At 70.6% G+C, this 115,343-nt stretch carries 103 protein-coding genes and 3 pseudogenes (2 of these 106 cut by a window edge); 38 read left to right on the plus strand and 68 right to left on the minus strand.

What is annotated here, in order from left to right:
• Positions 1-400 carry the 3' portion of a COX15/CtaA family protein gene (locus tag AC4BG9_RS12485; RefSeq protein ID WP_490571430.1) on the plus strand. 539 nt of this gene lie to the left of the window's left edge, so only the last 400 of its 939 coding nucleotides appear in the window; its start codon lies beyond the left edge, outside the window; the stop codon is at positions 398-400.
• Positions 401-523: 123 nt separating this feature from the next.
• Here the strand turns inward: AC4BG9_RS12485 and AC4BG9_RS12490 are convergent, their stop codons facing one another.
• The gene (locus tag AC4BG9_RS12490; protein WP_490571431.1) at positions 524-1,507 is read right to left on the minus strand and encodes a heme o synthase; all 984 of its coding nucleotides are present in this window, start codon (positions 1,505-1,507) and stop codon (positions 524-526) included.
• Between the two features lie 118 nt (positions 1,508-1,625).
• Here AC4BG9_RS12490 and tkt point away from each other — a divergent pair, with 118 nt between their 5' ends.
• The 6 genes from tkt (at position 1,626) to pgl (ending at position 9,722) form a co-directional block, all read left to right on the plus strand.
• Positions 1,626-3,752, plus strand: a complete 2,127-nt coding sequence (gene tkt, locus AC4BG9_RS12495; protein WP_490571432.1) for a transketolase — start codon at positions 1,626-1,628, stop codon at positions 3,750-3,752.
• A 61-nt stretch (positions 3,753-3,813) separates the two neighbouring features.
• A complete protein-coding gene (tal, locus tag AC4BG9_RS12500) occupies positions 3,814-4,920 on the plus strand; it encodes a transaldolase (RefSeq protein ID WP_490571433.1) in 1,107 nt (368 codons plus the stop codon).
• Positions 4,917-6,554, plus strand: coding sequence for a phosphoglucose isomerase-related protein (locus tag AC4BG9_RS12505; RefSeq protein WP_490571434.1), 1,638 nt, complete (start codon positions 4,917-4,919; stop codon positions 6,552-6,554). The genes tal and AC4BG9_RS12505 overlap by 4 nt, the downstream gene beginning before the upstream one ends.
• Complete coding sequence (zwf, locus tag AC4BG9_RS12510) at positions 6,551-8,077, plus strand: glucose-6-phosphate dehydrogenase (protein WP_490571435.1); 1,527 nt, start codon at positions 6,551-6,553, stop codon at positions 8,075-8,077. The genes AC4BG9_RS12505 and zwf overlap by 4 nt, the downstream gene beginning before the upstream one ends.
• On the plus strand, positions 8,074-8,985 hold the full coding sequence (locus AC4BG9_RS12515) for a glucose-6-phosphate dehydrogenase assembly protein OpcA (protein WP_490571436.1): 912 nt from the start codon (positions 8,074-8,076) through the stop codon (positions 8,983-8,985). The genes zwf and AC4BG9_RS12515 overlap by 4 nt, the downstream gene beginning before the upstream one ends.
• Positions 8,982-9,722 carry a 6-phosphogluconolactonase gene (pgl, locus tag AC4BG9_RS12520; RefSeq protein ID WP_490571437.1) on the plus strand — a complete coding sequence of 247 codons (741 nt, stop codon included), beginning with the start codon at positions 8,982-8,984 and terminating at the stop codon, positions 9,720-9,722. The genes AC4BG9_RS12515 and pgl overlap by 4 nt, the downstream gene beginning before the upstream one ends.
• Here the strand turns inward: pgl and AC4BG9_RS12525 are convergent.
• The 10 genes from AC4BG9_RS12525 to AC4BG9_RS12570 form a co-directional block, all read right to left on the minus strand.
• Positions 9,719-10,078, minus strand: coding sequence for an RNA polymerase-binding protein RbpA (locus AC4BG9_RS12525; protein WP_490571438.1), 360 nt, complete (start codon positions 10,076-10,078; stop codon positions 9,719-9,721). The two genes, pgl and AC4BG9_RS12525, sit on opposite strands and share 4 nt — an antisense overlap.
• 40 nt (positions 10,079-10,118) lie before the next feature.
• Entirely contained in the window at positions 10,119-10,355 is a 237-nt protein-coding gene (secG, locus tag AC4BG9_RS12530; protein WP_490571439.1) for a preprotein translocase subunit SecG, read from the minus strand.
• A gap of 28 nt (positions 10,356-10,383) precedes the next feature.
• Positions 10,384-11,178, minus strand: a complete 795-nt coding sequence (tpiA, locus tag AC4BG9_RS12535; RefSeq protein ID WP_490571440.1) for a triose-phosphate isomerase — start codon at positions 11,176-11,178, stop codon at positions 10,384-10,386.
• A gap of 21 nt (positions 11,179-11,199) precedes the next feature.
• The gene (locus AC4BG9_RS12540) at positions 11,200-12,399 is read right to left on the minus strand and encodes a phosphoglycerate kinase (protein WP_490571441.1); all 1,200 of its coding nucleotides are present in this window, start codon (positions 12,397-12,399) and stop codon (positions 11,200-11,202) included.
• A 2-nt stretch (positions 12,400-12,401) separates the two neighbouring features.
• A complete protein-coding gene (gene gap / locus AC4BG9_RS12545; protein ID WP_490571442.1) occupies positions 12,402-13,397 on the minus strand; it encodes a type I glyceraldehyde-3-phosphate dehydrogenase in 996 nt (331 codons plus the stop codon).
• A gap of 129 nt (positions 13,398-13,526) precedes the next feature.
• Positions 13,527-14,513 carry a DNA-binding protein WhiA gene (gene whiA / locus AC4BG9_RS12550; protein ID WP_490571443.1) on the minus strand — a complete coding sequence of 329 codons (987 nt, stop codon included), beginning with the start codon at positions 14,511-14,513 and terminating at the stop codon, positions 13,527-13,529.
• Between the two features lie 22 nt (positions 14,514-14,535).
• The gene (locus AC4BG9_RS12555) at positions 14,536-15,495 is read right to left on the minus strand and encodes a gluconeogenesis factor YvcK family protein (RefSeq protein WP_490571444.1); all 960 of its coding nucleotides are present in this window, start codon (positions 15,493-15,495) and stop codon (positions 14,536-14,538) included.
• A gap of 1 nt (position 15,496) precedes the next feature.
• Positions 15,497-16,360, minus strand: a complete 864-nt coding sequence (gene rapZ / locus AC4BG9_RS12560; RefSeq protein ID WP_490571445.1) for an RNase adapter RapZ — start codon at positions 16,358-16,360, stop codon at positions 15,497-15,499.
• Positions 16,360-18,324, minus strand: a complete 1,965-nt coding sequence (uvrC, locus tag AC4BG9_RS12565; RefSeq protein WP_490571446.1) for an excinuclease ABC subunit UvrC — start codon at positions 18,322-18,324, stop codon at positions 16,360-16,362. The genes rapZ and uvrC overlap by 1 nt, the downstream gene beginning before the upstream one ends.
• A 15-nt stretch (positions 18,325-18,339) precedes the next feature.
• Positions 18,340-18,762, minus strand: a complete 423-nt coding sequence (locus tag AC4BG9_RS12570) for a Rieske (2Fe-2S) protein (RefSeq protein WP_490571447.1) — start codon at positions 18,760-18,762, stop codon at positions 18,340-18,342.
• Between the two features lie 134 nt (positions 18,763-18,896).
• Here AC4BG9_RS12570 and AC4BG9_RS12575 point away from each other — a divergent pair, with 134 nt between their 5' ends.
• Positions 18,897-20,216 carry a tetratricopeptide repeat protein gene (locus AC4BG9_RS12575; RefSeq protein WP_490571448.1) on the plus strand — a complete coding sequence of 440 codons (1,320 nt, stop codon included), beginning with the start codon at positions 18,897-18,899 and terminating at the stop codon, positions 20,214-20,216.
• Positions 20,217-20,229: 13 nt separating this feature from the next.
• Here the strand turns inward: AC4BG9_RS12575 and uvrA are convergent, their stop codons facing one another.
• Entirely contained in the window at positions 20,230-23,085 is a 2,856-nt protein-coding gene (uvrA, locus tag AC4BG9_RS12580; RefSeq protein WP_490571449.1) for an excinuclease ABC subunit UvrA, read from the minus strand.
• A 102-nt stretch (positions 23,086-23,187) separates the two neighbouring features.
• Between uvrA and AC4BG9_RS12585 the strand changes: the two genes are divergently transcribed.
• The 5 genes and pseudogenes from AC4BG9_RS12585 to AC4BG9_RS12605 all read left to right on the plus strand — a co-directional run bounded on the left by AC4BG9_RS12585 (position 23,188) and on the right by AC4BG9_RS12605 (position 26,013).
• Positions 23,188-23,871, plus strand: coding sequence for a maleylpyruvate isomerase family mycothiol-dependent enzyme (locus AC4BG9_RS12585; RefSeq protein WP_490571450.1), 684 nt, complete (start codon positions 23,188-23,190; stop codon positions 23,869-23,871).
• 32 nt (positions 23,872-23,903) lie between these two features.
• Positions 23,904-24,605, plus strand: a complete 702-nt coding sequence (locus AC4BG9_RS12590; RefSeq protein WP_490571451.1) for an MBL fold metallo-hydrolase — start codon at positions 23,904-23,906, stop codon at positions 24,603-24,605.
• Between the two features lie 99 nt (positions 24,606-24,704).
• A pseudogene (gene trxA / locus AC4BG9_RS12595) lies at positions 24,705-25,064 on the plus strand (thioredoxin); the annotation flags it as partial.
• Positions 25,065-25,094: 30 nt separating this feature from the next.
• Positions 25,095-25,364, plus strand: a pseudogene (locus tag AC4BG9_RS12600) (rhodanese-like domain-containing protein); the annotation flags it as partial.
• 19 nt (positions 25,365-25,383) lie between these two features.
• Complete coding sequence (locus AC4BG9_RS12605) at positions 25,384-26,013, plus strand: sulfotransferase family 2 domain-containing protein (protein ID WP_490571452.1); 630 nt, start codon at positions 25,384-25,386, stop codon at positions 26,011-26,013.
• Here the strand turns inward: AC4BG9_RS12605 and hsaB are convergent.
• Entirely contained in the window at positions 25,998-26,546 is a 549-nt protein-coding gene (gene hsaB, locus AC4BG9_RS12610) for a 3-hydroxy-9,10-secoandrosta-1,3,5(10)-triene-9,17-dione monooxygenase reductase subunit (RefSeq protein ID WP_490571453.1), read from the minus strand. The genes AC4BG9_RS12605 and hsaB overlap by 16 nt on opposite strands.
• The gene (locus AC4BG9_RS12615) at positions 26,476-28,080 is read right to left on the minus strand and encodes a potassium/proton antiporter (protein ID WP_490571454.1); all 1,605 of its coding nucleotides are present in this window, start codon (positions 28,078-28,080) and stop codon (positions 26,476-26,478) included. Before AC4BG9_RS12615 ends, hsaB begins: the two co-directional genes overlap by 71 nt.
• 105 nt (positions 28,081-28,185) lie before the next feature.
• Between AC4BG9_RS12615 and AC4BG9_RS12620 the strand changes: the two genes are divergently transcribed.
• From AC4BG9_RS12620 to AC4BG9_RS12630, 3 genes are read left to right on the plus strand one after another with little or no spacing between them, the layout of a single operon-like run.
• Positions 28,186-29,175 (plus strand): sensor histidine kinase, encoded by a 990-nt coding sequence (locus tag AC4BG9_RS12620; RefSeq protein ID WP_490571455.1) that lies wholly within the window; start codon positions 28,186-28,188, stop codon positions 29,173-29,175.
• Complete coding sequence (locus tag AC4BG9_RS12625; protein WP_490571456.1) at positions 29,172-29,831, plus strand: response regulator; 660 nt, start codon at positions 29,172-29,174, stop codon at positions 29,829-29,831. The genes AC4BG9_RS12620 and AC4BG9_RS12625 overlap by 4 nt, the downstream gene beginning before the upstream one ends.
• Before the next feature lie 26 nt (positions 29,832-29,857).
• The gene (locus AC4BG9_RS12630) at positions 29,858-30,523 is read left to right on the plus strand and encodes a class I SAM-dependent methyltransferase (protein ID WP_490571457.1); all 666 of its coding nucleotides are present in this window, start codon (positions 29,858-29,860) and stop codon (positions 30,521-30,523) included.
• Here AC4BG9_RS12630 and AC4BG9_RS12635 read toward each other — a convergent pair.
• The 4 genes from AC4BG9_RS12635 to AC4BG9_RS12650 all read right to left on the minus strand — a co-directional run bounded on the left by AC4BG9_RS12635 (position 30,488) and on the right by AC4BG9_RS12650 (position 34,699).
• Positions 30,488-31,591 carry a prenyltransferase gene (locus AC4BG9_RS12635; protein WP_490571458.1) on the minus strand — a complete coding sequence of 368 codons (1,104 nt, stop codon included), beginning with the start codon at positions 31,589-31,591 and terminating at the stop codon, positions 30,488-30,490. The two genes, AC4BG9_RS12630 and AC4BG9_RS12635, sit on opposite strands and share 36 nt — an antisense overlap.
• Positions 31,581-32,300 carry a class I SAM-dependent methyltransferase gene (locus AC4BG9_RS12640; protein WP_490571459.1) on the minus strand — a complete coding sequence of 240 codons (720 nt, stop codon included), beginning with the start codon at positions 32,298-32,300 and terminating at the stop codon, positions 31,581-31,583. Before AC4BG9_RS12640 ends, AC4BG9_RS12635 begins: the two co-directional genes overlap by 11 nt.
• Entirely contained in the window at positions 32,287-33,555 is a 1,269-nt protein-coding gene (locus tag AC4BG9_RS12645) for a glycosyltransferase family 4 protein (protein ID WP_490571460.1), read from the minus strand. The genes AC4BG9_RS12640 and AC4BG9_RS12645 overlap by 14 nt, the downstream gene beginning before the upstream one ends.
• 172 nt (positions 33,556-33,727) lie before the next feature.
• A complete protein-coding gene (locus tag AC4BG9_RS12650; RefSeq protein WP_490571461.1) occupies positions 33,728-34,699 on the minus strand; it encodes an NAD(P)/FAD-dependent oxidoreductase in 972 nt (323 codons plus the stop codon).
• A gap of 120 nt (positions 34,700-34,819) precedes the next feature.
• Between AC4BG9_RS12650 and AC4BG9_RS12655 the strand changes: the two genes are divergently transcribed.
• Positions 34,820-35,539, plus strand: a complete 720-nt coding sequence (locus AC4BG9_RS12655; protein WP_490571462.1) for an ion channel — start codon at positions 34,820-34,822, stop codon at positions 35,537-35,539.
• A 39-nt stretch (positions 35,540-35,578) separates the two neighbouring features.
• Here AC4BG9_RS12655 and AC4BG9_RS12660 read toward each other — a convergent pair whose 3' ends face one another.
• Positions 35,579-36,028 carry a VOC family protein gene (locus AC4BG9_RS12660; RefSeq protein WP_490571463.1) on the minus strand — a complete coding sequence of 150 codons (450 nt, stop codon included), beginning with the start codon at positions 36,026-36,028 and terminating at the stop codon, positions 35,579-35,581.
• A complete protein-coding gene (gene uvrB, locus AC4BG9_RS12665; protein WP_490571464.1) occupies positions 36,025-38,157 on the minus strand; it encodes an excinuclease ABC subunit UvrB in 2,133 nt (710 codons plus the stop codon). The genes AC4BG9_RS12660 and uvrB overlap by 4 nt, the downstream gene beginning before the upstream one ends.
• A gap of 96 nt (positions 38,158-38,253) precedes the next feature.
• Between uvrB and AC4BG9_RS12670 the strand changes: the two genes are divergently transcribed.
• On the plus strand, positions 38,254-39,510 hold the full coding sequence (locus AC4BG9_RS12670; RefSeq protein WP_490571465.1) for a phospholipase D-like domain-containing protein: 1,257 nt from the start codon (positions 38,254-38,256) through the stop codon (positions 39,508-39,510).
• A 30-nt stretch (positions 39,511-39,540) separates the two neighbouring features.
• On the opposite strand, the gene AC4BG9_RS12675 is transcribed toward AC4BG9_RS12670, so the two are convergent.
• Entirely contained in the window at positions 39,541-40,476 is a 936-nt protein-coding gene (locus tag AC4BG9_RS12675; protein ID WP_490571466.1) for a DNA-3-methyladenine glycosylase family protein, read from the minus strand.
• A 31-nt stretch (positions 40,477-40,507) separates the two neighbouring features.
• Entirely contained in the window at positions 40,508-42,214 is a 1,707-nt protein-coding gene (locus AC4BG9_RS12680; RefSeq protein ID WP_490571467.1) for an FAD-binding dehydrogenase, read from the minus strand.
• A gap of 167 nt (positions 42,215-42,381) precedes the next feature.
• On the opposite strand from AC4BG9_RS12680, the gene AC4BG9_RS12685 reads away from it, so the two are divergent.
• The 5 genes from AC4BG9_RS12685 to AC4BG9_RS12705 all read left to right on the plus strand — a co-directional run bounded on the left by AC4BG9_RS12685 (position 42,382) and on the right by AC4BG9_RS12705 (position 48,344).
• Positions 42,382-43,236 carry a tryptophan 2,3-dioxygenase gene (locus tag AC4BG9_RS12685; RefSeq protein ID WP_490571468.1) on the plus strand — a complete coding sequence of 285 codons (855 nt, stop codon included), beginning with the start codon at positions 42,382-42,384 and terminating at the stop codon, positions 43,234-43,236.
• Positions 43,237-43,240: 4 nt separating this feature from the next.
• Positions 43,241-44,746: an ATP-dependent DNA ligase gene (locus AC4BG9_RS12690; RefSeq protein ID WP_490571469.1), complete on the plus strand. Its 1,506-nt coding sequence runs from the start codon at positions 43,241-43,243 to the stop codon at positions 44,744-44,746.
• Between the two features lie 70 nt (positions 44,747-44,816).
• Positions 44,817-45,521, plus strand: coding sequence for a TetR/AcrR family transcriptional regulator (locus AC4BG9_RS12695; RefSeq protein ID WP_490571470.1), 705 nt, complete (start codon positions 44,817-44,819; stop codon positions 45,519-45,521).
• 134 nt (positions 45,522-45,655) lie between these two features.
• Positions 45,656-46,633, plus strand: coding sequence for a class I SAM-dependent methyltransferase (locus AC4BG9_RS12700; RefSeq protein ID WP_490571471.1), 978 nt, complete (start codon positions 45,656-45,658; stop codon positions 46,631-46,633).
• 7 nt (positions 46,634-46,640) lie between these two features.
• Entirely contained in the window at positions 46,641-48,344 is a 1,704-nt protein-coding gene (locus AC4BG9_RS12705) for a glycosyltransferase family 2 protein (RefSeq protein ID WP_490571472.1), read from the plus strand.
• A gap of 28 nt (positions 48,345-48,372) precedes the next feature.
• Here AC4BG9_RS12705 and nusB read toward each other — a convergent pair whose 3' ends face one another.
• From nusB to AC4BG9_RS12795, 18 genes are all read right to left on the minus strand, one after another.
• A complete protein-coding gene (gene nusB, locus AC4BG9_RS12710) occupies positions 48,373-48,780 on the minus strand; it encodes a transcription antitermination factor NusB (protein WP_490571473.1) in 408 nt (135 codons plus the stop codon).
• A gap of 28 nt (positions 48,781-48,808) precedes the next feature.
• On the minus strand, positions 48,809-49,372 hold the full coding sequence (efp, locus tag AC4BG9_RS12715) for an elongation factor P (RefSeq protein WP_490571474.1): 564 nt from the start codon (positions 49,370-49,372) through the stop codon (positions 48,809-48,811).
• A gap of 76 nt (positions 49,373-49,448) precedes the next feature.
• Positions 49,449-49,904 (minus strand): type II 3-dehydroquinate dehydratase, encoded by a 456-nt coding sequence (locus tag AC4BG9_RS12720; RefSeq protein ID WP_490571475.1) that lies wholly within the window; start codon positions 49,902-49,904, stop codon positions 49,449-49,451.
• Positions 49,901-51,013 carry a 3-dehydroquinate synthase gene (gene aroB / locus AC4BG9_RS12725; RefSeq protein WP_490571476.1) on the minus strand — a complete coding sequence of 371 codons (1,113 nt, stop codon included), beginning with the start codon at positions 51,011-51,013 and terminating at the stop codon, positions 49,901-49,903. The genes AC4BG9_RS12720 and aroB overlap by 4 nt, the downstream gene beginning before the upstream one ends.
• Complete coding sequence (locus tag AC4BG9_RS12730; RefSeq protein WP_490571477.1) at positions 51,010-51,546, minus strand: shikimate kinase; 537 nt, start codon at positions 51,544-51,546, stop codon at positions 51,010-51,012. Before AC4BG9_RS12730 ends, aroB begins: the two co-directional genes overlap by 4 nt.
• Entirely contained in the window at positions 51,543-52,721 is a 1,179-nt protein-coding gene (aroC, locus tag AC4BG9_RS12735) for a chorismate synthase (RefSeq protein ID WP_490571478.1), read from the minus strand. The genes AC4BG9_RS12730 and aroC overlap by 4 nt, the downstream gene beginning before the upstream one ends.
• A gap of 34 nt (positions 52,722-52,755) precedes the next feature.
• Positions 52,756-53,487, minus strand: coding sequence for a prepilin peptidase (locus tag AC4BG9_RS12740; protein WP_490571479.1), 732 nt, complete (start codon positions 53,485-53,487; stop codon positions 52,756-52,758).
• A complete protein-coding gene (locus AC4BG9_RS12745) occupies positions 53,484-54,341 on the minus strand; it encodes a shikimate dehydrogenase (RefSeq protein WP_490571480.1) in 858 nt (285 codons plus the stop codon). The genes AC4BG9_RS12740 and AC4BG9_RS12745 overlap by 4 nt, the downstream gene beginning before the upstream one ends.
• 4 nt (positions 54,342-54,345) lie before the next feature.
• Complete coding sequence (gene mltG / locus AC4BG9_RS12750) at positions 54,346-55,506, minus strand: endolytic transglycosylase MltG (RefSeq protein ID WP_490571481.1); 1,161 nt, start codon at positions 55,504-55,506, stop codon at positions 54,346-54,348.
• Entirely contained in the window at positions 55,499-55,960 is a 462-nt protein-coding gene (ruvX, locus tag AC4BG9_RS12755) for a Holliday junction resolvase RuvX (RefSeq protein WP_490571482.1), read from the minus strand. The genes mltG and ruvX overlap by 8 nt, the downstream gene beginning before the upstream one ends.
• Position 55,961: 1 nt before the next feature.
• Complete coding sequence (gene alaS, locus AC4BG9_RS12760) at positions 55,962-58,679, minus strand: alanine--tRNA ligase (protein WP_490571483.1); 2,718 nt, start codon at positions 58,677-58,679, stop codon at positions 55,962-55,964.
• Positions 58,679-59,020, minus strand: coding sequence for a DUF6167 family protein (locus AC4BG9_RS12765; protein WP_490571484.1), 342 nt, complete (start codon positions 59,018-59,020; stop codon positions 58,679-58,681). The genes alaS and AC4BG9_RS12765 overlap by 1 nt, the downstream gene beginning before the upstream one ends.
• On the minus strand, positions 59,017-59,499 hold the full coding sequence (locus AC4BG9_RS12770) for a hypothetical protein (RefSeq protein WP_490571485.1): 483 nt from the start codon (positions 59,497-59,499) through the stop codon (positions 59,017-59,019). The genes AC4BG9_RS12765 and AC4BG9_RS12770 overlap by 4 nt, the downstream gene beginning before the upstream one ends.
• 11 nt (positions 59,500-59,510) lie before the next feature.
• Positions 59,511-60,890: a replication-associated recombination protein A gene (locus AC4BG9_RS12775; protein WP_490571486.1), complete on the minus strand. Its 1,380-nt coding sequence runs from the start codon at positions 60,888-60,890 to the stop codon at positions 59,511-59,513.
• 38 nt (positions 60,891-60,928) lie between these two features.
• Complete coding sequence (locus AC4BG9_RS12780) at positions 60,929-62,680, minus strand: ABC transporter substrate-binding protein (RefSeq protein WP_490571487.1); 1,752 nt, start codon at positions 62,678-62,680, stop codon at positions 60,929-60,931.
• A gap of 144 nt (positions 62,681-62,824) precedes the next feature.
• Positions 62,825-64,639 carry an aspartate--tRNA ligase gene (gene aspS, locus AC4BG9_RS12785; RefSeq protein ID WP_490571488.1) on the minus strand — a complete coding sequence of 605 codons (1,815 nt, stop codon included), beginning with the start codon at positions 64,637-64,639 and terminating at the stop codon, positions 62,825-62,827.
• Positions 64,636-65,988: a histidine--tRNA ligase gene (gene hisS / locus AC4BG9_RS12790; protein WP_490571489.1), complete on the minus strand. Its 1,353-nt coding sequence runs from the start codon at positions 65,986-65,988 to the stop codon at positions 64,636-64,638. The genes aspS and hisS overlap by 4 nt, the downstream gene beginning before the upstream one ends.
• Position 65,989: 1 nt before the next feature.
• Positions 65,990-66,712: an MBL fold metallo-hydrolase gene (locus AC4BG9_RS12795; RefSeq protein ID WP_490571490.1), complete on the minus strand. Its 723-nt coding sequence runs from the start codon at positions 66,710-66,712 to the stop codon at positions 65,990-65,992.
• 86 nt (positions 66,713-66,798) lie between these two features.
• Between AC4BG9_RS12795 and AC4BG9_RS12800 the strand changes: the two genes are divergently transcribed.
• Positions 66,799-68,037 (plus strand): DUF349 domain-containing protein, encoded by a 1,239-nt coding sequence (locus tag AC4BG9_RS12800; protein WP_490571491.1) that lies wholly within the window; start codon positions 66,799-66,801, stop codon positions 68,035-68,037.
• Between the two features lie 74 nt (positions 68,038-68,111).
• On the opposite strand, the gene AC4BG9_RS12805 is transcribed toward AC4BG9_RS12800, so the two are convergent.
• The 8 genes from AC4BG9_RS12805 to pdxT form a co-directional block, all read right to left on the minus strand.
• On the minus strand, positions 68,112-70,346 hold the full coding sequence (locus AC4BG9_RS12805; protein ID WP_490571632.1) for a RelA/SpoT family protein: 2,235 nt from the start codon (positions 70,344-70,346) through the stop codon (positions 68,112-68,114).
• Between the two features lie 92 nt (positions 70,347-70,438).
• Positions 70,439-70,957: an adenine phosphoribosyltransferase gene (locus tag AC4BG9_RS12810; RefSeq protein WP_490571633.1), complete on the minus strand. Its 519-nt coding sequence runs from the start codon at positions 70,955-70,957 to the stop codon at positions 70,439-70,441.
• Between the two features lie 37 nt (positions 70,958-70,994).
• Entirely contained in the window at positions 70,995-71,300 is a 306-nt protein-coding gene (gene yajC / locus AC4BG9_RS12815) for a preprotein translocase subunit YajC (RefSeq protein WP_490571492.1), read from the minus strand.
• 52 nt (positions 71,301-71,352) lie between these two features.
• Positions 71,353-72,429, minus strand: coding sequence for a Holliday junction branch migration DNA helicase RuvB (ruvB, locus tag AC4BG9_RS12820; RefSeq protein WP_490571493.1), 1,077 nt, complete (start codon positions 72,427-72,429; stop codon positions 71,353-71,355).
• Between the two features lies 1 nt (position 72,430).
• Complete coding sequence (ruvA, locus tag AC4BG9_RS12825; RefSeq protein WP_490571494.1) at positions 72,431-73,030, minus strand: Holliday junction branch migration protein RuvA; 600 nt, start codon at positions 73,028-73,030, stop codon at positions 72,431-72,433.
• The gene (ruvC, locus tag AC4BG9_RS12830; RefSeq protein WP_490571634.1) at positions 73,027-73,566 is read right to left on the minus strand and encodes a crossover junction endodeoxyribonuclease RuvC; all 540 of its coding nucleotides are present in this window, start codon (positions 73,564-73,566) and stop codon (positions 73,027-73,029) included. Before ruvC ends, ruvA begins: the two co-directional genes overlap by 4 nt.
• A 108-nt stretch (positions 73,567-73,674) precedes the next feature.
• Positions 73,675-74,439: a YebC/PmpR family DNA-binding transcriptional regulator gene (locus tag AC4BG9_RS12835; protein ID WP_490571495.1), complete on the minus strand. Its 765-nt coding sequence runs from the start codon at positions 74,437-74,439 to the stop codon at positions 73,675-73,677.
• A gap of 60 nt (positions 74,440-74,499) precedes the next feature.
• A complete protein-coding gene (gene pdxT, locus AC4BG9_RS12840; RefSeq protein WP_490571496.1) occupies positions 74,500-75,096 on the minus strand; it encodes a pyridoxal 5'-phosphate synthase glutaminase subunit PdxT in 597 nt (198 codons plus the stop codon).
• A gap of 66 nt (positions 75,097-75,162) precedes the next feature.
• On the opposite strand from pdxT, the gene AC4BG9_RS12845 reads away from it, so the two are divergent.
• Complete coding sequence (locus tag AC4BG9_RS12845; RefSeq protein ID WP_490571497.1) at positions 75,163-76,041, plus strand: AraC family transcriptional regulator; 879 nt, start codon at positions 75,163-75,165, stop codon at positions 76,039-76,041.
• Positions 76,038-76,436, plus strand: a complete 399-nt coding sequence (locus AC4BG9_RS12850) for a VOC family protein (protein ID WP_490571498.1) — start codon at positions 76,038-76,040, stop codon at positions 76,434-76,436. The genes AC4BG9_RS12845 and AC4BG9_RS12850 overlap by 4 nt, the downstream gene beginning before the upstream one ends.
• A 40-nt stretch (positions 76,437-76,476) precedes the next feature.
• On the opposite strand, the gene pdxS is transcribed toward AC4BG9_RS12850, so the two are convergent.
• From pdxS to thrS, 6 genes are all read right to left on the minus strand, one after another.
• Positions 76,477-77,388: a pyridoxal 5'-phosphate synthase lyase subunit PdxS gene (gene pdxS, locus AC4BG9_RS12855; protein ID WP_490571499.1), complete on the minus strand. Its 912-nt coding sequence runs from the start codon at positions 77,386-77,388 to the stop codon at positions 76,477-76,479.
• Positions 77,389-77,482: 94 nt separating this feature from the next.
• Positions 77,483-78,286, minus strand: coding sequence for a spermidine synthase (locus AC4BG9_RS12860; RefSeq protein ID WP_490571500.1), 804 nt, complete (start codon positions 78,284-78,286; stop codon positions 77,483-77,485).
• Positions 78,287-78,291: 5 nt separating this feature from the next.
• Positions 78,292-78,921: a phosphatidylinositol phosphate synthase gene (pgsA, locus tag AC4BG9_RS12865; protein ID WP_490571501.1), complete on the minus strand. Its 630-nt coding sequence runs from the start codon at positions 78,919-78,921 to the stop codon at positions 78,292-78,294.
• A 12-nt stretch (positions 78,922-78,933) separates the two neighbouring features.
• Positions 78,934-79,725, minus strand: coding sequence for an inositol monophosphatase family protein (locus AC4BG9_RS12870; protein WP_490571502.1), 792 nt, complete (start codon positions 79,723-79,725; stop codon positions 78,934-78,936).
• Positions 79,722-80,282 (minus strand): HIT family protein, encoded by a 561-nt coding sequence (locus tag AC4BG9_RS12875; protein WP_490571503.1) that lies wholly within the window; start codon positions 80,280-80,282, stop codon positions 79,722-79,724. The genes AC4BG9_RS12870 and AC4BG9_RS12875 overlap by 4 nt, the downstream gene beginning before the upstream one ends.
• Positions 80,282-82,273 (minus strand): threonine--tRNA ligase, encoded by a 1,992-nt coding sequence (gene thrS, locus AC4BG9_RS12880; protein ID WP_490571504.1) that lies wholly within the window; start codon positions 82,271-82,273, stop codon positions 80,282-80,284. The genes AC4BG9_RS12875 and thrS overlap by 1 nt, the downstream gene beginning before the upstream one ends.
• Positions 82,274-82,485: 212 nt before the next feature.
• On the opposite strand from thrS, the gene AC4BG9_RS12885 reads away from it, so the two are divergent.
• The 4 genes from AC4BG9_RS12885 (at position 82,486) to AC4BG9_RS12900 (ending at position 86,604) form a co-directional block, all read left to right on the plus strand.
• Positions 82,486-83,661, plus strand: a complete 1,176-nt coding sequence (locus AC4BG9_RS12885; RefSeq protein ID WP_490571505.1) for an AI-2E family transporter — start codon at positions 82,486-82,488, stop codon at positions 83,659-83,661.
• Between the two features lie 5 nt (positions 83,662-83,666).
• Positions 83,667-84,275 carry a DedA family protein gene (locus AC4BG9_RS12890; RefSeq protein ID WP_490571506.1) on the plus strand — a complete coding sequence of 203 codons (609 nt, stop codon included), beginning with the start codon at positions 83,667-83,669 and terminating at the stop codon, positions 84,273-84,275.
• A gap of 98 nt (positions 84,276-84,373) precedes the next feature.
• Positions 84,374-85,423 (plus strand): phosphatase PAP2 family protein, encoded by a 1,050-nt coding sequence (locus AC4BG9_RS12895; protein WP_490571507.1) that lies wholly within the window; start codon positions 84,374-84,376, stop codon positions 85,421-85,423.
• A 398-nt stretch (positions 85,424-85,821) separates the two neighbouring features.
• Positions 85,822-86,604: a sulfite exporter TauE/SafE family protein gene (locus AC4BG9_RS12900; protein WP_490571508.1), complete on the plus strand. Its 783-nt coding sequence runs from the start codon at positions 85,822-85,824 to the stop codon at positions 86,602-86,604.
• A gap of 37 nt (positions 86,605-86,641) precedes the next feature.
• Here AC4BG9_RS12900 and AC4BG9_RS12905 read toward each other — a convergent pair whose 3' ends face one another.
• Complete coding sequence (locus AC4BG9_RS12905; RefSeq protein ID WP_490571509.1) at positions 86,642-88,141, minus strand: hypothetical protein; 1,500 nt, start codon at positions 88,139-88,141, stop codon at positions 86,642-86,644.
• Positions 88,142-88,884: 743 nt separating this feature from the next.
• Complete coding sequence (locus AC4BG9_RS12910) at positions 88,885-89,091, minus strand: hypothetical protein (RefSeq protein ID WP_490571510.1); 207 nt, start codon at positions 89,089-89,091, stop codon at positions 88,885-88,887.
• A gap of 170 nt (positions 89,092-89,261) precedes the next feature.
• On the opposite strand from AC4BG9_RS12910, the gene AC4BG9_RS12915 reads away from it, so the two are divergent.
• Positions 89,262-90,215 carry an IS481 family transposase gene (locus AC4BG9_RS12915; RefSeq protein ID WP_490571511.1) on the plus strand — a complete coding sequence of 318 codons (954 nt, stop codon included), beginning with the start codon at positions 89,262-89,264 and terminating at the stop codon, positions 90,213-90,215.
• Positions 90,216-90,247: 32 nt separating this feature from the next.
• On the opposite strand, the gene AC4BG9_RS12920 is transcribed toward AC4BG9_RS12915, so the two are convergent.
• Together AC4BG9_RS12920 and AC4BG9_RS12925 are read right to left on the minus strand one after the other, a co-directional pair.
• Positions 90,248-90,478 (minus strand): hypothetical protein, encoded by a 231-nt coding sequence (locus AC4BG9_RS12920; protein WP_490571512.1) that lies wholly within the window; start codon positions 90,476-90,478, stop codon positions 90,248-90,250.
• A gap of 445 nt (positions 90,479-90,923) precedes the next feature.
• Positions 90,924-91,493: a DUF6642 family protein gene (locus tag AC4BG9_RS12925; protein ID WP_490571513.1), complete on the minus strand. Its 570-nt coding sequence runs from the start codon at positions 91,491-91,493 to the stop codon at positions 90,924-90,926.
• 168 nt (positions 91,494-91,661) lie between these two features.
• Between AC4BG9_RS12925 and AC4BG9_RS12930 the strand changes: the two genes are divergently transcribed.
• The 4 genes and pseudogenes from AC4BG9_RS12930 to AC4BG9_RS12945 form a co-directional block, all read left to right on the plus strand.
• Positions 91,662-91,901, plus strand: a complete 240-nt coding sequence (locus AC4BG9_RS12930; protein WP_490571514.1) for a helix-turn-helix domain-containing protein — start codon at positions 91,662-91,664, stop codon at positions 91,899-91,901.
• A gap of 218 nt (positions 91,902-92,119) precedes the next feature.
• Complete coding sequence (locus AC4BG9_RS12935) at positions 92,120-92,461, plus strand: hypothetical protein (RefSeq protein ID WP_490571515.1); 342 nt, start codon at positions 92,120-92,122, stop codon at positions 92,459-92,461.
• An 18-nt stretch (positions 92,462-92,479) separates the two neighbouring features.
• The gene (locus AC4BG9_RS12940) at positions 92,480-92,701 is read left to right on the plus strand and encodes a hypothetical protein (protein WP_490571635.1); all 222 of its coding nucleotides are present in this window, start codon (positions 92,480-92,482) and stop codon (positions 92,699-92,701) included.
• A 91-nt stretch (positions 92,702-92,792) separates the two neighbouring features.
• Positions 92,793-93,389 (plus strand): annotated as a pseudogene (locus AC4BG9_RS12945) (tyrosine-type recombinase/integrase); the annotation flags it as partial.
• Positions 93,390-93,700: 311 nt separating this feature from the next.
• Here the strand turns inward: AC4BG9_RS12945 and AC4BG9_RS12950 are convergent.
• The 3 genes from AC4BG9_RS12950 to AC4BG9_RS12960 all read right to left on the minus strand — a co-directional run bounded on the left by AC4BG9_RS12950 (position 93,701) and on the right by AC4BG9_RS12960 (position 97,323).
• A complete protein-coding gene (locus AC4BG9_RS12950; protein WP_490571516.1) occupies positions 93,701-94,219 on the minus strand; it encodes a hypothetical protein in 519 nt (172 codons plus the stop codon).
• An 87-nt stretch (positions 94,220-94,306) separates the two neighbouring features.
• On the minus strand, positions 94,307-96,628 hold the full coding sequence (locus tag AC4BG9_RS12955) for a HelD family protein (RefSeq protein ID WP_490571517.1): 2,322 nt from the start codon (positions 96,626-96,628) through the stop codon (positions 94,307-94,309).
• 59 nt (positions 96,629-96,687) lie between these two features.
• Positions 96,688-97,323 (minus strand): hypothetical protein, encoded by a 636-nt coding sequence (locus AC4BG9_RS12960; protein ID WP_490571518.1) that lies wholly within the window; start codon positions 97,321-97,323, stop codon positions 96,688-96,690.
• A gap of 42 nt (positions 97,324-97,365) precedes the next feature.
• Between AC4BG9_RS12960 and AC4BG9_RS12965 the strand changes: the two genes are divergently transcribed.
• Positions 97,366-97,647, plus strand: a complete 282-nt coding sequence (locus tag AC4BG9_RS12965) for a hypothetical protein (protein WP_490571519.1) — start codon at positions 97,366-97,368, stop codon at positions 97,645-97,647.
• A 915-nt stretch (positions 97,648-98,562) separates the two neighbouring features.
• Here the strand turns inward: AC4BG9_RS12965 and AC4BG9_RS12970 are convergent.
• From AC4BG9_RS12970 to AC4BG9_RS12985, 4 genes are all read right to left on the minus strand, one after another.
• The gene (locus AC4BG9_RS12970) at positions 98,563-101,916 is read right to left on the minus strand and encodes a Swt1 family HEPN domain-containing protein (protein WP_490571520.1); all 3,354 of its coding nucleotides are present in this window, start codon (positions 101,914-101,916) and stop codon (positions 98,563-98,565) included.
• Position 101,917: 1 nt separating this feature from the next.
• Positions 101,918-103,594, minus strand: a complete 1,677-nt coding sequence (locus AC4BG9_RS12975) for a DUF262 domain-containing protein (protein ID WP_490571521.1) — start codon at positions 103,592-103,594, stop codon at positions 101,918-101,920.
• Positions 103,591-106,335: a DUF1156 domain-containing protein gene (locus AC4BG9_RS12980; RefSeq protein WP_490571522.1), complete on the minus strand. Its 2,745-nt coding sequence runs from the start codon at positions 106,333-106,335 to the stop codon at positions 103,591-103,593. The genes AC4BG9_RS12975 and AC4BG9_RS12980 overlap by 4 nt, the downstream gene beginning before the upstream one ends.
• 132 nt (positions 106,336-106,467) lie before the next feature.
• Entirely contained in the window at positions 106,468-109,878 is a 3,411-nt protein-coding gene (locus AC4BG9_RS12985; RefSeq protein ID WP_490571523.1) for a helicase-related protein, read from the minus strand.
• Positions 109,879-110,195: 317 nt separating this feature from the next.
• Between AC4BG9_RS12985 and AC4BG9_RS12990 the strand changes: the two genes are divergently transcribed.
• On the plus strand, positions 110,196-113,468 hold the full coding sequence (locus tag AC4BG9_RS12990) for a DEAD/DEAH box helicase (RefSeq protein WP_490571524.1): 3,273 nt from the start codon (positions 110,196-110,198) through the stop codon (positions 113,466-113,468).
• On the opposite strand, the gene AC4BG9_RS12995 is transcribed toward AC4BG9_RS12990, so the two are convergent.
• From AC4BG9_RS12995 to AC4BG9_RS13005, 3 genes are all read right to left on the minus strand, one after another.
• On the minus strand, positions 113,463-113,780 hold the full coding sequence (locus tag AC4BG9_RS12995) for a hypothetical protein (protein ID WP_490571525.1): 318 nt from the start codon (positions 113,778-113,780) through the stop codon (positions 113,463-113,465). The genes AC4BG9_RS12990 and AC4BG9_RS12995 overlap by 6 nt on opposite strands.
• Before the next feature lie 112 nt (positions 113,781-113,892).
• On the minus strand, positions 113,893-114,129 hold the full coding sequence (locus AC4BG9_RS13000) for a hypothetical protein (RefSeq protein WP_490571526.1): 237 nt from the start codon (positions 114,127-114,129) through the stop codon (positions 113,893-113,895).
• A gap of 330 nt (positions 114,130-114,459) precedes the next feature.
• On the minus strand, positions 114,460-114,795 hold the full coding sequence (locus AC4BG9_RS13005; RefSeq protein WP_490571527.1) for a hypothetical protein: 336 nt from the start codon (positions 114,793-114,795) through the stop codon (positions 114,460-114,462).
• A 544-nt stretch (positions 114,796-115,339) separates the two neighbouring features.
• Between AC4BG9_RS13005 and AC4BG9_RS13010 the strand changes: the two genes are divergently transcribed.
• Positions 115,340-115,343 carry the beginning of a hypothetical protein gene (locus AC4BG9_RS13010; RefSeq protein WP_490571528.1) on the plus strand. The gene runs 155 nt beyond the window's last position, so the window shows 4 of its 159 coding nt (coding positions 1-4); its start codon is at positions 115,340-115,342; its stop codon lies off the right edge, out of view.

A 115,343-nucleotide genomic window follows, 5' to 3' on the forward strand; every position in this document is an offset into this window, starting at 1 on the left:
CGCCGGTCCGCACGCCGGGGACGACCACGCCCCGCGCAACGGCCTGGACCCCGCCGTGCTGTCCCAGGTCCACGCCGTCTCGGTCTACGTGCTGGTCGCGCTGACCGTGGCGCTCCTGGTCGCGGCGCTGCACGCCCGGATGCGCTGGCTCACCCTGGTCACCGGCCTGGTGCTGGCCATCGAGCTGGCCCAGGGCGTGCTGGGCTGGGTGCAGTACTGGCTCGACCTGCCGATCGCGCTGGTCGCACTGCACATGCTGGGCGCCGGCCTGCTCGCGGCGGGCCTGGCGCGGATCACCTTGGCGGTCCTCCCCCACCGCTCCGAGGCGGAGCCGGCCGAGCACCCCGACCCGACCGCCCCGCCGCAGACCGAGGCCGCCACCACGCTCAGCCCGCGCTGACCCCGCGCTCGGCCACGCGCTGACCCCGGGCCGGCTCCGTGGTGGCTCCGTGGTGGCTCCGTGCGTCGGGCCGCGGCGGGCGCGCCGGAGCCGGGGGCTGCACGCGGGCCGACCGGAGCGGGCTCAGAAGAGCAGCGGGTCCAGCGCCACGGCCACGAAGAGCAGCGACAGGTAGAGGTTGGAGTTGTGGAAGAGCCGCATCGGTGAGATGTCGGTGAGCTGGTCGGAGGCCTTGGCCCGGTTCCACATCCGGTGCGCCTCGAGCAGGAAGACCGCCCCGAGCACCGCGGCGACGACGGGGTAGACCGGACCGGTCCCGGCCGCCGGCCACAGCAGCATCGAGGTGGCCACCATCACCCAGCTGTAGAGAACGATCTGGCGGCCCACCTCGGCGGCGGGCTTGACCACCGGCAGCATCGGGACGTCGACGTTGGCGTAGTCCTCGCGGTAGCGCAGCGCCAGCGCCCAGGTGTGGGGCGGCGTCCAGAAGAAGACCACCATGAAGAGGATCAGCGGGGCCCAGTCGAGCTGCCCGGTGACCGCGGTCCAGCCGATGATGGTCGGGAAGCACCCGGCGATCCCGCCCCAGACGATGTTCTGGGTGGTGCGGCGCTTGAGGATCATCGTGTAGACGATCACGTAGAAGGCGTTGGCCAGCAGCGAGAGACCGGCGGAGAGCACGTTGACCCACACGGCCAGGACCACCGTGGAGAGAGCCGCCAGCACGGTGGCGAAGACCAGCGCCGAGGCCGGGGTGACCACGTGCCGGGGCAGCGCCCGGCGACGGGTCCGACGCATCTGCTCGTCGATGTCGCGGTCGTAGACGCAGTTGTAGGCCGACGCCGAGCCCGCGCTCAGCGCCCCGCCGATCACGGTGGCGACCACCAGGCCCAGCGGCGGCACCCCGCGCGCGGCGAAGAACATCACCGGCACCGTGGTGAGCAGCAGCAGCTCGATCACCCGGGGCTTGGTGAGCCCGACGTAGGCCGCGAGCACGTCCTTGATCCCGGCGCGCGGCGCAGCCTCGCCCGGGGTCCGGGATCCGTCGGGAGACCGGTGGGGTCCGGACTGCTCGGCGTCAGGGGCCGAGTGGCCGACGTACGTCACGGAGATGAACCTCGGTTGAGTGGGGTACAGGCGGGGTCGAGTCTAGCCCGACCCCTGAGTAGGCTCGTGCCTGCCTATCGGCTCTGCCGAGTTGTTGAAGACGTTCGAAGGGAAGCACGTGACCGCACGGACCAAGGGATCCCCCGCTCTGGAGTGGACCGACCTCGACGACAGGGCTGTGGACACCGCCCGGGTCCTCGCGATGGATGCCGTCCAGAAGGTCGGCAACGGTCACCCCGGCACCGCCCTGAGCCTCGCGCCGGTGGCCTACCTGCTCTTCCAGAAGGTCATGCGCCACGACCCCGCGGACCCGAACTGGATCGCCCGGGACCGCTTCGTGCTCTCCTGCGGCCACACCAGCCTCACCCTCTACCTCCAGCTCTACCTGGCCGGCTTCGGCCTCGAGCTCGACGACCTCAAGGGGCTGCGCAGCTGGGGCTCCAAGACCCCCGGCCACCCCGAGTTCGGCCACACCGCCGGCGTGGAGACCACCACCGGCCCGCTCGGCCAGGGCGTCGCCAACGCCGTCGGCATGGCGATGGCCGCCCGCCGCCAGCGCGGCCTGCTGGACCCGGAAGCCGCCCCCGGCGAGTCGCTCTTCGACCACCACGTGTACTGCCTCGCCTCCGACGGCGACCTGCAGGAGGGCGTCAGCGCCGAGGCCTCCTCGCTCGCCGGACACCAGCAGCTGGGGAACCTCACGCTGATCTGGGACGACAACCAGATCTCCATCGAGGACGACACCGACGTGGCGTTCACCGAGGACGTCGCGCTGCGCTACGAGGCCTACGGCTGGCACGTGCAGACCGTCGACTGGGCCGGCGACCGCAGCGACCCGGACGTCTACCGCGAGGACGTCCAGGGGCTCTACGACGCCCTGGCGGCCGCCCGCGCGGTCACCGACCGGCCCAGCTTCATCAAGCTGCGCACCACCATCGCCTGGCCCGCGCCGAACGCGCGCGGCACCGGCGCCGCCCACGGCTCCGCCCTGGGCGCCGACGAGGTCGCCGCCACCAAGGAGATCCTCGGCTTCGACCCGGCCCGGACCTTCGAGGTGCCCGACGAGGTGCTCGCCCACACCCGGCAGGCACTCGAGCGGGGCAAGGCCGCCGGCGACGCCTGGGACGAGCAGTACGCCGCGTGGGCCGCGGCCAACCCCGAGCGGGACGCGCTGCTGCACCGGGTCAAGGAGCGCCGCCTGCCCGACGGCTGGGCCGACGCGCTGCCGTCCTGGGAGGCCGGCGCCGGCGTCGCCACCCGCAAGGCCTCCGGCGAGGTGATCAACGCCGTCGCCGGCGTGCTGCCCGAGCTCTGGGGCGGCTCCGCCGACCTGGCCGGGTCCAACAACACCACGATCAAGGGCGCGGCCTCGTTCAACCCGGTCACCCGCACCACCAGCACCTGGAAGGGCGAGCCCTACGGTCGGGTGCTCCACTTCGGCATCCGCGAGCACGCGATGGGCGCCATCATGAACGGGATCACGCTGCACGGCGGCACCCGCGTCTTCGGCGGCACCTTCCTGCAGTTCGCCGACTACATGCGTCCCGCCGTCCGGCTGGCCGCGATGATGCAGGCGCCGGTGATCTACGTCTGGACCCACGACTCCATCGGCCTCGGTGAGGACGGGCCCACCCACCAGCCGATCGAGCACCTCGCGGCGCTCCGCGCGATCCCCGGTCTCGACGTGGTCCGTCCGGCCGACGCCAACGAGACCGCGGCCGCCTGGAAGGCCGTGCTGGAGAACACCGACCGCCCGGCCGGGCTCTGCCTGACCCGCCAGGACGTCCCCGTGCTCCCCCGCGGCGTGGTCGACGGCGAGCACTGGGCCGGCACCGACGACGTCGCCAAGGGCGGCTACGTGCTCCTCGACGCCGAGGGCGGCCAGCCCGACGTGGTGCTGGTCGCGACCGGCTCGGAGGTCCAGCTCGCGGTCGAGGCGCGGGCCACGCTGGCCGAGCAGGGCGTCCGCGCCCGAGTCGTCTCGATGCCGTGCCGTGAGTGGTTCGACGCCCAGAACCAGGCGTACCGAGACGCGGTGATCCCGCCCATCGTCAAGGCGCGGGTCAGCGTCGAGGCCGGGATCTCCCAGGGCTGGCGCGACGTGGTCGGCGACGCGGGACGGATCGTCTCGCTCGAGCACTACGGCGCCAGCGCCGACTACACCCGGCTCTATCAGGAGTTCGGGATGACGGCCGCGGCCGTCGTCACCGCAGCGCTCGACAGCATCGCCGCCGCGGAGGCCTGACCGCAGCGATCCAGGCACCGCACCTGGCACCGACCAGCGACCCACACCGGAGGCACACCACATGTCCGAACGTCTGAAGTCCCTGGCCGAGGCCGGGGTCTCGATCTGGCTCGACGACCTCTCCCGGGAGCGTCTCGAGACCGGCAACCTCGCCGAGCTGGTCGCCGGGTCCTCCGTCACGGGTGTCACCACGAACCCGTCGATCTTCGCGGCCGCGCTGGCCGACGGGGAGCGCTACGACGGGGCCGTCCGCAGGCTCGCCGCGGACGGTGCCGACGTCGACGCGACGGTCTTCGCCCTGACCACCGGCGACGTCCGGGACGCCTGCGACCTGCTGCGGCCGGTCTGGGAGGCCACCGACGGGGTCGACGGTCGCGTCTCCATCGAGGTCGCGCCCACCCTGGCCTTCGACACCGAGGCCACGGTGGCCTCGGCCAAGGAGCTGTGGACGGAGGTGGACCGGGAGAACCTGCTGGTTAAGATCCCCGCGACGACCGAGGGCGGCCCGGCCATCACCGCGGCGCTGGGCGAGGGGATCAGCGTCAACGTCACGCTGATCTTCGGCCTGGCCCGCTACCAGGAGGTGATGGAGGCCTACGCCGCCGGGCTGGAGCTGGCCCGCGACAACGGGCACGACCTCTCCCGGATCCACTCCGTGGCCTCCTTCTTCGTCTCCCGGGTCGACACCGAGGTCGACAAGCGGCTGGAGGCGGCCGGGGCCGACCCCTCGCTCTTCGGCCGCGCCGGGGTCGCCAACGCGCGGCTCGCGCACCAGGCCTTCCAGGAGTTCTTCACCAGCGAGCGCTGGGCCGCCCTGGCCGAGGCCGGAGCGCGGCGGCAGCGACCGTTGTGGGCCTCGACCGGGGTCAAGAACCCCGACTACCGCGACACCATGTACGTCACCGACCTGGTGGTGCCAGGCACCGTCAACACGATGCCGGAGAAGACCCTGGAGGCCTTCGCCGACCACGGCGAGGTGCTCGGCGACCAGGTCACCACCCAGTACGACGACGCCGAGGCCACGATGGGCTCGCTCGCCGAGGCCGGTGTCGTCTACGACGACGTGATCGCGGTCCTGGAGAAGGAGGGCGTCGACAAGTTCCTCGCCTCCTGGCAGGAGCTGCTCGACACCGTCCAGGGCCAGCTCGACCAGGCCGGTCGCTCGTGAGCGGCGCGGGCCTCGAGGCCACCGGGGTGTCCCTGAGCCTGGGACTGGCCAATCCCGAGGCGTTCGACGCGGTCCTCGGCGACCTGGTCGCCGGTCGGGTCGCCAGCCGCCTCGCCGCGCAGGACCCGGCCCTGTGGGGCGAGGCCGCCGAGGAGGAGGCCGCCAAGCGGCTGGCCTGGGTCGACCTGCCGGTCACCTCCGCCCCCGTCGTGGCCGAGGCCGAGGCGCTCCGCGACGAGCTGCGCGGCCGCGGCCTCGACCGGGTCGTGCTGTGCGGCATGGGCGGCTCGTCCCTGGCTCCCGAGGTGATCTGCGCGGCCGCCGGCGTCGAGCTGACGGTCGTCGACTCCTCCGATCCAGACTTCGTCCGCCGCGCCCTGGAGACCGACATCGCGCGCACGGTCGTCGTCGTCAGCTCCAAGTCGGGTGGCACCGTCGAGACCGACAGCCAGAAGCGGGCCTTCGAGAAGGCCTTCGCCGACGCCGGGATCGATCCCGCCGAGCGCCTCGTGGTGGTGACCGACCCGGGCTCTCCCCTCGACGTCGCCGCCACCGAGGCCGGCTACCGGGTCTTCCGCTCCGACCCCGACGTCGGGGGGCGCTTCTCCGCGCTGACCGCCTTCGGCCTGGTCCCGAGCGCGCTGGCCGGGGCCGACGTCGGCGCCCTGCTCTCCGAGGCCGAGGCCCTGCGTCCCGCGCTGGCGGTCGACGAGGTGGCCAACCCGGCCCTGCGCCTGGGCGCCCTGCTGGGGCTGACGGCGACCCGCGACGTCGACAAGCTGGTGCTCGCCGACGGCGGCTCCGCCTACCCCGGGTTCGGCGACTGGGTCGAGCAGCTCGTCGCGGAGTCCACCGGCAAGGACGGCAAGGGCATCCTCCCGGTGGTGGTGGAGCGGATGCAGACCCCCAACTGGACCCCGTCCACCGAGGACTCGCTCCTGGTCAGCTTCGGCCCCGCGCAGGGTGAGTGGCCCGCGACCTCCGGCTGGTCGGCCGCCGTCGACGGGCCGTTGGGCGCCCAGCTGCTGCTGTGGGAGACCGCCACCGCCGTCGCCGGCGGCGTGATCGGCATCAACCCCTTCGACCAGCCCGACGTGGAGAGCGCGAAGTCCGCGGCCCGCGAGATGCTCGAGGGCTCCTCCGACTCCCCGGCGCCGGCCTTCGTCGACGGAGCGGTGACGGTCTTCGCCTCGCCGGGGTGGCTGCCGGAGGGGACCAGCACGGTGGCCGACGCCGTGGCGGCCCTGCTCGCCCAGGTCGACGAGGAGCGCGGCTACCTGGCCGTCCAGGCCTACCTGGACCGCCTCCGCGACGTGGCTCTGCTCCCGGTGCGCCCCGCGCTGGCGACCCGCACCGGCCGGCCGGTGACCTTCGGGTGGGGGCCGCGCTTCCTGCACTCCACCGGCCAGTACCACAAGGGCGGGCCCACCACCGGGGCCTTCCTCCAGGTCACGACCCAGCCCGAGGCCGACCTGGCCGTCCCGGGACGCCCCTTCACCTTCCACGAGTTCCTGCTGGCCCAGGCCGTCGGCGACGCTCAGGTGCTCGCCGCGAAGGGCTCCCCGGTGCTGCGCCTGCACCTGGCCTCCCCCGCCGACCTGGCCGCGCTGGTGACCGTGCTGGCCCCGTCGTGAGCGCAGAGCGGCACAACCCGCTGCGCGACCCGCGGGACCGGAGGCTCCCGCGGATCGCCGGACCCTGCAGCATGGTGCTCTTCGGGGTCACCGGGGACCTGTCGCGCAAGAAGATCATGCCGGCCGTCTACGACCTGGCCAACCGAGGTCTGCTGCCCCCGGGCTTCAGCCTCGTCGGCTTCGCCCGCCGGGAGTGGGAGGACCAGGACTTCGCCGAAATCGTCCGGGACGCCGTCCGTGAGCACGCGCGCACGGAGTTCCGCCAGGAGGTGTGGGACCAGCTCGCCGACGGCTTCCGGTTCGTCCCCGGCGAGTTCGACGACGACGTGGCCTTCGACCTGCTCCGCAACACCCTGCAGCTGCTCGACCAGGAGCGCGGCACGGGGGGCAACCACGCCTTCTACCTCGCGATCCCCCCGGGCCTGTTCGGCGACGTGGTCACCCAGCTCCAGAAGCACGGTCTCGCCGAGAGCACCAGCTCGTGGCGGCGGGTGGTGGTGGAGAAGCCGTTCGGGCACGACCTGGCCTCGGCCCGCGAGCTCAACCAGGTCCTGGACCGGGTCTTCCCGTCCGGCTCGGTCTTCCGCATCGACCACTACCTGGGCAAGGAGACCGTCCAGAACGTCCTGGCGCTGCGGTTCGCCAACTCGATGTTCGAGCCCCTGTGGAACTCCCACTACGTCGACCACGTGCAGATCACCATGGCCGAGGACATCGGGATCGGTGGCCGTGCCGGCTACTACGACGGCATCGGCGCGGCCCGCGACGTGATCCAGAACCACCTCCTCCAGCTCATGGCCCTGGTGGCGATGGAGGAGCCCCGGTCGTTCGAGGCGGAGTCCCTGCGGGTCGAGAAGGAGAAGTTGCTCTCCTCGGTCGTCCTGCCCCGGTCGCTGACCCGCTCCACGGCCCGGGGGCAGTACGCCGAGGGCTGGGCGGGCGGGGAGAAGGTCCCCGGCTTCCTCCAGGAGGAAGGCATCCCGGCCGACTCCACCACCGAGACCTATGCCGCGGTCACCCTCCAGGTGGAGAACCGGCGCTGGGCCGGGGTGCCGTTCTACCTGCGCGCCGGCAAGCGGCTGGGGCGCCGGGTGACCGAGGTGGCGGTGGTCTTCAAGCGGGTGCCGCACGTGCCCTTCGGCAAGCACTCCACCGAGGAGCTGACCCAGAACGCCCTGGTGATCCGGGTGCAGCCCGACGAGGGCCTGACCGTGCGCTTCGGCTCGAAGGTGCCGGGGACCTCGATGGAGATCCGGGACGTGTCCATGGACTTCGTCTACGGCGGCACCTTCACCGAGACCTCCCCGGAGGCCTACGAGCGGCTGATCCTCGACGTGCTGCTCGGCGACCCGCCGCTCTTCCCCCGCCACGAGGAGGTCGAGCTGTCCTGGAAGATCCTCGACCCGATCATCGCGCACTGGGCCCGGAAGGGCGCGCCGGAGGCCTACGAGTCCGGCACCTGGGGCCCGCCCTCGGCCGACGAGATGCTGGCCCGCGACGGACGGACCTGGAGGCGACCGTGATCGAGCTGAAGGACACCACCGCCTCGGCCATCTCTGCGGAGCTCATGCGCCAGCGCGCCCTGTCGGGCAGCCCCGCCATGGGCATGGTGATGACCCTGATCGTGGTGGCTCCCGAGGACCACGCCGAGCAGGCGATGAAGGACGTCCAGCACGCCTCCCACGAGCATCCCGCGCGGGTGCTGGGGGTGATCCTGGGGAGCACCCGGGGCGCCTCCCGGGTCGACGCCAGGCTCGGCATCGGTGCCGGGTGGAGCGGCGAGACGGCGCTGATCCGCCTCAGTGGCGAGGTGGTGGAGCACGACGAGTCGGTGGTGCTGCCGCTCCTCCTGCCCGACTCCCCCGTGGCCGTGTGGTGGCCGGTCGACGCCCCGCCCGACCCGGCGGGCGACCGGCTCGGCGCCCTGGCGCAGCGGCGGATCACCGACACCGCAGCCGTCAGCCGGGGCAAGCAGCGCGCCCTCGCCGAGCAGTGCCTCGCCTACACCCGGGGCAACACCGACCTCGCGTGGACCCGGCTGACGCCCTGGCGGGCGCTGCTGGCCGCCGCCCTCGACCAGTTCCCGGCCAAGGTCACCGGCGCCTCGGTCACCGCGGAGCGGATCAGCCCCTCGGCCGAGCTGATGATCGCCTGGCTCTCCAGCCGGCTCGGCGTCGACGTGGCCCGACACCGGTCCCAGGGTCCGGGGATCACCGAGGTGGTGCTGGAGACACGGCAGGGCCCGGTGCGGATCACCCGCCCCGACGGCAAGCACGGCACCCTCTCCACGCCCGGCTCCCCGGACCGCCCGGTCGCGCTGCCGCTGCGCCCCGTGCCGGAGCTGCTGGCCGAGGAGCTGCGCCGGCTCGACGAGGACGACATCTACGCCGAGACGGTGGCCCACCTGGCCGAGCGCGAGGGGCCGCGATGAGCGCGCGGGGCGATCTCGAGGTGGCCCCGGACGCCGCCTCGCTGGCCGGCGAGGTCGCCAGCAGGCTCCTGGCCAGGCTCGAGGAGCTGCAGGCGGCCGGGCGCGACCCCAGGGTGTGCCTCACCGGTGGGTCGATCGCCGACCTCGTCCACCGTGAGGTGGCCCGTCGCACGGACGCCCCGGTCGACTGGTCCCGGGTCTCGTTCTGGTGGGGCGACGAGCGGTTCGTGGCCGGCGCCTCCGAGGACCGCAACGCCCTCCAGGCACGCCGCGCCATGCTGGACCACCTCGGGGTCGACCCCCGTCGGGTGCACGAGGTGCCGTCGGCCGACGACGTCGCCGACGTCGCGGCCGCCGCGGAGACCTACGCCGGCATGCTCGACGAGCTCGGTCCTGCCGGCTTCGACCTGGTCATGCTCGGCGTGGGCCCGGACGGGCACGTCGCCTCGCTCTTCCCGGGCCACCCCGGGCTCGATGTCCGGTCGCACAGCACCGTCGCCGTCACCGACTCCCCCAAGCCGCCGCCCCGACGCGTCAGCCTCACCTTCGAGGCGCTCAACCGTGCCGATGCGGTCTGGTTCCTCGCCAGCGGCGAGTCGAAGGCCGCGGCGGTGGCGGCGGCCCGCAGCACGGGGCCGCTCGCCGAGTGCCCGGCCCGCGGAGTGCGGGGGCGACAGGAGACGTTGTGGCTCCTCGACGAGGTCGCGGCCTCGCCCGGCCGCGACGGCGTGGCCTAGAAGATGACGTCGCCCGACTTGCGCCGGCTGCGCAGCAGCTGCACGGCCTCGTTGAGGATGTCGGCCGCCTCCGCGTCGGAGCGCCGCTCCTTCACGTAGGCCAGGTGCGTCTTGTAGGGCTCGATCTTGGGCGGCGGCGGCGGGTTGTCCCGGTCCATGCTGGCCGGCAGGCCGCACTTCGGGCAGTCCCACGCCTCCGGTGCGATCGCCTCGACGGCGAAGGTCACCACCGAGCGGTGTGCGTGCGAGCAGAAGTAGGTGACCGCCTGACGCGGCGCCGCCTCCCCCCGTTCGGCCTCTCCCATCGGCCCTGCCCCGACCCGACTACCCCGGATCGCGCTTCCTCCACCAGCCATCTCTGTCCCTCCCAGAAGAGAAATGAAGCTATTTACATTTTCAGGATCCGTACGCCATCAGCAGTCCGAGCGCCACGATGCAGGCGAACCAGACGACTCCCACTCCGACGGTGAACCGGTCCAGGTTGCGCTCGGCCACCGAGGAGCCGCCGAGGGTGCTGGACATGCCACCACCGAACATGTCGGACATGCCGCCCCCACGCCCCTTGTGCAGCAGCACCAGGAGGATGAGGATCAGGCTCGTCAGGATGAGCAGGGACTGAAAGAGCAGAATCACGAGGGCAGCCTACGTCAGTCGGGGGTGATCAGAGGACAGGCATGTCATGGAAACGGCAGATGCCGCCGAACTCGTCGGCCTGGAGGCTCGCTCCGCCGACCAGCGCACCGTCGACGTCGGGCTTCTCCATGATGCCGGCCACGTTGGCCGCCTTCACCGAACCGCCGTACAGGATCCGGCAGCCGTCGGCCGCCTCGTCGCCGTAGCGCTCCCGCAGCCGCTCCCGGATGGCTCCGCAGACCTCCTGCGCGTCCTCGGGCGTGGCCACCTCCCCGGTGCCGATGGCCCAGACGGGCTCGTAGGCCACGACCAGCCCGGCGACCTGCTCGGGCGAGAAGCCCGCGAGCGAGCCCTCGACCTGGCTCAGCGTGTGCTCGACGTGCCGGCCGGCCTGGCGGACCTCGAGCCCCTCCCCGACGCAGACGATCGGCGTCATCCCCGCCTCGAGGGCCCGGTGGGCCTTGGCGTTGACCGTCTCGTCCGACTCGTGGTGGTCCTGGCGACGCTCCGAGTGGCCCACCACCACGTAGGAGCAGCCGAGCTTGGCCAGCATCCCGGCGGAGATGTCGCCGGTGTGGGCGCCGCTCTCGTGCACCGAGACGTCCTGGGCGCCGTACTTCAGCTGGAGCCGGTCGCCGTCCACCAGGGTCTGCACCGAGCGCAGGTCGGTGAACGGCGGGACGACGACGACCTCGACCCGGGAGAAGTCGTGCTTCTTGTCCGACAGCGTCCAGGCGAGCTTCTGGACCAGGACCACCGCCTCCTGGTGGTTGAGGTTCATCTTCCAGTTCCCCGCCATCAGCGGGGTGCGGGTGGGAGCCATCAGCAGGGTTCCTTGTCGTCGTCAGCGTTCGAGCACGGAGATGCCGGGGAGGTCCTTGCCCTCGAGGAACTCCAGGCTGGCCCCTCCACCGGTGGAGATGTGGCCGAAGGCGGCCTCGTCGAAGCCCAGGGCGCGCACCGCGGCGGCGGAGTCCCCGCCACCGACGACCGAGAGCCCCTGGACCCGGGTCAGCGCCTCGGCCACGGTGCGGGTGCCCTCGGCGAAGGCCGGCACCTCGAAGACCCCCATGGGGCCGTTCCAGAAGACGGTCCGGGCGTCGGCCAGGGCCGCGGCGAAGGCCGCCGCGGACTCCGGGCCGATGTCGAGACCCAGCGCGTCGGCCGGGATCTCGGCGGCCGGCACCACCACCGGCTGGGGCTCGCGGTCCCCGGAGGGGAACGCGGTGTCCACCACGATGTCGGTGGGCAGCACCAGCTCGACCCCACGCTCGGCGGCCTCGGCGAGGTAGCGCCGACAGGTGTCGAGCTGGTCCTCCTCCAGCAGGCTCCTGCCCACCTCGTGGCCCTGGGCCTTGAGGAAGGTGAAGACCATGCCGCCGCCGATCAGCAGCCGGTCGGCCTTGTCGAGCAGGTTGTCGATCACGCCCAGCTTGTCCGAGACCTTGGACCCGCCCAGCACCACCACGTAGGGGCGCTCGGGATCCACGGTCAGTCGGCGCAGCACCTCGATCTCGGACTCGACCAGACCGCCCATGGCGCTCGGCAGGCGGGTCGCCACGTCGTAGACGCTCGCCTGCTTGCGGTGGACCACGCCGAAGCCGTCCGAGACGTAGGCGTCGGCGAGGCTCGCCAGCTCGTCGGCGAAGGCACCCCGCACGGCGTCGTCCTTGCTGGTCTCGCCCTCGTTGAAGCGGAGGTTCTCCAGCAGGGCCACGTCGCCGTCCCCGAGCGAGGCCACCACACGCCGGGCGCTCGGCCCGACCGTGTCCTCGGCGAAGGAGACAGGGCGACCGAGCAGCTCAGCGAGCCGCGCCGCCACCGGACCCAGCGAGTAGGCCGGGTCCGGTGCGCCCTTGGGGCGGCCGAGGTGCGCGGTCACCACGACCCGGGCGCCCGCGTCGCTGAGCTTGCGGATCGTCGGCACGCTCGCCCGGATCCGGCCGTCGTCGGTGATCCGGCCTTCGTCCAGGGGGACGTTCAGGTCCGAACGGACCAGGACCCGCCGGCCCCGCAGGTCGCCTAGCGTCTCGAGTCCCGACACGGTCAGAGGGTGCTGCCGACGTGGTCGATCAGGTCCACGAGGCGGTTGGAGTAGCCCCACTCGTTGTCGTACCAGCCGATGACCTTGACCTGGTTGCCGATGACCTTGGTCAGCGGGGCGTCGAAGATGCACGACGCCGGGTCGGTGGTGATGTCGGTGGAGACGATCGGGTCGGTGGAGTACTTCAGGAAGCGTCCGTCGGCGGCCTTCTCGATCGCGGCGTTGACCTCCTCCACGCTGGTCTCGCGGCCGGCCTCGAAGGTGAGGTCGGTGGCGGAGCCGGTGGGGGTGGGCACGCGCAGCGCGAAGCCGTCGAGCTTGCCCTTGAGCTCGGGGAGGACCAGGCCGATCGCCTTGGCCGCACCGGTCGAGGTGGGGACGATGTTGAGCGCGGCGGCCCGGGCCCGGCGCAGGTCCTTGTGGATGTTGTCCTGCAGGTTCTGGTCGGCGGTGTAGGCGTGGATGGTCGTCATCAGGCCCTTGACGATGCCGAACTCGTCGTTGAGCGCCTTCGCCATCGGCGCGAGGCAGTTGGTGGTGCAGGAGGCGTTGGAGATGACGTGGTGCTTCTCCGGGTCGTAGAGCTCGTGGTTGACCCCCATCACCACGGTGATGTCCTCGTTCTTGGCGGGCGCCGAGATGATGACCTTCTTGGCACCGCCGTCGAGGTGCGCCTTGGCCTTCGTGGCGTCGGTGAAGAAGCCGGTGGACTCCACGACGACGTCGACACCGAGGTCGCCCCACTTGAGGTCGGCCGGGTTCCGCTCGGCGAAGGCGGCGATCTCCTGGTCACCCACCCGGATGGCCGACTCGGTGGACGAGACGTCGGCGTCCAGCCTGCCGAGGATGGAGTCGTACTTGAGCAGGTGAGCCAGCGAGGCGTTGTCGGTCAGGTCGTTGACCCCGACGATCTCGATGTCGGCACCCGAGGCGCGCACGGCGCGGAAGAAGTTGCGGCCGATCCGGCCGAAGCCGTTGATTCCCACACGGACAGTCACAATTGACTCCTGGAGTAGCGATGGTCGACGAGCGTCCACGACCCTATCGCGCGCACCTCAACACCTACCCCGGGGCATCCTCGATGGACCTCGGACCGTCCTCGACGGGGGCCGGAGTGGCGCCTGGATTCAGGCTTCCTCGGCGAGCATGTCGGGGGTCAGCGACGCCTCGGTGTCGGGGATGCCGAGCTCCTCCGCGCGCTTGTCGGCCATCGCCAGCAGCCGCCGGATCCGGCCGGCGATCGCGTCCTTGGTCAGCACCGGCTCGTGCAGCTGGCCGAGCTCCTCCAGGGAGGCCTGCTTGTGCTCGAGGCGCAGGTGGCCGGCGAGCTTGAGGTGGTCGGGCACCTCGTCCCCGAGGATCTCCAGGGCGCGCTCGACGCGGGCGCCGGCGGCGACGGCGGCCCGCGCGGAGCGGCGCAGGTTGGCGTCGTCGAAGTTGGCGAGGCGGTTGGCGGTCGCCCGGACCTCGCGGCGCATCCGCCGCTCCTCCCAGGCCATCAGGGTCTCGTGGGCGCCCAGGCGGGTGAGCAGCGCGCCGATCGCGTCGCCGTCGCGGATGACCACGCGGTCGACCCCGCGGACCTCGCGGGCCTTCGCCGAGATGCCGAGCCGACGGGCCACGCCCACCAGGGCGAGGGCGGCCTCCGGGCCCGGGCAGGTGACCTCCAAGGAGGAGGACCGGCCGGGCTCGGTGAGGGAGCCGTGGGCCAGGAAGGCGCCGCGCCACGCGGCGACGGCGTCGCAGCCACCGCCGGAGACCACGGCGGGCGGCAGCCCGCGCACGGGCCGGCCGCGCGGGTCGAGCAGGCCGGTCTGCCGGGCCAGCGCCTCGCCGTCCTTGACCACCCGGACGAGGTAGCGGCTGCCCTTGCGCAGGCCGTTGCCCTGGACCATCACCACGTCGGACTGGTGCCCGTAGACCTCGGAGACGTCGCGGCGCAGCCGTCGGGCCGCCGCGCCCGTGTCGAGCTCGGCCTCGACCACGATCTTGCCGCTGACGATGTGGAGGCCACCGGCGAACCGGAGCATCGAGGCCACCTCGGCCTTGCGGCAGCAGGTCTTGGTGATCGCGGTGCTGGCCAGCTCTGCCTTCACCTGTGCCGTCATCGCCATGGGGCAGATCCTGCCATGTGGGTCAACGACCCGTGGGCGACTCCCCCACACTGGCCAGCACCGTGCGCAGCGCGGCCGCGAGCCGCGCGGGGTCGTGGGCGCTGCCGCCCGGCTCGGCGGCGACGTCGGCGACCGCCAGCTCCCCGTGCAGGGCGCGCACCTGCTCGGCGAGCTCGGGGCCCGAGGCGCCGACCGCGGACGTGTCGGCCAGCACGGTGTGGACCCGGAGCTCGGGCGCGAGCTCCCTGAGCACCGCCAGGTGGTCGGCCGGGCTGAAGCCGCCGGTCTCGCCGTCCTGGGGCTGGAGGTTGAGCACGACGACCAGCCGCGCCCCTCGCGAGACGATCGCCCGGCGCAGCTCCGGGAGGAGCAGGTGCGGGATCACCGAGGTGAACCACGAGCCCGGCCCCAGCACCACCCAGTCGGCGTCCTCGACGGCGCGCAGCGCCTCGAGGCACGTCGGGGGCTCCGGGGGCGACAGCGCCACCGACCTGATCCGGCCCCGCGCGGTCGCCACCTCCACCTGCCCGTGCGCCACCTCCGGGCCGTCCGGGCCCTCCACCTGGGCCGTGATGTCGATGGGCACGGTCGACATCGGCAGCACCCGGCCCCGGGCGCCCAGCAGCCGCCCGACCATGTCGAGCCCGGCCACCGGGTCGCCGAGCAGGTCCCAGAGACCGACGATGAGCATGTTGCCCAGCGCGTGACCCCGCAGCTCGCCGTCGCCGTCGAAGCGGTGCTGGAGGACCTGCATCCAGGTGCGACCCCAGTCGTCGTCGCCGCACAGGGCCGAGAGGGCCATCCGCAGGTCGCCGGGAGGCAGCACGTCGAAGTCGCGGCGCAGGCGCCCCGACGAGCCCCCGTCGTCGGCGACCGTGACGACGGCGGTCACCTCGCGGGCGACCTCACGCAGCGCCGACAGGCTGGCATGGAGCCCGTGCCCCCCACCGAGCGCCACGACGGAGGTGTCGAGGCGCTCCACGTCACTCCCGCCCGAGGTCACGGTGCATGGCCCGTACGTCGTACCCGGACGCGGAGAGGCGGGCGACGACCTCCTCGGTCATCGCGACGCTGCGGTGCTTGCCGCCGGTGCAGCCGACGGCGATGGTCATGAACCTCTTGCCCTCGCGCTGGTAGCCGGTGGCGGCGATCTCGAGCACCGGCAGGTAGCCGGCCAGGAACTCCGCGGCGCCCGGCTGGTTGCGCACGAACTCGGCCACCGGCGCGTCGCGCCCGTTCTGCGGCCGCAGCTCGGGGATCCAGTGCGGGTTGGGCAGGAAGCGCATGTCGGCGACGAAGTCTGCGTCGACCGGGATGCCGTACTTGAAGCCGAAGCTGACGACCTGGACCTTGAGGCTCCGCGCCGCGGGCGAGCCGAAGTGCCCGGCGATCCGGTCGGTCAGCTGGTGCACGTTGAGGGCGGTGGTGTCGATCACGAGGTCCGCTCCGCCGCGGATCTCCTCGAGCACCTTGCGCTCCCTGGTCAGTCCGTCGATCAGGCGACCGCTGCCCTGCAGCGGGTGGGGCCGCCGGACGGCCTCCTGGCGCCGCACCAGCACGTCGTCGCTCGCGTCGAGGTAGACCAGGCTGGTCGGCCGCCCGGTGGCCTGCTGGTGCCGGTTGGCCGCGAGGCTGGTGAAGAAGGACCCCGACCGGACGTCGACCACCACGGCGATCGGCTGGCTGGTCCCCCTGCTGTCGTCGACCAGGCGCACCACGTCCCGGACCAGGGTCGGAGGCAGGTTGTCGACCACGAAGTAGCCCAGGTCCTCCAGCTCCTTGGCCGCGGTGCTGCGCCCGGCGCCCGTCATCCCGGTGATGATCACCAGCTCGGCCGGCTGCTTCATCAGTCCTCCTCGATCTCGCCCGTGGCGGTGTTGATCCGTGGTCCGGCGCTGCGCCCCGGTGTCGCGGCCACCGCCTCCTTGATCGCCGTGGCGGTGGCCGGGCCGATCCCGGGCACCTGGGCGATCTGGGCGACGTCGGCCTGCCGCAGCTTCTTCAACGAGCCGAAGTGTCGCAGCAGCGCCTTGCGGCGCACCTCGCCGAGCCCCGGCACGTCGTCGAGCACGCTCTCCACCATGGTGGCCGACCGGCGGGCCCGGTGGTGGGTGATGGCGAAACGGTGGGCCTCGTCCCGGATGCGCTGGAGCAGGTAGAGCCCTTCGCTGGTGCGCGGCAGGATCAACGGGTCCTCCTCGCCGGGCACCCAGACCTCCTCGAGCCGCTTGGCCAGGCCGCAGACCGGGACGTCGTCGATCCCGAGCTCGGCCAGCGCCTGGCGCGCGGCGCTCACCTGCGGCGGTCCGCCGTCGACCACCACCAGCCCCGGGGCGTAGGCGAACTTGCGCGGCCGCCCGGTGTCCGGGTCGACCAGCATCGGCCCGGAGTCGGTCACCACCTCGGTGGAGCGCGCCTGCTCGTCGAGCAGCCGCCGGAACCGGCGGGTGATCACCTCGTGCATGGAGGCCACGTCGTTCTGGCCCTCGACGCCGCGGATCACGAACCGCCGGTACTCCCCCTTGCGCGGCAGGCCGTCCTCGAAGACCACCATCGAGGCCACCACCTCGGTCCCCTGGAGGTTGGAGACGTCGTAGCACTCGATCCGCAGCGGGGCCTCCTCGAGGCCGAGCGCCTTCTGGATCTCCTCCAGCGCCAGGTTGCGGGTGGTCAGGTCGCTGGCACGCTTGGTCTTGTGCAGCGCCAGGGACTGGGCGGCGTTGCGGGCCACCGTCTCCATCAGCGCCTTCTTGTCGCCGCGCTGCGGCACCCGGACCCTCACCCGGCTGCCGCGCAGCGAGCTGAGCAGCTCCTCCATGGTGCCCACGTCCTCCGGGAGCTCGGGGACCAGGACCTCGCGGGGGATCGACTCCGACTCCCCGCCGTAGAGCTGGAGCAGGAACTCCTCGACCAGGTGGGCGGTGCCGCCCTCGGCCATCCGGTCGGCGACCCACCCGCGCTGGCCGCGGATGCGCCCGCCCCGCACGTGGAAGACCTGGACGGCCACCTCGAGCGGGTCCTCGGCCAGGGCCACCACGTCGGCGTCGGTGCCGTCGCCCAGCACCACGGCCTGCTTCTCCAGGGCCTTGTTGAGGGCCCCCAGGTCGTCGCGGAGGCGGGCCGCCTTCTCGAAGTCCATCGCCTCGGAGGCGGCGTACATCTCCCGCTCGACCCGCTTGACGAACGCCGTGGTGTTGCCGGCCATGAAGTCGCAGAAGTCCTCGACGATGCGCCGGTGCTCCTCGGCGCTGACCGCGCCGACGCACGGTGCGCTGCACTTGTCGATGTAGCCCAGCAGGCAGGGCCGGCCTATCTGTGCCGAGCGCTTGAAGACCCCCGCGCTGCACGAGCGCATCGGGAAGACCCGCAGCAGCAGGTCGACGGTCTCGCGGATCGCCCACGCGTGGCCGTAGGGACCGAAGTAGCGCGTCCCCTTCTTCTTGGCCCCGCGCCCCACCATCACCCGGGGGAACTCCTCGCCCACGGTGACCGCCAGCCAGGGGTAGGACTTGTCGTCGCGGTACTTGACGTTGAAGCGGGGATCGAACTCCTTGATCCACGAGTACTCCAGCTGGAGCGCCTCGACCTCGGTGCGCACCACCGTCCACTCCACGCTGGCCCCGGTGGTCACCATCGAGGCGGTGCGCGGGTGGAGGTTGCCGATGTCCTGGAAGTAGGAGGACAGTCGGGAGCGGAGGTTCTTGGCCTTGCCGACGTAGATCACGCGGCCGCGCTTGTCCCGGAACCGGTAGACCCCCGGCTGCGTCGGGATCGTCCCTGCCGCGGGACGGTACGACGCGGGTTGAGCCATGCGCCCAGCCTACGGTCAGGCCATGGTGATGGTGTCCCCGGTGACGGTGATGTCCACCTCGGGCAGCGCCGTCTTGGCGGGTCCCTCGAGCACGGAGCCGTCCTCGAGCGAGAAGCTGCTGCCGTGGCAGGTGCAGGGGATGTGCCCCTCGCTGCTGGAGGAGACGGTGCACCCCTGGTGCGGGCACACCGCGGAGAAGCACTTGAAGGTCCCCTCGGTGGGCTGGGTGACCACCACCTTGCGGTCGGGGTAGACCGCGCAGGCACCGACGGCCACGTCGCCGGTCGAGCCGAGCACCTCGCCCGCCTTGGTCTCCGGCACCGGGGCCACCCGCTCCGAGCGCGACTCGTCGCCGCAGGCCGCCAGCAGCGGCGCCCCCACCCCGGCCGCCACGGCACCTCCGAGCGCGCGGCGTCTGCTGATGCCCTGGGTGCTCACGGCGGCTCCTTGAGGGTCGAGGGAGGAGGACCGACCGCAGACTAGCGCTCGGCCCAAGCCGGCCCCGGCCGGACGCCGGGACGGGACACGCCGACAGGCTCCCCAATTAAAGTCGAGTCAGTTACTCTCCTTTCATGCCGTGTCACGACCCGTTCGGGCTCCCCCTCACCACGAGCCCCGAGGCAGCGAACGCCTGGTCGGCGGGCCTGCTGCGCCTGCTGAAGCTCGAGCGGGGAGGCGCGGAGCTGGTCTCCCAGGCCCTGGCCCTGGACCCCACCTTCGCCCTGGCCCACTCCACGCTCGCGCTGCTCGCCCACGAGATGTGCCTCCCGGTCGACCTGCCCGCCCGGCTCCGGGACGCCGAGCTGCACGCCCGGCGCGGCACCGACCGTGAGCGCTCCCACGTGCACAGCGTGCTGGCGCACGTCGCCGGCGACTCCGCTCCCCTGCTCCGCCACCTCGCCGAGCACCCCCGCGACGCCCTGCTGCTCTCCTCCGCGGTGCCCACCATCGCCTTCGCGGGCGTCACCCAGGTCCCCGCCGAGGCGTGGGCGATCGTCGAGGGCGCGGCCCCGGCGTACGGCGACCACTGGTGGTGCCAGGGGCTGCTGGCCTTCGTGCGGCAGGAGCAGCGCCGCTTCGACGACGCGATGGAGCTCGCCTGCCGCTCCCTGGCGGTGGAGCCCTCGGCCGGCCACTCGGCGCACGCCCGCGCCCACGCCCACTACGAGACCGGCGACCACCGCGACGGACTCGCCTGGATGGACTCGTGGGTGGCCGGCGACGGCAGCTCCGCGGTCGACCTGAGCCACTTCTCCTGGCACGCGGCCCTGCACGAGCTCAGCCTCGGCGACACCGCGGCGGTGCGCCGGCGCCACGCCACCCAGCTGGGCCCGGACCGGGCCCTGGGCTGCCGTGCCCTGGTCGACACCGGCTCCCTGCTCCTGCGGTGGGCCCTGACCGCGGACGGCGAGGAGGTGCCGGGCCTCGACGACGTGATCGCCTCGGTCGGCCGCGGCACCCTGCTCAGCCCGCCCACCCCGTTCGTGGCCATGCACGCGGCCGTCGTCCTGCTCGCCACCGAGGACGTCGCGGGGCTCCGGGCGCTGGCGCGGCACAGCGAGCGCCACGCCCACCCCGTGCACCGCGAGGTCGTGGCCCCGGTGGCGCACGCGCTCGTCGTCCTGGCGCGGGGCCTGCCCGGGCTCGCCGCCGACTGCCTCGAGGCCGTCGCGGACCGGACCTGGCGACTGGGAGGCTCCGACGCCCAGCGCGAGGTGCTCGAGGAGATCAGGATCGCCGCCCTGCTGCGGGCCGACCGCCTCGACGAGGCCCGTCAGGTGCTCGACGACCGGCTGGACCGGCGCGAGTCACCTCGCGACCGGGCCTGGCGGGGCCGGTGCACGAGGAGCGGGCACCGGCACCACGCCCCGACCGGGACGACCACCGTCTGACGCGGCAGCACCCTCAGCGGCGCAGGACGCCGTCGAGCAGCGGCGCCAGGAACCTGCCGGTGTGACTGGTCGGGTCGGCGGCCACCTGCTCGGGGGTGCCCTCGGCGACCACCATCCCGCCGCGGGACCCGCCCTCGGGACCCATGTCGATGATCCAGTCGGCGGTCTTGATGACGTCGAGGTTGTGCTCGATGACCAGCACGGTGTTGCCCTGGTCGACGAGGCGGCCCAGCACCAGCAGCAGCTTGCGGATGTCCTCGAAGTGGAGACCCGTGGTCGGCTCGTCGAGGACGTAGACGGTCCGTCCGGTGGAGCGCTTCTGCAGCTCGCTGGCCAGCTTCACGCGCTGTGCCTCGCCGCCCGACAGGGTGGTCGCCGGCTGCCCCAGCCGCACGTAGCCCAGCCCCACCTCGGTCAGCGTCTTCATGTGCCGGGCGATCGCGGGCACCGCGGCGAAGAACTCCGCGGCCTCCTCGATCGGCATGTCGAGCACGTCGGCGATCGTCTTGCCCTTGTAGTGGACCTCCAGCGTCTCCCGGTTGTAGCGGGCGCCGTGGCAGACCTCGCAGGGGACGTAGACGTCGGGCAGGAAGTTCATCTCGATCTTGATCGTGCCGTCGCCCTGGCACGCCTCGCAGCGGCCGCCCTTGACGTTGAAGGAGAACCGGCCCTGGAGGTAGCCGCGCATCTTGGCCTCGGGGGTCTGCGCGAACAGCTTGCGGACGTGGTCGAAGACACCGGTGTAGGTGGCCGGGTTGCTGCGCGGGGTGCGGCCGATGGGCGACTGGTCGACGTGGATGACCTTGTCCACCTGGTCGATCCCGGTGATGGTGCGGTGGCGTCCGGGCACCGTCCGGGCGTTGTAGATCTGCTTGGCCAGGGAGGTGTAGAGGATGTCGTTGACCAGGGTCGACTTGCCCGAGCCGGAGACGCCGGTGACGGCGGTGAACATGCCCAGCGGGAAGGCGACGTCCACGTTGCGCAGGTTGTGCTCCTTGGCCCCCTTGACCACGAGCTCGCGGCCCTTGGTGCGGGGCCGCCGCACGTCGGGCACCGGGATCTCCCGCCGGCCGGAGAGGTAGGCGCCGGTCGCGGAGTCGGGGTGGGAGAGCAGGTCGGCGACCGACCCCGAGTGGACCACCTGGCCGCCGTGCTCACCGGCACCGGGACCGATGTCGACGACCCAGTCGGCCGCCCTGATGGTGTCCTCGTCGTGCTCCACCACGATCAGGGTGTTGCCGAGGTCGCGGAGCCGCACCAGGGTCTCGATCAGCCTCATGTTGTCGCGCTGGTGCAGCCCGATCGAGGGCTCGTCGAGGACGTAGAGGACGCCCACCAGTCCGGCGCCGATCTGGGTGGCGAGCCGGATGCGCTGGGCCTCGCCGCCAGAGAGCGACCCGGAAGGCCGGTTGAGGGAGAGGTAGTCGAGCCCGACGTCGAGCAGGAACTGGAGCCGCTCCTGGATCTCCTTGAGCACCCGCTCGGCGATCTGCCGCTCCCGGTCGCTCAGCTCCACCGAACGCAGGAAGTCCGCGGTCTCGTTGATCGGCAGGGCGCAGAGCTCGGCGATCGAGAGCCCGCCCAACGTGACCGCCATCGAGACCGGCTTGAGCCGGCTGCCCTGGCACGCGGGGCACGGCACCTCGCGCATGAAGCCCTCGAAGCGCTCCCGGCTGGTGTCGGTCTCGGCGTCCTCGTGGCGCCGCTCGATGTACTGACCGACCCCCTCGAACTCCGCGTAGTAGGAGCGCTGGCGGCCGTAGCGGTTGCGCGTCACCACGTGCACCTTGGTCGGGTGCCCGCGCAGGATCGCCTTGCGCGCCTTGGCCGGGAGCTCCTCCCAGGGGGTGTTGAGGTCGAAGCCGAGCTCGTCGCCCAGGGCGCCCATCAACCGCAGGAAGTAGTCGGCCACGTGGGCGCCGCTCCACGGCTGGATGGCCCCCTCCCCCAGGGTGGCCTGCGGGTTGGGCACCACCAGGTCGGGGTCGACCTCCATCCGGGTGCCGATGCCGTGGCACTCCGGGCAGGCGCCGAAGGGCGAGTTGAAGGAGAAGGAGCGCGGCTGGAGGTCGTCGGTGTCGATGGCGTGGTCGTTGGGGCAGGCCATCCGCTCCGAGAAGCGGACCTCGCGCCCGGGGTCCGACTCGTCGAGGTCGACGAAGTCGAGCACCACCAGGCCGTCGGCGAGCTGGAGGGCGGTCTCCACCGAGTCGGTCAGCCGCCGCTTGGACGACTCCTTGACCGCCAGGCGGTCGATGACCACCTCGATGTTGTGCTTGCGCTGCTTGTCCAGCGTGGGCGGCGCGTCGAGCTGGTGGGTCTCCCCGTCGACCCGGGCGCGGCTGAACCCCTGGGACTGCAGGGCGCGGAAGAGCTCGACGTACTCGCCCTTGCGTCCGCGGACGACCGGGGCCAGCACCTGGAACCGGCGGCCCTCCTCCATGGCGAGCACCCGGTCGACGATCTGCTGCGGCGTCTGCCGCTCGATCGGCGCCCCGCAGGTGGGGCAGTGCGGACGCCCCGCACGGGCGTAGAGGAGGCGGAGGTAGTCGTAGACCTCGGTGATCGTGCCGACCGTGGAGCGGGGGTTCTTGGAGGTGGACTTCTGGTCGATCGAGACCGCGGGCGAGAGCCCCTCGATGAAGTCGACGTCCGGCTTGTCCATCTGGCCGAGGAACTGCCGGGCGTAGGCGGAGAGCGATTCCACGTAGCGGCGCTGGCCCTCGGCGAAGATCGTGTCGAAGGCCAGGGACGACTTGCCGGAGCCGGAGAGACCGGTGAAGACGATCAGGGAGTCGCGCGGCAGGTCGAGCGAGACGTCCTTGAGATTGTGCTCCCGGGCACCCCGGATGATGAGCTGATCGGTCACAGAAGGATCCCCACACGTCGTTCGAACACGTGTTCGCCATGTTACCAAGCGGGGCCAAGAACGGGGAGCCGCCCCGGAGCCCGGGGGGTGTTGAATGTCACCATGACCGTGTCCGAGCAGCTGCAGGCCGAGACCGCCGCCCTGGTGCGCACCGTCGACTCCCTCGACGCCCCCATGCTGGCCGCGGACTCCGGTCTGCCCGGCTGGAGCCGGGCCCACGTGGTGGCGCACCTCGCACTCAACGCGGAGGGCCTGGCCCGCGCCGTGGAAGGGGCCCGGCGGGGCGAGGCGGTCCCCCAGTACGCCTCCGCGCAGGCGCGCGACACCGACATCGACGAGCTCTCCTCGGCCGGCCTCGCCGAGCTGCGCGCCCGGTTCCTGGCCAGCACCACCGTGCTGGGCGACGCACTGGGGGCGGTCCGCGGGGACGAGTGGGACACCCGACTGGAGTGGGCGCCCGGCGCGACCACGTTCACCGTGGCCCAGGTGCCCGCGAAGCGGCTGGTCGAGGTCGCCCTCCACCACGTCGACCTGGCCGCCGGCCGGCAGGTCGCGGACCTGCCCGCCGAGGTCGCCGGGACGGTCCTCGACGTGCTCGCCCCCCGCCTGCGCAGGCAGGCTCCCCTGACCCTGCGCGCCACCGACCTGGGGCGCACCTGGTCCGCCGGCGAGGGTGGACCCGCCGTCTCCGGCCGGGCCGCGGACCTGGCCTGGTGGCTGAGCGGACGCGGGGCCGGCGAGGGGGTCCACGCCCCCGACGGCCTGCCGCCCCTGCCACCCTGGTGACCCGGCGAGAGACCAGCAGGAATCGAGGAGACATGGACGACCCCACCGGCGCGCACCCCCAGGACGACTACACCGGGGAGGTGACCCCAGGCGGCCCCCCGCAGACCCGCGAGCTCACCCACCTGTCGATCACCAAGCTGGCCGTCGACCCGGAGATGAGCAACAACTGCTACCTCCTGCGCTGCCGCGCAACCGGCACCCAGCTGCTGGTCGACGCGGCTGCCGAGGCCGGGCGGCTGCTCGAGCTGGTCGGCGACGCCGGCCTGGAGTCGGTGGTCACCACGCACCAGCACTGGGACCACCACCGGGCGCTCGCCGAGGTGGTGGCCGCCACCGGCGCCCGGGTCCTGGTGGGAGCGCCCGACGCGGCGGCGGTGACCGAGCAGACCGGGGTGGCCGTCGACCGTCGGCTCGAGGACGGCGACCGGGTCCGGGTCGGCGACGCCGAGCTGGAGGTGGTCGCGGTGGCAGGGCACACCCCCGGCTCGGTCTGCCTGCGCTACGACGACCCCGAGGGCCACTCCCACCTCTTCACCGGCGACTGCCTCTTCCCCGGCGGCGTCGGGTCCACCTTCGGCGACCCGGCCGCCTTCACCCGGCTGCTCGGCGACGTCGAGGAGAAGATCTTCGACCGCCTGGGGGACGACACCTGGTTCTACCCCGGCCACGGGGACGACGGGCGCCTCGGCGAGCAGCGGCCCGACCTGGCGCAGTGGCGGGCCCGCGGCTGGTGAGTCCGCGGGGGCCGGGGACGCCTGACCCCGGCCGCCGACCCCCTGGCCGCCCTCGGCCCCCGCCGGCTCCTCACCCCGCCGGCGGGTAACGTCGAAGCCATGGCAACACGTGAGCTGACCCAACAGGACTTCGAGACCGCCGTGACCGCCCCCGGCATCGTGCTGGTCGACTTCTGGGCCGAGTGGTGCGGCCCGTGCCGCCAGTTCGCCCCCGTCTTCGAGAAGGCCTCGGAGAAGCACGACGACATCGTCTTCGCCAAGGTCGACACCGAGGCCCAGCGGGAGCTGGCCGCGATGGCGCAGATCACCTCGATCCCCACCCTGATGGCCTTCCGCGACGGCATCCTGGTCTTCTCCCAGCCGGGCGCGCTGCCGCCCCCGGCCCTGGAGCAGCTGATCGACGGGGTGCGCAGCCTGGACATGGACGACGTGCGCCGTCAGGTCGCGGAGGCCGAGTCCGCCGCCGAGGTCGACCTCGACCAGTTCGCCGCCGAGCACTCCGACGGGGCCTTCGTGCTCGACGTGCGGGAGCCCGACGAGTACACCGCCGGGCACGTGCCCGGCGCACGCAGCATCCCCATGGGACAGGTGCCCGAGCGGATCTCCGAGCTGCCCGAGGGCCGGGTGCTGGTGATCTGTCAGAGCGGCAACCGCAGCCGCCAGGTCGTGGAGTTCCTCCGCGCCCAGGGCATCGACGCCGTCAACGTCGCCGGCGGCACGGGCGGCTGGGCGGCACGGGGCTGGCCGCTGGAGCACTGAGCACCGATATCCTGCACCGGTGCTCATCTCCGACGCCCACCGGATGCTCTTCATCCACGTGCCCAAGACGGGCGGGGTGACCGTCGAGAGCGTCGTCCGCGAGGGCGCCGACGACCTGCGCGACCTGGGGCCACGCCGTCATCCGCGGCTGCGCTGGGTGCTCCAGCAGGAGCCCGGCCTGGCCGGCTACTGGACCTTCGGCTTCGTCCGCAACCCGTGGAGCCGCATGGTGTCGTGGTGGTCGATGATCGACCGCTGGAACCACCGGCTGGGTCCCGCCTCCGGCAAGCCCCAGGTGGAGAAGGACGGTCCGCGCGGGGGCAACCCGCTGTGGCGCGCCGTCGCCCAGTACTCCACCTTCGAGGAGTTCATCCTGCGCGGCACGGTCGAGCACGAGCGGCTCGCGACCCCGCAGATCGACTTCCTGCAGACCCGGACCCGCCGCGCCGACCACGTCGGGCGCACCGAGCGCCTCGCCGCCGACCTCGCGGTGGTCCAGCAGCGGCTCGGCTTGCCGGTCGTCGAGCCGCCCCGCCGCAACACCTGGAGCGTCGGGCCCTGGCAGGACTTCTACGACGACCGCACCCGGCAGCGCGTCGCGGAGGTCTACGCGCGCGACCTCGCCGAGTTCGGCTACACCTTCGACTGAGCGGTGCTGCCGTAGGCCCCCTTGAAGTAGAGGAGCGCCTCGCCGTCCCGGTCGACCTCCAGGTCGTGGACCCGCCCGATGACGACGTGGTGGTCGCCGCCGTCGTGCACGGACTCGACCGTGCAGTCGAGGTGGGCGAGCACCCCGTCGAGGACCGGGCTGCCCGACCGCGCCGACGGCTCCCAGCCGACCTGGGCGAACTTGTCGATGCCGCGGCTGGCCATCACGTGCGAGACGTCGGCCTGGTCGGCCGCGAGCACGTTGACGCAGAAGGCTCCCGTGCGGGCGATCAACGGCCAGGCCCGGGACGTGCGGGAGGGGCAGAACAGCACCAGGGGCGGGTCCAGGGAGAGGCTGGCGAAGCTCTGGCAGGTGAACCCCACCGGCACTCCGCCGTTGGTCCCGGTGACCACGGTGATCCCGCTGGCGAAACGGCCCAGCACGTCGCGGAAGCGGACGAGGTCACCGGCGTCGGCGGGCTCCGGGTAGAGATCGTCGTCCGGCTGCCACCTGAGCCGCGCGTACGTCGTCATGGCTCCTATTCTTCCGGGTCGACGGTTGGGACCGGGCGCGCGGCTCCCCCTCGCGGGCGACGCGGTCGTGGAGCCAGAGCGCCAGCCGGCCGTCCTGGCTGATCGCCTGCAGCCGCTTCTCGGTCTGCCGGCGCACAGGCTCGGGAACCACCAGCAGCAGCTGGTCACCGGGCCGTAGCGAGGTGTGCCGGTCCGGGGTGCTGACCCGACCGTCCCGGGCGACCAGCGCCAGCACGGCGCCCGAGGGCAGGCGCAGGTCGTCGGCGAAGACGCCCGCCAGGCGGGAGCCGGGCGGCACCTCGAACTGCAGCAGGCTGGCGTCCAGGGAGGCGAGCGGGGCCGACTCGACCTGGATCTCCTGCGCCCGCTCGACCACCACCCCGACCCGCCGGGCCAGCCAGGGCAGGGACGGAGCCTGGATCAGCACGAACGCGGTCACCAGGAGGAAGACGACGTCGAAGATGCGCTCGGCCTCCGGCAGCCCCTCGGTGATGGGGATGGTCGCGAGCACGATGGGCACCGCGCCCCTGAGACCGGCCCAGGAGATGAAGACCTGGTGCCCCCAGGGGACCCGCCACCACGCGGCGCACAGCGCCACCGACAGCGGTCTGGCGACGAAGGTGAGCCCCACGCCCACGATCAGGGCGGGGACGACGGCGTCGGCCAGCCGGGCCGGGCTGGCCAGCAGGCCGAGGAGCACGAAGAGGCCGATCTGCGCCAGCCAGCCCAGCCCGTCGGCGAAGCCGGCCGTCACCTGGCGGTGCGGCAGGCTGGCGTTGCCCAGCCAGAGGCCGGCGACGTAGATCGCCATCAGGCCGCTGCCGCCGAGCAGCCCGGCCGTGGCGAACGCGAGGAACATGATGGCGAAGGTGGCCAGGGGGTAGAGGCCGGCGGCGGGCAGCGCGCTGCGCGAGAGCAGCCACTGGCCGCACCAGGCCACCACCAGCCCGGTGACCAGGCCGGTGACCAGCTGGAAGAGGACCAGTCCGGCGATCTCCAGGCCGTTGGCGTGGTACCACGCGTCGCTGGCGACCACCGTGACCAGGATGATCACCGGGGGGTCGTTGAAGCCGGACTCTGCCTCGAGGGTGGCGCGGATCCGGGGCCGGACCGGCAGGCGCCGCATGATGGAGAAGGTGGCCGCCGCGTCCGTCGAGCCGACGACCGCGCCGAGCAGCAGCGCCGTGCGCACGTCGACGTCCAGGGCGACGTAGGCGATGCTCGCGGTGACGGCCACGCTCACCACCACGCCCAGGGTGGCGAGCAGCCCGGAGAGCCCCACGACCGGGCGGATCACCTCCCACCGGGTGCTGAAACCGCCCTCGGCGAGGATCACCGCCAGCGCCAGGGTGCTGAGCACCATGGTGAGCTCGAGGTCCTCGAACTGCAGCCCGAGCCCGGACTCGCCGATGGCCAGCCCGATGACCAGGTAGAGCAGCAGGCTGGGCAGCCCGGCACGCGCCGAGATGCGCACGGCAGCCACCCCGGTCAGGAGCACGAGGCTGGCGGCGCCGATGGTCAGGTTGAGGTCCATGCTGCCGCTCATGATCTCCGGCGGCCCGCTTCCCCGCCCATGGGATCGAGCCCCCACTTCCGGCCCCCGTGGACACGCCGGCCGGGCGCGGTGGAGGCTTGCGCCATGCCGCCCTCGCGCCCCCCGTCCCTGGCAACCCGGGTGATCGTGCTCAACGGGGTGCTGCTCGCCGTCGCCGTGGGCGTGCTGGCCCTCTCCCCCGCCTCCGTCTCCTCCCGGCCCAGCGCCTCGGAGGTCACGGTCCTGGTCGTCGGCCTGGTGGTGCTGGTGGCCGTCGTCTCGGTCCTGGTCAAGCGGGCGCTCACCCCGCTGGACCGGCTGCTGGAGCAGCTGGACCGGGCGCGCTCCAGCGAGCCCCTGGAGCGGCTGTCGGTCGGCGACGGGGGGTTCGCGGGGCGGCTGGCGCACTCGGTCAACGAGCTCTTCGACCGGATCGAGGAGAGCCGGCGCGAGAGCGCGGTCGCGGGCCTGGCGGCCCAGGAGGCCGAGCGGAGCCGGATCGCGCAGGAGCTTCACGACGGGGTCGGCCAGTCGATGACCGCGGTGCTGCTGGAGCTGACCGCGGTCTCCGCCGACGCCCCGTCACCCACCCGCGAGCGACTGGAACGGCTGCGCGAGGGAGTCCGGGCCAGCCTGGACGAGGTGCGCTCGGTCGCCCGGCACCTGCGCCCGCACGTGCTGGAGGACCTCGGGCTGCGCAGCGCGCTGGCCGCGCTGACCAACGACCTGTTCGGGAGCGGCGACGTGCTGGTCCGCCGCGGGGTGCTGCCCGGCCTGCCGCCCCTGCCCGACGAGATCGAGCTGGTGGTCTTCCGCGTCGCGCAGGAGGCCCTGACCAACGCGGCGCGGCACTCCGGGGCGCGGACCGTCGAGCTCCACCTCGGCCTCCAGGGCGACCGGCTCGAGCTCCGGGTGACCGACGACGGCCGGGGAGCGGCGGGCCATCCCGAGGGCGTCGGCACCCGGGGCATGCGGGAGCGGGCCGCCCTGGTCGGCGGCACCCTGGAGGTCGCCGGACGCGACGGCGGAGGCACCACGGTGACCCTCCAGGTCCCCCTGCCCCAGGGCGACGCGCACCCCGAGGCGGCCCGGTGAGCGCGAGTCCGGCCGCCCGGGTGCTGCTGGCCGACGACCACGCCCTGGTCCGCCGCGGCGTCCGGCTGATCCTCGACGCCGAGCCCGACCTCGAGGTGGTGGCCGAGGCCGCCGACGGGGCCGAGGCCGTCGGGCTGGCCCGCCGCACCCCCCTGGACCTGGTGGTCCTGGACGTCGCCATGCCCCGGCTCACGGGTCTCCAGGCGGCGCGGGAGATCAGTCGCCGCGACCCCTCGCCCCCGATCCTGCTGCTCTCCATGCACGACAACGAGCAGTACTTCTTCGAGTCGCTGCGGGTGGGCGCCTGCGGCTACGTGCTGAAGTCGGTCGCCGACCGGGACCTGGTGGACGCCTGCCGGGCGGCGCTGCGGGGCGAGTCGTTCCTCTACCCCCAGGCCGAGAGCGTGCTGGTGCGCGACTACCTCGAACGGCTCCGGCGTGGCGAGCGGCTGCCCCGGGCGCTGCTCACCGCCCGCGAGGACGAGGTGGTCAAGCTGATCGCCGAGGGGCACTCCTCGCGGGAGATCGCCCGGCTGCTGACCATCAGCGTGCGCACCGTGGAGCGTCACCGGGAGAACGTGCTGGGCAAGCTGGGGATGCGCGACCGCACCGAGCTCACCCGCTACGCCATCCGGGTGGGGCTGATCGAGCCCTGAGGCCCGGCATCAGGAAGGATGGCCCGGTGACCACGCCCCCCATGCCGGACCAGCTGCTGGCCATCGCCCGCGAGACGAAGGGCTTCATGCCCGAGGACGAGGGCCTCCTGCTCCACCGGCTCGCCTGCCGGCAGCTCCCCCACGGCCCCGCCCTGGAGGTCGGCAGCTACTGCGGGAAGTCGGCGGTCTATCTCGGAGCCGCGGCCCGGCAGACCGGCGGGACCGTCTTCACCGTCGACCACCACCACGGCAGTGAGGAGAACCAGGCCGGCTGGGAGCACCACGACCCCGAGGTGGTCGACCCCCGCACCGGCCGGATGGACACCCTGCCGTTCCTGCGGCGCACCCTGGAGCGGGCCGGGCTCGAGGAGCACGTGGTGGCCGTCGTCGGCCACTCCCGCACGGTCTCGCGCCACTGGACCACTCCCCTGGCGATGCTCTTCATCGACGGCGGCCACGCCGAGGAGCACGCGCAGGGCGACTACACCGGGTGGGCGCCCTGGGTGCAGCCCGGCGGGCTGCTGGTGATCCACGACGTCTTCCCCGACCCCGCCGACGGCGGACGGCCGCCGTACCACGTGTTCCTGCGCGCACTGGAGAGCGGCGCCTTCACCGAGGTGGAGGCGGTCGGGTCCATGCGGGTGCTGGAGCGAACCTCAGGCTCGGCCGGCACGCTCCGCGGTCTCGGCTGAGGGGCACCCGCACTCGAGGCCCAGCTCGCCGAACCGCGCCAGGGTCGTGCCCCGCATGATGTCGGACCCGGGGGTCGTCGCGGAGAGCTGGTCTGCGGCCAGGATCACCGCCGCGGCGGTGTAGGTGGTGTGCTCGGCCGGCCAGTTGACCTCGTCCGGGTAGACGTAGCCGGTCCAGTAGCGCCCCTGGGCGTCCCGGAGGTGCTGCATCTCGGCGAAGAGCCGCAGGGCACGCTCCCGGTGGCCCAGCGCCTCCAGGGCCATCACCAGCTCACAGGTCTCCGCGCCGGTCACCCACGGGTTGGTGGAGACACAGCGGATGCCCAGGTCGGGCACCACGAAGGTGTCCCACTGGCTCGCCACGAGCTCGTCGCCGGCAGGTCCGCGGACCGCCCCGCCCAGGATCGGGTAGTACCAGTCCATCGAGAACTCGGACTTGTCGAGGAAGAGGTCGCGGTGCTGGCGCAGCGCGTGGGCCAGCCGTCCACCGGCCAGCTCCCACTCGGGCTGGGGACTCCCCACCAGCTCGCCCAGGGCGACGCCGGCAGCCAGCGCGTGATGGACGCTCGAGGAGCCGGCCACCAGGGCGTCGGCGTTGACCTCGGCGGGAAGGCCGTCCTCCCACGCCTGCGACCAGGCGATCCCCCCGAAGGGGAGCTGGAGCGAGACGACCCAGTCGAGGCCCTTGCGCACGGCCGGCCAGTAGCGCCGGACGAAGTCGAGGTCGCGGCGGACCAGCCAGTGGTGCCAGACCCCGACCGCGAGGTAGGCGGACATGTTGGTCTCGCCGCTGGCGTCGGCGACGACGCCCTCGACCACCTTCATCGGCCAGGATCCGTCCTCGCGCTGGAGGTCGAGCGTCCACTCGTAGGCACGCTCGGCCGCCTCGACCTGTCCGCCCACCAGGAGCGCCATGGCGGCCTCCACGTGGTTCCAGACGTCGGTCTTGTCGCCGGGGGTCCACGGGACCGCCCCGCTGGGCTCCTGCATCGCCGCGATCGTGGCCGCGGTCTCCGCGACCTGGTGGGCCGTCAGGATCCCGGGGACTGCGGGGATCTCAGCCGACATCGGGCTTCGTGAAGTAGAGCACCATGCTCTTGCCGATCACCGGGTCGAGCACCCGCCCGGCCAGCTGCAGCACCTTCGGCTGCTTCATGATCTCCCAGACCAGCAGCTTGTGGTAGGCCTTGGCGAGCGGGTGGTCGTCGTTGTTCACGCCGACGGCGCACTTGATCCACCAGTACGGGGAGTGCAGGCCGTGGGCGTAGGCGATGCCGTCGTGCCGCAGGCCGGCCTTGCTGATCTTGTCGATCAGCTCCTTGTCGGTGTAGATCCGGATGTGCCCGCCGGGGGTGTTGTGGTAGTCGTCGGAGAGCTTCCAGTTGATCACCTCGGGCAGCCAGCGCGGCACGGAGACGGCGAGCGTCCCGCCCGGGCGCAGCACCCGCACCAGCTCGTCGATGGCCGCGATGTCGGCGGGGATGTGCTCCAGCACCTCCGCCGCGACCACCCGGTCGAACTCACCGTCGCCGAAGGGCAGCGCCAGCGCGTCGCCCTCCTTGACGTCGGCCTGGGCGCCCTCGGGCACCTCCCCCTCCGCCTTCATCGCGACGAAGAGGTCCCGGACGCCCGCGAGCTCGTCGGCGTCCTGGTCGAAGGCGATGACGTCGGCCCCGCGGCGGTACATCTCGAAGGCGTGCCGGCCGGCGCCGCACCCCATGTCGAGGACCCGGTCCCCGGGCCTCAGGCCCAAACGGTCGAAGTCAACGGTCAGCACGGGTCTTCCCTTCGCGCGCCTGCTCGGCGCGGTAGTCGTCGATCGCTTCCTGGTAGGCGTCCGCGGTCGCCTTGGCGACCGCCCGCCAGCTGAAGAGCTCCATCACCCGGCGTCGGCCGGTCTCACCCATCCGCGTGCGGCGCTCGGGGTCGTCAAGCAGGGCCTTCAGCGCCACCACCAGCTCGCCCACGTCGCCGGGGGTGACCAGGTCGGCGCACTCCCCGTCGGTCCCGACCACCTCGGGGATGGCCCCGGCCCGGGAGACCACCAGCGGGGTCGCGCAGGCCATGAGCTCCGCGGTGGGCAGCGAGAAGCCCTCGTAGAGGGACGGGACGCAGGCGACCTCGGCCGAGCCCATGATCCGCACCAGCTCCTCCTCGGGGACGCCGTGCACGAACGAGACCGAGTCCTTGATCGCCAGCTTGTCGATGAGCTGCTCGGTGCGCCCTCCGGCCACGGGCTTGGTCACCAGCAGCAGCTCGACGTCGCGCTCGGTCCTCAGCTTGGCGAAGGCCTCGAGGAGGGTGGCGATCCCCTTCATGGGGGCGTCCGCGCTGGCCATGGCCAGGATCCGCCCGGGAACGCGCGGCTCGGTGGGGGGCACGAAGGCGTCGTCCACCCCGAGCAGCACCACCTGGAGCCGGTCGGGGTCGATCCCGAAGTCGCGCACGATGTCGCGCTTCGAGGACTCCGACGGCGTCAGGATCTTGCGGGCCTGTCGGGCGACCTTGACCTGCATGCGGAGGAACCCGTACCACCGGCGCAGCGACAGCTTCTTGCGCAGCGTCGGGGCGGCCTCCAGGTCGATGCGCCGGTCGAAGGTGATCGGGTGGTGCAGCGTGGTGACGAGCGGCAGCCCCATCTTCTCGATCTCCAGCATGCCGTAGCCCAGGACCTGGTTGTCGTGGACCACGTCGAAGTCGTCGACCCGGTCGCGCAGCAGCCGGGCGACCCGGGTGCTGAAGGTCTTCGGCTCGGGGAATCCCGCGGTGCACATGGTGAGGAACTCCTCGACGTCCACCAGGTCGCGGAACTCCTTGAGCTTGGGGACCCGGAACGGGTCGGGCTCGCGGTAGAGGTCCAGCGAGGGGACCTTCGTCAGCCGCACGCCTTCGTCGAGGATCGGGTAGGGCTGAGCGGAGAAGACCTCCACGTCGTGGCCCAGGGCGACCAGCTCCCGGCTCAGGTGCCGGATGTAGATGCCCTGACCACCGCAGTGCGGCTTGCTCCGGTACGACAGCAGTGCAACTCGCATCGCCCGAGCCTTCCTAGACAGGTGAAACGAGTTTGTATCACGTCCCACGGCGGGTACCGCGTGCCCCGGTTCAACGGACGGCATCGTCCACCTTGTTCCGGCGGCGTGTGAGTGCTGGGTCACAGACCCGGGCCGCCGCGGGAGTGTCGCGCGCCCCTGGGACCGCTCCGGGTCAGGCCTCGCTGGAGTGCCCCGGGAAGACCCGCGCCTCCGGGTCGAGCGCGACCGCGGCGTTGTTGACGGCGGTGGCGGCCTCGCCGAAGCCCACGGCGATCAGCCGCACCTTGCCCGGGTACTCGGTGATGTCGCCGGCCGCGAAGACCCGCGGCAGGTTCGTCCTCATCGCGGGGTCGACCACGATGTGGCGCTTGTGGGTCTCCAGCCCCCACTCCTGGAGAGGCCCGAGGTCGGCGAGGAAGCCCAGCGCGGCCACCACCGCCTGGCAGGGCACCCGGCGGACCTCGCCGCCGTCGACGGTGATCTCGACCTCCTCGAGGATGTCGGCGCCGCTGAGGGCGGTCACCTGCGCCTTGGTCACCAGCTCGACCCGGGAGGCGCGGACCTGGTCCACGGTCCGCTCGTGGGCGCGGAAGGCGTCGCGCCGGTGCACCAGGCTCACCGAGCGCGCGACGGGCTCGAGGTGGAGCGCCCAGTCGAAGGCGCTGTCACCACCGCCGACGATGACGACGTCCTTGTCCCGGTAGGGCTCGAAGCTCGGCACGAAGAACTCCAGCCCGCGACCGATCCACCCGTCGCCGGCAGGCAGGGGGCGAGGGCTGAACTTCCCGATGCCGGCGGTGATGAGGGCGGCCCCGGCGCGCACCGTGGTCCCGTCGTCGAGGCCGACCAGGACGTGGTCGTCCGCGTGCTCGAGGGTCACCGCGGTCCGCTCCAGCAGGTAGGTCGGCGACGCCGTGGCGGCCTGCTCGACCAGACCCGCCACCAGGTCACGACCTTTGACGCGGGGGAAGCCCGCCACGTCCAGGATCGCCTTCTCGGGGTACATCGCGGTCACCTGGCCGCCGAGCTCGGGCAGCGAGTCGACCACGGCCACCCGGAGCCCGCGGAAGCCCGCGTAGTAGGTGGAGAAGAGGCCGGTGGGGCCGGCCCCCAGCACCAGCAGGTCGGTCTCGACGAGGCTCACGTGTCGTCCTTTCGCCTGGTGGCGCCCCCTCTCGGGGCCTGTGAGGCTCAGGTATAGCACCCCGACGACGCTCCGGCCGGGCAACGAGCCTGGCGGGGCGCGGCCCGGTAGCCTCTCGCCATGTCCGGCAGCGCTGAGGAGTCGAGCCCCCGCAGCGGGCACGAGCCGGCGACACGGTCCCGGATGCTGCGCGCCGTGCGCACCCATCCCTCGGCGGGCCTGCTGGCCGCCCAGCTGGCTGCCGTGCTGCTGTATCCGTTCTTCGACCACACGGTAGTCGGACGCGCACTGCTGGGCGTGATCAACATGGTCGTCGTGCTGGCGGCGGTGATGGCGGTGCGCCGCACCCCCGCCTTCGGCTGGATCGTGCTCGTGCTCGGCCTTCCCGCCCTGGTGCTCACCGTGCTCGAGGCGAACCTGCCCGACAACGACGTGGTGGTCCTGACGTCGTCAGCGCTGCACGCGCCGTTCTACCTCTACGTCTCCTACGCGATGGTGCGCTACCTCTACGAGGACGACCGGGTCAGCCGCGACGAGCTCTTCGCCACCGGGGCAGCGTTCACCGTGGTGGCCTGGGCCTTCGCCTACGTCTTCGCCGCGGTGCAGGTGATCTGGCCCGGCTCGTTCGCCGGAGCCAGCGGGGATGACCTCCCGTGGTTCGACCTGCTCTTCCTCTCCTTCACCAACCTGACCAGCGTGGGGCTCTCGGACGTGCTGCCGGTGCTCGACCACGCCCGGTCGGTGGTGATGGTCGAGCAGGTGGTCGGCGTGCTCTACATCGCGCTCGTGGTCTCCCGGCTGGTCGGCCTGACCGTGGCGCGCGCCCGCAGCACCTTCTGAGATCCGGACAGGTCAGGCGCGGCAGGCAGCCCGGGACTGTCAGTCGAGGCAGAACTCGTTGCCCTCCGGGTCGGCCATCACCAGGTAGCCGTCGCTGCCCGGCTCCGCGCCCGGCTCGGAGCGCCGGAGCCGGGAGGCGCCGAGCCCGACCAACCGGGTGCACTCGGCCTCCAGGGCGTCGAGCGCGGCCTCGCCCGTGAGCCCCGGTGCGGCCCGCAGGTCCAGGTGGACCCGGTTCTTCGCCGTCTTGGCCTCGGGGACCTGCTGGAAGAAGACCCTGGGCCCGGGCTCGCCTTCCAGCGGGATGATCGCCGACTTGGAGTTGCGTGCCTGCGGGGGCACTCCCCAGGCCTCCAACGCCTGGTCCCAGTCCGAGAACGGCGGCGGGGGCGGCTGGAGCCGGTAGCCGAGGGCCTCGGCCCAGAACCGGGCGAGGCGGTCGGGGTCGTGCGCGTCGAAGGTGACCTGGAACTCGCGGGTGCCCCTCATCTCGTTGCCTCCATCATCTGGCGGAGCTCCTTCTTGAGCTCGCTGATCTCGTCGCGCAGGCGAGCGGCGACCTCGAACTGGAGCTCCGCCGCCGCCGCCCTCATCTGCTCGGTGAGCTGCTGGATGAGCTCGGCCAGGTCGGTCGAGGGGATCCCCGCGGTGTCGGGGAGGCTCTCGTGCAGCTCGGCGGTCTTGAGCTTGGACAGCCCCGGGACGGGCGACTTCTTGGACTTGTCTCCCCGGGCCCCGGTCCCCTGCCAGGTGGCCAGCAGCTCGGCGGTGTTCTCGTCCTCGCGGGCCAGCATCTCGGTGATGTCGGCGATCTTCTTGCGCAGCGGCTGAGGGTCGACACCGTGCGCGCGGTTGTAGGCCACCTGCTTCTCGCGGCGACGGTTGGTCTCCTCGATCGCCGCCTCCATCGAGCGGGTGATCTTGTCCGCATACATGTGCACCTGGCCCGAGACGTTGCGGGCGGCTCGGCCGATGGTCTGGATGAGCGACTTGTCCGAGCGCAGGAAGCCCTCCTTGTCGGCGTCGAGGATGGCCACCAGCGACACCTCGGGCAGGTCGAGGCCCTCGCGGAGCAGGTTGATGCCGACCAGCACGTCGTACTCCCCCATCCGCAGCTCGCGGAGCAGCTCGATGCGGCGCAGGGTGTCGACCTCGGAGTGGAGATACCTGGTGCGGATCCCCGCCTCGAGGAGGTAGTCGGTGAGGTCCTCCGACATCTTCTTGGTCAGCGTGGTCACCAGCACCCGCTCGTTCTTGGCCGTCCGCTCCCGGATCTCGTGGATCAGGTCGTCGATCTGCCCCTTGGTGGGCTTCACGACCACCTCGGGGTCGACCAGCCCGGTCGGGCGGATGATCTGCTCCACCGCGTTGTCGACCCCGCCGATCCGGTCGAGCTCGTAGTCGCCGGGGGTGGCCGAGAGGTAGACCGTCTGGCCGATCCGCTCGAGGAACTCCTCCCACTTCAGCGGGCGGTTGTCCATCGCGCTCGGCAGCCGGAAGCCGTGGTCGACCAGGTTGCGCTTGCGTGACATGTCGCCCTCGTACATGCCGCCGATCTGCGGCACCGCCACGTGGGACTCGTCGACGATGAGCAGGAAGTCCTCGGGGAAGTAGTCGAGCAGGCAGTTGGGCGCCGAGCCGGGCTGCCGCCCGTCGATGTGCATGGAGTAGTTCTCGATCCCCGAGCACGAGCCCACCTGGCGCATCATCTCCACGTCGTAGGTGGTGCGCATCCGCAGTCGCTGGGCCTCCAGCAGCTTGCCCTGGCGCTCGAAGGTCTTGAGCTGCTCCTCGAGCTCGTGCTCGATGCCCCGGATCGCCCGCTCCATGCGCTCCGGACCGGCCACGTAGTGGGTGGCGGGGAAGACGTAGAGCTCCTCGTCCTCGGTCAGCACCTCGCCGGTGACCGGGTGCAGGGTCATCAGCCGCTCGATCTCGTCGCCGAAGAACTCCACCCGGACGGCCATCTCCTCGTAGACCGGGAAGATCTCCAGGGTGTCGCCGCGGACCCGGAAGGTGCCGCGGGTGAAGCTCATGTCGTTGCGGGAGTACTGGATGTTGACCAGCTGGCGCAGGATCTGGTCCCGGTCGCGCTCCTGCCCGACCTTGAGCCGGAGCATCCGGTCGACGTACTCCTGCGGGGTGCCCAGGCCGTAGATGCAGGAGACCGTCGAGACCACGATGACGTCGCGCCGGGTGAGCAGGGAGTTGGTCGCGGAGTGCCGCAGCCGCTCGACCTCCTCGTTGATCGAGGAGTCCTTCTCGATGTAGGTGTCGGTCTGGGGGACGTAGGCCTCGGGCTGGTAGTAGTCGTAGTAGGAGACGAAGTACTCGATGGCGTTGTGCGGGAAGAGCTGACGCAGCTCGTTGGCGAACTGGGCGGCCAGCGTCTTGTTGGGCTGGAGCACCAGCATCGGCCGCTGGACCTGCTCGGCCACCCACGCCACGGTGGCCGTCTTGCCGGTGCCGGTGGCACCCAACAGCACCACGTCCTCGACGCCGGCGTCGAGCCGCTTGCTGATCTCCGCGATGGCGGCGGGCTGGTCACCGGAGGGCGAGTAGTCGGACTCCACCCGGAACGGGGCCACCCGACGCTCGAGATCAGTCACTGGACGCATGTCCCGAGCCTACGGGCAGCCACCGACAGCACCAGGGGCACCGAGGACCGCACCCGAACGGCGGGACGGGCGGGCGGCGCTCGCTACCCTGAGCACGTGAGTCGCCACTCCAGCACCGATCGTCTCCTGCGCCACCTGCGCCGAGCACTCCTGGCCGTCGTCGGCACCCCGTTCCTGCTGGCGGTGGGACTGACCCTCGTTGACTCCTACCGCCGCCGGGGCAAGAAGCCGAAGCCGTTCCCCCGCACTGAGCCGCGCACCGTCGACGTCGGCGACGGGACCATCACCACCTACACCTACGGCCAGGACCTCTACGACGCGATGCTGGCCGCCATCGACTCGGCCGACCGGATGGTCCTCTTCGAGACCTACATGTGGAAGGGCGACGAGGTCGGGGAGGCCTTCAAGCGCGCACTGGTCGCCGCCGCGGAGCGGGGCGTGGAGGTCTACTGCATCTACGACGCGTTCGCCAACCTGGTCGTCTCCCCCCGCTTCAAGCGCTTCCCGCGCAGCCTCAAGGTCCTTCGCTACCCGATCTACAACGCCGGCTTCCGGTTCTGGGACATCAGCCGCTACGGGCGCGACCACCGCAAGATCCTGGTGGTCGACGACAAGGTCGGCTTCGTCGGCGGCTACAACATCGGGACGCCCTACGCCACGGAGTGGCGCGACACCCACATCGGCATCACCGGCCCCGCGGTCTGGGACCTCCAGCGAGCCTTCGCCGACTTCTGGAACCTGCACCGCCGCAACCGGCTGCGCCCCAGCGAGCCGCCGCTGCTGCTGGAGGCCAGCTCGGCCTGGGAGTCGCGGATCCGGCTCTCCCGCAACATCCCGCGGCTGTGGATGTTCCCCATCCGCTCCATGTACCTGGAGGCGATCAACCGGGCCGGTCACAACATCTGGATGACCCACGCCTACTTCATCCCCGACCAGGACTTCGTCGACGCGCTCGTCCTCGCGGCCGGCCGCGGGGTCGACGTGCGGATCCTGCTGCCGCTGAAGTCCAACCACATCGTGGCCGACTGGATCTCCCGCGGCTACTACTCCCAGCTGCTCTCCGCCGGCATCCGCATCCTGCGCTACAAGGACGCGATGGTGCACGCCAAGACCTCCACCATCGACGGGCAGTGGACGACGGTCGGGACGGCCAACGTCGACCGGCTGAGCCTGACCGGCAACTACGAGATCAACGTGGAGCTGATCGACGAGCAGATGGCGGCGGTGATGGAGGAGATCTTCGAGGTCGACCAGTCCAACGCCCTGGAGCTGACCCGCGAGGAGTGGGAGGCCAGGGACCTGCACCGCAAGTTCACCGAGTTCGTCCTGGCCCCGCTGCGCCCGCTGCTCTGAGCCGGTCGGGGACCGGGTCGTCGGGCGGGGTCAGCGCCGGGTCACCGGACGGGCCGGCAGGTGGGTCCGCGGCGCCATCCGCGGGCCTCGGCGCGGGCGGTGCCCCGCGGCCATCGCGAGGTAGGCCACCACCCGTCCTCGCTGCGGGCGCCACGGCTCGAGGAAGGCGGCCAGCTCCTCGTCGGTGAAGGGCGCCCCCGAGACCGCCCAGCCGACGTCCTTGGCGACGTGGTAGTCGCCGAAGCTCACCGCGTCGGGGTCACCGAGCACCCGGGCCCGCACCTCGGCGCTGGTCCACACCCCGATGCCGGGCAGGCTGCGCAGCCCCCGGTCGAGGGCCTCGGGGCCCTGGTCGACGAGGCGCTCCAGTGACTGCGCCACCCGCGCGGCCCGCACCAGGCTCTGCGAGCGGGCGTGGTCGACGTGGAGCTCCAGCCACTCCCAGGAGGCGATGCGCCGGATCCGCGAGGCCTCCGGCTGGACCCACAGCCCGTGGTCGGGCCCGGGCCCGGGCGCCGGCTCCCCGAAGCGCCGCACCAGCCGGCGGAACGACGCGAACGCCTCCTGCCCGGTGACCTTCTGCTCGATCACCGACGGCACCAGTGACTCCATCAGCAGCCCCGTGCGCGAGAGCCGCCAGTGCGGGTTGCGTCGCTGCCCCTCGGCCACCAGGGGGTGACCCGCCCGGAAGGCGGTGACGTCGTCGTCGGCGCCCAGCAGCGACGGCAGCCGCTCCAGCGCCCACTCGGCCCCCGGGCCCCACGCCGTGGCCGCCACCTCCCCGTCGGCGGGCCGGGGTTCGACGCACAGGGTGACGGGGCCGGACGGCGCCCGCATCGCCCGCCAGGTGGTCTCGCCCACCCGCCGGAGGGTGGGGTCCCCGGCGCCGCGCCGGTGCTGGCCCAGGATCCGGTCGGCCGGGCAGGGCCACGCCGGGCGCCAGCGCCGTTCCAGGGATCCGCTCACCCCACGACGGTAGCCCGCGCCACCGACGCGCTCACGCCAGGTCGGCGGCGGCGGTGCGGCCGGCCTGGCGCCCGGAGAAGAGGCAGCCGCCGAGGAAGGTGCCCTCCAGCGCGTTGTAGCCCATCATCCCGCCGCCGCCGAAGCCGCTGACCTCCCCGGCCGCGTAGAGCCCCGGCAGCACCGCCCCGGTGCTGGTCAGGCACCGGCCGCCGAGGTCGGTCTCCAGGCCGCCGAGGGTCTTGCGGGTGAGGATGTTGAGCCGCACCGCGATCAGGGGGCCGTTGCGCGGGTCCAGGAACTTGTGCGGACGGGCCGTCCGGACGATCCGGTCCCCGCGGTGCTGGCGGTGCGAGCGCAGGAAGGTCACCTGGGCGTCCTTGCCGAACGGGTTGTCCAGCTGACGGTCCCGGGCCTCGATGGTGCGGCGCAGCCGGTCCTCGTCGATCACTGCGTCGGGGCCGACCTTGTTCATCCCGGCCACCAGCTCGCCGAGGTCCTCGGCGACCACGAAGTCGGCACCGTGGTCGAGGAAGGCCTGGATCGGCGCCGGCGGGCCGTCCCCGGTGACCCGGGAGAGCAGCAGCCGCACGTCCTTGCCGGTCAGGTCCGGGTTCTGCTCGGAGCCGGAGAGCGCGAACTCCTTCTCGATCACCTTGCGGGTGAGCACGAACCACGAGTAGTCGTAGCCGGTGGCCCGCAGGTGCTTGAGGGTGCCGAGGGTGTCGAAGCCGGGCAGCAGGGGCGCGGGCAGCCGGTTGCCCTCGGCGTCCAGCCAGATCGAGGAGGGTCCGGGCAGGATCCGGATGCCGTGGTTGGCCCAGATCGGGTCCCAGTTGCGGATCCCCTCCACGTAGTGCCACATGCGGTCGGGGTTGATCAGGTTGGCCCCGGCTCCGGTCGAGATGCCGACCATCCGACCGTCCACGTGGGCGGGGACCCCGGAGACCATCGTCCGAGGCGGGGTGCCGAGCCGGCTCGGCCACGCCTTGCGCACCAGGTCGTGGTCGCCGCCGATCCCGCCGGCGGCGACGATCACCGCCTCCGCGGAGAGCTCGAACTCGCCCACCACGTCGCGGCTGCTGGCCTTCCCCCGGGCGACGTCGCTGGCGGCCAGCACCGCGCCCCTGACGCCGGTCACGGCGCCGGCGGTGAGGACCAGCTCGTCGACCCGGTGCCGGAATGCCAGGGTGATCCGGCCCGCGGCGACGTGCTCGCGCACCCGCCGCTCGAAGGGCGCCACCACCCCGGGGCCGGTGCCCCAGGTGAGGTGGAAGCGGGGGACGGAGTTGCCGTGGCCGTCGGCCCGGCCGTCACCGCGCTCGGCCCATCCGACGACGGGGAAGATCCGGTGACCCATCCCACGCAGCCACGCCCGCTTCTCCCCCGCCGCGAAGTCGACGTAGGCCTCCGCCCAGGCGCGCGGCCAGCGGTCCTCGTCCCGGTCGAACTGGGCGCTGCCCCACCAGTCGGAGAGCGCGAGGTCGCGGGAGTCCCGGATGCCCATCCGCCGCTGCTCGGGGGTGTCGACGAGGAAGAGCCCACCCAGGCTCCAGTGGGCCTGACCGCCGAGCGACTGCTCCGGCTCCTGGTCGACGATCACGACGCGCCGCCCGGCGTCCGCCGCCTCGGCCGCGGCCACCAGGCCGGCGAGCCCGTGCCCCACCACCAGCACGTCGGTGTCACGCGGGGGGCGGCCGGCGGAGCCCGGGCCGGCAGTGCTGGGAGAGCTGGAGGTCATGACCGCAGCCTCGGCGGGCGCGGGGCTCGGGTCAACTCCGGATCTCACCGGCCGCCATCGCCGGCCGGGGATCTCCCGGGTCCTGACCGGCTCGACCTGCGGCTGCCCTGGGACCGCTCCGTGCTCGAGCTGGCCGGCGCCTGTGGGGCGGGGCCTACGGTGGGTGGATGACCTCCCACGAGAACCGGCGCGCCCTCGAGGACTCGGTCACCCGCGACCTGGCCGGGCGGATGACCTACGCCGACTACCTGCACCTCGACGAGCTGCTGGCCGCGCAGGTGCCGATGGCCAGTCCCGCCCAGCACGACGAGCTCCTCTTCATCGTCCAGCACCAGACCACCGAGCTGTGGCTCAAGCTGCTGGTGCACGAGCTGCGCTCGGCCCGGGACCTGATCGCCGAGGACGAGCTGCCCCAGGCGCTGAAGCGGCTGGCCAGGGTCAAGCACGTCCAGCACACGCTCACCGAGCAGTGGTCGGTGCTGGCCACCCTGACCCCGAGCGAGTACGCGCAGATCCGGCCGTTCCTGGCCAGCTCCTCGGGGTTCCAGTCCGCCCAGTACCGGGAGGTGGAGTTCCTCCTCGGCAACAAGGACCCGGCGATGGTCGAGGTCTTCGCGCACGACCCGCCGGTCCAGCAGACCCTGGGCCGGCTCCTGGCCGAGCCGTCCCTGTACGACGCCTTCCTCGCCTACCTCGCCCGGCACGGCCACCCGGTGCCCGAGGAGGTGCTCGACCGGGACCGGACCCTGCCCCACCGCTCGGACCCGGGCGTGGTGGAGGTCTTCCTGGCGGTCTACGAGGACCCCGCGCGGCACTGGGGCGTCTACGAGACCTGCGAGGAGCTGGTCGACATCGAGGACTCCTTCGCGCAGTGGCGCTTCCGCCACCTCCAGGTGGTGCGGCGCACCATCGGGCACCGGACCGGGACGGGCGGGTCCTCGGGGGTCGACTTCCTCCGCCGCGCCCTCGACCTCAGCTTCTTCCCCGAGCTCTACGAGGTCCGCAGCCTGGTGGGAGGCTGAGGGGGTGCTGCTCGACCGGGTGGTCCGCGCCTCCGCCGAGGTCGCCGCGACCCGCTCCCGCAAGGCGAAGGTGGAGACCCTGGCCGCGGTGCTGGCGGCGGCCGAGCACGAGGAGAGCGACGTGGTGGCCGCCTACCTCTCCGGCCGCGTGCTGCAGCGTCGTACGGGCCTGGGCTGGCGGGGCCTCGCCACCCTGCCGGCCCCGGCACCGGAGCCGGGTCTGGAGGTGGGTGAGGTCCACGAGGCCCTCGACCACCTCTCCCGGCTGACCGGACCCGGCTCCCAGGGCGCCCGGACCGAGGCGGTCGCGGCGCTCTTCTCACGGGCCACCGCCCCGGAGCAGGAGTGGCTCCGGGCCGTGCTCACCGGCCAGGTGCGCCAGGGTGCCCTGGACGCGCTGCTCCAGGAGGCGGTGGCGCGGGCCGCCGACGTCCCGCTGGGCGTGGTGCGCCGGGCCGCGATGCTCTCGGGCAGCACCGTCTCGGTGGTCGGCACCGCCCTGCGCGACGGCGGCGCCGCCCTCGCGGAGATCGGGCTCAGCGTCGGCCGGCCCGTGCTGCCGATGCTGGCCTCCAGTGCGACCGACGTGGGCGCGGCGATGACGAAGGCCGGGCCGGCCGGCGAGGTGGCGGTGGACACCAAGCTCGACGGCATCCGCATCCAGGTGCACCGCGGCCCGGACGGGATCGGGATCTGGACGCGCTCCCTGGACGACATCACGGCGCGGCTGCCGGAGGTCGTGCAGCTCGTCGCGGGCCTGCCGGTCTCCTCCGCGGTGCTGGACGGCGAGGCCCTGCTCCTCGGGCCGGACGGCCGGCCCCGCGCCTTCCAGGAGACCGCCTCGCGGATCGCCCGGAGCGCGTCGGGCCTGGAGGTGAGCGCCTACTTCTTCGACCTCCTCCACCTCGACGGCCGGGACCTCCTCGACACCCCGGCCCGCGAGCGGTGGGGGCTGCTGGACGAGCTGGTTCCCGCGGGCTCGCGTGCGCCGCGGGTGGTCACCGCCTCGAGGGCGGGCGCGGAGGAGTTCGCGCGGGAGGCCCTGGCCGCCGGTCACGAGGGCGTGGTGGTCAAGGACCCGGAGGCCCCCTACGCGGCGGGCCGGCGCGGGGCGTCCTGGGTGAAGGTCAAGCCCGTCCACACCCTCGACCTGGTGGTGGTCGCCGTCGAGCGGGGCTCGGGCCGCCGCCAGGGCCTGCTCTCCAACATCCACCTCGCCGCCCGCGCCGACGAGGGGTTCGTCATGCTCGGCAAGACGTTCAAGGGGATGAGCGACGAGATGCTGGCCTGGCAGACCGAGCGCTTCGGCGAGCTGGCGGTCTCCGACGACGGGTGGGTGGTGACGCTCCGGCCCGAGCAGGTCGTCGAGGTCGCCTTCGACGGCGTCCAGCGCTCCTCCCGCTACCCGGGCGGAGTCGCGCTGCGCTTCGCCAGGGTGCTGCGCTACCGCGACGACAAGGGCGCCGAGCAGGCCGACACCCTGGAGACCGTCCGGGAGCACCTGGCCTGAGCACCCCGGTCCGGACTCTTGCATCACACGTGTGTCACACGCTGTTGCACTTTCGTCTAGACTCGGTCACATGAGCGAACCGGCAACCCCTGCGCGCCCCGTCCGGCGCAGCGCCGCGGCCGCCCGGCGGCGCCAGCGCACGCAGGAGATCCTGGCGGCCACCCGCGCCCTCTTCGACGAGCGCGGGGTGCGAGACGCCCAGATCGAGGACATCGCCAGCGCGGTGGGCATCAACCGGGCGATCGTCTACCGGCACTTCAGCGGCAAGGAGGAGCTCTTCGCCCTCACCCTGGTCGGCTATCTCGAGGAGCTCCGCGAGGCCCTCGAGGCCGCCGACGCGCACGGCGAGCCGTGCAGCCGGCGCCTGGTCGCCCTGGTCGGCACCTTCGCCGACTACGGCATCTCCCACCCTGCCTTCGTCGACTGCGCCCAGTCGCTGATGGGCCGCACCGGCCCCGAGCTCCTCGACGAGGTCAGCGAGGAGACCGCCCTCAAGCTGGGGCGCGCGATCTCGGGCTGCCTGGTCCTGCTGACCGGGGTGCTGGACGACGGGGTGGCCACCGGCGAGTTCAAGGTGGGCGACCCGCACGTGCTGGCCAACAACCTCTATGCCAGCGGGCTCGGCGCCCTCCAGCTGGCCCGGGTGGGGATCCTGGTGCGCGAGATCGCCCCGGGCACTCCGGCCGCCACCGAGATCTCCGCCCAGCAGGTCAAGGAGTACCTGGTGGGCTCCGCACTCGCCGCCGCCGTCCACGGGCTCGACGTCCGGGCGTGACCGACGACGCGCAGCGTCGCACCACCGGGCGGTGCCGGGGACCTGATGCTTCCATGAGGTAGGGTGGCGGCGCATTCAAGGCAGCGTTCGGGGCATGGCTCTGCGCTGGGGCAGATCAACGAGGGACGTGTCTGATGTCGTCGCAGGAGGCAGCGCCGGAGGGTCGCACGGCTGCGCGGACCCAGGACGACGCCACGGTCCGGTCCTCGTGGGACGACCGTGCGTCGCACGCGCGGTACCGGGCGGTCGCCGACCGGCTCATCGCGATCGCCAACCCCAAGAACACCCTCGACCTGGGCTGCGGTCCCGGCCTTCTCGTGCAGGCGCTGGCGGAGAAGGGCGTGGACGCCCGCGGCACCGACGAGGACGAGGCCCGCGTGGCCGGCGCCCACCCCGAGGTGCGCGACCGGCTGACGGTCGGCCCCTGGACCGACGCCCTGACCGGGCGCTACGACCTCGTCTCCTGCCTCGACCTGGTCGAGCGGCTGGAGCCTCGGGTCGCGCAGAGCGTCATCGACGCAGCCTGCTCGGTCACCGACCGGGTCGTGTTCTCCTCCTCTCCCGACTCCTACGTTGAGCCCCTGCACGTCAACGTGCACCCGGTCTGGGACTGGGCTGCCGCCTTCGCCGAGCAGGGGTTCTACCGGCGCACCGACGTCAACCTGGGGCTCGTCGCCGGGCACGCCGTGCTCTTCGAGCGAGCCGACCTCCAGCCCCGCGACATCGTGCACCGCTACGAGGCGACCCTGGTGCCGCTGGACACCGAGCTGCGCGAGCGCCGCGAGGCCCTGCTGCGACTGCAGCGCGCGGGTGGTTCCCCCGACGAGCTGGTCCGGCTGCGCGACGAGCTGCGCAAGGCCCAGCACGACGTGCTCACCACCCGCGACCACATCATCGGCCTGGAGGCGGAGAACACGCGGCTCCGGATCGACATGGCCAGGGTGGAGAGCCGGCTCGCCGCCCAGCAGTCCCGCGTGCAGAAGATGAGGGTCCGTCTCGCCAACCAGCAGCGCCGCGCGCGCCGCGCCGAGCGGAAGCTCGAGGAGGTCCGCACCTCGCGGGCCTGGCGACTCGGGCGCCGGCTCACCCGCACCAAGACGCCCGAGCTCTGAGGAACGCATGCCCGCCCCCCTCTTCTCCATCGTCACCCCCGTCTACGCCCCTCCGCTCGACGTCCTCGCCGAGACGGTCGAGTCCGTGCTCGCCCAGGAGCACCAGGACTGGGAGTGGATCCTGGTCGACGACTGCTCCCCCGACCCCGGCGTCCTCACGCTGCTGCGCGAGCACGCGGCCCGGGACCCTCGGATCGTGGTGGTGGAGCGGGAGACCAACGGGCACATCGTGCAGGCCTCCAACGACGGCATCCAGCGCGCCCGCGGCGAGTTCATCGTGCTGCTGGACCACGACGACCTGCTCACCCCCGACGCCCTGGCCCGCAACGCCGAGGTGATCGAGGCGCGCGACGACGTCGACTACCTCTACTCCGACGAGGACAAGGTCGACGACACCGGCCGGCACTACGACACCTTCCTCAAGCCGGACTGGTCACCGGAGCGGCTCCGCGGCCAGATGTACACCAGCCACCTCTCCGTGCTGCGCACCTCGCTGGTACGCGAGGTCGGCGGGTTCCGTGAGGGCTACGACGGCTCCCAGGACCACGACCTCGTGCTCCGCGTCACCGAGCGGGCACGCCGGGTGGTGCACATCCCCGAGGTGCTCTACCACTGGCGGGTGGTTCCGGGCTCGGCGGCGGCGGATGCCAACGCGAAGCCCTACGCCTGGGTGGCCGGCCGTCAGGCCGTGCAGGACCACGTGGACCGCCTCGGCCTGCAGGCCGACGTCGACTTCGGCCCCCACCCCGGCCACTACCTGCTGCGGCGACGGCTCGACCCCTCGCTGCGGGTCAGCCTGGTCATCCCCACCATCGGCAAGGCCGGCCTGGTCTGGGGAGTCAACCGGGTCTTCGTGCTGGAGGCGGTGCGCACGGTCCTGGAGCACACCCGGCACGAGAACCTCGAGATCGTCGTCGTCTACGACCCGCCCACCCCGGCGGCCGTGCTCGACGAGCTGAGCGAGCTCGCCGGGGACAAGCTTGTCCTGGTGCCGTTCACCGAGCCCTTCAACTACAGCCGCAAGATGAACCTGGGCGTGCTGCACTCCACCGGCGAGCGCCTGGTGCTGCTCAACGACGACGTGTCGGTCCGCTCCGACTGCTGGCTCGAGGACCTGGTGGCTCCGCTCTCCGAGCCGGGGGTCGGGATGACCGGGGCCAAGCTCTACTTCAGCAACGGCACGATCCAGCACGCGGGGCACTCCTACAACGGCGGGCACTACCTGCACCCGTACATCGGGAGTCCGGGGGACTCTCCGGGTCGTTTCGGCGCCCTGGTGATCAACCGCGAGGCGAGCGGCGTGACCGCGGCCTGCGCGGCGATGCGCCGCGACACCTACTTCGAGGTGGGCGGGTTCACCGAGACCCTCCCCCTCAACTTCAACGACGTCGACCTCTGCTACAAGGTCCGGCACCACGCCTACCGGATCGTCTGGGTCGCCACCTGCGAGCTCTTCCACTTCGAGTCGCGCACCCGCCAGCGGGTGGTGGAGGCGTGGGAGAAGTCGGCCGCGGTGGCTCGGTGGGGCAAGCCGGTCAACGACCGGTACCTGCCCGAGCCGAAACCCGTCCGGCCCCGGACGAAGTCGAACGGGACCAGGTCGAACGGGACCAGGTCGAACGGGACCAAGTCGGGCGAGACCGGGTCGGGCGAGGCCAGGTCGGGCGAGGCCAGGTCGAACGAGCCGGCGACCGCCCCGGTCCTGGGCTAGCACGCGGGACCGGCAGCCCCGCGCCGCCTCAGTCCAGGGCGTCCTTGTGCCGGGCGATGTTGCCCAGCACGCCGTTGACGAAGTTCGGCGACTCGTCGGTGGACAGGTCGCGGACCAGTGCCATCGCCTCGCTCACCGCGACCGCGTCGGGCACGTCGTCGACGTGCAGCAGCTCGTAGACACCGAGCCGCAGGACGTTGCGGTCGACTGCCGGCATCCGGACCAGCGTCCACCCCTCGGCATAGCGGGTCAGGACCTCGTCGATCCGCTCGCGGTGCTCCCACACGCCCCGCACCAGCGTGCTGGTGTAGTCGTTGGTGGGCCCCTCGCCCTCGGCGATGGCGCGATCCAGCGCCTCCACCGGGGACTCCGAGCGGAGCTCGGAGGCGAAGAGGATGTCGAGTGCCCGCTTGCGGGCCTTGCTGCGCGCAGCCATCAGGGGTGTTCCCGTCCTCCGGCCGCGCTCAGCCCTTGACCCGGCCGAGGTAGGAGGAGTCGCGGGTGTCGACCTTGACCTTCTCGCCGCTGGTGATGAAGAGCGGCACCTGGATGACGTGACCCGTCTCCAGGGTGGCCGGCTTGGTCCCGCCGGTGGAGCGGTCGCCCTGGAGGCCGGGCTCGGTCTCGGCGATCAGCAGCTCGACGGAGGCGGGGAGCTCGATGTAGAGGACCCGGCCCTCGTTGGTCGCCACGATGGCGTCCTGGTTCTCGAGCATGAAGTTCTTCGCGTCCCCGACGACCTCCGGGGAGACCTCGAGCTGCTCGTAGGTCTGGGTGTCCATGAAGACGTAGGAGGTGCCGTCGTTGTAGAGGTACTGCATCGTCCGCTTGTCGACGTTGGCGGTCTCCACCTTGGTACCGGCGTTGAAGGTCTTGTCGACCGACTTGCCCGACTCGACGTTCTTCAGCTTGGTCCGCACGAACGCCGGGCCCTTGCCGGGCTTGACGTGCTGGAACTCCACGACGGACCACAGCTGTCCGTCGATGTTGAGCACCATGCCGTTCTTCAGGTCGTTCGTGGTTGCCATGCGCGCGTGTCAGCCTTCGTCGTCGTGGTGGGGTCAGCCGATGGAGTCTATCGCCCCGGGTGGCGTGCGGAGGAAATCAGGGGGTGGTGGCGTCGGCGACGGCCCTCAGGGCGTCCCGGTAGCCCTCCACGCCACGGCCCACCACCGTGGCGTCGGCGTGGGGCTCCACGAAGGAGGTGTGCCGGAACTCCTCGGCCCGGCTCCGGGGGTCGGAGAGGTGCACCTCGACGAGCGGGGCCTCGAGCTGGGCGCAGGCGTCGTAGAGGGCCAAGGAGTAGTGCGTCCAGGCGCCGGCGTTGAGGACCACCGGGACGCGGTCGTCGGCGGCCTGGTTGAGCCAGTCGAGCAGGACGCCCTCGTGGTTGGTCTGGCGCACCTCGACGGCCAGGCCGAGCTCGGCTCCCCAGGCCCGGCAGAGCTCCACCAGCTCCGCGTGGGTGGTGGTGCCGTAGACCTCGGGCTGTCGCCGGCCGAGCCGGCCCAGGTTGGGGCCGTTGAGCACCAGGACCGGGCGGCCCTCCCCCGCGCTCATCCGCCGGCTCCGGCCATCACCTCGTAGGCGGCCCGCAGGTGCGCCTCGTCGGGTCCGGCGAGGATCCGCGGCCGGGCGACGTCGTCGAGGACCACCAGGCGCAGCTGGGACCCGCGCGTCTTCTTGTCCACCGCCATCGCGGCGCGCAGCTCCTCGAAGGTGGCGCCGTCCCAGGTGACCGGCAGGCCCACCCGCTCCAGCGCCTCCCGGTGCCGGCGGGCCACCGGCTCGGGCAGGATCCCGGCCCGCACCGCCACCTCGGCCACGAAGACGCAGCCCAGCGCCACCGCCTCGCCGTGGCGCACCGCGTAGCCGGAGGCGCGCTCGATGGCGTGGGCCATGGTGTGGCCGTAGTTGAGCACCTCGCGGCCGGGGTGGCCGCCGGTGCCGCCGGTCTCCTTGAGGTCGTCGGCCACCACCTCGACCTTGACCCGGATGGCCCGCTCGACCAGCTCGCGGAGCACCGGCGAGCCGGGGACCAGCTCCGCGGGATCGCACGACTCCACCAGCTCGAGGATCCGCGGGTCGGCGATGAAGCCGCACTTGACCACCTCGCCGAGCCCGGCGACCAGCTCGGCCCGGGGCAGGGTCTCCAGGAAGCGGAGGTCGCAGAGCACCCCGGCGGGCTCGTGGAATGCGCCCACCAGGTTCTTGCCGGCGCCGGTGTTGATGCCCGTCTTGCCGCCGACCGCGGCGTCGACCATGCCCAGGACCGTCGTCGGGAGGTGGACCACGCGCACGCCGCGCAGCCAGGTCGCCGCGACGAAGCCCCCGAGGTCGGTGGTGGCGCCGCCGCCGAGGGTCACCACCGCGTCGGAGCGGGTGAAGCCCGCCTCGCCCAGCGCCTCCCAGCAGTCGGCCGCCACGGCGGCGGTCTTGGTCTGCTCGCCGTCGGGCAGGCCGAGCGCCAGGACGTCGTAGTGGGCGGCGAGGACGTCGGCCACCGGCTGGGCCAGGGCACCGAGGTCACCGGCGTAGAGCAGGGCCACCCGCGCCACCTGCTCGCCGAGCAGGTCGGGCAGCCGCGCGGCGAGGTCGTGGCCCACCAGCACGTCGTAGGGGGTGGGCCCGGCCACGTGCAGCACGGTCTCGTCGGCTCCCGCGCTCATCCCAGCGCCTCCATGATCTCGTCCGCCACTTCCCGGGCGGTGCGTCCGTCCGTGCTCACCGTGAGGGTGGCCACCGACTCGTAGAGGGGGGCCCGCTCGTCGAGCAGCGCCTTGACCCGGGCGCGCACGTTGCCGAGCAGCAGGGGCCTCGCGGAGCCCAGCCCGACGCGCTTGACGGCGTCGGAGAGCCCGACCTGCAAGAAGACGACCCGCTGTCCGGCGAGCAGCTCGCGGGTGCCGGGGTCGAGCACCGCTCCCCCGCCCAGCGCCAGCACGCCGGTGTGCTCGACGAGCGCACGGGCCACCGCGGCGGCCTCGAGCCGGCGGAAGTGCTCCTCGCCGGAGTCGACGAAGATGTCCGAGATCGACCGGCCCTCGGCGCGCTCGACGTCGTCGTCGGTGTCGCGCACGGGCAGCTGCCAGGCGTCGGCCAGGAGCCGCGCCACCGTGGACTTGCCCGCACCCATCGGCCCGACCAGGACGACCCGCGGCCCGTCGACGGCCTCCCGGGCGGGCTCGGTCGCGCCGGTCACCGGAACCGCAGCGTGTCGAGGTAGGCCCGGGCGTTGCGCCGGGTCTCGGCGACGGAGTCGCCACCGAACTTCTCGAGGGCCGCGTCGGCGAGGACGAGCGCCACCATCGCCTCGGCCACGATGCCGGCGGCCGGCACGGCGCAGACGTCGGAGCGCTGGTGGTGGGCCACCGCCTCCTCGCCGGTCGAGACGTCGACCGTGCGCAGTGCGCGGGGCACGGTCGCGATCGGCTTCATCGCGGCCCGGACCCGGAGCACCTCACCGGTGGTCATGCCGCCCTCGGTGCCGCCGGCGCGCCCGGAGGTGCGCCGCAGCCCGTCGGGGGTGGGCACGATCTCGTCGTGGGCCAGGGACCCGGGGGTGGCGGCCAGCTCGAAGCCGTCGCCCACCTCGACGCCCTTGATCGCCTGGATGCCCATCAGGGCGCCGGCCAGCCGGCTGTCGAGCCGGCGGTCCCAGTGGACGTGGGAGCCCAGGCCCGGCGGCAGGCCGTGGACGACGACCTCGACGACGCCGCCGAGGGTGTCACCGTCCTTGTGGGCCTGGTCGATGGCCGCGACCATCGCCGCGGACGCCTCGGGGTCCAGGCACCGGACCGGGTCCTCGTCGAGGCGCGCGACGTCGCCGGGCCCCGGCAGCAGGCCCGAGGGCGCGGGCACGCCGCCGAGCTCGACCACGTGGGAGACCACGTCGACGTCGAGGGCCTGGCGCAGGAAGTTCGTGGCCACCCGGCCCAGGGCCACCCGGGCGGCGGTCTCGCGGGCGGAGGCCCGCTCCAGCACCGGACGCGCCTCGTCGAAGTCGTACTTCTGCATGCCGGCCAGGTCGGCGTGGCCGGGCCGGGGACGGGTCAGCGGCGCGTTGCGGGCCATCGTCGCGAGCTCGTCGGGGTCGACCGGGTCGGCCGACATCACCTGCTCCCACTTGGGCCACTCGCTGTTGCCCACCTCGATGGCCACCGGCCCGCCCTGGGTGAGTCCGTGCCGGACCCCGCCCAGGATGCGCACCGCGTCCTGCTCGAACTTCATCCGGGCACCGCGGCCGTAGCCGAGGCGACGCCGGGCGAGGGAGTCGGAGATGTCGTCGGTCGTCACCTGGACATGGGCCGGGAGGCCCTCCAGGATCGCGACCAGGGCCGGTCCGTGGGACTCGCCCGCCGTGAGCCATCGCAACATGGGCGCAGTCTTTCACGGGCCCCTCGGCGACCGATCAGGCCCAGCGTCCCACGAGATACGACCAGACCCAGGGCCCGCTCAGCACGCCCACCAGGGCGCCCAGCACCATGAAGGGGCCGAAGGGCAGGCTCTTGCGCTCGGTGACGCCGAGCAGGGTCAGCAGCCCACCGCCCACGCCCCCGAGCAGGAACCCCGCATAGAGGCCGGCGAGCAGCTCCCCCCAGCCCAGGTAGCCGAGCGCCAGGCCCAGGACGCCGGAGAGCCGGACGTCGCCGTAGCCCAGCCCCCGGGGGTGGACGAACCACAGCACGAAGTAGGAGGCACCGGCGACGAGCCATCCGCACCCGGCGCGGACCAGGTCACCGGGCTCGGCGGAGAGCAGGGCGGCCAGCGCGACGCCGACGAGGAGCAGCACGTAGGTGCGGGCGATCACCCAGGTGGGCAGCAGGCGGGTGCGCCAGTCGACCACGGAGAGGGCGACCAGCACCGGGACCAGGGGCAGCAGGAAGAGCAGGGCCCAGCTCCAGCCCACCCCCGCCCCCACCGCGGCGCCGGCGACGCCGGCGGCCACCGCGCAGCGCGGGCCCAGCCCCCGCGACGCGGCGATGTCGGCGTAGAGCTCCTTGAGCTCGGGCTCGGGCTCGGCTCCGGGTCGGGCGTCAGGTCCGGGCTCGGGTCCGGGCTCGGGGATGCGCGCGACCAGGGCGGGCACCAGCGCGCCGCCCAGCCCGGAGAGGCCGAGCCCCACCAGGGCCGGCCCGATCACGTCGCGCTCCGAGGGGAGGCCGCTCGTGCCGCGAGGGCCCGCTCCCCCGCCTCGCGCATGGCCGCCAGCGGCGCCTCGCGCCCGGTGAACGCCGCGAACTGGAGGGCGGCCTGGTGCACCAGCAGGTCCAGGCCGGAGACGACGACCCCCTCGGCGGCGTGGGCCAGGGGGGTCGGCCACGGGTCGTAGAGCACGTCGAAGACGCACGGCACGCCCGCCAGGGCCTCGACGAGCTCCGGCCCCTGGGCGGTGGCCGGGATCGTCGAGACGACGATGTCCGGCCGCCCGCTCGCGCCGGCCGCGGCCGCGAGCGCCCCCGCCTCCAGGGGCACGACCTCGACCCGGGGGGCGCGGGGGTGGCGCCGGATCGCCTCGACGCAGGCGGCGGCGCGCTCCGGGCTCCGCGCGGCGAGCCGCAGCCGCTCCACCCCCAGCTCGGCCAGCGCGAGGCCGACCGAGGCTGCGGTCGCGCCGGCGCCCAGCACCACCGCGGTCGCGGGGTCGGCCGTCGTCCGCTCGCGCACCGCGGCGACCGCGCCCGGCAGGTCGGTGTTGTCGCCGACCACCTCGCCGTCGAGCACCAGGGTGTTGACCACCCCGGAGAGGCGGGCGAGCGGCGTCAGCCGGTCGGCGCGCTCATGCGCCTCGACCTTGAGCGGCATGGTCACCGACAGGCCGCGCCAGCTCTCGTCCAGGCCGGCGACGAACCCACGCAGGCCCCCCGCCGGCACCCGGTGGGCGTCGTAGCTCCAGTCGAGGCCGGTCACGGCGTACCCCGCCCGGTGCAGGACCGGGGAGAGCGAGTGCGCGATCGGGTCCCCCAGGACGCCGCACCTGCGCGAGGACGACGTCATCGCCTCAGCACGCGTCCGAGGTCTCGCAGTAGGCGAGGTACTCGTCCTTGAACTCCAGGAACTCGTCGTAGGAGTCGGTGAACTTCGTCTCGCCGGTGCGCAGGTCGACGGTGACGTAGTAGTACCAGGGGCCCTCGGCCGGGTTCGCCGCCGCCTCGATGGCGTCGTCGCCCGGGGCCTCGATCGGGGTGGGCGGGAGGCCGGGGTAGAGCCGGGTGTTGTACGGCGTGTCCACGGCGAGCTCCTCGGTGGACAGCGCCGTGGTCCCGGACTTGCCGATGCCGTAGGCGTTGGCCGCGTCGACCTGGAGCAGGCCGTTGGTGCCGCCCTTGTCCCCGGGGCCGTCGAGCCGGTTGTAGATCACCCGGGCCACCTTGGGCATGTCGTCGCCGCGGCCCTCGGCCTCCACCAGCGAGGCGATGATCATCAGCTCGGCGGGCGTCTTGCCCAGCTCGGCGGCACGCTCCTCCAGCCCGGCCTCGTCGGCGGCCTGGCGCCACCGGGCCACCATCTTGGCCAGGATGTCGGCGGGCTTGTCCTTGGGGCCGATCTCGTAGGTGGCCGGGAAGAGGTAGCCCTCCGGGTTGCCGCCGGCGTAGTCGGGCAGGCCCAGCGCCGCGGGGTCGGCCAGCGCCTTCTCGTAGCGTTTGCGGTTGAACGGCGTCTGCTCCACCAGGATGTCGACGATGTCCACGACCCGCAGCCCCTCGGGCACCGTCACGGTCGACTTCACCTGGTTGGCGGGGTCGACGAGCAGGTCGAGCGCGTCGGCCGCCCGCATCTCCTCGGCCAGCTCGTAGGAGCCCGGCTGGATCCGGTTGGAGTCGGGGTTGGCGGCCGCCGCGTCGATGAAGGCCTGCACCGAGGCCACGACACCGGCGTCCTTGAGGTTGCGCCCGATCTCGGCCACCACGTCGCCCGGCTCCACCTCGAACATCACCGCGCCCTCGCCGGGGCCCGGGTAGTCCTCCACCGACCCGAACTGCTCGGAGACGAACTGCACCCCCTTGTCGACGGCCAGGTAGAGACCTCCGACGACGACCGCGAGCACCGCCAGCACGGCGAGGCAGCCGACCGGGCTGCGCTTCTTCTTCCGCGCGCCGCCGGCCGTGTAGCCGCCCTCCTCGCGCGCGAACTGCACCAGCGTGTCCTCGTGCTCACTCATCGTTGACCTCGACGATCTCTCCGGGAGCTGTTCCGGTGCTTCGCTCCGTGTCCAGCGCGTGTTGCAGGATCACGACGGCGGCGACCTGGTCGACCACCGCACGACGCTTGCTGCCCTTGCTGCCGCGCTCGCGCAGCATCGACTCGGCGCTGACCGTGGTCAGGCGCTCGTCACAGAGTCTCACGGGGACCGGCGCCACCCGGCGAGCGAGGGTCCGGGCGAACTCGCGGGCCTTGGCGGCCGCGGGTCCCTCGGCACCGGAGAGCGAGCGGGGCAGCCCCACCACGACCTCCACGGCCCCCTCCTCCGCCAGGATGCGGGCGAGCCTGCGCAGGTCGCCGCGGCCCCGGGGCACGGTCTCGACCGGAGTGGCCAGAAACCCGGAGGGGTCGCTCCTGGCGACCCCGATACGGGCGTCCCCCGGGTCGATGCCGAGGCGCACTCCGTGACGCACCTCAGCTCCCGCCGACGACTCGCGCCACCTCGGCCGGAACGGCGGCCACCGCCGCGTCGACCCCGGCGACCTCGGTCCCGCCGCCCTGGGCGAGGTCCGCCTTGCCACCGCCGCGGCCCCCGACGTGCGGGCCGAGCACCCGGACCAGCTCGTGGGCGGAGAGACCGCGCTCCCGGGCGGCCTCGTTGGTCGCCGCGACCACGGAGACCTTGCCGTCCGCGGCGCCGAGCAGCACCACCACGCCCGGCCGGTCCGCGGCCAGTCGGGCGCGCACGTCGACCGCGAGCGTGCGGACGTCGCCGCCGGCCGCACCGTCGAGCCGGCCCGCGACCACGGCCACCCCGGCCACGTCCTGGGCACCCTCGGCGAGCGCGGCGCCGCCGGCGAGCAGCTGGGACAGGCGGGCGCGCTCCAGCTCCTTCTCGGTGGAGCGCAGCCGCTCGACCAGGTCACGCACCCGGCCGACCACGTCGTCCGGCTGCGCCTTGAGCAGGGTCGTCAACTCGCCGACCACGTCGCGCTCGCGGGCCAGGTAGGCGAAGCCCTCCACGCCGGTGAACGCCTCGATCCGCCGGTTGCCCGAGCCGACCGACGACTCGCCGGTGATCACCACCGTGCCGATCTGGGAGCTGTGGTCGACGTGCGTACCGCCGCAGAGCTCGCGCGACCAGGGACCGCCGATCTCGACCACGCGCACCTGCTGGTCGTCGTAGGTCTCCCCGAAGAGCGCGATCGCGCCCCACTCCTTGGCCTCGGCCAGGGTCATGTACTGCCAGCCCACCGGGAGGTCGGCACGCAGGGCCTGGTTGGAGACCGTCTCGATGTCGTGGACCTGCTCGGGCGAGAGGCCCGCGGTCCAGCCGAAGTCGAGCCGCAGGTAGCCGGGGCGGTTGTAGGAGCCCGACTGCAGCGCCGTGGGGCCGAGCACCTCGCGCAGCGCCGCGTGCACCACGTGGGTGCCCGAGTGGGCCTGCCGCGCACCGGTGCGCCACTCCGGGTCGACCTTGGCGTGCAGCAGCGCGGCGTCCGAGGGCAGCTCCCCCTCCAGGACCCTGACCTGGTGCACGACCAGGCCCCGCACGGGGCGCTGCACGTCGAGCACCTCCAGCACCCCGCCGTCGAGCTCGATCCGGCCCGCGTCGGCCGCCTGGCCGCCGGACTCGGCGTAGAAGGGGGTGCGGTCCAGGACCAGCTCGCCCACCTCACCCTGCGCGAGCGCCGGGACGGGCCGGCCCTCGCGCAGCACGGCCAGCGGCCGCGACTCGGTCTCGAGCGTCTCGTAGGCCAGCCACTCGGTCGGGCCGTGGGCGTCCAGGACGGCGCGGTAGGCGGCCGTGTCGGCGTGCTGGCCCCGCTTGGCGCGGGCATCCGCCTTGGCCCGGGCACGCTGCTCGGCCATCAGATTGCGGAAGCCCTCCTCGTCGACCTGGAGCCCCTGCTCGGCGGCCATCTCGAGGGTCAGGTCGATGGGGAAGCCGTAGGTGTCGTGCAGCGAGAACGCCTGGTCGCCGGAGAGGACCCGACCCCCGGAGGACTTCACCTCGGTGGCCGCCAGGTCGAAGATCTGGGTGCCGGAGCGGAGCGTCTTGCGGAAGGCGTCCTCCTCCGCGTACGCGACCCGCGAGATGCGCTCCCAGTCGTCGTGGAGCTCGCGGTAGGTCTCCGCCATCCGGTCGCGCGAGACCGGCATCAGCTCCGGGAGCGCCCGGTCCTCGTAGCCCAGGAGCCGCATCGAGCGCACGGCGCGGCGCAGCAACCGGCGCAGCACGTAGCCGCGGCCCTCGTTGCCCGGGGTGACCCCGTCGCTGATCAGCATCATCGAGGAGCGCACGTGGTCGGCGACCACCCGGAACCGGACGTCGTCGTCGGGGTCGGCGCCGTAGCGGCGCCCGGTGAGCTCCATCGCCTTCTCGATCACCGGGAACATCACGTCGATCTCGTACATGTTCTGCTTGCCCTGGAGCAGGAAGGCCACCCGCTCCAGGCCCATGCCGGTGTCGATGTTCTTCATCGGCAGCGAACCGGCGATGTCGAAGTCGCTCTTGGAGCGCACGGCGGAGAGCTCGTCCTGCATGAAGACCAGGTTCCAGATCTCCAGCAGCCGGTCCTCCAGGGCCAGCGGCATGTCCGGCCCCAGGGTGGCGGAGTCGAAGTCGGGGCCGAACTCCGGGCCCCGGTCGTAGAGGATCTCCGAGCACGGGCCGCCCGGACCGGGGACGCCCATGGACCAGTAGTTCTCCCGCGGGCCGAGCTTGATGATCCGGTGCTCGGGCAGGCCGGTGACCTTGGTCCACAGGGCCACGGCCTCGTCGTCGCCGGCCAGCACCGAGGGGTAGAGCCGCGACTCCTCCAACCCGAAGCCGCCGTCGGCGACCGGCTTGGTGATCAGGTCCCAGGCGAGGCGGATGGCGCCTTCCTTGAAGTAGTCACCGAAGGAGAAGTTGCCGCACATCTCGAAGAAGGTGCCGTGGCGGGTGGTCTTGCCGACGTCCTCGATGTCGGGGGTGCGCACGCACTTCTGCACGCTGGTCGCCCGCTGGTAGGGCGGGGTCTCCTGGCCGAGGAAGAACGGCTTGAAGGGGACCATCCCGGCGTTGACGAAGAGCAGGTTGGGGTCGTCGAGCAGCAGCGAGGCCGACGGCACCACGGTGTGCGGCCCGACGGTCGCGTCGCGCTCGAAGTGCGCGAGGAAGCGGCGGCGGATCTCGGCGGTCTCCATCAGGTGTCGTCTCTCGTGTCGTCGGCCGGCCGGAGCTGGTGCTCCGCCGGTACGGGGGTCAGGGGGTCGGGGCGGCCGGTGGCCAGCACCGGCGCGGGAGGGCCCGGCGCGGCCAGCCGGGGCCCCACGGGCGGGGCGAGGCCCAGCCGCTCCCGCAGCTCGGCCTCCCGGTCGGCGCGGGCGGAGTGGAGCTCCTCCCCCGCCACCCGGGCGGCGTGGGTGAGACCGTGCCACCGGTTGCGGAGCCCTTCGGCGCTCACGCTGTCGAGCGCACGGCGTGCCCGCGAGACGGCGTAGACGCCGGCGCCCGCGCCGGCGACGAACCACAGGCCGCGGCTCATGCCGCGTCACCCCGCTCGCGCGCGTAGTACTGGCGCAGCGCCTCCTTGACGTCGGCGCGGCGCTGACGCGCCGAGCGCCTGACCTCGCGGCTCATCTCGGCCCGGAGCCGCTCACGCACCTCCCAGGAGAGCACGTGGCGCACGCCGTGCGCCCATGAGGCGGCCTTCACCACCGACTCGCGGACCACCAGGTCGGCGAAGAGGCGCCCCTCGATCCGCCCGGCGGGGGCCGGGGTGGGCACGGCCTCGGCGCCCACGTCGGTGATCACGAACTCGGCGGTGGTCCGGGCGGCCGGAGCGGCGGCACCGGCCCGCTCGAGCTCCTCGAGGCGGGACAGCAGGGCGGCCTGCTCGCCGGCTGCCCGGTCCAGCGCGGCGGCGGTGTGCCGGCGGGTGCGGAGCAGGACGACCGCGAGAGCGAGCACCAGCACCACCAGCGCGGCGGCACCGGTCAGCGCGAGGGTCGTGGGCTGGTTCACAGAGGGGAACCCTACCTGCCGCCCCGCCCACCACGGACGAGGCTGCGGATCCGCTGCCAGCGCTCCTTGACCGCGGACTCGGCCCCGAGGCTGGTGGGTCGGTAGTACTTGGCGTCGAGCACCACGTCGGGTGCGTACTGCTGCGCGGCGACGCCGTACGTCTCGTCGTGGGGGTAGACGTAGCCCCCGCCGTGCCCGAGCTTCTTGGCGCCCCCGTAGTGGGCGTCGCGCAGGTGCGGGGGCACCGGGCCGATCTTGCCGGCGCGCACGTCCGCGCTGGCGGCGTCGATCGCCTTGATCACCGCGTTGGACTTCGGGGCGATGGTGAGCGCGATGGTGGCCTGGGCGAGGTTGAGCCGGGCCTCGGGCATCCCGATGAGCTGGACCGCCTGGGCCGCGGCCACCGCGGTGGTCAGGGCGGTCGGGTCGGCCAGGCCGATGTCCTCGCTGGCCAGGATCACCAGGCGCCGGGCGATGAAGCGGGGGTCCTCCCCGGCCTCGACCATCCGCGCGAGGTAGTGCAGGGCTGCGTCGACGTCGGAGCCGCGGACGGACTTGATGAACGCCGAGGTGACGTCGTAGTGCTGGTCGCCCTGGCGGTCGTAGCGCACCGCCGCCCGGTCGACCGCGGTCTCGGCCAGCTCCAGGTCGATCAGCCGCGCACCTGGCCCGCCCACCGACGCGGCGGCACCCGCGGCCGCCTCCAGGTAGGTCAGGGCTCGCCGCGCGTCGCCCCCGGCCAGGCGCACCAGGTGCCGGCGGGCGTCGTCCGCGAGCTCGAACTCCCCCGCCAGGCCGCGCTCGTCCTCCAGCGCCTGGTCGATGACCTGGCCGACGCCCTCGTCGCTGAGGGACTCCAGCCGCAGCAGCAGGCTCCGCGAGAGCAGCGGGGAGATGACGGAGAAGAAGGGGTTCTCGGTGGTCGCCGCCACCAGGGTCACCCAGCGGTTCTCCACCCCCGGCAGCAGGGCGTCCTGCTGGGCCTTGGAGAACCGGTGCACCTCGTCGACGAAGAGCACCGTCTCCCGCCCGCCACGGGAGAGCTCGGCGCGCGCCGCGTCGATCGCCGCCCGGACCTCCTTGACCCCCGCCGAGACCGCGGAGACCTCCACGAAGCGCCGGTCGGTCTGCAGGCTCACGATGCCGGCGATCGTGGTCTTGCCCGTCCCGGGCGGCCCCCACAGCAGCAGCGACATCGACTGGTCGCCCTCGACCAGGCGGCGCAACGGCGAGCCGGGGGCGCGGAGCTGGTCCTGCCCCACCAGCTCGTCCAGGGTGCGGGGCCGCATCCGCACGGCCAGGGGCGCCGAGGCGTGGGTGTTGGCCCCCAGCGACCCGGCTCCGGGGTCGGGGGTGTCGAAGAGTCCTGGCTCGGACGACGGCGCGGCCACGGACCCCAGCCTAGGTGGCCGGCCGGGAGGCCGGTGCCTCACCTGGCGACGAAGAGGTCCTTGTAGTTGGGGGCGCCGATGGAGGCGTCCCCGGTGGGGTTCCCGACCTTCTCCCCGAAGACGAAGAGCTCGTTGCGGTGGTCGACGGGGACCAGGGGGAAGAACTCCTCGCGCACCCGCTCGTCGAGCTCGCCCCAGGCCGCGTCCTGCTCGTCGAGCGGGAGGGTGGCGATCCGGGCCATCTCGCGGTCGACGGAGGCCTCCTCGAAGCGCGCCGTGTTGTAGTCGGAGCCGGAGGCCAGCAGCGGGCGCAACAGCGCGGAGCCGGTGGGCCAGTCGGCGCAGAGGCTGACGCCGCGCACGTTGAGGCGCTTGTCGAGGCGGCTGCCGGGCTCGGACCACACGTTGTAGGGCGACTCCCGGACCGGGATCGCGCGCACCGAGAACCCGCCCGCCTCGAGTCCGCGGGTGACCTCGTCCTGCACGGCCCGGGCCAGGGGGTCGACGGTGTAGTAGATCATCGTGATCTCGTAGTCGCCCGGCTGGTAGCCCGCCTCGGCCAGCAGCTCCTTGGCGCGCTCGGGGTCGGTCCGCACGGAGGCGTCGTCGGGGCCGGGGTCGCGCCGGCCGGCCGTCCAGCGGGGCAGGACGGAGGCGGCGTGCACCCGGGTCGCGCCCGGCACCTCGCCCGCGGCCAGCCAGGCGTCCTCGTAGGGGTAGGCGTAGGCGAGCGCCCGGCGCACCTCGGGCTCGGTGATCTTGGTGTAGTCGGGGGTCAGGGTGGTGACGCAGGGCGAGGACTGGTGGACCAGGCGGTCCTCCAGCTCCAGCACGGCCTGCTCGTAGTTCTCCTGGCCCAGCGAGGTGGAGAGCGCCGTCTGGGACTCCGGGCTGCCCGAGAGCATGACCTCGTCGACCTGCGGCTGGTCCTGGCCGAACCGGAAGACCCACTTGTCGACGTACTGGTGACGCGCCGGGTCGCTGGCCGGGTTCCACTGCTCGTTGCGGACCAGCACCAGCTCCCGGCCGGGCTTGAAGGTCTCGACCTTGTAGGGGCCGTTGGAGAGGGGGTCCTGCCCGTAGGCGGGGGGCTTGGAGGCCTTTCCCTCGGGCGCCGGACCCATCGCCATGAAGGCGCCCCAGTGGTCCATGTCGGGGAAGGGCTCGGACATGCGGATCACCACGTCGGAGCCCTCCACGGTGACCCCGTCGAACTTGCCGGCCTGCTTCGCGTACGGCCCGGCGTAGTCGTCGGCGCCGGCGAAGTAGCGCTTCGAGTACTCCGCGCCCGGCCCCAGCGGGAACGCCTTGGTGTCCAGCGACCGCTTGATCCCGAAGGCGACCTCGCGGGGGGTGATGAGCTTGCCGTCCTCCCAGGTCGCGTCGTCGCGGATGGTGAACCGCCACTCCGTGAAGTCGTCGTTGGGCTGGCCGAGGTCGACCGCGAGGTCCGGCACCAGGATCGGGCGACCGTCCTCGCCGCGGGCGTACTGGGTCAACGACCGGTGGGTGAGGGCCTGCTGGATCGCCCGGCCGCTCCCCTGCCAGCCGGCGGTGGCGTCCAGGGTGGTGGGGCCCTCGACCTCGGGGACGTGGACGGTCAGGGTGCCCCCCGGGGTGGCGCCGTCGACGTCGGGGGCCGGCCCCTGGCGCTCGGCGTCGCGGGTGACGGCCGTGGCGGCGTCGTCCCCCGACCCGCGGGGGTCGGAGGCGTCGTCCCCGGAGCAGGCCGGGGCGATCAGCAGCACGGCGGCGCAGGCGATCAGACCGAGAGACCTGTTCCGCTTCATGCTGTCACGCCTTTCACCCACCAGAGCGTGCCGAGGAGCAGTTGCGCCTGGCACGACGGCGCGTCTGGGACTCTAGGCGACCGCTGGGTCACGTGGGATCACCCGGCGATAACGATCGGGTCTCACCCAGGTGACCCCCCGGCGTCACTCCTGCGGAGACTCCGAGGAGCTCTCGTCGTCCGGCACCGCGTCCACGCCGGCCTCCGCCCGCTGCTCGGGCGAGATCGGCGCCGGAGCGGCGGTCAGCGGGTCGTAGCCGCCACCCGACTTGGGGAAGGCGATGACGTCGCGGATCGAGTCGGTCCCCGCCAGGATCGCCGCGATCCGGTCCATGCCGACGGCGATGCCGCCGTGCGGCGGCGCGCCGTACTTCAAGGCGTCGAGCAGGAAGCCGAACTTCTCCTGCGCCTCCTCCTCGCCGATCCCCATCACCGCGAAGACCCGCTTCTGCACGTCCTCGCGGTGGATACGGATGGAGCCGCCGCCGAGCTCGCTGCCGTTGCAGACGATGTCGTAGGCATAGGCGAGCGCGGAACCGGGGTCGGTGTCGAAGGTGTCGAGGAACTCCGGCTTGGGGCTGGTGAACGCGTGGTGCACCGCGGTCCAGGCCCCGGCCCCGACAGCCACGTCGCCGCTGGCCACGGCGTCGGAGGCGGGCTCGAAGAGGGGCGCGTCGACGACCCAGGTGAAGGCGAAGCGCGACTCGTCGATCAAGCCGCCGCGACGGCCGATCTCCAGCCGCGCCGCGCCGAGCAGCGCCCGGCTCGGCTTGGCGGCCCCGGCGGCGAAGAAGATGCAGTCGCCGGGCGAGGCACCCACGTGCGCGGCCAGCCCGGCCGCCTCGGTCTCCGAGAGGTTCTTGGCGACCGGGCCGGTGAGCGAGCCGTCCTCCTGGACCAGCACGTAGGCCAGCCCCTTGGCGCCGCGCTGCTTGGCCCACTCCTGCCAGGCGTCCAGCTTCTTGCGGGGCTGCGAAGCCCCGCCCGGCATCACCACGGCGCCGACGTACGGCGCCTGGAAGACCCGGAAGGTGGTGTCGGCGAAGAACTCGGTGCACTCCACCAGCTCCAGGCCCATCCGCAGGTCGGGCTTGTCGGAGCCGAACCGGCGCATGGCATCCTCGTAGGTCATCCGCGGGATCGGCCGGCTGATGGTGTGACCGGCCTCGGCCCACATGGCCTCGAGGACGTCCTCCATCAGCGTGATGACGTCCTCCTGGTCCACGAAGCTCATCTCGATGTCGAGCTGGGTGAACTCCGGCTGGCGGTCGGCGCGGAAGTCCTCGTCGCGGTAGCACCGGGCGATCTGGTAGTAGCGCTCGAGCCCGCCGACCATCAGCAGCTGCTTGAACAGCTGCGGGCTCTGGGGCAGCGCGTACCAGCTGCCGGGGGCGAGCCGGGCCGGCACCAGGAAGTCACGGGCGCCCTCGGGCGTGGACCGGGTCAGGGTGGGGGTCTCGACCTCGACGAAGTCGTGGGCGTCGAGGACCGCACGGGCGGCCCGGTTGATCCGGCTGCGCAGCCGGATGGCGGCGGCCGGGCCGGAGCGGCGCAGGTCGAGGTAGCGGTGCTTGAGGCGCACCTCCTCCCCCACGTCGCCGCCCTTGTGCGAGGCGGCGTCGTCGATCGGGAACGGGAGCGGGGCCGAGGCGGAGAGCACCTCCACCCCCTCGGTCCCGGGCAGCGCGACGACCTCGATCTCCCCGGTGGGGATCGCGGCGTTGGCGTTGCCCTCGGGACGGGTGCCGACCTCGCCGGTCACCTTGAGGCAGTACTCGTTGCGCAGGCTGTGTGCCACCGCCTCGTCGCGGACCACGACCTGGACCACCCCGCTGGCGTCGCGCAGGTCGAGGAAGGCGACGCCGCCGTGGTCGCGGCGCCGCGCCACCCAGCCGGCGAGGGTCACGGTCTCGCCGACGTGCTCGGGTCGCAGGGTGCCGGCGTCATGGGTGCGGATCACGGGGTGGTCTCCTCGGGGGTGGTGGTCAGGACCCGCGGTCGCAGGTCCTCGACGGGCGGGGTCCAGACGGCCGGGTCCGCGGCCACCTGCTCCCCGGTACGGATGTCCTTGACAGTGTGCGCGCCGTCCTCCCCGGGGAACCAGACCCAGGGGATGCCGCGGCGCTCGGCGAAGCGGATCTGCTTGCCGAACTTCTGGGCCGCCGGCGCGACCTCGCAGGGTACGCCGCAGCGTCGCAGCGACGCGGCCACCTCGGTGGAGCGGCCCCGGGTCTCCTCGTCGACGACCGCCACCAGGACGGCGCTCGGCACCGGCCGGGAGCCCGCCAGCACGCCGTCCGCGATCAGCGGCAGCACGCTGCGGGAGACGCCGAAGGAGACGCCCACGCCGGGGTAGGTCGTCTTGCCGTCGCTGGCCAGGGCGTCGTAGCGCCCACCGCCGCCGACCGACTTGAGACGCTCGTAGCCGGTCATGAAGATCTCGACCACGGTGCCGGTGTAGTAGTCCAGCCCACGGGCGATGCGCAGGTTCGCCTCGACCGTGACCGACGGAGCGTCGATCGCGGCGCAGCCCTCCACCACGGCGGCGAGCTCGGCCAGCCCCTCCTCGAGCAGGTCGTCGGTGACGCCCAGCGCCCGCACCCGCTCCACGAACGAGGTGTCGGGGACCCGGATCGTGGCCAGCTCCAGACACTGCGCCGCCTGCTCGGGGGTGGCTCCGGCCTGCTCGACCAGCAGGCGGGCCACCTCCTCGGCCGGCAGCTTGTCGAGCTTGTCGATGATCCTGATCGCCCCGGTCACGTCCTCGAGGCCGAGGCCGCGGTAGAAGCCCTGGATCAGCTTGCGGTTGTTGAACTGGAACGAGACCGGCGGCACCGGCAGGCGGTCCAGCGCGTCGACCATGACCGACATGACCTCGACGTCGTGGTGGAAGGGCAGCGTGTCCTTGCCGACGATGTCGACGTCGGCCTGGGTGAACTGGCGGTAGCGACCCTCCTGCGGGCGCTCGCCGCGCCAGGCCGGCTGGATCTGGAAGCGGCGGAACGGGAACTCCAGGTGACCGGCGTGCTCGAGGACGTAGCGGGCGAACGGCACCGTGAGGTCGAAGTGCATGCCCAGACCCGTGTCGTCGGCCGTGTCGTCGGCCTGGAGCCGCCGCAGGACGTAGATCTCCTTGTCGATCTCGCCGCCCTTGGCCAGCCTGTCCAGCGGCTCGACGACGCGGGTCTCGATGTTGGCGAAGCCGTGGAGCTCGAAGGTGTGCGACAGCGAGGCGATCACGTCGCGCTCGACGACCCGCTGGGCGGGGAGCAGCTCGGGGAACCCGCTGAGCGGGGCGATCCGCGCCATCTCACAGCCCCCGGGTGACGGGCGCCGAGGAGCCCTGGTCGAGCAGCTCGCGCAGGTAGGGGTTGGTCGCCCGCTCACGGCCGATGGAGGTCTGCTCACCGTGACCCGGCAGCACCAGGATGTCGTCGGCCAGCGGCAGCACCTTGTCGGTGAGGCTGCGCAGCATCGTGGGGTGGTCGCCCCCGGGCAGGTCGGTGCGGCCGATGGACCCGGCGAAGAGCAGGTCCCCGGAGAACATCACCTCGGAGACGTCCGGCTGTCCGGCCGACACGCCGTACGGCGTACGGAAGGTCACCGACCCCTCGGTGTGACCCGGCGTGTGGTCGACCAGGAAGCTCAGGCCGGCGATCTCGAGGGTCTGCCGGTCGCTGAGCTCGCGGACGTCGTCGGGCTCGGCCCACTCGTACTTCCCGCCGAGGAGCATCTGGGTGGTTTCCCGCGACATCCCGGCCATCGGGTCGGCGAGCAGGTGACGGTCGCGGGGGTGGATCCAGGCGGTGGCGTCGTAGCTGCCGGCCACCGGGGCCACGCACCACATGTGGTCGACGTGCCCGTGGGTCACCAGCACGGCCACCGGCTTGAGGCGGTTCTCGCGGACGACCTGGTCGACGCCGGCGGCCGCGTCCTTGCCAGGATCGATCACCACGCACTCGTTGCCGGGACCGGTGGAGACGACGTAGCAGTTGGTTCCCCAGGGGCCTGCGGGGAAGCCGGCGATGAACACGGTGATGGACCTTCGATCGACTCAGGAGAGGTTGTCGGTCAGCAGCCTACCGAGGACCAGCCGATCATTGACTAGCATGGGCGCCCATGAGCGCGAGCAAGCAGTCCGAGTGGGGCCGGGTGGCCGAGGACGGCACCGTCTACGTCACGACCACCGCAGGGGAACGGGCGGTGGGGTCCTACCCTGCCGGCACCCCGGAGGAGGCCCTGGCGTTCTTCACCGAACGCTACGCGGCGCTCGAGTTCGAGGTGGGACTGCTGGCGCAGCGGATCGCCGCCGGCAAGGTCTCACCGGAGGAGGCCACCACCGCCGTCAAGACGGTGCGGGCCCAGGTCGTCGAGGCCAACGCGGTGGGCGACCTCGACTCGCTCGCGGCCAAGCTGGACGCACTCGGCCCGGTCATCGCCGCCCAGCGGGAGGCGCGCAAGGCCGAGAAGGCCCAGCGCACCGCGGAGTCCAAGGCCCGCAAGGAGCAGATCGTCGACGAGGCCGAGAAGCTCGCCCAGAGCAGCGACTGGCGCAACGGCGCCAACCGGCTCCGTGACCTGCTGGAGGAGTGGAAGGCGCTCCCCCGCCTCGACAAGGCCACCGACGACACCCTGTGGCGCCGCTTCTCCTCGGCCCGCACCACCTACACCCGGCACCGCAAGAGCCACTTCGCCGAGCAGCACGAGAAGCGCGACGCGGCGCGCGTGGTCAAGGAGCGCCTGGTCAAGGAGGCCGAGGCACTCGCGGACTCCACCGACTGGGGCCCCACCTCGGGCCGTTTCCGCGACCTGATGCGCGACTGGAAGGCCGCCGGACCGGCGCCCCGCGAGGTCGACGACAAGCTCTGGAAGCGCTTCCGTGGCGCCCAGGACACCTTCTTCGGCAACCGTGACGCGGCCAACGCCGCCACGGACGCCGAGTTCGCCAAGAACGCCGAGGTCAAGGAGGCGCTGCTGGTCGAGGCCGAGGCGCTGCTGCCCGTGACCGACCTGGACGCCGCCAAGGCCGCCTTCCGGGCGCTGGCCGACCGGTGGGACGAGGCCGGCAAGGTCCCCCGCGAGCGGATCAAGGACCTCGAGGGCCGGATGCGCAAGGTGGAGCAGGCGATCCGCGGCGTCGAGGACGACCAGTGGCGCAAGTCCGACCCCGAGAAGTCCGCCCGGGCCGACGACATGATCGGCAAGCTGCAGACGGCCATCGACGACCTCGAGGCCAAGCTGGAGAAGGCCAGGGCCGCCGGCAGCGACAAGCAGGTGCGCGAGCTGGAGGAGAACCTCGCCTCCCGGCAGGCGTTCCTCGACGCCGCGCGGCGCGCCGCCGAGGAGTTCTCCGGCTGAGCCCGAGGCCCGGGTGACCCGGCGAGTCCCGGTCTCCCGTCTCCCGGGTGACCGGGTGAGCGGGAGTCGTCGGCCTACTGGGTGACCCGGTAGGCGTCGAAGACGCCGGGCACCCCGCGCACCGCACGCAGCACGCTGTCCAGGTGGGTGGCGTCGGCCATCTCGAAGGTGAACCGGCTCTTGGAGACCCGGTCGCGGGTGGTCTGCAGCGTCGCGCTGAGGATGTTGACGTGCGTGTCGGCCAGCGCCATGGTGATGTCGGAGAGCAGCCGCGCCCGGTCCAGGGCCTCGACCTGGATGTTGACCAGGAAGGTCGAGTGCGCCGTCGGCGCCCAGTCGACCGGGACCAGCCGCTCCGGCTGGCTCTGCAGGCTCTCGGCGTTGGTGCAGTCCTTGCGGTGCACCGACACCCCGCCGCCCTTGGTCACGAAGCCCAGGATCGGGTCCGGCGGCACCGGGGTGCAGCACTTGGCCAGCTTGACCCAGACGTCGCCGCTCCCCTGGACGACCACGCCGCTGTCGCCGACCGACACGACCTTGTCCGGCCGCTTCCGGCGGCCGGTGATGGTCACGGCCTCGGCGAGGTCCTCGGCGGCGCCGTCGTCGCCGCCGTGCAGCTCGATGACCCGGCGCACCACGGCCTGGGCCGACAGGTTGCCCTCACCGACGGCGGCATAGAGGGCGGAGACGTCGCCCAGCTTGTAGTGGGTGGCCGCCTCGGTGAGCGACTCGTGCGACAGCAGCCGCTTGAGGGGCAGCCCCTCCTTGCGCATCAGCCGGGCGATCTGCTCCTTGCCGCGCTCGGTGGCCTCCTCGCGCCGCTCCTTGGTGAACCACTGACGGATCTTGGAGCGGGCCCGCTGGGACTTGACGAAGTTGAGCCAGTCCAGCGACGGGGCGGCGGTGGGCGCCTTGGAGGTGAAGACCTCGACCACGTCGCCGTTGTCCAGGGTGGACTCCAGCGGCACCAGGCGGCCGTTGACCCGGGCGCCGATGGTGTGGTGCCCGACCTCGGTGTGGACGGCGTAGGCGAAGTCGATGGGCGTCGCCCCGGTCGGCAGCGCGATCACGTCGCCCCGGGGGGTGAAGACGTAGACCTCGGCCCGGTTGATCTCGAAGCGCAGGGACTCCAGGAACTCGCCCGGGTCCTCCACGTCGCTCTGCCAGTCCATCAGCTGGCGCAGCCAGTGCATGTCGTCGAGGTCGCCGCGCTTGTCGGTGTCGACCCCGTCGCGCGAGTTCTCCTTGTACTTCCAGTGCGCCGCGACGCCGTACTCGGCACGCCGGTGCATCGCGTAGGTGCGGATCTGGACCTCGACCGGCTTGCCGGCCGGGCCGATCACCGTGGTGTGCAGCGACTGGTACATGTTGAACTTGGGCATCGCCACGTAGTCCTTGAAGCGCCCCAGGACCGGGTTCCAGCGCGAGTGCAGGACGCCCAGCACCGAGTAGCACTCGCGGTCCTCCTCGACGAGGATGCGGATGCCGACCAGGTCGTAGATGTCGGAGAACTCGCGGCCGCCGACGATCATCTTCTGGTAGATGGAGTAGTAGTGCTTGGGACGGCCGGTGACCTTGGCCTTGATCCGGGCGTTCTTCAGGTCCTCCTTGACCTGGGCGATCACCTGGGCCAGGAACTGGTCGCGCGACGGGGCCCGCTCGGCCACCATCCGCACGATCTCGTCGTAGATCTTGGGGTGCAGGGTCGCGAAGGCGAGGTCCTCGAGCTCCCACTTGAGGGTGTTCATGCCGAGCCGGTGGGCCAGCGGGGCATAGATGTCGAGGGTCTCGCGGGCGGTGCGCTCCTGGCTCGCCTGCGGCACGTATCGCAGCGTGCGCATGTTGTGGAGCCGGTCGGCCAGCTTGATCACCAGCACCCGGATGTCGCGCGACATCGCCACGATCATCTTGCGGATGGTCTCGGCCTGGGCGGCGTCGCCGTACTTGACCTTGTCCAGCTTGGTGACGCCGTCGACGAGCACGGCGACCTCGTCACCGAAGTCGGTGCGCAGCTCCTCCAGGGTGTACGGCGTGTCCTCGACCGTGTCGTGCAGCAGCGCGGCGACCAGGGTGGGCTCGGTCATCCCGATGTCGGCCAGGATCGTGGTGACGGCGAGCGGGTGGGTGATGTAGGGATCGCCGCTCTTGCGGGTCTGGGTGCCGTGCATCTTCTCGGCCGTCAGGTAGGCGCGCTCCAGCAGCGCCAGGTCGGCCTTGGGGTGGTTGGCCCGGACCGCTCGGAAGAGCGGCTCGAGCACCGGGTTCCCCGGCTGGCTCCTGGTGCCGATCCGCGCCAGCCGGGCGCGCATCGAGCGGGCGGAGACGGGAAGCTCGGCACCGCGAGCGGCGGGCTCCTGGGTCGTTCCGGTCTCCTCGGTCACAACCGTCAGTCTAGTCCGGCTCAGACCGTCTGCAGCACGGTCACGGGGAGGTCCCCGCAGGCTGCCCGGCCCTCGAGGAATCCCAGCTCCATCAGCACCGAGATCCCGACCACCTCTCCCCCGCACGCCTCGACCAGCCGGCGGGCCGCGGCCATGGTGCCCCCGGTCGCCAGCACGTCGTCGACCAGCAGCACCCGGTCGCCGGGCGCGACCGCGTCACGGTGCATCTCGAGGGTGGCCGAGCCGTACTCGAGGTCGAAGGACTCCGCGCGGGTCTCGCGCGGCAGCTTGCCCGCCTTGCGCACCGGCACGAAGCCGGCCCCCAGGGCCAGCGCGACCGGGGCGCCGAGGATGAAACCGCGCGCCTCCATGCCCACGATCTTGTCCACGACCACCCGGCCGGACCGGTCCTGCCCGGCGGCGGCCAGGGCGGCGACGGCCAGCTCGAAGGCCGTGTGGTCGGCGAGCAGGGGGGTGATGTCCTTGAAGACCACCCCGGGGGTGGGGAAGTCGGGCACGTCGACGACCAGACGCGTCATCGCGGCACGCGCCTCGAGCAGGGCCGGAGACTCCACGTCAGGAGCCCGGGGTGGCCGGGCCGTCCGGGGCGTCGTCCGGCCCCTGCCCCTCGACGAGGGCGGGCTGGATCGCGGCCACGGCACCGCGGGCCACCTCGACGACCACACCGGGGGCGATCTCGGCCCGGATCCGGTCGTCCTGGGTCTCCTGGACGACCGCGTAGATGCCCGAGCTGAGCAGCACCCGGTCGCCGGGGGCGAGGGCGGCCTGGAGCTTCGCGACCTCCTTCTGGCGTCGGCTGGCAGGCCGCACGATCAGCAGCCAGAAGACCAGGGCGATGGCGACCAGGGGCAGGAACTCCACGAAAAGACCTCTCGACGGGGGGTGGGTGTGCGCCCGCGAGTCTACGTGGGTCCTAGTCGTCGAAGAGACCCTCGTCGAGGCTCGGCCCCGCGGAGGCCGGCACGGGGAGCCCCAGGTGCTGCCACGCGGCGGCGGTGGCGACGCGACCCCGGGGCGTCCTGGCCAGGAAGCCGTTGCGCACCAGGAAGGGCTCGGCGACCTCCTCCACGGTCTCGCGCTCCTCCCCCACCGCCACCGCCAAGGTGGAGACGCCCACCGGGCCGCCGCCGAAGCGGCGGCACAGGACGTCGAGCACGGCCCGGTCCAGCCGGTCCAGTCCGAGCTCGTCCACCTCGTAGAGATCCAGGGCGGCGCGCGCCACCTCGCGGGTCAGCACGCCGTCGGCGCGCACCTGGGCGTAGTCGCGGACCCGGCGCAGCAGCCGGTTGGCGATCCGCGGGGTGCCGCGCGAGCGCGAGGCGATCTCCGCCGATCCGCCCTCGGTCAGGTCGACGTCGAGCAGCCCGGCGGACCGGTGCACGATCTGGTCGAGCTCGGCCGGCTCGTAGTACTCCAGGTGGGCGGTGAAGCCGAACCGGTCGCGCAGCGGGCCCGGCAGCAGGCCGGCCCGGGTGGTGGCGCCGACCAGGGTGAAGGACGGGATCTCCAGGGGGATGGCGGTGGCCCCCGGGCCCTTGCCGATGATCACGTCGACCCGGAAGTCCTCCATGGCCATGTAGAGCATCTCCTCGGCCGGGCGCGACATCCGGTGGATCTCGTCGACGAACACGACGTCGCCCTCGTTGACCGCGCTGAGGATGGCCGCCAGGTCGCCGGCGTGGGTGATCGCCGGCCCGCTGGTCAGCCGCAGAGGCACCGACATCTCCGCCGCGATGATCATCGCCAGGGTCGTCTTGCCCAGCCCGGGCGGGCCGGAGAGCAGCACGTGGTCCGGCGCCCGGCCGCGCTGCCGAGCGGCCTCGAGGACGAGCCCGAGCTGGTCCTTGACCCGGACCTGCCCCACCACCTCGTCGAGGGCCCGGGGGCGCAGCGCCGCCTCCACGGCCCGCTCGTCGCCCTCGGCCTCCGCCGCGGTCAGCGAGCGCAGGTGCGCGTCCTCGCTGAGCGAGAGGAACTCCTCGGGATCCATCTCAGGTCCTGCTCAGCGTCTGGAGGGCGGCCCTGAGCAGCGCCGCGACGTCAGGGGCCGGCCCGGCCTGCCCGGCGACGGCCTCGACCGCCTTGTCGGCCTCACGCGCCGACCAGCCCAGCCCCACCAGGCCCTGCTGCACCTGGTCGCGCCACGCCTCGGCCGCGGGCACGGCGCCGGCGGCCCGCGGGCCGCCGGCCGGTGCGCCCAGCCGGTCCCGCAGCTCCAGGATGATGCGCTGGGCGCCCTTCTGACCGATCCCGGGGACCTTGGTGAGGGTCTTGACGTCCTCCGAGGCCACCGCCGACCGCAGCACGTCGGGAGTCAGCACCGCCAGGATGGCCTGGGCCAGCTTGGGCCCCACCCCGCTGGCGGTCTGCACCAGCTCGAAGCACGCCTTCTCGTCGTCGTCGCTGAACCCGAAGAGGGTCAGGGAGTCCTCGCGGACGACCATGCTGGTGGGCAGGGTCGCCTCGTGGCCGGGACGCAGCGTCGCCAGGGTGGCGGGGGTGCACATCAGCTCCAGGCCCACCCCTCCCACCTCCAGCACCGCCGAGGAGAGGGTGAGCGCGGCCACCCGGCCGCGGACGAAGGCGATCATGCGGGTCTCCTGGTGGTGGGTCGGCGGGCGGCGACGGCCTGGGCGGCGACCGCGGCCTCGAGACGGGACTGGGCGCCACCGCGCCAGATGTGAGTGATGGCCAGGGCGAGCGCGTCGGCGGCGTCGGCGGGCTTGGGGGGCGCGGCCAGCCGCAGGATCCGGGTCACCATGGCGGCCACCTGGGCCTTGTCGGCCCGTCCGTTGCCGGAGACGGCCGCCTTCACCTCGCTGGGGGTGTGCAGGGCCACCGGGAGCCCGCGCCGGGCCGCGGCGACCAGGGCGATGCCGCTCGCCTGTGCGGTGCCCATGATCGTGCTGGAGTCGGACCGGGCGAAGACCCGCTCGACAGCCACCGCGTCCGGCCGGTACTCGTCGAGCCAGGCATCGATGCCCTTCTCGATGGTGACCAGTCGCTCGGCGACCGGGAGCGAGGCACTGGTGCGGAGCACGTTGACGTCGACCAGGCTCAGCGGCCGGCCGACCTCGCCCTCGACCATGCCGATGCCGCACCGGGTCAGGCCGGGGTCGATCCCCAGGACACGCATCGCCACCCTCTCGTCCGAACGTGTGTTCGCACGACACGCTATCCCGTGGCGCGGCGGGGGCCGCCGCCGACACGCAGACGGCGGCCCGGGCGCGGTGCCTCAGTCCTCGAGCTGGGCCATCACGTCGTCGGGTACGTCGAAGTTGGCGAAGACGTTCTGCACGTCGTCGAGGTCCTCGAGCGCCTCGACGAGGCGGAAGACCTTGGCCGCCGCGTCGGCGTCCACCGGGATCTCCATGCTGGGCACGAACTCGACCTCGGCGGAGTCGTAGTCGATGCCGGCGGCCTGCAGCGCCGTGCGCACGGCCACCACGTCGGTGGCCTCGGAGATCACCCGGAAGGTCTCGTCGAGGTCGTTGACGTCCTCCGCCCCGGCCTCGAGCGTGGCCTCGAGGACGTCGTCCTCGGTGACCTCGCGGCTCTCCTGGCCCTTGGGCACCATGACCACGCCCTTGCGGGTGAAGAGCCGGGAGACCGAGCCGGGGTCGGCCATGGTGCCCCCGTTGCGGGTGACCGCGGTGCGCACCTCCATGGCCGCGCGGTTGCGGTTGTCGGTGAGGCACTCCACGAGCAGCGCGACGCCCTGGGGCCCGTAGACCTCGTACATGATGGTCTGGTACTCCGCACCCCCCGCCTCGGCGCCGGAGCCGCGCTTGACGGCGCGGTCGATGTTGTCGTTGGGGACCGAGGACTTCTTGGCCTTCTGGATCGCGTCGTAGAGGGTGGGGTTGCCCCCGGGGTCGCCACCACCCTGCCGAGCCGCCACCTCGATGTTCTTGATCAGCTTGGCGAAGAGCTTGCCGCGCTTCGCGTCGATGGCGGCCTTCTTGTGCTTCGTGGTCGCCCATTTGGAGTGGCCTGACATGAGTCCCTCTATCAGTCTCGAGTACGGCTTCTCGGGTGCAGCCCTGGATTCGGTACGCCGTCAGGCCGAACGCACCAGGTCAACGAACATCTTGTGGACCCGGCCGTCGCTGCCGACCTCGGGATGGAACGAGGTCGCCATCAGGGGGCCTTGGCGGACGGCCACGATCCTACCCAGGGCCGGCCCCGACCCGACCCGCGCCAGGACCTCGACGTCGTCCTCGACGCTCTCGACCCAGGGAGCCCGGATGAAGACGGCCCGGACCGGGTCGTCCAGCCCGGTCACGTCGAGGTTCTCCTCGAAGGAGTCGACCTGGCGCCCGAACGCGTTGCGGCGCACCGTGACGTGCAGGCCGCCGATCGTCTCCTGGCCAGCGATGCCGTCCTCGATCCGGTCGGCGAGCATGATCATGCCGGCGCAGGTCCCGAAGACGGGGAGTCCGTCGCGGACCGCGGCGCGCAGCGGACCGAGCATGTCGAAGAGGGCGGCGAGCTTGCTCATGGTCGACGACTCACCGCCCGGGACGATCAGCCCGTCGCAGGCGGCGAGCTCGGCCGGGCGGCGGACGGGGACGGGGTCGGCCCCGAGCGAGCGGAGCGCCGCGAGGTGCTCGGGGACGTCTCCCTGGAGCGCCAGCACGCCGATGGTGGGACTCACGGTCTCCGATCCTAGGGCCGACGAGGGCCGGTGACTCCGCGGCGCCGATCGGGCAGACTCGCCGGCATGGGCCGCACGTGGCAGAGCCCGCCGAGGGCGGAGATCCCGGCCGCGCTGCGTCAGCACGTCGTCTCGATGTTCGGCTACGCAGCGCACGGCCTCGAGCCCGGCGTCCATCGTGGGCTCCCCTCCGACACCGTGACCCTGGTGCTCAGCCTGGAGCGACCCCTGCGCACCGCCCCCACGGAGCAGGCCTGGCACGACGGCGTTCGCGACAGCCGGTGGGTCTCCCTCGGCGGGCTGCACACGCGGCCGGCGATGGTCGAGCAGCCTGGCGTCTGGCAGGGCGTCCAGCTCACGCTGCACCCGCTCACGGCCCGGGGGCTCCTGGGCGTGCCGGCGGCGGACCTGCCGGTGGGCAGCTGGGACGCCCGCGACCTCTTCGGGCCCGAGGTCGACCGCGTCACCGAGGAGCTGCACGCAGCTGCGGACTGGCACGGCCGATATGCCGCCGTGGCCGGCTTCCTGCTCCGGCGTCAGCGGCTGGTCCGCCGTGGGGCCGAGCCCCCGGTCCCGCGCGAGGAGGTCCGTGAGGCCTGGCGGCTGCTCACCCGCCGTCCGGACCTCCCGGTGGCCGACGTCGCCCGCGAGGTCGGCTACAGCCGGCGGCGGCTCGGACAGCTGCTGGCGGCCGAGGTGGGGCACGGACCCAAGACGGTGCAGCGGCTCGCCCGCTTCGACGTGGCCCGGCGGGTGGTGGCCCGGGTGCCGGGCTCGGGCACGACCCTGGCCGGCGTCGCCGCCCGTGCCGGCTACTACGACCAGTCGCACCTCGTGCGCGACTTCCACGAGTTCGCCGGACTGGGACCCTCGGCGTGGCTGGCCGCGGAGTTCCCAAATCTCCAAGATCGCGCAGTCGACGACGCGGGAGCATCGTCGGCATGAGCGAAGACCACACCCCCACCGTCTGGCCGGCCTTCCAGGCCCACGACCCCGACCTGCTGATCCGCGGCCTCGTCGCCCTGGGCTTCGAGGAGACCGCGGTCCACCGCGACGAGAGCGGCGTGGTGGAGCACGCCCAGCTCGACTGGCCCGAGGGCGGAGGCGTGATGCTGGGCCGCCACAAGCCGGAGGGCCCGTTCACGCAGCAACCCGGCACCACCGCGGCCTACGTCGTCACCTCGGACGTCGACGCCGTCTGGCAGCGGGCCAAGGACGCCGGCCTGGAGCCCGGGGACATCGACGAGAAGTCGTACGGGAGCCGGGAGTTCCTCCTCCGCGATCCCGAGGGCAACCAGTGGTCCTTCGGCACCTACGCCGGAGAGCCCCGACGCGGCTGAGCCCACCCGGTCCCGTCACCGCCTCAGGTCGGCGCCCCGTTCACCAGCCGCGCTCGGCCAGCCGGTGCGGCTGCGGGATCTCGTCGACGTTGATGCCCACCATCGCCTCGCCCAGCCCCCGGGAGACCTTGGCCACCACCTCGGGGTCGTCGTAGAAGGTGGTCGCCTTCACGATCGCCTCGGCGCGCTGGGCCGGGTTGCCGGACTTGAAGATGCCCGAGCCGACGAAGACGCCCTGGGCCCCGAGCTGCATCATCATCGCGGCGTCGGCCGGGGTGGCGATGCCGCCCGCGGTGAAGAGGACGACGGGGAGCGTCCCGGTGGCGGCGACCTCCTGGACGAGCGGGTAGGGCGCCTGCAGCTCCTTGGCGGCCAGGTAGAGCTCCTCCGGGTCGAGGGCGTGGAGCCGGCGCAGCTCGGCGCGGATCGTGCGCATGTGGGTGACGGCGTTCGACACGTCGCCCGTGCCGGCCTCGCCCTTGGAGCGGATCATCGCGGCGCCCTCGGTGATCCGGCGCAGCGCCTCGCCGAGGTTGGTGGCCCCGCAGACGAAGGGAACGGTGAAGGACCACTTGTCGATGTGGTGGGCGTAGTCGGCCGGGGTGAGCACCTCGGACTCGTCGATGTAGTCGACCCCGAGACTCTGCAGGACCTGCGCCTCGGCGAAGTGCCCGATGCGGGCCTTGGCCATCACCGGGATCGACACCGCCTCCTTGATGCCCTCGACCATGTCGGGGTCGCTCATCCGCGACACCCCGCCCTGCGCCCGGATGTCGGCGGGGACGCGCTCCAGCGCCATCACCGCAACCGCGCCCGCGTCCTCGGCGACCTTGGCCTGGTCGGGAGTGACGACGTCCATGATGACGCCGCCCTTCAGCATCTCGGCCATGCCGCGCTTGACGCGCGAGGTCCCGGTGGTGCCGCCGGTCGTCTCGGTGCTCTCCTCGGTCATGCCTTTCAGCGTAGGCCCCGGCGGACCCGGCGCAAGGGCGGTCTCGCCGGCCACCCGCCGGCTGCCCGCAGGGCGCTGCCTCGACAGGTCGCGGCTACTGCTGCCCTGGCCGCGGGGAGGGCTCGGTGTCGGCGTCGGTGAAGGCCTGTCCGCCACCGAAGGAGTCGGCCACGCTGCGCCCCGCCACGACCTGGAACTCGCTGGGCCGCGCCTGCAGGTGAGCCGTCACCAGGTCCACCGGGCCGTCCTGCTGCGAGACCACCAGCAGGAGGTTGCCCGCCCGGCGGCCCCGCCGGGTCGCCGCCTCGAGGTGGACCGACGCAGCGCCGAAGGAGGTGAGCAGCGCGGCGAGCACCCGACGGGTCCAGGCGAACGGCGCTCGGTCCGCGACGTTGAGGAGCAGCAGGCCCCCCGGCTCGAGGACCCGGCCCGCCTCCGCGAACGCCTCCGTGGTGACCAGGTCGCCGGGCACCCGCCCGTCGGCGAAGGCGTCGACCAGGATCACCTCGGCGCTGTCGGTCCGGAGCCCGGCGAGCCCGGTCCTGCCGTCGAGCGGGCGCACCTTGATGCCGCTGCGCGCCGGCAGCGGGAGCTCGGCGCGCACCAGCGCCGTCAGCGCCTCGTCCGGCTCCAGCACGATCTGCCCGGAGCGCGGCCGGGTGGCGGCCACGTAGCGGGGCAGCGTGAGGCCGGCTCCGCCCACGTGGACGATCCGGACGGCACGGCCGGGCTCGGTGAACCCGTCGAGCACGTCGCCGAGCCGGCGGACGTAGTCGAAGGCGAGGAAGGTGGGGTCGTCGAGGTCCACGTAGGACTGGGCCTGGCCGTCGAGGCGCAGCACGAGCGCCGAGCGCCGCTCGGTCGCGACGATCTCGGCGCCACCGAGCCGATCGCCCACGGGGCTCAGCCCCGGGCGGGCGGCGCCGCCGCTGCCAGCGCCTGCCGTCGCACGCTGAGGATGCGCTGCAGGACGGTGACCGTGCTGAGCGCCCCGAGCAGCACCAGGCCCCAGGCGAAGACGAGCGGGTCGCCGGCGATCTCGGCGGCGACGGCCGACAGGGCGAGCAGGACGAGGCGGTCGGCCCGCTCCATGATCCCCACCCGGGCCGTGAAGCCCACCGACTCGGCGCGGGCCCGGGCGTAGGAGGTGGAGATCCCCGTGACCAGGCACCACAGGGCTGCGGCCTGCCCGAGGACGGTGTCGCCGGGCCCCGCGAAGTAGAGCAGCACGGAGCCGAAGATGACGGCGTCCGCGATCCGGTCCAGCGTCGAGTCGAGGAACGCGCCGAACGCGCTGGTCCGTCCGCTGATGCGGGCCATCGTGCCGTCGAGCAGGTCGAAGAGCGCGAAGACCGTCACCAGCACCAGCGCGGTCATCAGCTCGCCGCGGGGGGCGAACCAGAGCGCCGAGGCGCAGGTGAGCACCGTCCCGATCACGGTGATCGTGTCGGGGCCCAGGCCCAGGCGCAGCAGCAGGCGGGCGATGGGCGCGATGAGGATCTTCGTGACGAGACCCCGGAGATGTTCGAGCATGGCGTCAGCAGGCTATCGGTCGGCGAGCGCCGCACAGACCTCGGCCACCGCGGTCGGCACGCCCGCGACGTACCAGTCCACGCCGGCGGCGCGCACCCGTTCGGTCCGGCCGCCGACCCCGCGGATGATCGCGGCCCCGGGCAGCTCGTCCCAGGGCGGGACCGAGTGCTGGCACAGCACGTGCAGCCGGCCCGAGGCGATCGCCATCGCGTCCATCGTGCCCGACCCCAGCATCCGCACCGTGGCAGCGCCGTTGGCCATCCGCCCGAACGCCTCCCCCACCGGGCCGCCGTAGAACGGCGGGTGCAGGTAGGTCGTCAGGCACGACTCGCCGAGCGCACGGTCGACCAGCGGTGCCAGCGGGCGGCCCTCGACCGTCGGGGGGAGGTCCGGGCCGCCCACGTACGTCGCGGAGGAGGCCTCGTGGTGCACGGCGCCGAGCAGCAGCCGCTCACCGTCGCGCAGGGCCAGCGCGGAGCACCACCAGTCCAGGCCGGCCGCGAAGTTGTAGGTCCCGTCGACCGGGTCGATGACCCAGGTCCGGCCGCTGCTCCCGACGTGGTCGGCACCCTCCTCCCCCAGGATCGAGTCGTCCGGTCGCAGCCGGCGCAGGGTCCGCACCACCAGCTCCTCCGCCGCCCGGTCCGCCGCGGTGACCACGTCGGAGACCGACGTCTTGGTCTCGACCGCCAGGCCCTCGGCCCGCATCCGCGCGGCCAGGCCGGCGGCCTCGCGCACCAGGTCCGCGGCCAGACGGGCGTCGTCGGGCGGTCCGGCGTCGCCCACCGCGGGGAACGGGCTCATGCGTCCCAGGCTTCCGCGAGCAGCTCCCGGGTGTCGGTCAGCAGCTGGGGCAGCGTCTTGGTGTGGCCGATGATCGGCATGAAGTTGGCGTCGCCGACCCACCGGGGCACCACGTGCTGGTGCAGGTGCGCCGCGATGCCGGCTCCCCCGGCGGTGCCCTGGTTCATCCCGATGTTGAACCCCTCGGCGCGCGAGACCCTGCGCAGCGTCCGCATCGCCTCCTTGGTCAGCCGGCCGATCTCGACGGCCTCCTCGTCGGTGGTCTCGGTCCAGTCGGCGATGTGCCGGTAGGGGCAGACCATCAGGTGACCCGAGGAGTACGGGTAGAGGTTGAGCACCACGTACGCGGTCTCACCCCGGTGCACCACCAGACCGTCGGGGTCGGCGAGTCCCGGCACCCGGCAGAACGGACACTCCCGGCTGGACGGGTCGCTCGGCTTGTTCTCCCCTCGGATGTAGGCCATCCGGTAGGGCGTCCAGAGCCGCTCGAGGTCGTCGGGACGGCCGATGCCGTCCTGGTGCGCGCTCTCCCCCGACTCCGTCCCGCCCGGCACCATCAGACCTGCTCGCGGCTCGTCACGGCGGCGGCGACCCGCTCGATCGCCTCCTCGAGCGGCACCCCGTTGTCCTGCCGCCCGTCGCGGTAGCGGAAGGAGACCGCGCCCGCCTCGACGTCCTGGTCCCCGGCGATGATCATGAACGGGACCTTCTGCAGCTGGGCGTTGCGGATCTTCTTCTGCATCCGGTCGTCGGAGTCGTCGACCTCCACCCGCAGGCCCAGCGTCTTCATCCGCTTGGCCACGTCGAAGAGGTAGTCGTTGTGCCGCTCGGCGATCGGGATCGCCGCCACCTGGACCGGCGCGAGCCAGGGCGGGAAGGCGCCCGCGTAGTGCTCGACCAGCACGCCGAGGAACCGCTCGATCGAGCCGAACTTGGCCGAGTGGATCATCACCGGCTGCTGCCGGGAGCCGTCGGCGGCGACGTACTCGAGGTTGAAGCGGTCGGCCGAGGGCTGGTTGAAGTCGTACTGGACGGTCCCCATCTGCCAGGTCCGGCCGATCGCGTCCTTGGCCTGGACGGAGATCTTGGGGCCGTAGTAGGCGGCCCCGCCCGGGTCCGGCACCAGCTCGAGCCCGGTCCGGGTGGCCACGTCCTCGAGCACCTTGGTGGCGGTCGCCCAGTCCTCGTCGGAGCCGATGAACTTGTCCTTGCCGGCGTCGCGGGTGGAGAGCTCGAGGTAGAAGTCGTCGAGGCCGAAGTCGCGGAGCACGCTGAGCATGAAGTTGAGCAGGTGCTCGACCTCGTCGGGCGCCTGCTCCGGGGTGCAGTAGGAGTGGGAGTCGTCCTGGGCGAAGCCGCGGACCCGGGTGAGGCCGTGGACGACGCCGGACTTCTCGTGGCGGTAGACGCTGCCGAACTCGAAGAGCCGCAGCGGCAGCTCGCGGTAGGAGCGCTGCCGGGAGCGGTAGATCAGGTTGTGCATCGGGCAGTTCATCGCCTTGAGGCGGTAGTCCATGCCGTCGACGTCGAGGGCGGGGAACATCCCCTCCCCGTAGTAGGGCAGGTGTCCGGAGGTGTGGAAGAGCCCCTCCTTGGCGATGTGCGGGGTCCCGACGTAGTCGAAGCCCTCCTCGATGTGCCGCTGGCGGACGTAGTCCTCCATCGCCCGCTTGATCACGCCACCCTTGGGGTGGAAGACCGGCAGGCCCGAGCCGATCTCGTCGGGGAAGCTGAACAGGTCGAGGTCGCGCCCGAGCTTGCGGTGGTCGCGGCGCTCGGCCTCCTCGATCCGGTGCAGGTGGGCCTCGAGCGCCTCCTTCGACTCCCACGCGGTGCCGTAGATGCGCTGGAGCTGCTTGTTCTTCTCGTCGCCGCGCCAGTAGGCCGCAGCGGAGCGCATCAGCTTGAAGGCCGGGATCCGCTTGGTGGTGGGCAGGTGCGGGCCTCGGCACAGGTCCGACCACGCCACGTCGCCGTTGCGGCGCACGTTGTCGTAGATGGTCAGCTCGCCGGCACCGACCTCGACCGAGGCGCCCTCGGCCGCACCCTCGGCGTGCCCGGAGCCCTTGAGCCCGATCAGCTCGACCTTGTAGGGCTCGTCCTGGAGCTCGTCGAGCGCGTCCGCGTCGGTGGTGACCCGGCGCTCGAACCGCTGCCCCTCCTTGATGATCTTGCGCATCGCGGTCTCGATCTTGGCGAGGTCCTCGGGGACGAACGGCGTCTCCACGTCGAAGTCGTAGTAGAAGCCGTTCTCCACCGGCGGGCCGATGCCGAGCTTGGCCTCGGGGAAGAGCTGCTGGACCGCCTGGGCCATCACGTGGGCGGTGGAGTGGCGCAGGATGTCGCGGCCGTCGGGACTGTCGATCGCCACCGACTCGACCTCGTCGCCGTCGACCAGGGGGGTGGCCAGGTCCTTCAGCTCGCCGCCGATCCGGGCGGCGATCACCTCGGGGGCGTCGGCGAACAGCTCCCACGCCTTGGTGCCCGTGGCGGTGGTCTGCTCCTGACGCTCGGCGGCGTGGACGCGGACGACCTTGATCTCGGGCACGGCTACTCCTGGTCTCGGTGGGCTGGTCTCGCCCACGATGCTATCCGTCGTCCTGCGGGTGGCCGGACGCGCAGGTGGGACGCGCGCCGGCGCAACGGCGTATCGTCGAGAGCGGTAGTGGGATCCGTCACCCCGGCGCCGGCGGATCGGCAGGCACTCAGAGCCGGACCAGCTCGGGTGCGTCGCGACGCTGCCGTGCGGGAGGGAGCCCCGTGCCCACCTTGTCCTCCGACAGTTCCGACGCCCCGCCTCCGCCGGAGCCGCCGGGCACTCCCCCGCCCGCGCCGCCCCGCCCCGCGGGCCTGCCCCGGGCCATCGTCGTGCTGCTGGGGGTGGCTGCGGCCTTCCTGGTGATCTCCGGGATGCGCACCTCGGCGAGCCTGATCGGACCCACCTTCCTCGCCCTGGTCCTGGTCATCGTCGCCCACCCCCTGCGGGTCCGCCTCGACCGGCACGTGTGGGGCTGGGTCTCGACCGTCGTGTGCGTGCTGCTGGTCGCCTCGACGCTGCTCGGGCTGGCCGTCTCGATCGTGGCCGCCACCGCCCGCTTCGCCACGCTGCTCCCGCAGTACAAGGACGACTTCAACGACCTGGTCTCGGAGGGGACGAGCCTGCTCGACAGGGCCGGGGTCTCCCGCGAGCAGATCGAGCACCTGGGCGGCGGGCTGGACGCCGGCAAGCTCGTGGACGTGCTCACCGCCACGCTCTCCGACGCCTACGGGCTCGTCTCGGGCCTGGTCCTGCTGCTGACGCTGGTGCTGTTCATGACCATCGACGGGCGGGCCTTCCCCGCCCAGCTGGCGGCGGTGCGCGAAGAGCGACCCCAGCTGGTGGCCGCGCTCTCCGGCTTCGCGACCGATACCCGCCGGTACCTCCTGGTCTCCACCGTCTTCGGGCTGATCATCGCCGTCCTCGACACGGTCGCCCTGGCGCTGCTGGACGTCCCCGCGCCACTGGTGTGGGGCCTGTTGGCCTTCCTCACCAGCTACATCCCCCACATCGGCTTCCTCATCGGGCTGGTGCCGCCTGCCGTGCTGGGCCTGCTCGAGGGAGGGCCGTCGCTGTTGCTGTGGGTGGCGCTGGTCTATCTCGCGGTCAACTTCACCATCCAGTCCGTGATCCACCCGAGGGTCGTCGGCAACTCGGTCGGGCTGACCACCACCCTGACGTTCGTCTCCCTGATCTTCTGGGCCGGGGTCATCGGCCCGATCGGGGCGATCCTGGCGGTGCCGCTCTCCCTGCTGGTCCGGTCGCTGCTGATCGACGCCGACCCGGCCAGCCGGTGGCTCACCCCGCTGGTGGCCGGTCGCGAGGCGACCCCGGTGGCGGCTTCCGTGGCCACCGGGCCGGGGCAGGGAGACGCCGCCGGCCCCCGGAGCGACGGCTGAGGACCGTGGTCGAGGCACTCCTCGGCCTCCCGCCCTGGCTGGTGCTGGCCCTCGTCTTCGCCCTCCCCGCCGCCGAGGCCGGACTCCTGCTCGGGGTCTTCGTGCCCGGCGAGATCGCGGTGCTGATCGGGGGCGTCGTCGCACACGGCGGCGGACTTCCGCTGTGGGCGGTCATCGTGGCCGCCGCGACCGGTGCGGCGGCCGGGGACCAGGTCGGGTTCCTGGTCGGGCGCCGCTACGGCGACCGGCTCGTGGACCGCCTGCCTGCCTCGGTCCGCGGCTCGGGAGGTCTCGACCGCGCCTTCGACCTGATCCGCAGGCGCGGGGCCGTGGCGGTGGTGCTCGCCCGGTGGACAGCCGTGCTGCGGGCCCTGGCGCCCGGTGCTGCCGGTGTCAGCGGCATGGCGCGGGGACGGTTCACGGTGGCGAACGTCGTCGGCGGCACCCTCTGGGCGGTCGTGATCGCCGGGGCGGGCTACGTCCTGGGGGCCTCGTACGAGTCCCTGGCCAGGGACCTCGGCGTCGTCGGCGACGTCGTCCTGACCGCCCTCGTCGTGCTGGGAGCCGTCTGGTGGGTACGCAGCCGACGACACGAGGACGACGGTCGGGCCTGAGCGATCGGAGTCGCGCGAACCACCCTGGGGGAAGGCACCCTTGGGCCCGGCAAGTACCTTCATGCCGACCCGCCCGGCCGCCTCTCAGGAGATCTCTCGTGTCAACCTCGTCCGCTCCCGGGTCGGAAGGGACCCGCTCCCGGTGGCGGCGTGACTACCTGGTCCTGGTCTGCCTCGCGGTCGTCAGCGGGCTGGCCGCGCTGATCGCCAGCCTGGTCCTCGACCAGCCGATCGCCGACCCGGAAGGCAGCTTCCTGGGTCCCTCGTGGGTGCGGCTGCCGGTGCTCTGCGGCTCCGCGATCATCGTCGACCTGCTCCCCCGCGCCCTGTGGCGCGGCCGGCTGCACCCCGCCCGGACCATCAGCGAGATCCGTGAGCGGATCCGGACGCACTGGACCCGGAGCCGGCTCCAGCTCGTGGTCGTGGGCATCTCGTGCTTCTACGTCGTCTACGTCTCCTACCGGAACCTCAAGTCGCTGCTGCCGCTGGTGCGCGAGGAGAAGTTCGACCGCGAGATGCGCGTCCTCGACCGGTCGATCCTCTTCGGCCACGACCCCGCGAGGGTGCTGCACGACCTGCTCGGGACCGACATCTCGGCCCACGTGCTCTCCGCGGTCTACCTGGCCTACATCCCCCTGGTGGCCATCCTGGTCACCGTCTGGCTGGTGTGGTCGAACAACATCGGCTACGGCTGGTGGTTCGTCACCGCCCAGGCGATCGCGTGGTCGCTCGGCGCGCTCTCCTACTACCTGCTGCCCACGCTGGGCCCGGGCATCATGTACCCCTCCCTGGTCATGGACCTGGCACCGAACGCCACCTCCCAGCTGATGGACTCGCTGGTCTATGCCCGGCAGGGCTTCCTGTGGGCCGACAAGGACTACCAGGGCGTGGCTGGCTTCGCGAGCCTGCACACCGCGATCAGCCTGCTGTGGGCGCTGATGGTCCAGTACACCGTGCGGAGCCGGCTCCTCCGGGTCGTCTTCTGGGTCAACTTCGCCGCCACCGTCGTGGCCACCCTCTACTTCGGCTGGCACTACATCGCCGACGACCTCGGCGGCATCGCGATCGCGCTGGTCGCCTTCCGTCTCGGGGCCACCGCGACCGGGCACCGGCTCGTCCCCGGCCGGCTCGCCGAACGGAAGGCCTGACCCGGACCGTGACCTGCTGGGTCTTCTGCTCCCGCGAGCCGGCCATGTCGAGCTCGCACACCGACACCGCGAGCTTGCCGCCCTCCAGGTCGGCCGCCGGGACGTCCCGCTCCTGACCGACCGCGAGGGCGCGGCGTCCCGGTTCGCCGCGACGCCGCGCCCCTCGTCGTACGGCGCAACACTGGCCACCGCTGGGGTCGTAGGCACCCCTAGGCACCCCTAGGCACCCCTAGGCACCGCCGGCGCAATCAGCTCTGCAGCGGGGGGACCTGCGGCCCTCCGTGTCTGTGCGCACCCGGCGTACCTGCCCCGGCTCGATCCGGGCCGAGACAGCCTCGTGCCGCCCGGACCGGCGAGGGGTGCACGGGTCCCTCGGTCCGCGCTGCGAGGATCGGGCGGTGGACTGGGGACATCTGGCGCTGGGACTGGTCGCGGGACTGGTGATCGCGACGCTCACCGCACCCGTTGGCGTCTCCGGCGCGGTCTTCCTGTTGCCGGTCCAGATGGACCTGCTGAAGATCCCGAGCCCGGCGGTGACGCCGACGAACCTGCTCTACAACGTCGTGTCCGGCCCGGGGGCGTTGCTGCGCTACCGGGCGCAGGGTCAGCGCCCCGGTGAGCTGACGCGGTACATGCTGGCGGGCACGGTCCCGGGGGTGGTCGTCGGCGCGCTCGTGCGGGTCTATGCGATCCCCGATGTCCGGACCTTCCGCGTGGTGGCGGCAGCGGTCCTGCTGCCCGTGGGGCTGTGGTTGATCTGGCGCACTCTGCGGCCTGCTCCGGTAGCGCGGCGAGAGGACGATCCCCCGCTCCGCCTGATCGCCGGGCTCGGACTGGCGGTGGGCGTCGTCGGTGGCGTCTACGGGATCGGCGGCGGGTCGCTGCTGGCGCCGATCCTGGTCGCGCGCGGCCTGCCGGTGGCCAGGGTGGCGCCCGCGGCGCTGGCCTCGACGTTCGTGACCTCGATCGTCGGCGCGATCGCGTTCGCGCTCCTCGCGGTGCGCACCGACGGCTCGGTGGCACCGGACTGGGCCGTGGGGATCGCCTGCGGGCTGGGCGGGTTGGTCGGTGGCTATCTGGGGGCGCGCTGGCACAGCCGGATGCCGGACCGGGTGCTGGCGCTGATGCTGGGTGTCACCGCCACGGCGCTCGCGCTCGCGTACGCGCTCCAGTCCCGCTGACGCCTCTGGGCGGGGTGGTTCCCCGGCTCAAGGGAGATCAGAACCCCAACAGCTTGCCGAACCCCGAGAAGAACGCGCCGAACGCCCTGGCGACAGGGCTGCTGGTCCCGCTGGTGCTGGACTTCTGCCAGAAGAGGGGGTCGTGACCGGTGAACTCGTCGTCGACGAGCGGGGTCTTGCCCCGCAGGTAGGGCCAGAACACCTCGGTCCGGTTGACCCCCACGCTCAGGCGGGAGTCGAACCCCATCACCAGGTGCTGCTCCATCCTGGTGGACCGGCCGCGGGGGTCCGTGGCCACGACGTCGCCGATGCCCTGGACGATGAGGCTGCCGGTGCCCGTGAACATGATGTAGCGCACCTGCCAGGTCGCGAAGGACTGGATGCCCCACCGCCAGCGCGTCTGCAGGTCCGGCGTGCCGATGACGCCCACCACGTGCTTGGGATGCATCACCAGACCCGGATGGTCCTGGAAGTCGATGCGCATCAGGTAGGAGTCCGGGTCGGGCGAGGCCAGCGTCGCCGAGGTGACGCCCCCGTCGCCGGTGATCCGGCTCAGGAAGTAGAGCCCGGCCGCGAAGCTGATGAAGGGCGCCGTGGAGTCGTAGAGGAGCCGGCTGCGGATCTTGCCCTGCACCGGGCGTACGTACTCCGACCGCGCGGACAGCACCTCATCGGTCCCCAGATCGATATTCAGGGTCCGCTGAGCTGCACTGGTGCGCAGATCGGCGGTCGAGCGCTCAGAGCCCTCCGCCAGCTGGATCGGGGTGTGCACCCGACTCACCAGCGGCATCAGCACGAAGTAGCTGAAGGTGCGCAGGGCTCCTGGCAGGACGAGCACGAGCAGGGCGACGGCGGCCAACCATCTCCACGACTGGAGCCACTGGTTGAGGACCCATCCCACCCCGGACGCCTGGGACTGCTCCAGGCTCTCCTCCTCGGCGTTCTTCTGGCCCAGCTCGGATTCCTTGTTGTCGATCTCCCTCTCGATCAGGGAGTTCTCGCCGCCGACGCCGAGGCGGTCCAGCTTCTGCTCAGGGCTCAGGGTGGGGTCGGCGAGGACGGCGGCGTCCTGCTCAGCCTGGTCGAGGGTTCCCTCCAGGGTGTCGAGCGCTTCGTCCGCCTTCTCGACGGCCGCCTCAGCGGACCTGCACGCGTTGCCCGGGGTCAACCAGGCGATGACCTCCTGCACGAGGCCACAAAGGTCCTGCTGGTCCGCACGCAGCCGCTCGATCTCCGCCTTCTTCGTCGCGACGTTGCGGCGCCCTTCCTCGATCTCGGCGCCGATCTTGCCCTCCAGCGACTCGACCGCCTCGCTTCGGCCCTCCGCGGCAGTGCGCCGCAGCTGGGCGAGGTCGTCCTCCAGAGCTGCTCGTTCCTCGGACACCTTCTCAAGTCGCTCATGGTCCGCCACGGCCTCGCGCAGACTGGGGACCAGGACCTGGACGAGCAGGTAGGCGAGGAACAGCGACACCACCAGCGCCCCGAGCAGACCCAGCTTCCTCAGGGCGAACCCGAGAACAGCGGATATCAGGCGCACGAGCGCGATCGTAGCGGCGCTTCACCCCACGCGACCGGCCGTTGTTCGCTACACGCGAGGCGCTCCACATGGTGCGTCATCGGAGGCGCCGATGCTGCTGCCCAACGGGTAGTGGTCCTCGATGGTCACGATCTGCGCCTGCCTTTCCGGTGGTCGCAGGCTCAGGGCTTGACCCGTGCCGTCCCGCCGCCGGTCTGGGCGCTGCTGGTCGGGACCTTGCTGCCACGACGACGGCAACGACGGCGCCAACGATGTTCTCCACAGATTCCACGAAGCCCTGTGGCTGGGGTGGGGCAACGGGCCCGATGGTGACCTCATATCGGGATGCACGCTGGATGTAATCGGCTTCATGACGAAGGTACAGCCTGACTCTCGTCATGTCACTGGCCGATCTTGTGGCGCCCAGCCGGGCGCTCAGATAAGGGCCAGCCGGGTTCCGCAGAGCCGGCAGATGACCGCCTCCAACTTCACCATCTCGGCACAGGCCGAGCACTTGCGGTGCTTGCCGTCGCTTCCCCTTGATTCTCAGATCCAACATTCAACGATGGTCGGATCGTCGTCGGGCTGGCGCGGCAGGCATGAGTCCTGCTGGGCGGGGACCGCCTCGCGAGCCTCCTCCAAGGTGTCGACCACGGCGATCGGCTCGGCCTCGACGGTGCCGCCGCCTGCCCACTGTCGGCGGACGACGACTTCCCCGGGTAGTCGGAGGGTCGCGGTAGATGACCACGATGGCCAGCATGCCCTCAGTCACCGATCACGCCTTGCCGGTCATACATGAAGAGCATGGTGTTCTCCCCGTCGCTAGCTGGGTGATCCGGCGTCTGGTGCACCACCACCAGGTTGAGGTTGACGGCCCGCTGGTAGAAGTCGTCGAACCATTGCTTGTCGTCGGTCTCGATCAGGATGGTGAAACCGGTGGTCTCCCGGAGGATCGCCTCTTCCGGCGCCACGGCGCGCAGCTCGTCCCAGGTGTGGTCAGCGATGACCTGTGCGTCATCCCACGTCGACTGCTCTAGCTGTACCCAGCAAGGACGTTAGTGACGGTCCGGGTCTTGTGAACGTGGAGAACCTCCCGGCTTAGTGGAGATGTCTAAGTCATCCGCTCGCCCAGGAGGTCCTCGTGACCCACGCTAACGCCCGCTTGAACCTGCACGGCCATCGTCTGCTCGTCTCACGCGTGATCGAGGACGGCAGACCCGTCGCTCACGTCGCCAAAGAGCTCGACATCTCACGCCAATGCGCGCACCGGTGGATCGCCCGGTTCCGCATTGAAGGCGAGGCCGGCCTGCGCGACCGGCCCTCGCGTCCACACCGCTGCCCTCGACGGACGCCTCTACACGTGGAGCAACGAGTGCTGGAGCTGCGCCACGACAAACGCCACGGTCAGGACTGGATTGGCCCCGAGCTCGGCATCCCTGCCCGCACTGTCGGCGCGATCCTGCGCCGACACCAGGTGCCGTACCTGCGTGAGTGCGACCCGCTGACCGGTGAGGTGATCCGGGCCTCGAAGACCACCACGGTCCGCTACGAGCGGCCAAGGCCCGGAGACCTCATCCACATCGACGTGAAGAAGGTCGGCAAGATTCCCGACGGCGGCGGCTGGAGGGCCCACGGCCGTAGCGAGGAGGTCCGCGGTCGAGGCATCGGTTATGACTACGTCCACGCAGCCGTCGATGACCACTCCCGCCTGGCCTACGCCGAGATCCTTCCCGACGAGCAAGGCCATACCTGCGCAGGCTTCCTGCTGCGCGCCAACGCGTTCTACGCCGGCCACGGGATCACCGTGCGCGAGGTCATCAGCGACAACGCCCTGAACTACATCCGATCAGCCGACTTCAAGAACGCGCTCGCAGCCATCGGCGCCAGACACCTCACCATCAAGCCCCACTGCCCGTGGCAAAACGGGAAGGTGGAGCGCTTCAACCGCACCCTGCAGATCGAGGGGGCCTACCGCCAGGTGTTCCTCACCAACGCCGACCGCAGCGCGGCCCTGGCGCCCTGGGTGAAGTTCTACAACACGGGTCGGCGCCACTCAGCCATCGGAGGACTCCCCCCGATCGGCCGACTGTCATGAACGTGTCTGCCGAGTACATCTAGAGCCCCAGTTCACGACTCGGCCGACTCAGCGTCGCCGTTGACTTCCGCCTCGACCTCGGCTTGATACTCGGCCTCCAACTCCGCGATGACCTGGTCCTCAAGGTCAGTTACCGTCTCCCAGAACTCAGCGATTGTCGTCGGGAACTCGATGTGGACGCCGCTCATGTGGAACCCCACGACAAGTGAGTCGTCGTAGTCGTCTATAAGGAGGTAGGGGTCTAGTTCGGTGCGTTCACCCACCCAGACTTCGAGCTCGCTAATGTCTACGCACTCCGCATGCCGCAGAAGCGAACGAAGGGAAAGCAACCTGCCCCTTCTGACGCGAGGGGCAACCGCGGGTGTACGCCTTGGTCCAAGCCGCTCGCGGGGTAGCCGAGATTGGCGGCGCGGAGGCCGCATTGCCACAGTCGTGTCCGCCTCGTTCTCGGGCGCAGGCAGTCCGAACACGCCCCACGCCTCATCGCAGGCATTGCATCGCATCGCCGGGGACTCTGGGCCGATGACGCACCCGCCCATGACCTCCCCTGGCGCCCAGACCCTGCCGGGCACAGGCATGCCGTAGACAATGCGCTGGACATCACGGCTGCCGCAGGCGGGACACGACTCGGGTGCCGGACCTTCAGTCGTACCGTCGGTGCTCATTCTCAAACCCTAGACATCGCCACTGACAACGAGCGACGGTTCGCTACGGGGAAGCCCAGGAAGAGGTGGCCATCCGAAAGCCGAGGCGGTCGGTCAGGTCGGGGTAGTTGGTGATCATGCGTTGATAGGCGGGCTTCATGCGCACGGCGCCGACGAGATCGGACAAGAGGAGAGCCTCGAAGGCAGCCGCCTCGAGGAAGTCGACATCCTTGGTGTAGCCGGCAACTGCGCTCGCGCCAGTGACCTGACAGAGCTCCATCAGGGTCTTGTCCGCCGTAGCGAGAGTCTTACAGGCGCCCATGTAGAGGACTCGGCCCTGGCATTTGCCCGCGAGCACTCGCTGAAAGTCTTCGAGGGTCATCGTGTCCTCGCCAACATGTAGTGCCTCGCTAGTGCCGTGGAACGCGAACGCTCCCACCGTGTAGCTCTTGTATCTCTTGGCCGCCCACTTGCTGACGTAGTACTCGAAGTCACCTCGGGTGCCGATGCCGCGATGGATCACCTTGGCCCAGCCGGAGTTACTCAGGAGGTCCAGCACCGGCTTCATCGACTGCGGATCATCCAGCCGCGTGTTCCAGTCGCCTTCGAGGCAGAAGATCCCGTTGATGGCCATACTCCACACCCTTCCACGTCGTGCCCCTGGCCACGGACGTCTTCCCTGGACTGGAGGTCAGTCGCGAGAGGTGGGGCGTGCGCGCACCTACCCAGCATCAGACACCGTCGCCCGTGACTCCCCAGAGTGAGCCGCCGGCGGCCTATCGCGAAGACAGGAGCCACAGCCTTGCACACCGAGAAACTACCCACCTACCTCAGCATCACCGATGCCGCAGAGGTCATGTCAGTCTCGGCCAAGACCATCCGCCGCCGGATCAGCGAGGGCACGGTCCCGGCGTACCACTGCGGCCGAACCCACATCGTGATCCACCTCGACGAGCTCGAAGCAGCCCTCGAACGCATCCCGACAGCGGGCTGGTGCGGGCCAAAAATGGTGCTACGCGGCCCAAATCTGAACCGCCACTGAAGTGCTGTTTTCGCAGGTTAGAGGCGGCTTGCTGCTCTGTGGGCGATACTGGGTTCGAAGGTGAGGTATGGCCTTCTGGAGCACCGCCGTTTCGCGTGCCAAAATGGCCTCTGACCTGCGGTTATGCTGATTTCCAGCTTTGTCCAGTTGTGAGCACTTATGGACACGAAACCCGGATCTATGGACACGTAGTGGACACGAAATGGGGTCTCGGGACCATGCCTCGAAAAGCGGAACGACGACAGTTCGGACAGATCAGCAAGCCCCCCAGCGGCCGCTACCGAGCACGGTACGCCGATCCCGACGGGCGCATGACAGCCGACGGTGAAGTGCTTGGCCATAGCGCCCCCCACACCTTCGACACGAAGGGTGATGCGGAGGCGTGGCTTGCCGACGAACGTCGGCTGATCGTGGCCGACACCTGGACGGCACCCTCGGTGCGTCGCGCGGAGCGCGCCCGGGCCACCGAGACGTTCGCCGTCTACTCGGAACGCTGGCTGAAGAACCGGAAGGTGAAGGGCCAACCGCTGGCGGCCAGAACCGTCGACCACTACCAGTAGGCGCTCAAACGCTTCATCCTGCCGACGTTCGGCTCGATGCAACTGCGAGATATCTCTTCTGAGGCCGTGGCCGACTGGTACGACACCACGGCCGCGGACCGGCCCACCACCCGGGCCCACGCGTACTCGCTGCTCCGGGCCATCATGCGCACCGCCGCCGACCCCACGAAGCACAACGGCACTCCCCTGATCCCCTACAACCCATGCGGCATCTCGGGCGGCGGCACCTCCGGAAAGTAGCGCAACATCCGACCCGCCTCCCTCGACGAGATCATCACGATCGTGTCGCACATGCCCGAGCAACACCGGCTCATGGTCCCTTGCCGACAGTTGCGCACTGCGCTTCGGCGAGCTCGCCGAGCTCCGACGCATGGACGTGGACGTCAAGAACGCCGTCATCCACGTCCGCCGCAGCGTCGTCCGCTCCATCTCGGCGGGGGTGGTGGCCAAGGCACCCAAGAGCGAGGCCGGTATCCGCGATGTGCCTATTCCACCCGACATCATCGACGTCATCGTCGACCACAAGGCTCATCACGCCGATCCCGGTCACCAGGGGCTGATGTTTCCCGGCGCGACCGGCGGCTACCTGGCGCCCAGTGCGTTCTACGGCAAGGTCTCCAAGAAGCGTCGCGGGAAGCCTGGCACCCAGGGTTTCGGTTGGTTCGAAGCTCGCCGCCTCGCTGGCCGCGAAGACCTCCGTTTTCACGACCTGCGCCATGGCGCACTCACCGAGGCTGCGCGGCACGGTCCAACTCTCTCGGAGCTCATGGCACTTGGAGGTCACTCCACCAGCCACGCCGCCATGCGCTATCAGCAGGCCGCGTGCGACCGACTCGCCGAGTTGGCGCGGAAGCGAGCCGAGGCACGGGGGTGGACGGGCCGTTCGACATGGACCCCGTTAAGCGCTGATCTGAAGTCTCCGACTTGAGGCTGCGACGCCTTGCAGGTTCTAGTCCGACGGTGCCGCCAGAGCATTGGGGGCCGGCACGGTGTGCCGCTACAGCAACTCGATCGAAACGATCTTGAGGTAAGCCGTCGACAAGGTGCTCCACGCCACCCACTACTGCGCCCGGACGCTCTCTGATCGCGAGTGATATCGGGCTTCGGAATCCCCAGGGGCTGGGTCATCGGGCAAGGATCGCGCAACGGATCAAGCACCTCGACCACCTGGATGAAGCCGCATCCACCAGACCGCGACCTAAGTGGATCGACTGGCCGAAACCCTCGGTAGGCGACTAATTATTGGGTTGAACGATTCTCGAACAGAGCGATCAATTCCGCATACAACTTGTGGTCCGAAGGGACGACGACTGTGCCACCCGCCACGTCCGATCCGCTAAGAGTCAGCGTAAGGCGGGTGGGTTTGAATTCCGCAGCGCCAGCGTAGCGTTGCAGAAACCTCGCGACAGTCTCGATAGATCGACCATGCTGCGCGTACTTCTGATTACCAGCCGGCCCTGTCTTGATCGGCTCGTCGGCTCGAAGTCCGAGAATCGCGCGCGCTGCGACGTTGGCCGAACCACGCACAGCCTTGTTGCCCGCCATCGCAACGTACTTGGGAAAGGAGGGGTGTGCGACCAATAGCGCACCCGCCGAGGACGACGCCGGCCTCAGCAATATGGCCGCACCTATGTGTGACAGCGCCTCGCCGGAACGGCCATTCTCGAGGAGGAGTGCCGCCAAGCGGAGGCGCAACGACACGTCGTCCGGTGAAGCATCCACGGCAGCCGAAAGGCCCGAGACGAGGGAATCAGACACACGTCGAGCCTACGGTAGTTTCAGCCCTCCGTCTGTTCAACTCAATAGATCCCGGTGGACGATGCCAGGCGGCAGCGCCGACCTTTGTCAGGAGTCGTAGTTCGGCTTACTGAGCTCCTGTCGCAGCGCCTCCAACACATCGTCGTACGCCTTGGGATTCACGGCATCGCGGATCTCATCGGCGAGACTGCGTGCCACCGCTCGGGCGACCTTTGACAACTCCCTTGTCGAAGGCGCTACCGGGTCAAGGGCATAGGGGGGCGCTGATTCGCTGGTGCTCGAATTGAGCGGCACAGGGCCGACGCCGAAGAGTTCCCCTTGATCTTCTCGGAGCGGGCGGCCCGGCTGCGCTACTGGGGATCGCTGGCGCCCTCGTTCGGTGACCAAAGCCTCGGGCGCCTCGAAATCAGAAAAGATCCCGTCGTTAGCATCGCCGCGCGTCGGCAATATTGGGCCCGCGTGCGCGATTGTCAGAAACCTGGTTGAGCGCGTTAGCGCGACGTACAGCAGACGCAGACCGCTGGCCGACTCCGAGGCGATCGCCGTCGGCTCGACAATCACGACGGCGTCGAACTCTAGACCCTTCGACTGCTCGGCCGACATGACGTTGATCGATGTGCTCAACTGGCCAGCGGCCGCGTCACCCCACAGAATGCCCGCCTCAGTGAGGCCTTCACGGAGGTCATCTCGCATCAGGTCGGGGACGATCACGCCGACGAAGAGACCTCTCCCTGCGTACGCTTGCGCGGCCCTCACCGCCTCAACCACCTGGGATCCCTCATCGCACTGAATAAGGGCGGGGTCCTCTGGGGCTGTACGCACCACCGTGGGTGCAGTTACTCCTGGTGCGGCCTGCGGCAGCAGCTCCGCCGCAAGGGCGTAAATCTGCTGCGGAACTCGATAGCCAAAGGTGAGCTCATGGATTGAAGCAGGAAGATCCTGCCTCAGGGCGTCTATGACGTCTTGCCACGAGTCGCGAGCCCACGGGCCGGTGGACTGAGCGATGTCGCCCACGACCGTCATGGAGCCGGTCCGCGAGCGCCGTCGGATCGACCGAAGCTGCATCGGCGACAGATCCTGGGCCTCGTCGAGCACAACATGTGCGTAGGTGGTCGGCCGTCCAGACATAAGGTTCTGCACCTCGTCGAGCAGCGCAACATCTGCATCGCTCCACGCTTCCTCGGTAACTCGTGTAGTTCCCGAGCGCATGAGGCGTTGTACGTCTCCGGCTGTGAACTCGTCGCCGGCGGCAGCGACGAGGCGTTCACGGGACGAGAGAAGATCTAGCAGGAACTGTTGGGGTGAGAGCGCCGGCCAGACGCGTTCTGTTGCCGCATCGAGCTGCGCAGGTGAGACGTCGGTCTTGATCTGGTCACCCAGCCAGTTACGAAACCCCTGCCTACCGGCATTGAAGGTGGACGTTCTGCTGAGGATTTCAGCCAACTTGTGCTCGATGTCTGTGCGCTGCACCCGGGTCACGCGGCCTGGCGGTCCTACCTCCAGTTGTTCAAGTCCCGAGGGAACCCGCACCCGTTGGCGAAGGGCAACTGCGAGAAGGGCTGCCATGCGCTCCTCCCCCTTGAGTCGAAGCACGTCAGCGGCCTCGACTCTTCCATTGGAGGCAAGCGGACCCAACGAGCGCACATCCACGTGCTGAATGTCCTCGTCGCCAAGCCCGGGCAGCACTTTACGGATGTACTTGGTGAAGGTCGCGTTTGGGCCAACGACTAGAACGTCTCGCGCCCCCAACCTTTCAGCGTGGTTCCACAGCAGCCACGAAACTCGATGCAGGGCGACCGCCGTCTTTCCGGTGCCTGGCCCGCCTTGCACGACAAGGAGTTGGTCTAGGTCCTGCCGGATCAGTGCGTATTGCGCAGCGTGGATGGTCTGGACGATGTCGCGCATCTCGCCATCGCGCGCCTGCTCCAGGTCACGCAGAACTGCGTCGTCAATACCCTGTAGGTCTGCCTGTGTGAGATCTTCGATCGCAGCTGCGAGCTCCGCAAAGACCACATCATCAAAGTCCAGGACGCGGTTTCCCGATGTAGTGTATTTCCGCCGTCGTGCGACGCCGCATGGGTCGTCGAATGAGGCTTCGAAGTATGGCGTAGCGACCGGCGCCTGCCAGTTGATGACAAGCTTGTCGCGATGCTCGTCACTGATGGCGTGCTTTCCCAGGTAGAAAGCGTCCCCACCCTCATCTACGAACATCGCGAACGCCACGGCATCGCCTGGTGCGCCTAGCTTGGCGAGCCTGGCATCAGCACCTCGCTTGACCGCCGACACTGCGGCTCGCGAGCCGGCAGCGGAATCTGGTGCTGCCGCGAGAGTCTGTCGGCTGCGCTCTCGCGCCTCGGCCGCTTTGTCAAAGTACGTCTGCTCAACCTGGATGTCAGCCGTGCTTGCCATCGTCTATCCCCCATGTCACCTAGTCCACCCGGGACTCTAGAGCGCCCTTCGGCTCGGCGTCAGGGGAATCGAGCTGTCGGCAGGTGTGCGCCGAGATAGCCGACATAGACCTTGCCGGAGTACGCGGCGTCATCCATGAAGTGGAGCCGTGGCGCTGGAGCCCCCCGCTTGACAAGCTTGATGTGCGCCTCCATGTACGCCATTCCATTGCCATTGACTTCCGGCGGAACTGAGAAGGTCCGGGCCGCCCGCAGTTCCGGGACGTTGCCTACGGTCTCGCTCTCCACCATGGCAACCGCGTTGGCTGCAATCGCGGGCTCTCCGGTCGGGGGTTCGGCGCACCAAGCATGGAAGGAACCTCGGAACTCTCCCGCAGATCGCTGCCGGGCATAGGCGTCCAAGGCACACAGTGCGGACCAGGCCTTGACCGCGAAGAGCTGGGCGCGCGCATGGAGATCTAGCTCAGCAGCGACGGCGTCGACGTCCTTCGAGATCTGGACGGAGGGCAAATGCTGCCGGGCCATGACGATCACGTCGGCCACTGACGGAGGAGCCTCTGGAAGCGAGGAATCAACCCCTACGCCCGCGTCACCAAGGCCGCGCACGCGCTTCTGCAGGAACCGGACCTGACGCTGGAGCTTGTCTACCTCTTCAGCTGCCTCTGTTACTTCAAGCGTGAGGTCGTCGTTCTCCACACGGAGCACCCGATCAATGACTGACTTTGTCTCTAGGTCACCGTGCACCTCCTCAAGAAGTTGCTCGAGAGCCTCGTGGTCCTCCCGCTGCTGATCGAGTTGCGCTTGGAGGGCGGCGACATCCTCCGTATTGGGACCCGCCTCCGCACCGGTCCCGTTCTCGACAGGTTCGCCGACATTGGCGCGGTCGATGAGCGCCTGCAGAGCTTCGTCAAACTCGTCGAGGAAGCCTTGGGGGGTGTCTCGACCGGTGTTCCGATCTCTGCCAAGGGCGCGCAGAATCCGCGAGAGCCGTTGCCGCAGCCAGCCCGGGCCGATTACTGACAGGGGTGCAGAACGGGTAGGCGCCGGCTGGGTGGCCCGTCCGGTGGGCAGCCTTCTAATCGTCCCTGCACCTACAGGGGCGGGCTGCTCGAGTGAGAGCCCAAGTATTTGGTCTTTAACAGCCGGAAAAGCGCGCGGCCCAAGCGCTACGAGCGAGGTGCGTCCGAGTACGCGATGACGCGCCGGGAGGTCTCCTTCATCCGCGGCCCCGGGTAGGAAAGTACGTAAGGCGCCGGCCCAGACTCCGTAGCCCTCTGGCAGGCTCTTCGCGAAGCGCTCAGTAGCAGCTGCATCACGCAGTCGCAGCACGGTGGCCACACCAGCTAAGTCACGCGCCAGGCGACTCGCGAGCTTGGTCTGGTCGTAGGCGCGGGATGAGTCGTGAGCGAACACGACCACGGGGATAGATCGTGAATTCGACGTAATCCATGATGTGACTTCGTCCACCTGATTGCCGTGCACGACCCATGCTTCCGAGGTCAGCGGAACGGGACCGTCAACCGCTTCGCCCAAGGCGATAAGTTCGCGGACCAACCGAGGACTGCCAGGTCGCCTAATGGGGCTTCCCGCCGCCGGCTCGTGCTCCACGTCTACCCAGATTCGCGCTCTCGCGAGCGCCTGGCTTTCGCTGATTGGGATGATCGCCACCGCAGTTGTTGTCCACCGGTCCGTGGGCTGGTCTTCCACCAACCTGAGCCTGTGCAGCCGATCACCGGAGGGCAACGTTGCTGTGTGCTCCGAAGCCCAGGCCACGGCACCGTCGTCCGACACCAACGCGCTGCCTCGGCTGCCCAGCCCAGTCTTAGGGATCGCTAGCTCCTTCGAGCTCAGCCACTTCACGAATTGCGGGCGAAGACCGGCAGCGATCGCACCGTCGACGTCCGTGAACACCGACCTGTAGGCAAGTGGCACGGCTCAGGCCTCCTCGAAGCCAGACTGGTCGAACTTGAGCGTGCGGGCGTTCTCCGAAACGGTTCGCACTCGGCTTTCGTTGAAGCCCTCCGAGTCGGTGGCCTCGATCTCGATCCGAACCGTGACGGTCGTGTTCTCGCCAGAGCGCAGGTGCGCGAGCACCTCATCGGCAACATTCTTGAACTCAAGTGCGATCTTGTCGGAGTTGAGTGTCTTGACCCCGTAGAAGCGAGTCGGCCAAACGATGTCAACCTTCGCTCCCGGACCGGGCTGCGGGGTGGGCGACGGCCCCGGGCCGGGCTCCGGGTCGGACCCAGGAGCCGGTGCCGGGCCGGGCTCATCCGAGCGCTGCTTCTGTGCGACGTCGGGACGAACGAGTAGCAGCGAGTCAGTGGCGACAGGGGCGCTCTCCTTGTCCTCCGGAGTCCAAAGTCCGATGTAACGCCCGGCTTCGTCGTCGAAGCCGGCGGCGAGGGCGAAGGCGTCGGTCTGCCAGATCATCGGGAGGTCGAGGATGCCCGCGTCGAGTACGGACCGGTCGCGCAGGCGCGGCATGTAGGGGTACTGCGAGTACAGCCCCCACAACGAGCCGAGCGAAACGTGCCCGTCCTTCCAGATCTGCGGAACCTTCCCGATGGCGAGACGGATCGTGGACGCGGCCTGGCGAGTCGAGAGGTCGCCATCGTTCCCGAGGCGCCGGGAGACGCGGTCTGCGAGCGCGTCGGACTGGCCCTCGACCTTGGTCTCCTTGATGATGAACGGCGCTCCGGCGTCCGGTTGGGCTGGGATCAAGGCCCAGGTGAAGCTCTGGAGCAACCGGGCGGTGACCGTCTGATCGGCCTGAGTTGCGCGCTGCGACGCCTGGTTCTTTTGGTTCTGCGTCAGGTCGAGGTCGGCCTCGTTCGACAGGACGTGCTTCCAGCCGAGGTAGTCACGAGTCGCGTTGTCGAGCTCTTCGAGTCGGGCCGCGTCCGCCGCGAGGTAGACGAGCGCGTTGCGATGAGTTCGGTTCGAGCTGCCGCGCTGCTCGGTTGCCTTATGGGCGAACTCCTTGGCAGCTGACTCAGCACCACGCTTGTGCGCGACCTTTGGGTGCAAGATGACGAGGCGAGCCTCGTCGGTGTCGGGAATGTCGGCATTCGACTCCGGGCAGACGTGGACGCCGGCGAAGTCGCCTCGCCTGCGACCCTGGTCCTGGAGTCGTCGGACGATCTCGGCCCAGACTTCTTCCTTGTGGAGGCGCTCTGCCTGGTCCTTGGCCGTGCGGGTGATGTTGGGTTGGATGTCGTACCAGTACTTGCCCGAACCCGAGTAGAAGTACGTCGCACGGTCGCCGAGCTGCATCAGCGCGGAATGGAAGTTGCCCGGGACGTCACCAGGGATGGCGGTCCCGAGGAACACCCGCTGAGTACCTATGCCCTTATGCACCGATCCGGGCGCGATCGTCGGCGCAGCACCGAAGAACACCGTGCGTGCGAGGCGTTTGGTCAGTGCCCGCTGGCCGAAGAGCGGCTTCTCCTTGTCGATGCGCGCCGGCTCAGAGTTCGAGCCGTCGACGTCGGCGTCGATGATCGCCTTCCAGGAGTCCTGGAGGTACTGCGTGAGCTCGGAATTCACGTTGGCGGTGGCGAGCGGGATCGAGCCCGGCATGATCAGCGGCGACTGGTCCTCGCCCGTCCACAAGGCGTGGATGACCGTGCTCATCAAGCGCAGAACGCCGCGAGTTCGCTGGAAGCGCTCCAGCGACGACCACTCCTCGTAGAGGGTGTCGAACAGCTCGGGGTGGACCGGGTACGTCCGCTTGATCCGGTCCTCGTAGGCCGCGTCGCGGGCTTCACGCGGGAAGTCATCAGAGAACTTGCGGTACATCTCCACGTACGCCCGAGCCGTCGCACCGATCGCTGCGAGGGCAGCAGCGTCGGGCTGTTTGAAGAGCCGCTGCTTGACGATGTGGTACGCCTCGTCCGACGACGCAGGGCGCCACTGGTCCGCGACGCGGCGCACGACGTTCTGGAGGCGCTTGAGCGCTTCGAGTCCGTTCTGACCGCCGACCTCTTCAGCGTTGCCAGCGACGATCTTGTCGTTGGCGTCACCAGTCTCCGAAGCCGGGATGGAGATGGCGAGCAGGACGCCCCTGGTGCCCTTGGCAGCCTCCGTGAGCGACTGGGCAAACGTGAACTGATCGTCGAAGGTTCCACCAGCCAGGTCGTCACGGTCGACGAGCGAACGTGCGTAAGCGACCCACTCGTCGATCAGGATGACGGCAGGTGCGTACTTGGCGAGCAGCTCGTGGAGCGCGTCGCCGGGGTGGGTGCGGTCCCGGTCAGCCTTGGCCACGACCGCGTACGCATCGGGTCCCCCGAGCTGCCAGGCGAGCTCGCCCCAGATCGTGTTGACGTGGGTGCCGTCGTCCTTGGTCACGCCGGACGGGCTGAAGTGATTGCCGACGATGGCGACTCGGTTGACCTTGGTGGCGGAGTAGCCGTTGGCGGTCAGCAGTTCCTGGGTCTCCTGCGGGAAACCTCCGACGGGCAGGCCCGCGGCCACGTGCCACAGCGAGAGCATCGAGTGGGTCTTACCGCCACCGAAGTTGGTCTGAAGGTTGATGACCGGCGAGGCGTTGTCGTCTCCAGCGAGACGACGTACAGCGCGACCGATGAGGTCGCGCAGACCTTCGGTGAGATAGGTACGGCGGAAGAACTCGACTGGGTCGGCGTAGTCAGAGTCGACCTCACCGCCGGTCGCGACCTTGTAGAGGTCGGCCGCGAACTCGGAGGCGTGGAAGTTGCCGGTGGCCACGTCGTCGTGGGGCTGGAGGACCTCGCGCCAGGGCCGCAGACCTGCGGCTTCGGGGTTGTCGACGGCCGCCTTCAGAACCTTCTTGTCATCCTTGTCAGCCGTGACGCGGCGCAGGTTGAGACGGATGCCGCGGACCTCGTCGGCTTCCTTCGCCGCACCGATCAGCTTAAGGAGTCGCTCGCCGGTGTCGAGCGCTCGATAGGCGTCGTCGTCGGTGAACGTCTTGTTGTGCGCCCACTCGTTGCGCACCTCGCGAAGCTCGCTGGCGAAGGTCTCGCCCGTGCGGCCGATCGCCTGGTTGAACGGGTACCAGCCGGGCTTGAACCCACCCGTGATGTTTCCTTCGGTGAGGATGCGGAACTGCACCTGGGGGTCCAGGGCGTCGTACGTCTTCGTCGACGGCGCACCGTTCTTGCCGTCCTTCGCCTGCACGAGCTTGGTCCAGACGGCGCCCAGCGAGGGATCGCCCTGACCAACGACGGTCGAGATGAAGTCGTCGAGTGCCGGCGCGAGCACCTGGAACATGCGGTCGATGCGGTCGCGGTTGCTCAGTGCCATGTCAGTCCAGCTCCCATTCCTTGGTGAGCAGGGCCGTCAACTGCCTCTGCCGCGCCTCGACGACCGCAGGCGTCCACGTGGAGTGCTCCAGCACCTGGGTGGTCAGGGCGAAAACCGCGGAGCCGTGGGCGCCGCCGAAGTAGCGGGCCTTCTTGGTGGAGAAGTCGTAATTACGGGCCTGGCTGTTCTTGCGGCGGTTGAGCAGCAACAAGTTGCCCAACCGATGGGTCCATTCCTCGCGCTCCTGCTCGCTGAAGTCCTTAAGCCACTGCGACCCGTCGGCCGGCGTTTGCGGCAGGACGTGCTCGATGCTGATGATGCTGTGTTGGTACGTCGCGCCTGGGTCCTTGGCCAGCAGCTCGTCCAGGCGGAGCAGTACGTAGCGCGCACGCCGGGTCTGCATCTTGTAGATAGGACCGTCGAGGGCGGCCCGGGTGTCCTTGCGCTCCTGGTCGTCGAGCTCAAGTGAAGGCGCACCCAGGTCCTTGCCCGCCTTGAGCTCGTTGACGAGGTCGATGTAGCGCGTGACGCGCGGGGTCGTATACACGGCGCGCAGCAGGAAGCTAGCCGCGAGCCGTTCCAGCCGGTTGAGGAACTGAGTGAGAAAGGCGGCATCGTCGTTGTGGTTCTTCAACGCCCACAGCGCCGCCGGTCGCCAGTCCTTGTTGTCAATCATGGCGAGCCGTTGCAGCCGATGGTTGACGGCCTCCCATTCCAACCCTGGCCCGAAGTCGCGCGCGACCGTGCGTTCGAACGCGTTGCTGTAAGGCAGCACCAGCTCGTCGACGAACGACGCCGCAGTCCCCGTCTTCAAGTGCGGAGTCAGCACCTGCTCAGGGAACTCTTTGAGCAGCTCGGCACGCGGCAACTTGCCGCTGACAAGCGTGCGAATGTCGCGGAAGAGGTCGGTGAAGGCGTCGCTACCCAGGGCCGCTTCGGCGTCCTCCCACCGCTTCGCGTAGTCGGAGTCCGCCGGGCACGCGCTCATTACCTCCGACTTAAATATGTCGGTCGGCGACAGGTCGAGCCCGCGCGCGTTCATCACGCTGAAGATCCGATAGGCGCTATCGATGTTGGGCGTGGCGACGACGACGAGGTAGGTGTTGGTCGTCATCAGCGTGGCAAGGTCCTGGCGACGCTGCTCGTCCCACTGCCCGAGTCGCTCTTTGAGCGCCCGGGCGTTGTCGCGGATCGCGCGCTTCGGCTCGGTGTCCGCAGCGTTATCGGAGAGGCCGACCAGCGTCGCGATCTGTCCGGGCGTCTGCAGGTGCTTCTCGAAGTACAGCGCCTCCTGCTCGCGAAGCCGGAGCCGAGGCTGCGAGGGCGTCTTGGTGACCTTGTTGCCAGGGTCTCGAACGTAAGCTCCTAGCGCACGCGCAAACTCGTCGTCGTCACTGAGATCGCGCAACACCGCCAGCAGGATGGTCAGCGTGGTCAGCCGCTGTTGGCCGTCGATGACGTCGTATCGGTTGTAATTGTCTCGGACTAGGACGAGCGACCCCAGGAAGTACGGCTCGTCGCCGCCCCGATCCAGACTGTGCTCTAGATCGTCCAGCAGCTGGATGGTCTGGTCAGTACCCCAGCGATAAGGCCGTTGGTAGGCAGGGATGCGGAAGTCATAGTCACTCGAGAAGACCTTCTGTAGCGGTTCCTCGTGCGCGCTCAGCTCCTGGGTCACGACAATTCTCCTTCCTCGAAGTCGAACGCACTCTGTTGCGCGAGCGGCTTCTTCACCGACCGCGCGACCTCAAGGATCTCGGGCCAGGTCGTCACCAGTGTGTTGAAACTGAGCGCGTCCTTCGTCCACCCGTTGCCCTCCGCGATGCGGAACAGCAGGTGCGCAAGCTCCTTGACCAGGTCGGCGTCGATAGCGCCATCAGGGCGGTTCAACGCGGCCTGGATGAAGTCACCGGCCGGCGGGATGCCGTCTCGTTCCAGCACCTTGATCAGGTGATGGAGTGCCTCCCAGTTGCTGGTGTGCGCATCCTTGAGAATGTCGTAGTCCCACGACAATCCATCCGGCTTGATCAACTGCACTTTGCCTGCGCGGCTCGTCAGAATCTCGTCGCGATCCATCGCCTCCACACTCGTGTTGCGCGCGTTGGCGAGGTTGTTGGCGTCGCCGAAGTCACCGATGCCGTAGCCATTCAGTCGGTACCAAGCGATCGCGAATCGCGACGTTGGGTCGAACTCACCTTCCTGTTCGTTCAGGACGCGATCCAGGATTTCGTTGATCCTTTCGAGCGCCGAGCGAACGCTCATCCGCGACCCGTCCGGCTCAAGAACGGCTTCGTAGCGACTGAACACCGCCATGCCAGGGCCGATTGCGGCCTGTGGTAGGTCTACAGGTGCCACCTGGCCCTGTTGCAGTCGCCTCAAGGCATCCGGGAGCTCCATTTCAAGGGTTTCTATGAAGCCGCGGCGATCAATCGAGACCGCTCCAGCCAGCCGCGGACGAAGCGATAGCACGATCGACGATGCCAGGGCATTCGCTCCTTGCCCTCTCATGCGGGTCGTCATCTCGCTTCTCACCGGCCAAGTCCCGGTAATACTCCACCCAGACTCGATCATGCCCTCGAGCAAAGTCTCCCAGCCAGTAGAAGCCGTACCACCTTTGCTGGTCTCCGCCTGCTTGAAGGCGTAATAAACCACAATCGGGAATTGATCGTCAGCGGACTCCCGGACCTTCGTAAAGACTTTCCTGAATCCTGATTCGAAGAACGATTTCGCTCCGTCCTTGCCGTCATGACGGAAGGGATTGGCGACCAACTCCTCCGCCTTCGGAACGAGCATCGTTCCGAAGAGGTCGGGGTGAACCGATCCAAGACTCCTCCGCAGCCACACATAGAAGTAGTCAGAAAGGTCCGAGTATCCAATATTGTCGTAATAGGGAGGGTCGGTATTCACCACCAGGCCCGCGTATTCGCGCTCCGCGGCATTTTCCTGTGTGACGATTGCCGGAGCGAGTCCTCCAAGTTGCTCGAGGGAGCGCAACACTGTCGAGAGGCACGCTCCAAAGCTGCCAACGCTGCTCTGGGCAAGGGCCGAGGTCTCCGAGAAGTCCCAAGTCATGTTAACTGTCTGCTTCCCGAATACCTGCTGCGACACCTGACCGACCGGCTCCCACCGACAAAGCGACCCACTCCAGTCGCTGAGACGCGACACGACGAGGCCAAGGTACGTAGCGACAGCGTCCGCGTAGTCCGGTTGACCACCATCTTCGATGACCCTCTTCCGCGCCTCCGTCACCAAGTCCGTGAGAGTGCTCAGGGCGAGCAGCTGGCGAGACGTGAACAGGTCCGCCCAGCGGCGGAGCCCGTACGCCTGAACTCGAAACCCCAGGGCTTGCTTCGGTAGCTCGGCATGCGCAGCCTCGGGGGCGACCACCTCCCGGGCGATCTCCTCGTGGACTGGATCGGGGTCGAGATACACCCGTTTCCGATCACCGTCCGCGACAATCGCGAGCAGCTGCGCTCCCATGCGACCCGCGGAAGCCTCCTCACGCAGGTACGCGAACGGCACCGCGGAGCGGCAAGCGATACAGATCGCTCCAGTTGAGGTCATGGTTCCGTCGGCGTCGGCGGAGGGCGGACTTCCCTGGTCTTTCGCCACGCTGAATCGCACCGCGATGGCTCCGTCACTGCCGGGCTCGAGCCGGTAGGTCAGGTAGGCCTGCTTCCCCGCCTTCTTGCTCAGCCACCACGACTTCGCGAGAGGCATGGCCATGCCACAGGCGGGATTGGGGCACGTCACGGTTCGAGCCCAGATCCAAGACACGACGCGCATGCCAGCCGCTGCGGGATACAGATGACCGATGCGTGAGAGCGCCTCCTGGCGCATCCATTCGCCGTATGCGCGCACATCCGCCGCGAGACCTTGTGAGCCCGTCCATGCTCCCATACGGGACTCCGCGAGTCCCGGGTAGACCGGCGCCGATCCGTTGTGCTTGGCAGGTATCTCGATAAGGCATCGATTCAGCAGGACGGCGACCGGATTCAGGTCAGAGGCTACCGTCTCAGCGCCCAGCCGCTGGGCCTCAAGAGGAATCGCCCCACCGCCGGCGAACGGATCCAAGACCTTGGGCGCAATGCCGTTGTTGGAGTTTCGGATCTCGCGAGCCGCGGCCGCGAGCAGTTGCGGGTTCCCCATCGCCTCCCAAGAGGCGAGATCAGCCAGGAGGCCATGAAGCCGTTCGCGCTCCGCTCGCTGGGAGGCCTCATCCGGGAAGCGTTCCGGCGCTGAAGATGGGTCGTCCACCAGTTGAGCGAAAAGCATCGCCCTCGCAGCCGTGATTGGTCGGCGAGCCCACCAGTGATGGATTTGCTGCGGCTTGCCGACCTTACGGGCCTTCTCGGTCGCGGCGGCTCGGTTGATCGCCTCCAGCGGCAGAGCGACCTCGATCAGCTTGCGCTTGTGCACTAGTTCCTCGACCCTTCATGCCCGAGATGACGGGCGAACCTGACCGGCGACCCGGCGCGTGATGTGTGCATGAACTTACCGTCGGGGCCCGACACTTTAGATGGAACGGGTGAATGGTGGGGCCCGCGGACGTCAAAAGGGCGTCGTGCCCTTGGCCCAGGTCTTGGCCCAGTCGCCCCGGATGCCGGTGGCCGCGAAGTCGCCGAGGTCGGTGGTTGCGAACGGGTCGCCGAGGTAGCGGACCTCGTCGTACTGCGAGCCGCGCTGGTCGACTCGGACGAGCGCAAGCCGGTAGCGCGGCACAGCGTTCTTGCCGGTCATGACCTCGTTGTGGGTCACGAAGTAGTCCTTTGATCCCTCGATCCGCGCCTTGACCTCGATCCGGTAGGTGTCGCCATTGTCGTCAGTCGACAGGATGTCGAAGCCTGGGTTGTTGAAGGCCTGCTCGACCGGCTTGCGGCCAAGGTCACGTTCGCGCGCCATCACGAGGTCGATGCCACGGCGTTCGACCGCCTTGGTCTCCTTGGCGTGCATCGGCGCAGTCGCAGGGATTTCGCCTTCGAGCATGCCGATCGGGAGGACCAGCGCCGCCGTGACGATGTGCGGCGGCTTTGTCGACATCAGTTGTTGTTGGTCGAGCAGGGCTAGGCGCTTGCGAAGCCGGGAGTCGAGCTCGACAGCCTTGCGATTGAGGCTGTCAGAGGATTCCTTCGCCTTCTCGCCCTTCCGCTCCTTCTCAGAGGCGATCGCGGCGTCAAGCAGGAGTCGCTCGCTCTCAGAGCTGAGTCGCTTCGTGACCAGGTCTCGCGCCTTATCGAGCTCGGCGAGTCGTCGCGGCTGGACTTCTGAGAGGTACTCGGGCAGCCGGTTCGCGATGATCCAACTAAGGGCCTTGTCCTCGGCGTCGCCGAGCCATTGGAGTGCCCGCGCGGCGTCGGTCGCGGCGCCCGGCGGTGCAGCAACACAGTCCAGGTAAGGCGCCGGGCCGGCAGGGCTCACTGTGCCGAAGGAGTCGACGTAGGCATACCCGAAGCGCCGGGCAACTGAGTCGCCGGTCGCATCGGCAACTTCTTCGACAACACCTACGAGAAGTTGCGGCTCCTCAAGGGTCGATGAGACGAGGACGGTCCCCTGGTTAAGGGCGCCTCCGAAGTTTCGGATGGCCTCGCCCATCACGGCGTCGTGCAGCGGGTGGCCCGGGGCGAGGAGGTCGGCGCGGCTCAGGTTGTCTGGCTGAACGTGGCTGATGTCGAAGGTCACCCTGTCGTACTTGGTGGCGATCGGGCCCGTGCCAGCCGAGCGGATGTGCTGCGGGACGTTGGCGATCTCGTAGCGGCCCTGCTCCCTCTTCACGATCCGGCCGCCGAGCTTCGTGAACGCCGCCTTGAAGGCGAGCTCGATGTAGTGCGGCTGGAGGCGCCGAGCACGGGCCTCGTCCATGGCCGCTCGCAGGGCGTGGAGGTCGGCGTCGGCAAGGTGCTCGGAGGCGAGGGCTCGCTCGTCGAGCAGATCCTTGAGACCGTCGCCGACGGAGGCGTCGATGACCTCGTGCATCTTGGCCTTCACGTCGGCGCGCTCGCCGTACTGAATGGCATCAAGGAGGAGGTTGCGCAACGGGGTGTCGCTGAAGGCCTCTCCGAGGACGTCGAAGACCTTTCCGCCGTAGGTCTCGCGCATCTGGTCGAGCTTCTCCAGAAGCCGGGTGAAGACCTCGCCCTCGCGGGTGTTGGAGGCGACAAGGTTCCAGAGGCGGCAGACCTCCTCCTGCCCGATGCGGTGAACGCGACCGAAGCGCTGCTCGATTCGGTTCGGGTTCCACGGAAGGTCGTAGTTGACCATGAGGTGTGCGGCCTGGAGGTTGAGGCCCTCCCCCGCGGCGTCGGTGGCGAGAAGGATTTGGCAGTCGCGGTTCTTGGTGAACTCCTCGGTGATCTGGCGGCGTTCCTGGCGGCGTACGCCACCATGGATCGCGCGCACCGCGTCGGGCTTGCCGAGGAGGGAACCGATCCGGCCCCGGAGGTAGTCGAGCGTGTCCCGGTGCTCGGTGAAGATGATGAACTTGCGCGGCCAGCCGTTCTTGTCGGTGACGAGGGCGTTGTCCTGGAGGATGTTTGAAAGCTCGGTCCACTTGCGGTCGGTGCCAGCTTCACGGACGAGCCTTGCGGTCTCGACCAGATCTGCGAGCTCCATGAGTTCGGCGTTAAGCTCCTCGACCGTCTGGGCAGCCGTGGCCGCATCCATCACGTCTTCCTCAAGCTGCTCCAACTCTTCTGCGTTGAACTCGTCCTCGTCGATATCACTGATGTCGAAGTTGGGCTCGGTCTCGCTGTACGTCCCGTTCTGGATCTCAAGTTTTTTGCGCTCCAGGCGCTCGGAGCGTCGAACAAGGCTCTTGTAGATCGCCTCGGGGCTGGAGGCGAGCCGGCGCTGGAGGACGGTGAGCGCGAAGCCGACTGTGTTCTTGCGCTTGCCGCCGATCCGATCAGCTCGGTTCATCCCCTCGCGGACGTAGTGGGTGACGTCCTCGTAGAGGTCGTATTCCAGCGCGGTTAGCTCGTACGGGACGGTCTGGGCGACGCGCTCGGGGAAGAGCTTCTTGCCCTCGAAGGTCAGGAGGTCTTCCTTGACCATGCGGCGCATGATGCCGCTGACGTCTGCGCTCTTCTTCTGCTTGCCCTCGAACCGGTCCTTGTCGAGGAGCGTGAGGAATGCCTGGAAGTCGTCCTCCTTCCCGGAGTGCGGTGTCGCGGTCATCAGCAGCAGGTGCCGCGTGATTTCGCCGAGCATCTCGCCGAGCAGGAAGCGCTTGGTCTTGTTGAGCTTGCCGCCGAAGTAGTGCGCCCCCATCCGGTGTGCCTCATCGACGATGATCAGGTCCCACTCGGTCTCCTTGAGCTGCGCCTGGAGTTGCTCGTTGCGGGAGAGCTGGTCCATCCGGGCGATCAAGAGCGGGTTGGTCTCGAAGACGTTGAAGTTGGCCTGGGCGTCGATGAGTTGATTGGTCAGCAGGTCGAACCGGAGCCCGAACTTGAAGAAGAGCTCGTCCTGCCACTGCTCGACCAGACCGCCAGGCGCGATGATCAGGCACTGCTTCACGTCGTCGCGGAGCAACAGCTCCTTGATGTAGAGGCCGGCCATGATGGTCTTGCCGGCACCGGGGTCGTCGGCAAGCAGGAATCGGAGCGGAGTGCGCGGAAGCAGCTCGCCGTACACCGCGCGGATCTGGTGCGGGAGCGGCTGAACGTCACTGGTGGCGACAGCAAGCATCGGGTCGAAGAGACCAGCGAGCGAGATGCGCTGGGCCTCGGCAACGAGCTTGAAGTCGCTAGCGGTGGCGTCGAAGGCACGGCTGCCACTCCGGGCGATGCTCAGGTTGTCCTGGTCTTTGCGGAACACGACTTGCTGGCCGAGCCCGCCGGTGGCGTTCTTGTAGGTCAGTTCGAGGGCATCCGTGCCGTGCCACTGCGCGGCGATCACCGTGATGACCTCGGCGGGGATGAGACCGTCGATCCGCAGACCGGGCTTCAGCTCTTCAAGCTGCACGAATGAACCTCCTGATTGACAGCCTACGAACGTTACTCCGAGGCGACGACAGTTGCTGCGGACCCGGTGCGTCGCGTGCAGTGATCATCGTCGCAGCGATCCGGCACGTCGACAGGACTTGGGGAGAGGCGAGAGTCGATACCGCCACTGCGTCGCCCGACGACATCGACGTGATGCGAAGCCTCTGCGCGGCGCGGGCCGATGGGCAGGTCCCTCCGGTTCCGGCGTAGTGCCCAGGTTCACTGTCGCGAACTGCGGAAACAGCGGAACCTGTCGGCCGCTGCTCCTACGCTGGACCCTCGCAGCTAGGGAGTCGAATGAATCGTGCCGAACGGCAACAACTTGGCGCGGTCATCGAGGAGGTCCGCGCCTGGATCAACTCTGCCCACGAGATCCGACACCTCGCCGCGCACCTCCCCTCGTCGTCTCATCACGACCCGTCGGTTGACCTTCCCCTGCTCCTGTCTCTCAGCCAGCTTGAGGCATCCGACGACATCGCGACTGCCGCGCAACTCACCAAGACGGTCTGGTTCGACGGACGCAAGAAGTTGCAGCCGGCGCATGAAGCAGCCCGGAGACTGTCCGTCTTCCATGGCCAGGTCCTTGCGGCTCGCTCCGATCGTGACCTGGGGTCTTTCCGCCAACGACTCACAGGAAAGTCGGGCAAGGAGCGGAAACGTCTCACAGCGGTCTTGACCGAGCTAGCCGAGCTCCGAAACCTGGCGGCAGGCACATTGGCCGACGCCGCCCACATGCCCGTCACACGCGTGGACGTTCTCACTGCCTCCGAGGACACGGCTATGCAGTCGATGATCCGCCTGATTGATCTGCACGCCCCAGAGGCGCAGCGTCTCCTGGACCCAGGGTCATGCGCAGCTGGAACCTGTGGTCGGGCACACTCTTCTGCCCGGCTACTTATCGAGGTGCAGCGGGAATCAGGCGCCTCGCGGACGGCCAAGTCAATTCGTTCGGCCAGCGCGCGAGTGAAGAAGAAGCTGCAGTCCGAGCGAGCCCAAGTCCAGAAGCTCGCGCACCAGGTGGACAGTTGGGGCGCCCGAGCCCAGTCGATCCTGGTTGCCCGCTCCGAGGCCGAGAAGGGGGTCGCGGACCGCGTCAAGGACGCGTTGGCTCTGGGCGTCGATGCCGGCATTGCTGGCGCCACTGTGACGCTGGTGCCGCTTGACGCGGGAGATGCGGTGCTGCTCCCGAACTTGGCTCTGCTTCGCGACTTCTCGCTCTCCGCCTCCGACCAAGCTGCACTCGTAGATGCCCGAACGCTGGCAGCACGGATCGCGCCGCGCCTCCAGGGCGCTTTTGGCGTCGGCTGGGCGTGCCGGCGTGATGGCAGTTGCATCCGCTTCCATGACGAGTCGCCCGCGCTGCTGGAGCAGGCGAGGACCGTGGAGTCGCGGCTTGCGAAGCTGGATCCTCCTAGCCTCAGCGGAAAGCGGAACCTCGACCTGCTGATGGACCCTTCGTTCGGGCTTCAGTCCTTTCTTCCCGCCGAAGCAAGCAACATCGAGCTGATCGACGCCAAGCTCGCCACTCGTGCCAAGAGCGGTGTCGCCGCCGTTCTCAACGCAGCCAAGGCAGCGAAGACTGCGGCGAGAGAAGTGAAGGCCGCAGCTGAGCTAGTGCACGCGGCGGACGTCGCACGGGCCTTGGTCGGCATGGATCTCGAAGTCCTCAAGAAGGCCACGCCGGACAGGGTCCGGGTGACGGCGCTCTCGAGCGCCGGCCTGGACAATGTTTGGAAGGTCTACCAGTACGCCGAGTCCTCGTACTTGGAGGCACTTCCAGGTCTCGGAGAGACGTCCGCGATCGCCATCGAGCAGGCGACGCGTCGCCTCTTCGAGGCGGTTCGCGAGGAGACGCCCGTCCGGATTGACGTGAAGCGCAAGGACGCTGAGACCAAGAAGCTCTTGGAAGCGCTGCGCCGGTGGCACGCACTCCGCCAGTTCACCCCGAGCCCGGACGAGACGAAACTCGCAGAAGGGCTGGCCAAGGTCTTCAAATCGAAGAGCACTGCGACTCACGTGCTCGCCTTCACCGCCGACCCAACCGACGTTGGCCCGCGGGTCGTCCCGACTTTGAGCGACGCACTGAACCGAAGCGCGACCTCCGTGGGAGCTGGCGACGTCTGGACTGACTTTCTGTCCCGGCCAGCCGACTACTTCGGCATGCTGACCGAACTCGGCTTCGTCACTGAAGACGAAAAGAAGATGCACGGGGACCTTCCCGACGAGATCATCGAGGCGGTCCGCGCGAAGGAACTCAAGCGGGACTACCTCACTGCGTCGCTCCGCACCTATCAGAGTTTTGGTGCCCGATTCGCTCTGGTTCAGGAGAAGGTGGTGATCGGCGACGAGATGGGTCTCGGCAAGACGGTCGAAGCGCTCGCAGTCTTCGCCCATCTGCGAGCCACCGGGCACTCTCACTTCCTCGTCGTCTGCCCGGCCGCCGTCGTCAGCAACTGGGTCAGGGAAGCGGCCAAGCACACCAAGCTGAGTGCCATGCGGCTCCACGGACCGCTATGGGAGCGCAGCTACGCAGCCAAGTCCTGGGTTCGCAGCGGTGGCGTTGCCGTCACGACGTACGACCTCTTGCCGTGGGCGCAGGAGCAACTGAACAAGGTCGACGTGGCCGCGGCCGTCTTCGATGAAGCGCACTACATCAAGAATCCGCTGGCAAAACGGTCTATCGCGGCGGCTGCGGTCATGGACTCACTCAAGTACGTGGTCCTGATGACCGGCACGCCGCTGGAGAACAGCGTCCAGGAATTCCGCAACCTGATCGGCTACATCCGCTCCGACCTCTCCGAATCCGCGCCTGAGTACCTCGCGTCGCGGTTCCGCAAGCACGTGGCACCCGCATACCTGCGCCGCAATCAGGAGGACGTGCTTACCGAGCTCCCGGAGATGGTGGAGATTGACGAGTGGATGGGGATGTCCGACACTGACGAAGTCGCCTACCGAACCGCCGTTCAAGACGGCAACTTCATGATGATGCGGCGCGCCGCGATGCTCTCCGAACGTTCGCTCAAGGTCGAACGCCTTCGGGAGGTCGTCGAGGAAGCGGAGGCGAACGAACGGCAGGTCATCGTTTTCTCTTACTTCCGAGAGGTGCTCAGCGAAGTCTCGCGGCTGTTGCCGGGCAAGGTATTCGGGCCGCTCACTGGTTCGCTCCCTGCCGGGGATCGCCAGACTCTGGTCGATCGATTCTCGGCTGCTGGGGGCGGCGCCGTTCTCGTTGCGCAGATCACTGCCGGCGGGGTGGGACTCAACATTCAGTCAGCATCGGTCGTGGTGATTTGCGAGCCGCAGTTGAAGCCCACGATGGAGTCACAGGCGATCGCGCGCGCACATCGGATGGGTCAGATCAATACTGTCCAAGTCCACCGGTTGCTCACGGAGAACAGCGTCGATGAGCGGATCCGCGAGATTCTCGCGGACAAGAAGCAGCTCTTCAACGAGTTCGCCCGCGACAGCGTGATCGCTAAGCAAGCGTCCGATGCGGTCGACGTCACAGACGCTGAACTGGCGCGCATCGTGATCGCTGCCGAGCGCGAGCGTCTCTTTGGACAGTCATAGGCGATCGATCCAGGTGTCGTCCTCACGGTCGTCCCACCGGGATGTGGCGCTTCGCCTATCAGCAGGCTGCTGACCGAGCCGCGACAACGCTTGCATGCCCTCGTCGTGCGTGAGCGCGCGCAGCGACGGGACCGCTCTGCCTGCAGCAGACTCGATCGCCTGCTGCCGGTCCGCCATGGACGTTAAGCCGCGAGCGTCGAGCGCCTTGCGCAAGAGGTCTACCTGCCAGCCGGCGATCGGCGATGGCGACTTCGGCACGTCAACGGGCGCTGGCGCGGCGTCGTCGCCGAAGAGGGAGAGATCGTCAGACACAGATCAACTGTAGAAGGCTGCATGGACTCGGCCGCTTCGGTGTCCCAAAGATCTCCGCGCGGCGACGGCGAAACAGCACTGCCAGCGCGAGCCATCCGATCTTGATCGCGTCCTACGCGAGGACGACAAGATGCAGCGCGCCGTGCCCGCCTCCCGCAACCGCCGCCGAAACCCGCTGCATCACGACCATCAGGCCGACTGCCACGGCCAGCATCGCTGCGACCTTGCGCAGCGTGGGTCGCGACGCTCGCACTCGGTGGATCAGGACGTTCGACGGGGCGAACAGCAGGGGGTGCCGATGAGCGAGGGTCACCATCGAAACAACGGAAGTTGCCAGCAGCAGGATCATGGGAGATCGCCCTTCTGAAGGGACATCTCCCCTCGGATGCCGACCTCGGACCAAGGCGCCGACGGAGAAGCGCGTCCTGTGGACGGTGACTGCCCGCCCCGGGCTATGGACCCGAGACGGCCCGAAACTCGCGGACCGCACTGCGGGGCTGGGAGCGACTAGCGCTCGACAGCGCGACTGCCTCCCTCAATGCGACCTGCGCTCGCTGGCGGTGCGCGCGCTGGACGTCGTTGCCCGCGCCCCCAACCGGAGGCAAGTCGCCGGTGACCTGGTAGCGATCGCGGTATGCGACGTCGCAGTAGGGACCCAACTCTCGCGCTGGGTGGGATCCTACGGAGGCTCGCCGAGCCGGCGCGTCCAAGCGGCACCTTCTCCGATGCCGACATCGAGGAGCGCCCGTGCGCGCGACTCGATCAACGCCTTCCGGTCGTCGATCGCTTGGCGGTCGTCACTGGCCATCTCCCCCAGCGGCTCTGGGATGAGGCCAGCGATCATGCCGGGCCTGCGGCTACACCGGCGAGGTATGCCAGCAGCGGCCTTCTCGACTCGATAGCGGAGCACGGCAGCATTGTCGCCTACGTCATCGAGTCCATGCTGTCCGACGACCCGAGGAACAAGCTTCTTCACATCGTAGTGGTACGCCTCGGCCCGGCGGAGCTGCTGCAAGTGGCCCGAACGCCGGCGACGTAACGGTCGCAACATGTTGTTCGTCAGTTTGGCCGGAACGGCTCAACGGGTCGGCGAAGCGATCATGCTGAGCCTCAGCAACGATCGTTTCCAACTCGGCGGCAAGGCGGTCGATGCCGCCGTACAGCTCGCACTCGGCCTCCATCGACTGGAGTGCACCGATGCTCGCGCCCGCCTGCTCCGCGGCCCCGTACGACGAGATCGCCCAGATCGATCTGGTCCAGGCGGAGAAGTCCACGGGACGACGACGAGAAGGCCGACCGGGACCTGAAGGAGAAGGTCTTCAACCGCCGCGACGACGAACTACCGCCCATCGAGCTACTCGAGCGGACCGCCCAGGTAGCCCGCGACAAGAACTGGGGCAATCACGGGCCGCGGCCAGACTCCGGGGCTGCTCTGGAACGTCGCGCTGTACCTGCCGAGCGTCGAGCAGTGGCTCCACGTCGAGGACGCCCGCGTGCCGAGCTCATGGGCGGCGGCCGCCGAGCAGGCGAACGGTCATCTGTGCCCGGGGAGGACGGCCGTGA

The organism is Nocardioides sp. Z40_12 (genome assembly GCF_058215795.1).

Coding starts and splice junctions, on each gene's coding strand:
- tal (WP_490571433.1), top strand. CDS start 3,814: ATGTCCGAACGTCTGAAGTCCCTGGCCGAGGCCGGGGTCTCGATCTGG.
- pgl (WP_490571437.1), top strand. CDS start 8,982: ATGAGCGCGCGGGGCGATCTCGAGGTGGCCCCGGACGCCGCCTCGCTG.
- AC4BG9_RS12525 (WP_490571438.1), bottom strand. CDS start 10,078: ATGGCTGGTGGAGGAAGCGCGATCCGGGGTAGTCGGGTCGGGGCAGGG.
- tpiA (WP_490571440.1), bottom strand. CDS start 11,178: ATGGCTCCCACCCGCACCCCGCTGATGGCGGGGAACTGGAAGATGAAC.
- whiA (WP_490571443.1), bottom strand. CDS start 14,513: ATGGCGATGACGGCACAGGTGAAGGCAGAGCTGGCCAGCACCGCGATC.
- rapZ (WP_490571445.1), bottom strand. CDS start 16,360: ATGAAGCAGCCGGCCGAGCTGGTGATCATCACCGGGATGACGGGCGCC.
- uvrC (WP_490571446.1), bottom strand. CDS start 18,324: ATGGCTCAACCCGCGTCGTACCGTCCCGCGGCAGGGACGATCCCGACG.
- AC4BG9_RS12575 (WP_490571448.1), top strand. CDS start 18,897: ATGCCGTGTCACGACCCGTTCGGGCTCCCCCTCACCACGAGCCCCGAG.
- AC4BG9_RS12585 (WP_490571450.1), top strand. CDS start 23,188: ATGACCGTGTCCGAGCAGCTGCAGGCCGAGACCGCCGCCCTGGTGCGC.
- AC4BG9_RS12590 (WP_490571451.1), top strand. CDS start 23,904: ATGGACGACCCCACCGGCGCGCACCCCCAGGACGACTACACCGGGGAG.
- hsaB (WP_490571453.1), bottom strand. CDS start 26,546: ATGACGACGTACGCGCGGCTCAGGTGGCAGCCGGACGACGATCTCTAC.
- AC4BG9_RS12615 (WP_490571454.1), bottom strand. CDS start 28,080: ATGGACCTCAACCTGACCATCGGCGCCGCCAGCCTCGTGCTCCTGACC.
- AC4BG9_RS12620 (WP_490571455.1), top strand. CDS start 28,186: ATGCCGCCCTCGCGCCCCCCGTCCCTGGCAACCCGGGTGATCGTGCTC.
- AC4BG9_RS12635 (WP_490571458.1), bottom strand. CDS start 31,591: ATGTCGGCTGAGATCCCCGCAGTCCCCGGGATCCTGACGGCCCACCAG.
- AC4BG9_RS12645 (WP_490571460.1), bottom strand. CDS start 33,555: ATGCGAGTTGCACTGCTGTCGTACCGGAGCAAGCCGCACTGCGGTGGT.
- AC4BG9_RS12655 (WP_490571462.1), top strand. CDS start 34,820: ATGTCCGGCAGCGCTGAGGAGTCGAGCCCCCGCAGCGGGCACGAGCCG.
- AC4BG9_RS12660 (WP_490571463.1), bottom strand. CDS start 36,028: ATGAGGGGCACCCGCGAGTTCCAGGTCACCTTCGACGCGCACGACCCC.
- uvrB (WP_490571464.1), bottom strand. CDS start 38,157: ATGCGTCCAGTGACTGATCTCGAGCGTCGGGTGGCCCCGTTCCGGGTG.
- AC4BG9_RS12680 (WP_490571467.1), bottom strand. CDS start 42,214: ATGACCTCCAGCTCTCCCAGCACTGCCGGCCCGGGCTCCGCCGGCCGC.
- AC4BG9_RS12685 (WP_490571468.1), top strand. CDS start 42,382: ATGACCTCCCACGAGAACCGGCGCGCCCTCGAGGACTCGGTCACCCGC.
- AC4BG9_RS12695 (WP_490571470.1), top strand. CDS start 44,817: ATGAGCGAACCGGCAACCCCTGCGCGCCCCGTCCGGCGCAGCGCCGCG.
- AC4BG9_RS12700 (WP_490571471.1), top strand. CDS start 45,656: ATGTCGTCGCAGGAGGCAGCGCCGGAGGGTCGCACGGCTGCGCGGACC.
- AC4BG9_RS12705 (WP_490571472.1), top strand. CDS start 46,641: ATGCCCGCCCCCCTCTTCTCCATCGTCACCCCCGTCTACGCCCCTCCG.
- nusB (WP_490571473.1), bottom strand. CDS start 48,780: ATGGCTGCGCGCAGCAAGGCCCGCAAGCGGGCACTCGACATCCTCTTC.
- efp (WP_490571474.1), bottom strand. CDS start 49,372: ATGGCAACCACGAACGACCTGAAGAACGGCATGGTGCTCAACATCGAC.
- AC4BG9_RS12720 (WP_490571475.1), bottom strand. CDS start 49,904: ATGAGCGCGGGGGAGGGCCGCCCGGTCCTGGTGCTCAACGGCCCCAAC.
- aroB (WP_490571476.1), bottom strand. CDS start 51,013: ATGAGCGCGGGAGCCGACGAGACCGTGCTGCACGTGGCCGGGCCCACC.
- aroC (WP_490571478.1), bottom strand. CDS start 52,721: ATGTTGCGATGGCTCACGGCGGGCGAGTCCCACGGACCGGCCCTGGTC.
- AC4BG9_RS12745 (WP_490571480.1), bottom strand. CDS start 54,341: ATGACGTCGTCCTCGCGCAGGTGCGGCGTCCTGGGGGACCCGATCGCG.
- mltG (WP_490571481.1), bottom strand. CDS start 55,506: ATGAGTGAGCACGAGGACACGCTGGTGCAGTTCGCGCGCGAGGAGGGC.
- alaS (WP_490571483.1), bottom strand. CDS start 58,679: ATGGAGACCGCCGAGATCCGCCGCCGCTTCCTCGCGCACTTCGAGCGC.
- AC4BG9_RS12765 (WP_490571484.1), bottom strand. CDS start 59,020: ATGAGCCGCGGCCTGTGGTTCGTCGCCGGCGCGGGCGCCGGCGTCTAC.
- AC4BG9_RS12780 (WP_490571487.1), bottom strand. CDS start 62,680: ATGAAGCGGAACAGGTCTCTCGGTCTGATCGCCTGCGCCGCCGTGCTG.
- hisS (WP_490571489.1), bottom strand. CDS start 65,988: ATGGCGCGGATCGCCCCGCTCAGCGGGTTCCCCGAGCTGCTCCCCGCC.
- AC4BG9_RS12800 (WP_490571491.1), top strand. CDS start 66,799: ATGAGCGCGAGCAAGCAGTCCGAGTGGGGCCGGGTGGCCGAGGACGGC.
- AC4BG9_RS12805 (WP_490571632.1), bottom strand. CDS start 70,346: ATGCGCGCCCGGCTGGCGCGGATCGGCACCAGGAGCCAGCCGGGGAAC.
- AC4BG9_RS12810 (WP_490571633.1), bottom strand. CDS start 70,957: ATGACGCGTCTGGTCGTCGACGTGCCCGACTTCCCCACCCCCGGGGTG.
- ruvB (WP_490571493.1), bottom strand. CDS start 72,429: ATGGATCCCGAGGAGTTCCTCTCGCTCAGCGAGGACGCGCACCTGCGC.
- ruvA (WP_490571494.1), bottom strand. CDS start 73,030: ATGATCGCCTTCGTCCGCGGCCGGGTGGCCGCGCTCACCCTCTCCTCG.
- AC4BG9_RS12835 (WP_490571495.1), bottom strand. CDS start 74,439: ATGTCAGGCCACTCCAAATGGGCGACCACGAAGCACAAGAAGGCCGCC.
- AC4BG9_RS12845 (WP_490571497.1), top strand. CDS start 75,163: ATGGGCCGCACGTGGCAGAGCCCGCCGAGGGCGGAGATCCCGGCCGCG.
- AC4BG9_RS12850 (WP_490571498.1), top strand. CDS start 76,038: ATGAGCGAAGACCACACCCCCACCGTCTGGCCGGCCTTCCAGGCCCAC.
- pdxS (WP_490571499.1), bottom strand. CDS start 77,388: ATGACCGAGGAGAGCACCGAGACGACCGGCGGCACCACCGGGACCTCG.
- pgsA (WP_490571501.1), bottom strand. CDS start 78,921: ATGCTCGAACATCTCCGGGGTCTCGTCACGAAGATCCTCATCGCGCCC.
- AC4BG9_RS12870 (WP_490571502.1), bottom strand. CDS start 79,725: ATGAGCCCGTTCCCCGCGGTGGGCGACGCCGGACCGCCCGACGACGCC.
- AC4BG9_RS12875 (WP_490571503.1), bottom strand. CDS start 80,282: ATGGTGCCGGGCGGGACGGAGTCGGGGGAGAGCGCGCACCAGGACGGC.
- AC4BG9_RS12925 (WP_490571513.1), bottom strand. CDS start 91,493: ATGGCCATCAACGGGATCTTCTGCCTCGAAGGCGACTGGAACACGCGG.
- AC4BG9_RS12935 (WP_490571515.1), top strand. CDS start 92,120: ATGCCTCGAAAAGCGGAACGACGACAGTTCGGACAGATCAGCAAGCCC.
- AC4BG9_RS12955 (WP_490571517.1), bottom strand. CDS start 96,628: ATGGCAAGCACGGCTGACATCCAGGTTGAGCAGACGTACTTTGACAAA.
- AC4BG9_RS12970 (WP_490571520.1), bottom strand. CDS start 101,916: ATGGCACTGAGCAACCGCGACCGCATCGACCGCATGTTCCAGGTGCTC.
- AC4BG9_RS12990 (WP_490571524.1), top strand. CDS start 110,196: ATGAATCGTGCCGAACGGCAACAACTTGGCGCGGTCATCGAGGAGGTC.
- AC4BG9_RS13000 (WP_490571526.1), bottom strand. CDS start 114,129: ATGATCCTGCTGCTGGCAACTTCCGTTGTTTCGATGGTGACCCTCGCT.